The sequence below is a fragment of the Mesorhizobium sp. M0808 genome, assembly GCF_040320025.1.
Taxonomy (GTDB): domain Bacteria; phylum Pseudomonadota; class Alphaproteobacteria; order Rhizobiales; family Rhizobiaceae; genus Mesorhizobium.
On record NZ_JAMYOX010000015.1, the window covers coordinates 1 to 111911 of the forward strand.

At 61.9% G+C, this 111911-nt stretch carries 120 protein-coding genes and 2 pseudogenes (1 of these 122 running past the window's edge); 59 read left to right on the forward strand and 63 right to left on the reverse strand.

Features of this window, described 5'->3' with window-relative positions:
• Positions 1-902 (forward strand): lipid-A-disaccharide synthase (locus tag NKI25_RS18155; RefSeq protein ID WP_352990898.1); only part of this gene is annotated, 902 nt, incomplete at its 5' end.
• A 92-nt stretch (positions 903-994) separates the two neighbouring features.
• Here NKI25_RS18155 and gltA read toward each other — a convergent pair.
• Positions 995-2323, reverse strand: coding sequence for a citrate synthase (gene gltA, locus NKI25_RS18160; RefSeq protein ID WP_023674946.1), 1329 nt, complete (start codon positions 2321-2323; stop codon positions 995-997).
• A gap of 179 nt (positions 2324-2502) precedes the next feature.
• Positions 2503-3924: a glutamate--tRNA ligase gene (gene gltX, locus NKI25_RS18165; protein ID WP_023674947.1), complete on the reverse strand. Its 1422-nt coding sequence runs from the start codon at positions 3922-3924 to the stop codon at positions 2503-2505.
• 96 nt (positions 3925-4020) lie between these two features.
• Here gltX and NKI25_RS18170 point away from each other — a divergent pair, with 96 nt between their 5' ends.
• A complete protein-coding gene (locus NKI25_RS18170; RefSeq protein ID WP_352998917.1) occupies positions 4021-6486 on the forward strand; it encodes a ComEC/Rec2 family competence protein in 2466 nt (821 codons plus the stop codon).
• Here the strand turns inward: NKI25_RS18170 and lexA are convergent.
• Positions 6480-7214: a transcriptional repressor LexA gene (lexA, locus tag NKI25_RS18175; protein WP_023674949.1), complete on the reverse strand. Its 735-nt coding sequence runs from the start codon at positions 7212-7214 to the stop codon at positions 6480-6482. The two genes, NKI25_RS18170 and lexA, sit on opposite strands and share 7 nt — an antisense overlap.
• 448 nt (positions 7215-7662) lie before the next feature.
• Between lexA and kynU the strand changes: the two genes are divergently transcribed.
• Together kynU and NKI25_RS18185 are read left to right on the forward strand one after the other, a co-directional pair.
• Positions 7663-8910, forward strand: a complete 1248-nt coding sequence (gene kynU, locus NKI25_RS18180; protein ID WP_023674950.1) for a kynureninase — start codon at positions 7663-7665, stop codon at positions 8908-8910.
• 95 nt (positions 8911-9005) lie between these two features.
• Positions 9006-9836 carry a hormone-sensitive lipase gene (locus NKI25_RS18185; RefSeq protein WP_023674951.1) on the forward strand — a complete coding sequence of 277 codons (831 nt, stop codon included), beginning with the start codon at positions 9006-9008 and terminating at the stop codon, positions 9834-9836.
• 7 nt (positions 9837-9843) lie between these two features.
• On the opposite strand, the gene NKI25_RS18190 is transcribed toward NKI25_RS18185, so the two are convergent.
• Genes NKI25_RS18190 through NKI25_RS18210 form a run of 5 tightly spaced genes read right to left on the reverse strand, consistent with a single transcriptional unit; the run spans position 9844 to position 15274 of the window.
• Positions 9844-11049, reverse strand: coding sequence for a molybdopterin molybdotransferase MoeA (locus NKI25_RS18190; protein ID WP_023674952.1), 1206 nt, complete (start codon positions 11047-11049; stop codon positions 9844-9846).
• On the reverse strand, positions 11049-11555 hold the full coding sequence (moaC, locus tag NKI25_RS18195; protein ID WP_023674953.1) for a cyclic pyranopterin monophosphate synthase MoaC: 507 nt from the start codon (positions 11553-11555) through the stop codon (positions 11049-11051). The genes NKI25_RS18190 and moaC overlap by 1 nt, the downstream gene beginning before the upstream one ends.
• A gap of 2 nt (positions 11556-11557) precedes the next feature.
• Positions 11558-12370, reverse strand: a complete 813-nt coding sequence (trpC, locus tag NKI25_RS18200) for an indole-3-glycerol phosphate synthase TrpC (RefSeq protein ID WP_023674954.1) — start codon at positions 12368-12370, stop codon at positions 11558-11560.
• Between the two features lie 4 nt (positions 12371-12374).
• On the reverse strand, positions 12375-13385 hold the full coding sequence (gene trpD, locus NKI25_RS18205; RefSeq protein ID WP_023674955.1) for an anthranilate phosphoribosyltransferase: 1011 nt from the start codon (positions 13383-13385) through the stop codon (positions 12375-12377).
• Positions 13382-15274, reverse strand: a complete 1893-nt coding sequence (locus NKI25_RS18210) for a SurA N-terminal domain-containing protein (protein ID WP_352593663.1) — start codon at positions 15272-15274, stop codon at positions 13382-13384. The genes trpD and NKI25_RS18210 overlap by 4 nt, the downstream gene beginning before the upstream one ends.
• Positions 15275-15416: 142 nt before the next feature.
• On the opposite strand from NKI25_RS18210, the gene tpiA reads away from it, so the two are divergent.
• The 5 genes from tpiA (at position 15417) to NKI25_RS18235 (ending at position 20448) form a co-directional block, all read left to right on the forward strand.
• The gene (tpiA, locus tag NKI25_RS18215; RefSeq protein ID WP_023674957.1) at positions 15417-16184 is read left to right on the forward strand and encodes a triose-phosphate isomerase; all 768 of its coding nucleotides are present in this window, start codon (positions 15417-15419) and stop codon (positions 16182-16184) included.
• A 163-nt stretch (positions 16185-16347) separates the two neighbouring features.
• Entirely contained in the window at positions 16348-16800 is a 453-nt protein-coding gene (secG, locus tag NKI25_RS18220) for a preprotein translocase subunit SecG (protein ID WP_254817294.1), read from the forward strand.
• A 199-nt stretch (positions 16801-16999) separates the two neighbouring features.
• A complete protein-coding gene (locus NKI25_RS18225) occupies positions 17000-18121 on the forward strand; it encodes a L,D-transpeptidase (protein ID WP_352998919.1) in 1122 nt (373 codons plus the stop codon).
• 147 nt (positions 18122-18268) lie between these two features.
• Entirely contained in the window at positions 18269-19897 is a 1629-nt protein-coding gene (gene pyrG / locus NKI25_RS18230; RefSeq protein ID WP_023674960.1) for a CTP synthase, read from the forward strand.
• 11 nt (positions 19898-19908) lie between these two features.
• Complete coding sequence (locus tag NKI25_RS18235) at positions 19909-20448, forward strand: DUF1697 domain-containing protein (RefSeq protein ID WP_352998921.1); 540 nt, start codon at positions 19909-19911, stop codon at positions 20446-20448.
• Positions 20449-20478: 30 nt separating this feature from the next.
• Here the strand turns inward: NKI25_RS18235 and NKI25_RS18240 are convergent, their stop codons facing one another.
• From NKI25_RS18240 to NKI25_RS18250, 3 genes are all read right to left on the reverse strand, one after another.
• On the reverse strand, positions 20479-21936 hold the full coding sequence (locus tag NKI25_RS18240; RefSeq protein WP_352999034.1) for an NCS1 family nucleobase:cation symporter-1: 1458 nt from the start codon (positions 21934-21936) through the stop codon (positions 20479-20481).
• A 187-nt stretch (positions 21937-22123) separates the two neighbouring features.
• Positions 22124-22516, reverse strand: coding sequence for an MmcQ/YjbR family DNA-binding protein (locus tag NKI25_RS18245; protein WP_352568681.1), 393 nt, complete (start codon positions 22514-22516; stop codon positions 22124-22126).
• A 27-nt stretch (positions 22517-22543) separates the two neighbouring features.
• A complete protein-coding gene (locus NKI25_RS18250; RefSeq protein WP_352568680.1) occupies positions 22544-23236 on the reverse strand; it encodes a TetR/AcrR family transcriptional regulator in 693 nt (230 codons plus the stop codon).
• A gap of 136 nt (positions 23237-23372) precedes the next feature.
• Here NKI25_RS18250 and NKI25_RS18255 point away from each other — a divergent pair, with 136 nt between their 5' ends.
• From NKI25_RS18255 to NKI25_RS18265, 3 genes and pseudogenes are all read left to right on the forward strand, one after another.
• The gene (locus NKI25_RS18255; RefSeq protein ID WP_502897400.1) at positions 23373-24383 is read left to right on the forward strand and encodes an efflux RND transporter periplasmic adaptor subunit; all 1011 of its coding nucleotides are present in this window, start codon (positions 23373-23375) and stop codon (positions 24381-24383) included.
• 6 nt (positions 24384-24389) lie between these two features.
• Positions 24390-25632: pseudogene (locus NKI25_RS18260) on the forward strand (ABC transporter permease).
• Complete coding sequence (locus NKI25_RS18265; RefSeq protein ID WP_352593657.1) at positions 25629-26300, forward strand: ABC transporter ATP-binding protein; 672 nt, start codon at positions 25629-25631, stop codon at positions 26298-26300. Before NKI25_RS18260 ends, NKI25_RS18265 begins: the two are co-directional and overlap by 4 nt.
• A 17-nt stretch (positions 26301-26317) precedes the next feature.
• Here the strand turns inward: NKI25_RS18265 and otsB are convergent, their stop codons facing one another.
• The 4 genes from otsB to NKI25_RS18285 form a co-directional block, all read right to left on the reverse strand.
• The gene (gene otsB / locus NKI25_RS18270) at positions 26318-27079 is read right to left on the reverse strand and encodes a trehalose-phosphatase (RefSeq protein WP_352593655.1); all 762 of its coding nucleotides are present in this window, start codon (positions 27077-27079) and stop codon (positions 26318-26320) included.
• Positions 27076-28857: an alpha,alpha-trehalose-phosphate synthase (UDP-forming) gene (locus tag NKI25_RS18275; protein ID WP_352636744.1), complete on the reverse strand. Its 1782-nt coding sequence runs from the start codon at positions 28855-28857 to the stop codon at positions 27076-27078. The genes otsB and NKI25_RS18275 overlap by 4 nt, the downstream gene beginning before the upstream one ends.
• Before the next feature lie 179 nt (positions 28858-29036).
• Positions 29037-31199 (reverse strand): amylo-alpha-1,6-glucosidase, encoded by a 2163-nt coding sequence (locus tag NKI25_RS18280; protein WP_023674970.1) that lies wholly within the window; start codon positions 31197-31199, stop codon positions 29037-29039.
• Positions 31200-31246: 47 nt separating this feature from the next.
• Positions 31247-32308 carry a glycosyltransferase family 4 protein gene (locus tag NKI25_RS18285; RefSeq protein ID WP_023674971.1) on the reverse strand — a complete coding sequence of 354 codons (1062 nt, stop codon included), beginning with the start codon at positions 32306-32308 and terminating at the stop codon, positions 31247-31249.
• Positions 32309-32563: 255 nt separating this feature from the next.
• Between NKI25_RS18285 and NKI25_RS18290 the strand changes: the two genes are divergently transcribed.
• The 11 genes from NKI25_RS18290 to NKI25_RS18340 all read left to right on the forward strand — a co-directional run bounded on the left by NKI25_RS18290 (position 32564) and on the right by NKI25_RS18340 (position 43449).
• Entirely contained in the window at positions 32564-32866 is a 303-nt protein-coding gene (locus NKI25_RS18290; RefSeq protein WP_084640966.1) for a DUF982 domain-containing protein, read from the forward strand.
• 1170 nt (positions 32867-34036) lie between these two features.
• The gene (locus tag NKI25_RS18295) at positions 34037-34204 is read left to right on the forward strand and encodes a hypothetical protein (RefSeq protein WP_352593649.1); all 168 of its coding nucleotides are present in this window, start codon (positions 34037-34039) and stop codon (positions 34202-34204) included.
• Positions 34205-34467: 263 nt separating this feature from the next.
• A complete protein-coding gene (locus tag NKI25_RS18300; RefSeq protein WP_023674975.1) occupies positions 34468-34692 on the forward strand; it encodes a hypothetical protein in 225 nt (74 codons plus the stop codon).
• A gap of 113 nt (positions 34693-34805) precedes the next feature.
• Positions 34806-35060, forward strand: a complete 255-nt coding sequence (locus NKI25_RS18305; RefSeq protein ID WP_023674976.1) for a DUF6894 family protein — start codon at positions 34806-34808, stop codon at positions 35058-35060.
• Between the two features lie 465 nt (positions 35061-35525).
• On the forward strand, positions 35526-36068 hold the full coding sequence (locus tag NKI25_RS18310; RefSeq protein WP_352568671.1) for a class I SAM-dependent methyltransferase: 543 nt from the start codon (positions 35526-35528) through the stop codon (positions 36066-36068).
• A gap of 237 nt (positions 36069-36305) precedes the next feature.
• Positions 36306-38093 carry an ABC transporter ATP-binding protein gene (locus NKI25_RS18315; RefSeq protein WP_198023529.1) on the forward strand — a complete coding sequence of 596 codons (1788 nt, stop codon included), beginning with the start codon at positions 36306-36308 and terminating at the stop codon, positions 38091-38093.
• Between the two features lie 6 nt (positions 38094-38099).
• Positions 38100-39281: a glycosyltransferase family 9 protein gene (locus NKI25_RS18320; RefSeq protein WP_023674979.1), complete on the forward strand. Its 1182-nt coding sequence runs from the start codon at positions 38100-38102 to the stop codon at positions 39279-39281.
• A gap of 9 nt (positions 39282-39290) precedes the next feature.
• The gene (locus NKI25_RS18325; protein WP_352593643.1) at positions 39291-40475 is read left to right on the forward strand and encodes a glycosyltransferase family 9 protein; all 1185 of its coding nucleotides are present in this window, start codon (positions 39291-39293) and stop codon (positions 40473-40475) included.
• Entirely contained in the window at positions 40465-41643 is a 1179-nt protein-coding gene (locus NKI25_RS18330) for a glycosyltransferase family 9 protein (RefSeq protein WP_352621797.1), read from the forward strand. Before NKI25_RS18325 ends, NKI25_RS18330 begins: the two co-directional genes overlap by 11 nt.
• Before the next feature lie 301 nt (positions 41644-41944).
• Positions 41945-42739 (forward strand): sulfotransferase domain-containing protein, encoded by a 795-nt coding sequence (locus NKI25_RS18335; protein ID WP_084640957.1) that lies wholly within the window; start codon positions 41945-41947, stop codon positions 42737-42739.
• A 14-nt stretch (positions 42740-42753) separates the two neighbouring features.
• Positions 42754-43449: a sulfotransferase family protein gene (locus tag NKI25_RS18340; protein ID WP_023674983.1), complete on the forward strand. Its 696-nt coding sequence runs from the start codon at positions 42754-42756 to the stop codon at positions 43447-43449.
• Positions 43450-43479: 30 nt separating this feature from the next.
• Here NKI25_RS18340 and NKI25_RS18345 read toward each other — a convergent pair whose 3' ends face one another.
• Positions 43480-44877 (reverse strand): glycosyltransferase family 2 protein, encoded by a 1398-nt coding sequence (locus NKI25_RS18345; RefSeq protein ID WP_156937290.1) that lies wholly within the window; start codon positions 44875-44877, stop codon positions 43480-43482.
• Here NKI25_RS18345 and NKI25_RS18350 point away from each other — a divergent pair.
• From NKI25_RS18350 to NKI25_RS18365, 4 genes are all read left to right on the forward strand, one after another.
• Positions 44794-45849 (forward strand): glycosyltransferase family 4 protein, encoded by a 1056-nt coding sequence (locus NKI25_RS18350; RefSeq protein ID WP_210164203.1) that lies wholly within the window; start codon positions 44794-44796, stop codon positions 45847-45849. The two genes, NKI25_RS18345 and NKI25_RS18350, sit on opposite strands and share 84 nt — an antisense overlap.
• Before the next feature lie 113 nt (positions 45850-45962).
• Positions 45963-46736, forward strand: a complete 774-nt coding sequence (locus tag NKI25_RS18355) for a glycosyltransferase family 2 protein (RefSeq protein ID WP_023674986.1) — start codon at positions 45963-45965, stop codon at positions 46734-46736.
• Between the two features lie 108 nt (positions 46737-46844).
• Positions 46845-47567, forward strand: coding sequence for an LPS glycosyltransferase (locus tag NKI25_RS18360; RefSeq protein ID WP_023674987.1), 723 nt, complete (start codon positions 46845-46847; stop codon positions 47565-47567).
• Positions 47568-47840: 273 nt separating this feature from the next.
• A complete protein-coding gene (locus tag NKI25_RS18365) occupies positions 47841-48878 on the forward strand; it encodes a phosphatidylglycerol lysyltransferase domain-containing protein (RefSeq protein WP_023674988.1) in 1038 nt (345 codons plus the stop codon).
• 590 nt (positions 48879-49468) lie between these two features.
• On the opposite strand, the gene NKI25_RS18370 is transcribed toward NKI25_RS18365, so the two are convergent.
• From NKI25_RS18370 to NKI25_RS18405, 8 genes are all read right to left on the reverse strand, one after another.
• On the reverse strand, positions 49469-50545 hold the full coding sequence (locus NKI25_RS18370; RefSeq protein ID WP_352593633.1) for an ABC transporter ATP-binding protein: 1077 nt from the start codon (positions 50543-50545) through the stop codon (positions 49469-49471).
• Positions 50542-51342: an ABC transporter permease gene (locus NKI25_RS18375; protein ID WP_352448865.1), complete on the reverse strand. Its 801-nt coding sequence runs from the start codon at positions 51340-51342 to the stop codon at positions 50542-50544. The genes NKI25_RS18370 and NKI25_RS18375 overlap by 4 nt, the downstream gene beginning before the upstream one ends.
• 1 nt (position 51343) lies before the next feature.
• Positions 51344-52204 (reverse strand): ABC transporter permease, encoded by an 861-nt coding sequence (locus tag NKI25_RS18380; RefSeq protein WP_023674991.1) that lies wholly within the window; start codon positions 52202-52204, stop codon positions 51344-51346.
• 66 nt (positions 52205-52270) lie between these two features.
• Entirely contained in the window at positions 52271-53290 is a 1020-nt protein-coding gene (locus NKI25_RS18385; protein WP_023674992.1) for an ABC transporter substrate-binding protein, read from the reverse strand.
• Positions 53291-53374: 84 nt separating this feature from the next.
• Positions 53375-54850, reverse strand: a complete 1476-nt coding sequence (locus tag NKI25_RS18390; protein WP_023674993.1) for an aldehyde dehydrogenase — start codon at positions 54848-54850, stop codon at positions 53375-53377.
• Entirely contained in the window at positions 54847-55905 is a 1059-nt protein-coding gene (locus NKI25_RS18395) for an LLM class flavin-dependent oxidoreductase (RefSeq protein WP_352998924.1), read from the reverse strand. The genes NKI25_RS18390 and NKI25_RS18395 overlap by 4 nt, the downstream gene beginning before the upstream one ends.
• Before the next feature lie 5 nt (positions 55906-55910).
• The gene (locus NKI25_RS18400; RefSeq protein ID WP_352907011.1) at positions 55911-57710 is read right to left on the reverse strand and encodes an alpha/beta fold hydrolase; all 1800 of its coding nucleotides are present in this window, start codon (positions 57708-57710) and stop codon (positions 55911-55913) included.
• Positions 57703-58290, reverse strand: coding sequence for an amino acid synthesis family protein (locus NKI25_RS18405; RefSeq protein ID WP_352448870.1), 588 nt, complete (start codon positions 58288-58290; stop codon positions 57703-57705). Before NKI25_RS18405 ends, NKI25_RS18400 begins: the two co-directional genes overlap by 8 nt.
• Before the next feature lie 140 nt (positions 58291-58430).
• Here NKI25_RS18405 and NKI25_RS18410 point away from each other — a divergent pair, with 140 nt between their 5' ends.
• The gene (locus tag NKI25_RS18410; RefSeq protein WP_023674997.1) at positions 58431-59102 is read left to right on the forward strand and encodes a GntR family transcriptional regulator; all 672 of its coding nucleotides are present in this window, start codon (positions 58431-58433) and stop codon (positions 59100-59102) included.
• A 227-nt stretch (positions 59103-59329) separates the two neighbouring features.
• Positions 59330-60316, forward strand: a complete 987-nt coding sequence (gene dusA, locus NKI25_RS18415) for a tRNA dihydrouridine(20/20a) synthase DusA (protein WP_352621788.1) — start codon at positions 59330-59332, stop codon at positions 60314-60316.
• 8 nt (positions 60317-60324) lie between these two features.
• On the opposite strand, the gene NKI25_RS18420 is transcribed toward dusA, so the two are convergent.
• A complete protein-coding gene (locus NKI25_RS18420) occupies positions 60325-61029 on the reverse strand; it encodes a TIGR02281 family clan AA aspartic protease (protein ID WP_352448873.1) in 705 nt (234 codons plus the stop codon).
• Between the two features lie 13 nt (positions 61030-61042).
• Positions 61043-61276 carry a DUF1289 domain-containing protein gene (locus NKI25_RS18425; RefSeq protein WP_031193575.1) on the reverse strand — a complete coding sequence of 78 codons (234 nt, stop codon included), beginning with the start codon at positions 61274-61276 and terminating at the stop codon, positions 61043-61045.
• Between the two features lie 197 nt (positions 61277-61473).
• On the opposite strand from NKI25_RS18425, the gene NKI25_RS18430 reads away from it, so the two are divergent.
• On the forward strand, positions 61474-62472 hold the full coding sequence (locus tag NKI25_RS18430) for a nicotinate-nucleotide--dimethylbenzimidazole phosphoribosyltransferase (protein WP_023675001.1): 999 nt from the start codon (positions 61474-61476) through the stop codon (positions 62470-62472).
• Between the two features lie 4 nt (positions 62473-62476).
• Here the strand turns inward: NKI25_RS18430 and NKI25_RS18435 are convergent, their stop codons facing one another.
• Positions 62477-63991, reverse strand: coding sequence for a sensor histidine kinase (locus NKI25_RS18435; protein ID WP_352698903.1), 1515 nt, complete (start codon positions 63989-63991; stop codon positions 62477-62479).
• Between the two features lie 75 nt (positions 63992-64066).
• On the opposite strand from NKI25_RS18435, the gene NKI25_RS18440 reads away from it, so the two are divergent.
• From NKI25_RS18440 to NKI25_RS18455, 4 genes are all read left to right on the forward strand, one after another.
• Positions 64067-64690, forward strand: coding sequence for a thermonuclease family protein (locus NKI25_RS18440; RefSeq protein ID WP_352998926.1), 624 nt, complete (start codon positions 64067-64069; stop codon positions 64688-64690).
• A gap of 41 nt (positions 64691-64731) precedes the next feature.
• Positions 64732-65343, forward strand: coding sequence for a glutathione S-transferase (locus NKI25_RS18445; RefSeq protein ID WP_352998928.1), 612 nt, complete (start codon positions 64732-64734; stop codon positions 65341-65343).
• 13 nt (positions 65344-65356) lie between these two features.
• Positions 65357-65974, forward strand: coding sequence for a uracil-DNA glycosylase family protein (locus NKI25_RS18450; RefSeq protein ID WP_502897402.1), 618 nt, complete (start codon positions 65357-65359; stop codon positions 65972-65974).
• A gap of 201 nt (positions 65975-66175) precedes the next feature.
• Positions 66176-66667 carry an Lrp/AsnC family transcriptional regulator gene (locus NKI25_RS18455; protein ID WP_023675006.1) on the forward strand — a complete coding sequence of 164 codons (492 nt, stop codon included), beginning with the start codon at positions 66176-66178 and terminating at the stop codon, positions 66665-66667.
• An 11-nt stretch (positions 66668-66678) separates the two neighbouring features.
• Here NKI25_RS18455 and NKI25_RS18460 read toward each other — a convergent pair whose 3' ends face one another.
• From NKI25_RS18460 to NKI25_RS18510, 11 genes and pseudogenes are all read right to left on the reverse strand, one after another.
• Positions 66679-67251, reverse strand: coding sequence for a DUF3299 domain-containing protein (locus tag NKI25_RS18460; protein WP_352593608.1), 573 nt, complete (start codon positions 67249-67251; stop codon positions 66679-66681).
• 62 nt (positions 67252-67313) lie between these two features.
• Positions 67314-67895 carry a GNAT family N-acetyltransferase gene (locus tag NKI25_RS18465; protein WP_352593605.1) on the reverse strand — a complete coding sequence of 194 codons (582 nt, stop codon included), beginning with the start codon at positions 67893-67895 and terminating at the stop codon, positions 67314-67316.
• Positions 67855-68559, reverse strand: a complete 705-nt coding sequence (locus tag NKI25_RS18470; protein ID WP_352998930.1) for a DNA alkylation repair protein — start codon at positions 68557-68559, stop codon at positions 67855-67857. Before NKI25_RS18470 ends, NKI25_RS18465 begins: the two co-directional genes overlap by 41 nt.
• Before the next feature lie 9 nt (positions 68560-68568).
• A pseudogene (locus tag NKI25_RS18475) lies at positions 68569-69444 on the reverse strand (NAD(P)-dependent oxidoreductase); the annotation flags it as partial.
• 58 nt (positions 69445-69502) lie between these two features.
• A complete protein-coding gene (locus NKI25_RS18480; protein ID WP_352785127.1) occupies positions 69503-70330 on the reverse strand; it encodes an ABC transporter permease in 828 nt (275 codons plus the stop codon).
• Entirely contained in the window at positions 70327-71040 is a 714-nt protein-coding gene (locus NKI25_RS18485) for an ABC transporter permease (protein WP_023675013.1), read from the reverse strand. The genes NKI25_RS18480 and NKI25_RS18485 overlap by 4 nt, the downstream gene beginning before the upstream one ends.
• Positions 71041-71158: 118 nt before the next feature.
• Complete coding sequence (locus tag NKI25_RS18490; protein ID WP_023717637.1) at positions 71159-71941, reverse strand: ABC transporter substrate-binding protein; 783 nt, start codon at positions 71939-71941, stop codon at positions 71159-71161.
• A gap of 213 nt (positions 71942-72154) precedes the next feature.
• Positions 72155-72664, reverse strand: a complete 510-nt coding sequence (gene mobB / locus NKI25_RS18495) for a molybdopterin-guanine dinucleotide biosynthesis protein B (protein ID WP_023675015.1) — start codon at positions 72662-72664, stop codon at positions 72155-72157.
• On the reverse strand, positions 72661-73290 hold the full coding sequence (gene mobA / locus NKI25_RS18500; protein WP_352593597.1) for a molybdenum cofactor guanylyltransferase MobA: 630 nt from the start codon (positions 73288-73290) through the stop codon (positions 72661-72663). The genes mobB and mobA overlap by 4 nt, the downstream gene beginning before the upstream one ends.
• A gap of 58 nt (positions 73291-73348) precedes the next feature.
• Positions 73349-74269 carry a DMT family transporter gene (locus NKI25_RS18505; protein WP_352456740.1) on the reverse strand — a complete coding sequence of 307 codons (921 nt, stop codon included), beginning with the start codon at positions 74267-74269 and terminating at the stop codon, positions 73349-73351.
• Positions 74270-74391: 122 nt separating this feature from the next.
• Positions 74392-74748: a hypothetical protein gene (locus NKI25_RS18510; RefSeq protein ID WP_023675018.1), complete on the reverse strand. Its 357-nt coding sequence runs from the start codon at positions 74746-74748 to the stop codon at positions 74392-74394.
• A gap of 198 nt (positions 74749-74946) precedes the next feature.
• On the opposite strand from NKI25_RS18510, the gene NKI25_RS18515 reads away from it, so the two are divergent.
• Positions 74947-75675, forward strand: coding sequence for a DUF1579 family protein (locus NKI25_RS18515; RefSeq protein ID WP_198023531.1), 729 nt, complete (start codon positions 74947-74949; stop codon positions 75673-75675).
• A 51-nt stretch (positions 75676-75726) separates the two neighbouring features.
• On the opposite strand, the gene NKI25_RS18520 is transcribed toward NKI25_RS18515, so the two are convergent.
• Together NKI25_RS18520 and moaA are read right to left on the reverse strand one after the other, a co-directional pair.
• Positions 75727-76200, reverse strand: a complete 474-nt coding sequence (locus NKI25_RS18520; RefSeq protein WP_023675020.1) for a hypothetical protein — start codon at positions 76198-76200, stop codon at positions 75727-75729.
• A 55-nt stretch (positions 76201-76255) separates the two neighbouring features.
• Positions 76256-77251, reverse strand: coding sequence for a GTP 3',8-cyclase MoaA (moaA, locus tag NKI25_RS18525; RefSeq protein WP_031211306.1), 996 nt, complete (start codon positions 77249-77251; stop codon positions 76256-76258).
• 199 nt (positions 77252-77450) lie between these two features.
• Between moaA and NKI25_RS18530 the strand changes: the two genes are divergently transcribed.
• Complete coding sequence (locus tag NKI25_RS18530; RefSeq protein ID WP_023675022.1) at positions 77451-77804, forward strand: gamma-butyrobetaine hydroxylase family protein; 354 nt, start codon at positions 77451-77453, stop codon at positions 77802-77804.
• Positions 77805-77827: 23 nt separating this feature from the next.
• On the opposite strand, the gene NKI25_RS18535 is transcribed toward NKI25_RS18530, so the two are convergent.
• Complete coding sequence (locus NKI25_RS18535) at positions 77828-78256, reverse strand: nuclear transport factor 2 family protein (RefSeq protein WP_023675023.1); 429 nt, start codon at positions 78254-78256, stop codon at positions 77828-77830.
• Positions 78257-78415: 159 nt separating this feature from the next.
• On the opposite strand from NKI25_RS18535, the gene NKI25_RS18540 reads away from it, so the two are divergent.
• Positions 78416-79027 (forward strand): pyridoxamine 5'-phosphate oxidase family protein, encoded by a 612-nt coding sequence (locus NKI25_RS18540; protein ID WP_023675024.1) that lies wholly within the window; start codon positions 78416-78418, stop codon positions 79025-79027.
• A gap of 27 nt (positions 79028-79054) precedes the next feature.
• On the opposite strand, the gene NKI25_RS18545 is transcribed toward NKI25_RS18540, so the two are convergent.
• Positions 79055-79507, reverse strand: coding sequence for a MarR family winged helix-turn-helix transcriptional regulator (locus NKI25_RS18545; protein WP_352448891.1), 453 nt, complete (start codon positions 79505-79507; stop codon positions 79055-79057).
• Between the two features lie 47 nt (positions 79508-79554).
• Between NKI25_RS18545 and NKI25_RS18550 the strand changes: the two genes are divergently transcribed.
• The gene (locus NKI25_RS18550; protein ID WP_352456749.1) at positions 79555-80463 is read left to right on the forward strand and encodes an alpha/beta hydrolase; all 909 of its coding nucleotides are present in this window, start codon (positions 79555-79557) and stop codon (positions 80461-80463) included.
• Between the two features lie 34 nt (positions 80464-80497).
• Here NKI25_RS18550 and NKI25_RS18555 read toward each other — a convergent pair whose 3' ends face one another.
• Positions 80498-81112: a TetR/AcrR family transcriptional regulator gene (locus NKI25_RS18555; RefSeq protein ID WP_352456750.1), complete on the reverse strand. Its 615-nt coding sequence runs from the start codon at positions 81110-81112 to the stop codon at positions 80498-80500.
• Positions 81113-81210: 98 nt separating this feature from the next.
• On the opposite strand from NKI25_RS18555, the gene NKI25_RS18560 reads away from it, so the two are divergent.
• On the forward strand, positions 81211-81957 hold the full coding sequence (locus tag NKI25_RS18560) for a 3-oxoacyl-ACP reductase family protein (RefSeq protein ID WP_023675028.1): 747 nt from the start codon (positions 81211-81213) through the stop codon (positions 81955-81957).
• 273 nt (positions 81958-82230) lie between these two features.
• A complete protein-coding gene (locus tag NKI25_RS18565; RefSeq protein ID WP_352999038.1) occupies positions 82231-84081 on the forward strand; it encodes a L,D-transpeptidase family protein in 1851 nt (616 codons plus the stop codon).
• An 11-nt stretch (positions 84082-84092) separates the two neighbouring features.
• Here NKI25_RS18565 and NKI25_RS18570 read toward each other — a convergent pair whose 3' ends face one another.
• Together NKI25_RS18570 and NKI25_RS18575 are read right to left on the reverse strand one after the other, a co-directional pair.
• Complete coding sequence (locus NKI25_RS18570) at positions 84093-84569, reverse strand: hypothetical protein (RefSeq protein ID WP_023675030.1); 477 nt, start codon at positions 84567-84569, stop codon at positions 84093-84095.
• 127 nt (positions 84570-84696) lie between these two features.
• The gene (locus NKI25_RS18575; protein WP_023675031.1) at positions 84697-84948 is read right to left on the reverse strand and encodes a PepSY domain-containing protein; all 252 of its coding nucleotides are present in this window, start codon (positions 84946-84948) and stop codon (positions 84697-84699) included.
• A 258-nt stretch (positions 84949-85206) separates the two neighbouring features.
• Here NKI25_RS18575 and NKI25_RS18580 point away from each other — a divergent pair, with 258 nt between their 5' ends.
• A complete protein-coding gene (locus NKI25_RS18580) occupies positions 85207-85437 on the forward strand; it encodes a hypothetical protein (protein WP_352998933.1) in 231 nt (76 codons plus the stop codon).
• Positions 85438-85509: 72 nt separating this feature from the next.
• Here the strand turns inward: NKI25_RS18580 and NKI25_RS18585 are convergent, their stop codons facing one another.
• Complete coding sequence (locus NKI25_RS18585; protein WP_352998935.1) at positions 85510-86556, reverse strand: tyrosine-type recombinase/integrase; 1047 nt, start codon at positions 86554-86556, stop codon at positions 85510-85512.
• A gap of 435 nt (positions 86557-86991) precedes the next feature.
• Between NKI25_RS18585 and NKI25_RS18590 the strand changes: the two genes are divergently transcribed.
• Positions 86992-87225 carry a DUF982 domain-containing protein gene (locus tag NKI25_RS18590; protein ID WP_352998937.1) on the forward strand — a complete coding sequence of 78 codons (234 nt, stop codon included), beginning with the start codon at positions 86992-86994 and terminating at the stop codon, positions 87223-87225.
• A gap of 3 nt (positions 87226-87228) precedes the next feature.
• On the opposite strand, the gene NKI25_RS18595 is transcribed toward NKI25_RS18590, so the two are convergent.
• Genes NKI25_RS18595 through NKI25_RS18675 form a run of 17 tightly spaced genes read right to left on the reverse strand, consistent with a single transcriptional unit; the run spans position 87229 to position 95499 of the window.
• On the reverse strand, positions 87229-87489 hold the full coding sequence (locus NKI25_RS18595; protein WP_352998939.1) for a hypothetical protein: 261 nt from the start codon (positions 87487-87489) through the stop codon (positions 87229-87231).
• On the reverse strand, positions 87489-88058 hold the full coding sequence (locus tag NKI25_RS18600) for a hypothetical protein (protein ID WP_352998941.1): 570 nt from the start codon (positions 88056-88058) through the stop codon (positions 87489-87491). The genes NKI25_RS18595 and NKI25_RS18600 overlap by 1 nt, the downstream gene beginning before the upstream one ends.
• On the reverse strand, positions 88055-88390 hold the full coding sequence (locus NKI25_RS18605) for a hypothetical protein (RefSeq protein WP_352998943.1): 336 nt from the start codon (positions 88388-88390) through the stop codon (positions 88055-88057). Before NKI25_RS18605 ends, NKI25_RS18600 begins: the two co-directional genes overlap by 4 nt.
• Entirely contained in the window at positions 88387-88965 is a 579-nt protein-coding gene (locus NKI25_RS18610; protein WP_352998944.1) for a hypothetical protein, read from the reverse strand. The genes NKI25_RS18605 and NKI25_RS18610 overlap by 4 nt, the downstream gene beginning before the upstream one ends.
• Complete coding sequence (locus NKI25_RS18615) at positions 88962-90143, reverse strand: hypothetical protein (protein ID WP_352998946.1); 1182 nt, start codon at positions 90141-90143, stop codon at positions 88962-88964. The genes NKI25_RS18610 and NKI25_RS18615 overlap by 4 nt, the downstream gene beginning before the upstream one ends.
• Positions 90140-90367 carry a hypothetical protein gene (locus NKI25_RS18620; RefSeq protein ID WP_352622331.1) on the reverse strand — a complete coding sequence of 76 codons (228 nt, stop codon included), beginning with the start codon at positions 90365-90367 and terminating at the stop codon, positions 90140-90142. Before NKI25_RS18620 ends, NKI25_RS18615 begins: the two co-directional genes overlap by 4 nt.
• Positions 90364-91173: a hypothetical protein gene (locus tag NKI25_RS18625; protein ID WP_352998948.1), complete on the reverse strand. Its 810-nt coding sequence runs from the start codon at positions 91171-91173 to the stop codon at positions 90364-90366. The genes NKI25_RS18620 and NKI25_RS18625 overlap by 4 nt, the downstream gene beginning before the upstream one ends.
• Complete coding sequence (locus NKI25_RS18630) at positions 91170-91460, reverse strand: hypothetical protein (RefSeq protein ID WP_352998950.1); 291 nt, start codon at positions 91458-91460, stop codon at positions 91170-91172. Before NKI25_RS18630 ends, NKI25_RS18625 begins: the two co-directional genes overlap by 4 nt.
• Positions 91457-91825 (reverse strand): HNH endonuclease, encoded by a 369-nt coding sequence (locus tag NKI25_RS18635; protein WP_352998952.1) that lies wholly within the window; start codon positions 91823-91825, stop codon positions 91457-91459. Before NKI25_RS18635 ends, NKI25_RS18630 begins: the two co-directional genes overlap by 4 nt.
• Positions 91822-92304, reverse strand: coding sequence for a hypothetical protein (locus NKI25_RS18640; protein WP_352998954.1), 483 nt, complete (start codon positions 92302-92304; stop codon positions 91822-91824). The genes NKI25_RS18635 and NKI25_RS18640 overlap by 4 nt, the downstream gene beginning before the upstream one ends.
• A complete protein-coding gene (locus NKI25_RS18645; protein WP_352998955.1) occupies positions 92301-92849 on the reverse strand; it encodes an ASCH domain-containing protein in 549 nt (182 codons plus the stop codon). Before NKI25_RS18645 ends, NKI25_RS18640 begins: the two co-directional genes overlap by 4 nt.
• Positions 92846-93124, reverse strand: coding sequence for a hypothetical protein (locus NKI25_RS18650; RefSeq protein ID WP_352998956.1), 279 nt, complete (start codon positions 93122-93124; stop codon positions 92846-92848). The genes NKI25_RS18645 and NKI25_RS18650 overlap by 4 nt, the downstream gene beginning before the upstream one ends.
• A gap of 4 nt (positions 93125-93128) precedes the next feature.
• Positions 93129-94214: a phage recombination protein Bet gene (bet, locus tag NKI25_RS18655; RefSeq protein ID WP_352998957.1), complete on the reverse strand. Its 1086-nt coding sequence runs from the start codon at positions 94212-94214 to the stop codon at positions 93129-93131.
• Positions 94215-94242: 28 nt separating this feature from the next.
• Complete coding sequence (locus tag NKI25_RS18660; RefSeq protein ID WP_352998959.1) at positions 94243-94878, reverse strand: 3'-5' exonuclease; 636 nt, start codon at positions 94876-94878, stop codon at positions 94243-94245.
• Positions 94875-95120, reverse strand: coding sequence for a hypothetical protein (locus tag NKI25_RS18665; protein ID WP_352998961.1), 246 nt, complete (start codon positions 95118-95120; stop codon positions 94875-94877). Before NKI25_RS18665 ends, NKI25_RS18660 begins: the two co-directional genes overlap by 4 nt.
• Positions 95120-95311 (reverse strand): hypothetical protein, encoded by a 192-nt coding sequence (locus tag NKI25_RS18670; RefSeq protein WP_352998963.1) that lies wholly within the window; start codon positions 95309-95311, stop codon positions 95120-95122. Before NKI25_RS18670 ends, NKI25_RS18665 begins: the two co-directional genes overlap by 1 nt.
• Entirely contained in the window at positions 95308-95499 is a 192-nt protein-coding gene (locus NKI25_RS18675) for a hypothetical protein (RefSeq protein WP_352998965.1), read from the reverse strand. The genes NKI25_RS18670 and NKI25_RS18675 overlap by 4 nt, the downstream gene beginning before the upstream one ends.
• On the opposite strand from NKI25_RS18675, the gene terL reads away from it, so the two are divergent.
• From terL to NKI25_RS18760, 17 genes are all read left to right on the forward strand, one after another.
• Entirely contained in the window at positions 95492-96982 is a 1491-nt protein-coding gene (gene terL, locus NKI25_RS18680; RefSeq protein ID WP_352999039.1) for a phage terminase large subunit, read from the forward strand. The two genes, NKI25_RS18675 and terL, sit on opposite strands and share 8 nt — an antisense overlap.
• A 21-nt stretch (positions 96983-97003) precedes the next feature.
• Positions 97004-98848: a hypothetical protein gene (locus NKI25_RS18685; protein ID WP_352998967.1), complete on the forward strand. Its 1845-nt coding sequence runs from the start codon at positions 97004-97006 to the stop codon at positions 98846-98848.
• A 91-nt stretch (positions 98849-98939) separates the two neighbouring features.
• Positions 98940-100346 carry a hypothetical protein gene (locus NKI25_RS18690; protein ID WP_352998969.1) on the forward strand — a complete coding sequence of 469 codons (1407 nt, stop codon included), beginning with the start codon at positions 98940-98942 and terminating at the stop codon, positions 100344-100346.
• Entirely contained in the window at positions 100346-100804 is a 459-nt protein-coding gene (locus NKI25_RS18695; RefSeq protein ID WP_352998971.1) for a hypothetical protein, read from the forward strand. The genes NKI25_RS18690 and NKI25_RS18695 overlap by 1 nt, the downstream gene beginning before the upstream one ends.
• 93 nt (positions 100805-100897) lie before the next feature.
• Positions 100898-101119 carry a hypothetical protein gene (locus NKI25_RS18700; protein ID WP_352998973.1) on the forward strand — a complete coding sequence of 74 codons (222 nt, stop codon included), beginning with the start codon at positions 100898-100900 and terminating at the stop codon, positions 101117-101119.
• Positions 101120-101144: 25 nt separating this feature from the next.
• Complete coding sequence (locus NKI25_RS18705; RefSeq protein WP_352998975.1) at positions 101145-101420, forward strand: hypothetical protein; 276 nt, start codon at positions 101145-101147, stop codon at positions 101418-101420.
• A 3-nt stretch (positions 101421-101423) separates the two neighbouring features.
• Complete coding sequence (locus NKI25_RS18710) at positions 101424-102026, forward strand: hypothetical protein (protein WP_352998977.1); 603 nt, start codon at positions 101424-101426, stop codon at positions 102024-102026.
• A 6-nt stretch (positions 102027-102032) separates the two neighbouring features.
• Positions 102033-103991, forward strand: a complete 1959-nt coding sequence (locus NKI25_RS18715) for a portal protein (protein ID WP_352998979.1) — start codon at positions 102033-102035, stop codon at positions 103989-103991.
• An 18-nt stretch (positions 103992-104009) separates the two neighbouring features.
• Entirely contained in the window at positions 104010-104543 is a 534-nt protein-coding gene (locus NKI25_RS18720; protein ID WP_352998981.1) for a hypothetical protein, read from the forward strand.
• 38 nt (positions 104544-104581) lie between these two features.
• Positions 104582-105073 (forward strand): hypothetical protein, encoded by a 492-nt coding sequence (locus NKI25_RS18725; RefSeq protein ID WP_352998983.1) that lies wholly within the window; start codon positions 104582-104584, stop codon positions 105071-105073.
• Positions 105074-105212: 139 nt separating this feature from the next.
• Entirely contained in the window at positions 105213-106277 is a 1065-nt protein-coding gene (locus NKI25_RS18730; protein WP_352998984.1) for a hypothetical protein, read from the forward strand.
• A 16-nt stretch (positions 106278-106293) separates the two neighbouring features.
• Positions 106294-107406, forward strand: coding sequence for a N4-gp56 family major capsid protein (locus NKI25_RS18735; RefSeq protein WP_352998985.1), 1113 nt, complete (start codon positions 106294-106296; stop codon positions 107404-107406).
• Between the two features lie 73 nt (positions 107407-107479).
• Positions 107480-108193, forward strand: coding sequence for a hypothetical protein (locus NKI25_RS18740; protein ID WP_352587428.1), 714 nt, complete (start codon positions 107480-107482; stop codon positions 108191-108193).
• Between the two features lie 107 nt (positions 108194-108300).
• Positions 108301-108813, forward strand: a complete 513-nt coding sequence (locus NKI25_RS18745) for a hypothetical protein (RefSeq protein WP_352998986.1) — start codon at positions 108301-108303, stop codon at positions 108811-108813.
• A gap of 9 nt (positions 108814-108822) precedes the next feature.
• Entirely contained in the window at positions 108823-109569 is a 747-nt protein-coding gene (locus tag NKI25_RS18750; RefSeq protein WP_352998987.1) for a hypothetical protein, read from the forward strand.
• Complete coding sequence (locus NKI25_RS18755) at positions 109569-111245, forward strand: hypothetical protein (protein WP_352998988.1); 1677 nt, start codon at positions 109569-109571, stop codon at positions 111243-111245. Before NKI25_RS18750 ends, NKI25_RS18755 begins: the two co-directional genes overlap by 1 nt.
• Positions 111246-111255: 10 nt before the next feature.
• Positions 111256-111911: the 5' end (the start) of a hypothetical protein gene (locus NKI25_RS18760; RefSeq protein ID WP_352998990.1), read on the forward strand. Its footprint extends 1222 nt past the window's final position; only the first 656 of its 1878 coding nucleotides appear in the window; its start codon is at positions 111256-111258; its stop codon lies off the right edge, out of view.

A 111911-nucleotide genomic window follows, 5' to 3' on the forward strand; every position in this document is an offset into this window, starting at 1 on the left:
GTGAAAAGCCCGATTGCCTTATCACCATCGACAGTCCGGATTTCTCGCTGCGCGTCGCCAAGAAGGTGCGTGCCGCCGATCCGACTATCCCGATCGTCCACTATGTCTGCCCGAGCGTGTGGGCGTGGCGGCCGGGCAGGGCGGCGGCGATGAAGCCATATGTCGATCACATTCTTTGCGTCCTGCCGTTCGAGGTGAAGGAACTCGCTCGCCTGGGCGGGCCGCCCGGCACCTATGTCGGGCATCGCCTTGCACACGATCCGGGCATAATCAGTGCCGCCAGGGCGCAGGCGCAGCCGCGTGACCTGTCCGCAGATCACGTCAAAACGTTGCTTGTACTGCCTGGTTCGCGTCGTGGTGAGGTGCGACGCATGGTCGGGCCGTTCGGCGAGACGGTGTCGATCCTGCGGGCGCGCGGGCACCGCTTGCGCCTGCTGTTGCCGACGGTGCCGCACGTCGCCGACCTGGTCAGGACCTCGGTCGCGAGCTGGGACGAGAAGCCGGAGATCATACTCGATGCCGAACGCAAATGGCAGGCCTTCGGCAAGGCCGATGCGGCGCTGATCGCATCGGGGACAGTATCGCTGGAACTGGCACTGGCGAGTGTGCCGATGATCTCCTGCTACCGGCTCGATCCGGTCATGCGCATGGCGCAGCCGCTGATCAAAGTATGGAGCGCAGCCTTGCCCAATCTCATTGCCGACCGGCCGGTTGTGCCGGAACACTACAATCAATATGTGCGGCCGCATTATCTGGCGCGGCAGTTGGAAGCGCTGTTCTCCGATACCGCCTACCGCACCTGGCAGAAGGACGGTTTTGCCGAAATCGCCAGGCGTATGGCAACCGACGAGCCGTCAGGCGAGATAGCCGCGGGTGTGGTGATGGGGATGGTGAGGAAGTGAGTGAATTGTGAATAGTGAATTGTGAATAGTGGTTTCTATGGACAGGGAGCGACGCTTCGCTACTCCCATTCACCATTCACCATTCACCACCTTCACCGCTTCGCGATTGGCACGTAGTCCCGTTCCGGCGCGCCGGTATAGAGCTGGCGCGGGCGACCGATCTTCTGGTGCGGGTCCTCGATCATCTCCTTCCACTGCGCGATCCAGCCGACGGTGCGGGCGACCGCGAACAGCACGGTGAACATGGTGGTGGGAAAGCCCAGCGCCTTCAGCGTGATGCCGGAATAGAAATCGACGTTCGGATAGAGCTTCTTCTCGATGAAATAGGAATCGGTCAGTGCGATCCTTTCCAGCTCCATGGCGATGTCGAGCAGTGGATCGTCCTTGATGCCGAGCTCGCCCAGGACCTCGTGCGCGGTCTTCTGCATGATCTTGGCGCGCGGATCGTAATTCTTGTAAACGCGGTGGCCAAATCCCATCAATCGGAACGGATCGTTCTTATCCTTGGCGCGCGCAATGAATTCCGGGATGTGATCGACATGACCGATCTCGCCCAGCATGTTCAGGGCTGCCTCGTTGGCGCCGCCATGTGCGGGACCCCACAGGCAGGCGATGCCGGCAGCGATACAGGCAAAAGGATTGGCGCCCGACGAGCCGGCCAGGCGGACGGTCGAAGTCGAGGCGTTCTGTTCGTGATCGGCGTGCAGGATGAAGATGCGCTCCATCGCGCGGGCCAGCACCGGATTGATCTTGTATTCCTCGCAAGGCACGGCGAAGCACATATGCAGGAAATTGGCTGCGAAATTCAGCTCGTTCTTCGGGTAAATGAATGGCTGGCCGATGTGGTATTTATAGGCCATCGCCGCGATCGTCGGCATCTTGGCGATCAGCCGCATTGACGCGACCATGCGTTGATAGGGGTCCGAGATATCGGTGGAATCGTGATAGAAGGCCGACAGCGCGCCGACCACGCCGCACATCACCGCCATCGGATGCGCATCACGGCGGAAGCCGGTGAAAAAGCGCGACATCTGCTCATGCACCATGGTGTGGCGCGTCACCCGGTAGTCGAAATCGTCCTTCTGCGCCTTGGTCGGTAGTTCACCATAGAGCAAGAGATAGCAGACTTCGAGGAAGTCGCCGTGCTCGGCCAATTGGTCGATCGGGTAGCCGCGGTGCAAAAGAATGCCGGCATCGCCATCGATGAAGGTGATTTCCGATTCGCAGCTCGCCGTCGACGTAAAACCGGGATCGTAGGTAAAGACGCCGGCGGTGTTGTAGAGCGAACCGATGTCGATGACGTCAGGTCCTACCGAACCACTTCGTATCTTGAATTCATGGGTTTTGCCGCCGAGTTCCAGCTTGGCCGTCGATGCCTGGGTTTTGCCGCCAAATTCCATTTTTGTCGCAGGTTCGGTCATAGCAAACTCCTTTTTGTTTCCTCAGGCCGGCAAAGGCAAAATATCTGAACCCAACACGTCAAAAGCATCGGAATACGCACATTTGCGCCCGCAATTGAATCTGCGCGGCAGATTAGGCCAAGACCCAATGTTGCACTGCGAAACACACCTTTCAATGCCAATCTTCTTGGGCCAGTTTGCTAATCGATTTGATCAGCGATCCGCGCCAGGCTTTCCTCGCGGCCAAGCACGGCAAGCACATCAAAGACACCTGGCGAGGTACTTTTGCCGGTGAGCGCGGCGCGCAAAGGTTGGGCCACGGCGCCGAGTTTATGGCCGGCGGCCTGCGCATAGTCGCGGATCGCGGCTTCGGCTGAGGCGGCAGACCACTCCGAAACCGTGGCTAGTGCCGCATGAGCGCCCCGCAGGATCGTGCGCGCCTCACCGCTGAGCAGCGCCGCCGCCTTTTCGTCGACCGGCAGCGGCCGCTCGACGAAAAGGAATGCAGCCCCTTCAACAAGTTCGACCAGCGTCTTGGCGCGCTCCTTCAGGCCCGGCAAAGCGGCAAGCAGTTGCGCCCTGCGTCTGTCGTCGAGGCGCGCGGCGATTGCCGGGCCGCCTTCAAGATACGGCAGAGTGGCGATGAAGATGTCGAGCAGCGCCGCGTCGTTCATCCGGCGCATATGCACGCCGTTAAGCGCCTCGAGCTTGGCGAAGTCGAAACGGGCGGCGCCCTTGTTGACGTCGCCAATGTCGAACCATGCAATCATGTCGGCGATCGACATGATCTCATCGTCGCCGTGGCTCCAGCCAAGCCTCGCCAGATAGTTGAGCAGCGCATCCGGCAGGTAGCCCATGGCGCGATAGGCTTCGACGCCAAGCGCACCGTGCCGCTTCGACAGCTTGGCGCCGTCGGCACCGTGGATCAGCGGGATATGCGACATCGATGGCACCTCCCAGCCCATGGCCTGATAGATTACGGTCTGGCGTGCGGCGTTGGTCAAATGATCGTCGCCGCGGATGATGTGGGTGATGCCCATGTCGTGATCGTCGACGACGACGGCATGCATGTAGGTGGGATTGCCGTCCGAGCGCAGAATAATGAAATCGTCGAGATCCTTGTTGGGAAAGCGCACGTCGCCCTGGACGCGGTCATGCACCACCGTCTCGCCGTCTGTCGGCGCCTTGATGCGGATCGCCCCCTTGGCGCCGGGCGGCGCCTCCGACGGGTCGCGGTCGCGCCAGCGTCCATCATAGCGGGGAGGCAGCCCCTTGGCGCGTGCGCTCTCGCGCATTGCCTCTAGTTCGGCAGGCGTCGCATAACAATAATAGGCCTTGCCCATACGAACGAGCTCCTCGGCCACCTCGCGATGGCGCGGCGCACGCTCGAATTGCGACACCGGCTCGCCGTCCCATGTCAGGCCAAGCCAGGAAAGCCCGTCGAGAATGGCCGCGCTTGCCGCATCGGTGGAGCGCTCGCGGTCGGTGTCCTCGATGCGCAGCAGCATCGTGCCGCCTGTGTGCTTGGCATACAGCCAGTTGAACAGCGCCGTGCGCGCGCCGCCAATGTGCAGATAGCCGGTGGGCGAGGGGGCAAAACGGGTGACGACCTTATCGGGCATGGAACTCTCAGGCGGGCGAAGGAAGTGGGTTTGCGGACTTTCGCGCGTCGCGCGTTCATGTAGCATAGGAGGTCGAGGGCGCAAGGGGCAGACCCGATGGCTGTGCGAGGCCGTGGTGCGGGCGAGGGCGAGGACGTTGGCAGCGGCGTCAGCGAACGCTTGCTGTTTGCCGCACCCCCGCCTGTCCTGCCGGCACCGGCATTGCTACCCGCTCCGCGCTTCGATGCTCCGTCGCTGCCGGCCAGCGACCCAGCAACGGTTCTCGTGCCCGCGGGCGAGCCCATCGTACGCCTGCCCAGGCGTTTCCGCCTCCCGTCACCGTCCCGTATCCGCAACAGCGTAACCTCGGCAGCCGGCCTGGAACTCGACCGCGGCATCGCCTTCCTGCTGGTGCCGGTGTTCCTCGCATGCGGGGTGGTCGTATATTTCGGGCTGTCGGTGGAGCCGGCCTTTCCACAGCCGATCGCAATCGCGCTCCTCGCGGCCCTTTGTGCCGTCGTCTCGCGGTCATGGCCCAGGACGCGCCTGTGCTTCATGGTGGCGCTGCTCTGCGCGCTTGGCGTACTTGCCGCCAAGTTCGAGACATGGCGTGTCGGAACGCATATGCTCGGTTCCGAAATCTCGACGCGGCTGACGGGTCGCGTCGTATCGTACGAGCCCATGGCGAGCGGCCGCATCAGGCTGACAATCGATGTGACCTCAACCGCCAGGCCGACACTGCGCTACATGCCGGAACGGGTCCGCGTTTCGGCGATGAAGATACCGGCTGAGCTGACCGCCGGTTCCGAGATCACCGGCTATGTGCGGCTGCCGCCGCCGACCGGCCCGGTGCGGCCCGACAGCTATGATTTCTCCTTCGACAGCTATTTCGCCGGTATCGGCGGCAGCGGCTTTTTTCTCGGCAATCCGAAAGTCGTGTCGTCGGGCAGCATGCCGCTTGGCGCGCAGCTTTCTTCCGCGATCGAAGACGCGCGCGAATCTATCGCCGACCATATCCGCAGCCGCATCGGCGGTGCCGAGGGCGAGATTGCTGCTGCGCTGATCGTCGGCGTGCGCGCCGGCATTCCCGAGGAGATCAACGAAGCGATGCGGCGCACCGGCATCTACCACATCATCTCCATCTCGGGGCTGCATATGGCGTTGGTCGCCGGCACCATCATGGCGCTGCTGCGGGGTGCCTTTGCGCTGTTTCCCGATTTCTCATCGCGACGGCCGGTCAAGAAATATGCCGCGGCCGCCGCGCTTTTTTCGATTGCGGCCTACCTCGTCTTTTCCGGCATTGTCGTGGCGGCCGAACGCAGCTTCATCATGCTGGCGGTGATGCTTATCGCCGTGCTGTTCGACCGGGCCGCGCTCACCATGCGCAACCTGGCGATCTCGGCCATCGCGGTCATCCTGGTGTCGCCGCACGAGGTGGTCGGTCCGAGTTTCCAGATGTCCTTCGCCGCGACGGCGGCCCTTGTCGGCGCCTATGCAGGCTGGTCCGATTACCGCGCCGGCAGGGCCACCACGCCGCTGCCGCGGCTGTCGCCGCTACGCTTTGCCACTCGAAAGGTCCTGCTGGGCATGTGCGGTCTGGCGATGACCTCGATCATTGCAGGGAGCGCCACGGCGCTTTTCGCCATATGGCATTTCCAGCGCGTGGCGCCGCTCAGCCTGTTCGCCAATCTGGCCATCATGCCCATCGTCTCACTGGTCGTCATGCCCTTCGCCGTTCTCAGCGCGCTGGCGATGCCGTTCGGTGCGGATGGCCCTTTCCTCTATGTCATGGGCAAGGGGCTGACGGCGATGATCGCCCTGTCCGGGTGGATCTCGGAGCGCTCGCCGATCGATGCGGTCGGGCTGATTTCGCTGAGATCCGTCCTTCTGGTGACGATCGCCCTCGTCATTGCCAGCATGGCGACGACCTGGTTGCGGCTGGCGGCACTTCCTTTTGCGCTCGCCGGCTTGCTGACGACAACGCAGACACGCATACCCGACGTATTGGTCTCGGAGGACGCACGGCTGGTCGCGCTGCCGATCGGCAGCGGTGAACTCGCGGTCAACCGGGCACGCCCGAATGAGTTCACCATCGACAACTGGAAACGCGCGCTCACATCAGAGGCTATCGTCGCGCCGGAAACACCTGGAAAGAACGACCCGCAATTCGACATTGCCGATCCGGCCGACCTACCGCCGGGCATGCCGTTCATTTGCACGGACGGCCTCTGCCTTGCCAGGCATCCATCCGGCGCGATCATCGCGCAAGCCAAGGACCGCGATACTGCGCGGCCAGCCTGCGCCTTTGCCAGCTTGATCGTCATCGACGACGCCACCGCCCATAACCCCTGCTACTACGACCGACTGGTCCTCGTCGTCACCAAACGGCAACTGGCGCGCGCGGGAAGTGCCGCCGTCTACTTCGATCCACAAGCGGCAACGCGCGCCGAAATCCGTTTCGCGGTCGAAAAATCATACCGGCCCTGGCACGTGCAGCGGAAATTTTCACGCGCGGCACGGGGCCTGCCGCCATACCGCAGGGCCGACAACCCCAAAGCCGGCGCCAAGGGCGGAGCTCAGTAGCGGCGGATCAGTCCGACGAGCTTGCCCTGCACCTTGACCCTGTCTGGTCCGAAGATGCGCGTCTCGTAGGCCGGATTGGCGGCTTCCAGGGCGATCGAGGCGCCCTTGCGGCGGAACCGCTTCAGCGTCGCTTCCTCCTCGTCGACCAGTGCCACCACGATCTCACCGGGGCTCGCCGTATCGGCATTGCGGATGATCACCGTGTCGCCGTCGAAAATGCCGGCCTCGATCATCGAATCGCCTTTGACCTCGAGCGCATAATGCTCGCCGCCCATGATCATATCCGGCGGCACCGAAATCGAATGCGTCTGGTGCTGGATGGCGTCGATCGGCACACCGGCGGCGATGCGGCCCATCACCGGGATCGAAACGGCGGCGACGACATCGTCGTCATTGCCGGCTGCAGGGACGCGCGACGATGTCGGCTTGCCCTGCCGAGGGGCGCCTTGCCCAAGACTACCCTGGATGACACTCGGCGAGAACTTGCGTGCCGCATTGAGGCCGGGGGCGATCGAGTCAGGCAGGCGCAGCACCTCCAGCGCACGGGCCCGGTTGGGCAAACGGCGAATGAAGCCGCGCTCCTCCAGCGCCGTAATCAGCCGATGGATTCCCGATTTGGAAGCCAGGTCGAGCGCCTCCTTCATCTCGTCGAAGGAGGGCGGAATACCGCTTTCCTTCAACCTTTCGTGGATGAACATAAGCAGTTCGTGTTGTTTGCGTGTCAGCATAGCGACCCCCAACAGAATCAGAAAAACAAACCCAGAACAAACACTATCTGTTCCAGTTGTGTTCCGCAACTGTTTAAAGTTTAATGAATGCGTTAAGGCTTGGGAAACAAACCACGCCCCTACCGGAATGCCGCATTTTCACCGTCGCGAGCGTCATCCCCTTGATTCTGCTTTCGTTTGCGCCTTCTGGCTTCCCAGAAGGCAGCACTGACATCGGCCGTCGGTCGGCAAAGGGCACGGAATTGAACCCGTATCGACTGCGCGGTTCGGTCAATGCACCGTGAACGAAACGAACTCAAAACGCCAACCTCGGGTTAACTCCTGGTTTCCAGTCGCCTGGTCAGGCTGCTTCTCGCCGGTGGAGCCTTGCTGCGCGCAACCAGGTGATGGAAGAACAGTCGATGCGTGTCCGGCGTTGCGTTGAATTTTTGGGGGGAGCAGGCACATCATGACAGGAATTCCCGATCTCGCCGCCATAAAGGCGATGGATGCCGCAGATCCGCTGCGCGCGATGCGCGACCGCTTCGTGTTGCCGCAAGGAGTGATCTATCTCGACGGCAATTCGCTAGGAGCTGCTTCACGTGCCGCTTTCGATGAACTGCACAAGGCCGCGACCGAAGAATGGTCGCATGATCTCATCCGCGCATGGAACACGGCCGGCTGGTTCAACATGCCGCTTGAACTTGGCGACCAGCTCGGGCGCCTGATCGGTGCCGCGGCCGGCCAGACGGTGGTCTGCGACACGACATCGGTCAACATCTACAAGCTGCTGCACGCCGCCATGGCCATGCGACCGGAGCGGCAGGTCATCGTCGCCGAGGGCGATAGTTTTCCGACGGACCTCTACATGGCTGAGGGTGTGGTTTCGACGCGAAAAGATACGCTGCTGCGCCTCTCGGGGATCGACGCGCCGACCATCGAAGAGCTGATCGACGAACGCACCGCCGTGGTGCTGGTCAACCACGTCAACTACAAGTCGGGCGAACTGCGCGACATGCCGGCGCTGACGCGCAGGGCTCAGGAAGCCGGGGCGATGATCGTCTGGGATCTCTGCCACACCGCCGGCGCGATGTCAGTCGAGCTCGACAAGGCAAACGCCGATTTTGCCGTTGGCTGCACCTACAAATATCTGAATGGCGGCCCGGGCGCGCCTGCCTTCATCTATGCGGCTGAGCGGCATCTTTCCGACATCCAGCAGCCGCTCACCGGCTGGTGGGGCCATGCACGGCCCTTCGCCTTCGAGCCAGGCTATGCGGCCGGCACCGGCATCCGCCGGTTTCTGTGCGGCACCCAGCCGGTCCTGTCGATGCGCACGCTGAAGGGCGCGCTCGACATCTGGAACGATGTCGACATGACGGCGGTGCGCAAGAAGAGCATCGCGCTGGCGGATCTGTTCATTGAGCTTGTCGAGGCAAAGTGCGGCACTTACGGGCTCACGCTCGAGAGCACGCGCGATGGGGAAAAACGCGGCAGCCAGATTTCATTCATGCATGAGCATGGCTACCAGATCATGCGCGCGCTGATCGAACGTGGCGTGATCGGCGATTTTCGCGCGCCATCGACCATGCGCTTCGGCTTTACGCCGCTCTATGTCGGCTATGCCGATGTCTGGCAGGCCGTCGAAGTGCTTGAGGACATCCTGCGCACCGGTGCGTGGAAGGAAGCGCGCTTCGCCATCAAGGCGGCTGTCACTTGAGATTGATGCGAGAGCTGGAATCGTGAGGCTGGCGACGACGCGCCGCGCGATGCTCACGGCTACGTTGCAAGGCCATATGCCAGGGAGGGCGCAGGGTGTTCGAACGTCACATTGCCGATTGGGACAACGCCTATGCCAACGGCGCCAACGTAGCCGGCAGCGATCGCTGGCCGGCGGCCTGGATCGAGCCCGCGCGGGTTTTCCGCGACGTGCTTTCGACCGAGGGCAGGGCGCGGCTCGACATGGCCTATGGCGACAACCCACGCAACCGGCTCGATCTTTTCCTGCCGGCCATCAAGCCCAAGGGACTCGTGGTGTTCGTTCATGGCGGCTACTGGATGGCATTCGACAAAAATTTCTGGTCGCATCTTGCCACTGGCCCTGTTGATCGCGGCTATGCGGTGGCGATGCCGTCCTACACGCTCTGTCCGCAGATACGCATTGGCGGCATCGTCAAGGAAGTCGGCGCGGCGATCGGCAAGGCGGCGGCGATGGTCCCAGGGCCGCTGATGCTGACCGGACACTCGGCCGGCGGCCATCTTGTTAGCCGGATGGTTACGGCGACGACGCCGCTGGCGCCCGAAGTGGTCCGGCGCGTTCGTCACGTGGTGTCGATCTCGGGGGTGCATGATTTGCGCCCGATCATGCGCACCGGCATGAACGAGACGATCGCGATCGATGAGGCCGAGGCGCAGGCCGAAAGCCCGGTGCTGCTGCGCCCGATGGACAAGGCCCGCCTGACCTGCTGGGCCGGCGGCGGCGAGCGCGCCGAATTCCTGCGTCAGAGCGCGTTGCTGGCCAACATCTGGATCGGCCTGGGTACCGCGACCAGCTCGGTGGTCGAACCTGACCGGCATCATTTCAACATCATCGACGGTTTGGCCGATCCAGACCATCCGCTGACCCGGACCTTGATTTCGGAGTGAGGCAGGTTCAGCGTAGCATCAGCACGTCGCAGGGGGAGCCCGCCGCCGCGGCAGGAGCGAACGGCGCGCGAACGATCAGCCCGTCGGCATCGGCCAGCATTTTCAGCATCGAGGAGTCCTGGATGCCGAACGGCGTCGCCACGAGCGCGCCGGCGTTGGTGCTGACAACAGCCCGCACATAATCCTGCCTGAGATCATTGGCCGGCATGGCGGTACCGAGCCGCGCCCGACGCATATCCTGCTGAAAGGCGCGGCCGCCGAGCTGCGCCAGCAACGGCTTCAGGAAGAGCTGGGTGCAGACCAGGCTTGCCACCGGATTGCCGGGCAGGCCGATGCAGCGGATGTCGCCCAGCCGCCCGAACATCAGCGGCTTGCCGGGCCGCATGGCGATCTTCCAGAAATCGAGAGCCATGCCTTCCCCGGTCAGCACGTCATGAACGAGGTCGTGGTCTCCGACCGAGGCACCACCCAGCGTGACGATGACGTTCGCGCCCGCCTTCACCGCCTTTGTCACCAGCGCAGCGATCGCCTCCTTGCGGTCCGGCGCAATGCCGAGATCGAGCGCGCGCGCGCCGACCGACTGTGCGGCGGCGGCGACGCCATAGGCGTTTGACGAGATGATCTGGTCGGGGCCAAGCTCACTGCCCGGCGGCAGCAATTCGTCGCCGGTGGCGATGATGGCGACCAGCGGCCGCTTGACCACGCCGACCTTGGGGTGGTTGGCCGATGCCGCCAGCGACAAGGCCGCCGGATCGAGCAGGCGGCCCTCGCCCAGCAGGACGTCGTCCTTGGCGAAATCGAGCCCGAGGCGGCGGATGTTGCGCCCCTGCACCGTCGGCTCCGTCACTTCGACGCTGCCGCCGCCGTGGTCGCGGACGTTCTCCTGGATGACGATGGTGTCGGCGCCTTCGGGAAGCGGCGCGCCGGTAAAGATGCGTACGGCTTGCCCTTGCTGCACCACCCCGGCAAAGCCGCGTCCGGCTGGCGCCATGCCGACCACCGAAAGCTTTGCTGGTATGGACGCGATATCGGCGGCCCGCACGGCATAGCCGTCCATGGCGGAGGCATTGAACGGCGGCTGGGTGCGGAGCGCCACGACCGGCTCCGCCAACACGCGGTCTGCGGCATCCAGCAGTGCGACGCGTTCACCCGGCAGCGCTGCTGCGCCATCCAGCAGGCGCTCGAGCGCCTCGGCAACGGGGACCAGCGCCATTATCGGCCGGCCCCGGTGGTCCGATCTCCGGTGACCTTATAGTCGCCGGATTTGCCGCCGGTCTTTTCAACCAGCCTGATGCCGGAGATGACCATGGCGCGGTCGACCGCCTTGGCCATGTCGTAGATGGTCAGGCAAGCGACCGAGACGGCACTCAGAGCCTCCATCTCAACGCCGGTCTTGCCGGTGACGCGGGTCAATGCTGTCACCTTCAGGCCGGGCAGCGCGGCGTCCGCCTCGATATCGACAGATATCCTGGTCAGCAGCAGCGGATGGCAAAGCGGGATCAGTTCATGCGTCTTCTTGGCCGCCATGATGCCGGCAATGCGCGCGGTGCCCAGCACGTCGCCCTTCTTGGCGTCGCCGGCGAGGATCATGTCCAGCGTCTCGGGCCGCATCGCGACAAAACCTTCTGCGACTGCCGTGCGCACCGTCTCAGCCTTGTCGCCGACATCGACCATGTTGGCTTCGCCCTGCGCGCCAAGATGGGTGAGGGCGGCCGCCATCCTCAAACGGCCTCTGCCGGCGCCTTGCCCGTCAACAGCAGGCGCGTTGCCGCGGCCACGTCCTGCTGGCGCATCAGGCTCTCGCCGACCAGGAAAGTCGCAATGCCGCTCTGCTCCAGCCGGCGGCAATCGTCGTGCGAAAAGATACCGCTCTCGCTGACCAGATGGCGGTCGGCCGGCACCATCGCTACCAGCCGCTCCGAGGTCTGTAGGCTGGTTTCGAAGGTCCGGAGATTGCGGTTGTTGATTCCGATCAGCCGCGACGACAGCTGCAGCGCGCGTTCCATTTCAGCCTCGTCATGCACTTCGACCAGCGCGTCCATGCCGAGCCCGAACGCTGTCGCTTCGAGTTCTCTTGCCAACGCGTCGTCGACGCTGGCCATGATGATCAGGATGGCATCGGCGCCCCATGCCCTGGCCTCGTAGACCTGATAGGGGTCGAACAGGAAATCCTTGCGCAATGCAGGCAGCTCGACGGCAGCGCGCGCAGTGGTGAGGAATTCGGGCGCGCCTTGGAAGGAGGGTGCGTCGGTCAGCACCGAAAGGCAGACGGCACCGCCCTTCGCATAGGCACTGGCCAGCGTCGGCGGATCGAAATCGGCGCGGATCAGGCCTTTGGATGGGCTAGCCTTCTTGATTTCGGCAATCAGCGCGAACCTGCCGGATTTGCGCTTTGCTTCAAGGGCGGAAAGAAAGCCGCGCGGCGCGTCGGCATCAGTCGCCCGTGCCTTGATCTCGGCGAGCGGCACGCGCGCCTTGGCCGCCGTGATCTCGTCGCGCTTGTAAGCCTCGATCTTGCGCAGGATGTCGGACATGGTTTTAACCGTTCGAAATCTCGATCAGCCTATCGAGCACTTTCAGCGCGCGGCCGCTGTCGATGGCCTGCGCCGCCGTTACCATGCCGTCGGCAAGCGTCGTCGCTTTGCCGGCCACCACCAGCCCGGCGCCGGCATTCATCAGCACCGTATCGCGAAAGGCGCCGGCGGCGCCGCCCAGCATGTCGCGCAGTGCCTGGGCGTTGTGGGCGGCGTCGCCGCCGCGCAACTCGTCCTTGGTGTGACGCGTCAGCCCGACTGCTTCCGGGGTCAGCGTAAAGCTGCGGATCTCGCCGCCGGCCAGTTCGGCGACAAGTGTCTCGCCGGTGGTGGTGATCTCGTCATAGCCGTCGCCATGGACGATCCAGGCATGGTCGGCACCAAGTTCCTTCAACGTTTCTGCCACGGGCATGATCCATTCGGGCAGGAACACGCCGACCATCTGCCGTCTGACACTCGCCGGATTGGAAAGCGGGCCCAGCAGGTTGAAGATGGTGCGGGTTCCGAGCTCGACCCGGGTCGGGCCGACATGCTTCATCGCCGGGTGATGCGCCGGCGCGAACATGAAGCCGACGCCGGCCTCGTGGATGCAGCGGCCGATCGTCTCCGGAGGGATGTCGATCTTGACGCCCAATGCGATCAGCACATCGGCGGCGCCGGTCAGCGAGGACAGTCCGCGATTGCCGTGCTTGGCGACGGGCACGCCGCTGCCGGCGATGACGAAAGCGGATGCGGTCGAAATGTTGACGCTGTGCGAATTGTCGCCGCCGGTGCCGACAATGTCGATGGCGCCCTCGGGGGCTTCGACACGTAGCATCTTGGCGCGCATGGTGGCGACGGCGCCGGCGATCTCGCTGACGGTCTCACCGCGCACGCGCAATGCCATCAAGAAGCCGCCGATCTGGCCGGGGGTAGCATCGCCCGACATGATAATGTCGAAGGCCTCGCGCGCCTCCTCGAAAGAAAGAGCGCTGCCGGCGGCGACCTTGGCGATGTGGATCTTCAGCGCGCTCATCTGGCCAGGGCTTGGGTTACGGCCGTCTGATCGATGCGGACGTCATATTGCGTCTGCAACTGCGCCACCAACTGGTCGAGCAGGTCGTCGGACATGCCGGAGGTGAAGGACTTCTGTGCGTCCTCGGGTACTGAGCTGGCATCGGCCCCGGCAGGCTCGAACACCTCGGCAACCTTGAACAGGATCTGTCCGTCGCCCGTAGGTGAGGGGATCAGCCCGGTGCCGCCTTCGCCGACGCCGAACATCGCGGCGGCCCCTTCCTTGCCGAAATCGACGTCGTCAGCATCGCGCTTGACGCCGCGCTTGGTCTGCTTTTCGAGCTTGAGCTCACCGGTGATCACCTCGAGCGTGGCGCCGGCCTTGAGACGCTTCTCGAGCTCTTGTGCTTTTGCGGTGAGCCGTTTGGTGGTCTCCGCCGCGGTCCAGTCGGCCACGACCTTCTGGCGGACTTCGTCCAATGTGCGGTCGCGGGCAGGCGTGATCGCGCTCACGTCGTAGAAGACGAAGCCGTTATCGGCGGTGGTGAGGCCTTCATTGTCGGTTCCGGGTTCGGATTCGAACACCGCCTTGATGAGTGCCGGCGATTCCGGCAGGTCTTTGACGATGCTTCCATCCGGCCGTTGGCCGGTGCGGTCGATGGCATCGATGGTGACGACCTTCAGCTTCAATTTGGCGGCTGCCTCGGCGAGCGAACTGCCCGAGGCGCGCGTATCCTCGTAATTGTCGTGCACGTCCAGCAAGATGCGGCTTGCCTCGCCCAGTGCCAGGTCCTTGCGGATCTGCTCGGACACTTCGGCCAGCGGCTTCACCACTTCGGGCTTGATCTCGGTGACGCGCAGCAGAACGGGACCAAAGGCGCCCTGTACGACCGGGCTGACCTCATTGACGTTTAGTTTGAAGGCAGCATCGGCGACCGCCTTGTCGGCGATCTTGTCCTTGGCCAGCGTGCCGAGCAGCGTGTCGGCCGGCGTCTTGCCTTCGGCAGCGACGATCTTGTCGAAGGTCGCGCCGGTCCTGAGCGAATCGAGCGCCGCCTTTGCGGCATCAGGTGTCTTGAACACAAGCTGCTCGATGGTGCGCATCTCCGGCGTGGTGTAGCGCGCCTTGTTCTTATTGTAGTCGTCGCTGACCTGTTGGTCGGTCACCGCGCTCAAATCCATGATGTCTTCCGGTTCGAGCCTGACATAGGAGAACTTGCGGTATTCGGGCGCGGCGTAGGTTTTCTTGTTTTCCTCGAAATAGGCCGAAAGCGCGCTGTCGGACGGCGCTTCTATCGGTTCGACCAGCGATTTCGGCAAGGTCAGGTAGTCGATGGTGCGATCTTCGCCGCGATAGAGCGCGACCGCCTTGAAGAATGTATCCGGGGCCTTGAGGCCGTCCGAAACCGCCTCGACGATCTGCTGGCGGACCGCGACCTGGGCGCGGTTCTTCAAATAGTCTTCCGGCCGCATGCCGATCTGCCGAAGCAGGTACTCGAAGGTTCTCCTGTCGAAGCTTCCGGCAGGCCCTTTGAACGCCGGGTCTTCACGCGTCAGTTCGGCGAGCCGGTCCTTTGACAGGCCGAGTCCGAGCTTGCGGGCCTGCTCGTCGAGGACGGCGCCCGACACGAGTTGCGCCAGCACCTGGTTGTCGATGCCGAGCGCCGTCGCTTGCTCACGGCTGATGCGCTGGCCGAATTGCTGCGACATGACGCTGAGCTGGCGATCGTAGGCGAGGCGGTATTCGTTGATCGAGACCTTGGTGCCTCCGGCCGTGATCACGGCATCATGGCCGGCAAGACCGCCCATCAGGCGGCCCGAGATGCCCCAGACGGCGAAGCTCAACACCAACAATGACAGCAGCAGTTTAGCGACCCAGGTCCCCGCCGCGCTTCTCAACATACCAAGCATGTGTACTTCCGATTTTTGCGCATTTCGCATGCGCCGAGTCTGAAACAAGCGCAATAGCGCCCTTCCTGCCCACTGTCGATTGCTTTGTGGCCTGATTTTGATAGTGAGGGCCAGCTGGAAATTGCCCGGAGAAACAAATCCCATGACGCCTGGAATCCGCCCGCTCGTCGCCGGCAACTGGAAAATGAACGGCACTAGCGCCTCGCTCAACGAGCTCAGGATGATCGGCAACGGCTTCATGAGTGGGCTCGACGCCGAGACCGAAGCGGTGGTCTGCGTGCCGGCGACCTTGCTTGCGCACGCCGCCGAGATTCTGTCGCGCACGCCGGTGCGGGCCGGCGGAGAGGATTGCCACACCGAGGAAAGCGGCGCCTATACCGGCTGCATTTCGGCCGAGATGCTGAAGGATGCAGGTGCCAGCCATGTCATCGTCGGCCATTCCGAATGCCGCGCCGATCGCAAGGAGGACGATGCCTTGGTCCAGGCCAAGGCCTCCGCCGCATGGCGCGCCGGGCTGGTGGCCATCATCTGCATTGGTGAGACAAGAGCCGAACGAGAAGCAGGAGCCACGCTCGACGTGCTGTCGCGCCAGGTCGCTGGCTCGGTCCCGCCAAACGCCACGGCTTCCAACACCGTCATTGCCTATGAGCCAATATGGGCGATTGGGACCGGCTTGACCCCGACCGCCGCCGACGTCGCCGAGGCACATGCGCATATCCGCGAAGAACTGGCACGGAAGCTCGGCAATACGGCGGCCAAGATGCGCATTCTCTACGGCGGCTCGGTCAAGCCGTCCAACGCCGTCGAGTTGCTCGGCGTCAGGAATGTCGATGGCGCGCTGGTCGGCGGCGCCAGCCTAAAGGCGGCGGACTTCCTCGGCATCGCGGAAGCCTATCGAAACATCGCTTGATACAAGGGCTGCTTGCTGCATTTGAGCGGACGGCCGGCGCCGAAATCGTTGCAAAGGACGCATTGCTTCCCATATTCCGGCCACGGGCTTGGAAATGCCGTCAAAGCATTGTATTGAGCCGCCTCCAAATCAGCGGCCGCACAAGGCCTTGCCAGGGTAAATTATGGAAACCGTACTGATCGTCGTCCACCTCATGGTCGTGCTCGCGCTTGTCGGCGTGGTGCTGCTGCAGCGCTCCGAAGGCGGCGGCCTCGGCATCGGCGGCGGATCGGGCTTCATGACCGCGCGTGGCGCCGCCAATGCGCTGACGCGGGCGACGGCGATCCTGGCTGCCGCTTTCTTCGTCACTTCGCTGACACTGTCGATCGTTGCGCGCTATGGCGAGAAGCCGATCGACATTCTCGATCGCGTGCCGGCGACCTCGGACGGAGCAGGCAAGGGCGTACTCAACCAATTGCCTGGAACCACGACGCCGACGCCGCCTTCGGGCACCACGGCGCCGACCCCGCCGTCCGGCAATGGCGCGGCAACGACGCCGCCGGCAACCGCTCCGGCGACGCCGCCAGCGACAAACGGCGCCACCGCGCCGGCCACGCCGCAGGTCCCCAACCAGTAATAGGGCAACTTATGCCGCGATCTGTTGTCGTTTGAACACAGTCGCGGCAAATGCCGCACGATCACGAAGATTCGACTGCGCCTCACGCTTGAGGCGCTTCCGGCTAATCGATTATAGGTTGCACGCGGCATTCTCGGCGTCCTTGGGGGGCGCCGGGCGACGCCGTGGGCAACAAGCATTGAACGATCGGATCTTCCCCATGCAGCTTCGCAGCTTCATTTTTGCCGGCCTTTGTGCCGTGCTCAGCCTAGGTGCGCCCGCTTACGCGGCCATGCCGACGGCAAACTCGGCCCACAAAGCCGCAACAACAACCGACGTCGTCAAGGTCGCTGCCAAAAGCGATGCAGCGCAATTGAAGCTTCTCAAGAAGAAGAAAGATCCGACGCCGGACGACCTTGCGCAGATCCGCAAGATCGAAGCCAAGATCGCAGCCGACAAGGAAGCCGCTCGCGCCAAGGCACTCGAAGCCAGGAAGCTAGCGATGCGCGAGGCGGCGAAAGCCAAAGCCGATGCGGAACGGCAGGCGTTCCTTGCCAAGAAGAGCCAGCCGCTCGCAACGGCCAAGGTGGCTGACGCCACGCCGGCCAAGAAGAAGACCGTCAACATCATCGAACCGATTACGCCCATTGCGCCGATCCAGTCGGCCGAGCCGATCCCGGCCGAGGCCATGAACGTTGCGCTGACCGGCAACAATGGCGAGTTGCGCAGCGAACCGGTCGGGCAGAAGCCGCAGAGCGTCGGGCTGTTCGCGGGACTGTTCGGCGGCACATCCACTTCGTCGATGTCGCTGCTTCCGGAAACACGCGCGCTCGACGCCGCGCTCGAAAGGAAGCAGGCCAGGCGGCAGTTCAAGGTCAAGGCGGAATTCGTGCCGCAGGAGGTCGAATTCACCGGCTACAACCCCGGCACCATCGTCATCGATACCAGCGCCCGTCGTCTCTACCTCGTCGAATCATCGTCAACCGCCCGCCGTTATGCCATCGCGGTCGGCCGGGAAGGCCTGCAGTTCAAAGGTACGGTTGCCGTCGGCGACAAGCAGGAATGGCCGCGCTGGATTCCGACGCTGGATATGCAAAAGCGCGAACCCAAGCACTATGGCCAGTACAAGGACGGCATGCCCGGCGGCGGCGACAATCCGCTCGGTGCGCGCGCCATCTATCTTTACGACGGCAAGAAAGATACCCACCTGCGCATTCACGGCACCATCGCGCCGCAGTCGATCGGAACCAGCGCCTCCAATGGCTGCTTCCGCATGATCAACGAGCACGTCATGGACCTTTACCGCCGGGTGAAAGTAGGCACCAAAGTCGTCATCATCTGACGCTTTGACAGATCGTGCCAAAAGGGCCGGCCTCGCCGGCCTTTTTGTTTTGATACGCCAACGACCAGAGCGCCTTCTTGGGAAAAAGCCTTCGCGGCGGTTTTTTCTCTGGCGGAATCAATTCGGCCGCGTTAAGCGATGACTCCCATGGCGCGATATGTATTCATCACAGGCGGCGTGGTTTCCTCACTTGGAAAAGGCATTGCTGCAGCGGCCCTTGGGGCTCTCTTGCAGGCGCGGGGCTATCGCGCACGCATCAAAAAGCTCGATCCCTATCTCAATGTCGATCCCGGCACGATGTCGCCCTATCAGCACGGCGAAGTCTTCGTGACCGATGACGGGGCCGAGACCGATCTCGATCTTGGCCATTATGAGCGCTTCACCGGCCGCTCGGCCAACCAGCAAGACAACATCACCACAGGCCGGATCTATAAGAACATCATCGAGCGCGAGCGGCGCGGCGACTATCTCGGCGCTACCGTGCAGGTCATTCCGCACGTCACCGACGAGATCAAGAATTTCGTCCTCAACGGCAATGACGACTACGATTTCGTGCTGTGCGAGATCGGCGGCACCGTCGGCGACATCGAAGCGATGCCGTTCCTGGAGGCGATCCGCCAGCTCGGCAACGACCTGCCGCGCAACAACGCCGTCTACGTCCACCTGACCTTGATGCCTTACATTCCGACGGCAGGCGAACTGAAGACCAAGCCGACGCAGCATTCGGTCAAGGAGTTGCGCGGCATCGGCATTGCACCCGACATACTGCTGGTCCGCGCCGACCGGCCGATCCCCAAGGAAGAGCGCAGAAAGCTGTCGCTGTTCTGCAATGTCCGCGAAAGCGCCGTCATCCAGGCGCTCGACGTCCCGCATATCTACGACGTGCCGATGGCCTATCACAATGAAGGGCTGGATTCGGAAGTGCTGGCGGCCTTCGGCATCGATCCGGCGCCGAAGCCGCGCATGGAACGGTGGCAAGCGGTGTCCAACCGCATCCACAATCCGGAAGGCGAAGTGACCATTGCCGTCGTCGGCAAATATACCGGCCTCAAGGACGCCTACAAATCGCTGATCGAGGCGCTGTCGCATGGCGGCCTCGCCAACCGGGTCAAGGTCAAGCTCGACTGGATCGAAAGCGAGATATTCGAGAAGGAAGACCCGGCGCCGTGGCTGGAGAAGGTCCATGGCATTCTCGTCCCCGGCGGTTTTGGCGAGCGCGGCTCGGAGGGCAAAATCCTGGCGGCGAAGTTCGCGCGCGAGCGCAAGGTGCCGTATTTCGGCATCTGCTTCGGCATGCAGATGGCCTGCATCGAGGCGGCGCGTTCGCTGGCCGGCGTCGAGCGCGCATCATCGACCGAGTTCGGTCCAACCGAGGAGCCGGTCGTCGGCTTGATGACCGAATGGCTGAAGGGCAACATGCTGGAAAAGCGCAGGGAAACCGGCGACCTTGGTGGTACCATGCGGCTCGGTGCCTACCAGGCCGACCTCGCCAAGGGATCGAAGATCGCCGAGATCTATGGCGATACCCAGATTTCCGAACGCCATCGCCACCGCTACGAGGTCAATGTCGACTACAAGGAGCGGCTCGAGGATTGCGGCCTGGTGTTTGCCGGCATGTCGCCGGACGGCGTGCTACCGGAAACGGTCGAATATCCCGACCACCCCTGGTTCATCGGCGTGCAGTACCATCCCGAGTTGAAAAGCCGGCCGCTCGATCCGCACCCGCTGTTTGCCAGCTTCATCGAGGCGGCGGTAGAGCAGTCGCGGCTGGTCTAGACTAGCCGCCCATGCAAACTTACGTCGCGCTGCTCTACAGCATTGTCCTGGGCGAGGGGCGGCGGGTCGTCATGTCCGATCTGAAGGCGATGGCCGAAGGCCTGGGTCTGAACAACCCGCGCACGCTGGTAGCGACCGGCAATCTGGTCTTCGAGGCGCAAGAAACAGAACTTGCGGCGTTGGAGCAGCGGCTGGAGGCGGCGTTCGCAAAGACTTTCGGCCGCCACGTCGACATCATCGTGCGCTGCGCCGACGGCTGGCTAAGGCTGGCGGCCGGCAATCCGTTCCCAGCCGAATCGGCCGAGGCCGCGGACCAGGTGGCGGTGCGCGTGATGCGGGCGCCCGTTCCCGCCGAGACCGCCGCGGCGCTTGAGGCATATGCCGGCAAGGACGAGAGGCTGCGGATTGTCGGCGGCGACATCTGGATCGTCTTTTCCCGCGAGACGCCGAGTTCGCGGCTGTTTGCGGCGGTGAGCCACAGACGTCTCGGCGTCGGCACGTCGCGCAACTGGAACACCGTGCGCCGCCTGGCCAAGATGGTCGCAGAATGAACGGGGCGGCTCGCGCCGCCCCGACTCCGTTCAGGCCTTGGCTATCCTGGCTCCGGCACCGAGTGCCATCGTGCGCAGCACGTAATAGATGACGCCGGCAATTGCCACGCCGAAGAACCAGCCATAGACGCCCCACCATGACGGCAGCAGGCTGGTGAAGTTGGGCAGGATCGAGGAGAAGACCGCGCCGATACCGGCGGCGATGAAGGCATTGACATGCCAGCCGCCCTGAAAGCGGAATTCGCCATTCTCCCTGTAGAGCGCCTCGACGTCGACCTCGCCCTTCCGGATCAGGTAATAGTCGACCATCATCACGCCGAAGATAGGCCCCATCGTCGCGCCAATGATGTTGACGAAGGAGGCGGCACTGCCTTCCCAGGGCGCGAATGGATAGAGCACCAGCGCGATGAGCGCCGCGATGTAGCCGCCCTTCTTGAAGTCGATCTGGCGTGGAAAGACATTGGAGAAGTCGAAGGCCGGCGACACGAAGTTCGCCACCACATTGATGCCGAGCGTCGCCACCGCAAAGGTCAGGGCTGCGAGCGCCGCCAGGAACCAGCTGTCGAATTTCGCCGAAATCTGGTCGGGATGCAGCAGCACCTCGCCATAGACGTCGAAGGCGGCGATCGTCGTGACGCCGGCGACCAGCGAGAACAGGATAAGATTGACCGGCAGGTCCCAGATGTTGCCCTTGCGCAGCGATGCCTTGTCCGGGGCGTAGCGCGCGAAATCGCAGAAGTTGAGATAGAGCGCGGAGAAATAGGTCACCCAGATCGCGGCCACCGCGAACAGCGAGGTCCAGGAGCCTGGCGTGCCCGGCACGCCCGCGTCCTTTGTCTTTTCCAGCAGCACATCCATCGGGATGTCGCTGGTGAAAGCGAAGGTGCCTGCCTTGATGCAAAGATAGATCGCCAGGATCAGCATCATCACCCACACCGCCGGTCCGGCCCAATCCTGGAAGCGGCGCACCGTTTCCATGCCTTTCTGGATGATCAGGAGCTGCAGCGCCCAGATGATGACGAAACAGATCACCTCGAGCCCGGAGTGGCCGAGGAAATGGGTGCTCTGGTTGAAGTCGGCGAACCATTGCGAGCGGATCAGCAGGGCTACGATCGCCCCGGAGGCGGCCGCCGTCTGCGCGCCGTACCAGAAGCAGGCGACGATGGCGCGCACCAGCGCCGGTATGTTGGCGCCCCAGATGCCGAAGGAGGCACGCGCCAGGACCGGGTAGGGCACCCCGGTCTTCATACCGGCATAGCCGACCATGTTCATCAACGCATAGATGATCAGCGAACCGATACCGATGGCGATGATGAAGTTGACGAAGCCGCCGCAGAACAGGAACAGGCTGGCAGCGAGATAGTAGCCCCACAGGCTGTGGACGTCCGACGTCCAGACGTTGAAGATCGAGAACGGTCCCCAGTTTCGAACCTTCGCCGGTGCGAGATCCTCATTGTACAGGTCCGGTGATGCGCCTTGTATATTTATGTCCTCCCCTTGTTACCGCACGCGCCTCCACGCATGGCACGCAGGTTAAGCCTGACGCAGGGGAACCGGCAAGCAGACGATTTGCCGGCTTTGGACTTAAAGACATTCAATGAAAAAGGCGCTTATCGGCGTGGCGTCGTTGAGCTTCTAGCGCCGACGATTCGTGGGGTGACACCGATCGCTCGACCTAAGCTCGCGAGTCCACCTTGTGCGTGATCAGGGCGGCAAGCTTTTTGGGCGCTTGTGCGCGATAACTCTCATCGAGCCATGACTTCAGTTGTCCGATCGGTGGCAGTTCGTCCGGTGCTGGTTCGAACGTCACCCATCCGCTCTTGCCAAGGCCATACTCTGTCGGCGACGCATAGTGGAGCTTTCTCGCCTCGTCGCCGCTGTAGGGGAGTTTGAGGGAGATGCTGAACGGTTCGCCTTCAAGGCTCAAATAAGCAAAGGTCTTTCCTTTCACCGCGAGATCGTCGTGACCAGGCCACGGAGTCTTTGTCTCGGCGCCCGGATAGGTGAGGCCGAAGGCGCGCAGTTCCTTGAGAACGGCATCGGTCGAAGCGCGCGATTTCCTACTCATCAACTCTCCTCCATCGCTGTCAGCGGTTTACGGTCCGGCTTCGAGAAAAGCCCGGGCAAAACCGGGCTGCACGGCTTCTATCGTTCCATCGGGCAACTTCAAAAGCCGGTCGATTGCGATGCCGTAGAGCCGCAATCGGCCCTCGAGCAGCCGCGCTGCTTCGTCGATATTACCCTGTTCGGCCTGTAGCAGGGCGCGGTGCATCACGTCCCGAAAGGTCAGCCGGAGTTGCAGGAACATCTCGGCAAAAGCTTGCGGGTCGGGCACGTCGAGAATGCCTTCCTCGCTTCCCTTCCTGAGCAGATTTGTGATTATCGGCTCGGCCAGTTCCCTGGCCGCCTGGTCGACCCGATGGAAGAGGGCAAGGTTCTCGGGCCGGAACACGACGAAGAACGTTTTTCGCAATTGCGGGGCAAGCTCGACGTTCAGCCGTCGCGAGCCGGCAAAGAGTGCATTGAGCCGGCCAATCCCATCGAGTGACGGATCGTCGAGGAGGGGTTGCAGCTCGGCAAGGCTGTCACGTGCGAGACGTCTGGCGAGCGCCTCCAGCAGGGCCTCCTTCGACGCGAAATAGTGATAGAACGCACCCTTCGACAAGCCGGCCTCGCGGATGATGTCGTTCACCGTCGTGTTGTCGTAGCCATGCTCGAAGAAAAGCCGCTGGGCACAGTCGAGGAGCTCGGTGGATCGTATCTCCGGGGGCTTTATCACTCGGGGCAAAATCGACCTCACAAAGTACAGGGGGCAAGAGGAGCACGAACCGTTTCTTTATGCAACTTTTATAGACCGACGGTCGGTCTAATGCTATGTCTGCCACCGCTCCGACGTTCGCATTCGATGGTGGAAGGAGAGCTTCTTGCGACGGATACGCTGGACTGTCGGCATCGTTCTTGTCGCGGCGACTGCTGCTTTCGGCGCTTGGTATGTGTGGCAGCCGGCCAAGGTTTCAATCGTGACGCCACAACGCGGCGACGCGGCGGAGATCGTTTACGCGAGTGGCTCAGTCGAGCCGCGAACCTGGGCCAAGGTGACTCCCGTTGTCCGCGAGAGGATCGTCGAGCAGTGTAATTGCGAGGGGTCGAGGGTTGCACAAGGCGATGTGCTCGCCAAGCTCGACGACAGCGAGGCCCGGGCCGTGCTTGGCGAGATCGAAGCGCGTCAAGCACTTGCCCAGGAAGAGCTCCGGAGGCTGACCGTGCTTGCCGAAAGGCGTGCGGCAAGCCAGCAGGCGCTCGATCGCGCGCAAAGCGAGCTTGGCCAGATCGAAGCGCTGGTTGCCGGACAGAAAGCGCGGCTCGACACCTACGTCTTACGAGCGCCGAGCGCCGGTATCGTGCTCAGGCAGGACGGCGAGGTCGGTGAGATCGCCGAACTCGGCGCCGTGTTGTTCTGGGTCGGCGAGCCGAAGCCGCTCCTGGTGGTCGCCGAGGTCAACGAGGAGGACATTCCACGGGTCGAGATCGGCCAGCGCGCGCTGCTTAAATCCGATGCGTTCCCTCGGCAGAATCTGGAAGCGGTGGTCGACAGCATCACGCCCAAGGGCGATCCGGTGACGAAGACCTATCGCGTCCGCTTCCGCCTGCCGGACAATACGGCGCTTCGTATAGGCATGTCGACCGACGTGAACATCGTCATCCGCGTTTCGAAAAATGCGCTGTTGATCCCGTCGGTTGCGGTGGATGGGAACAAGGTGTTCGTAGTCGAAGGCGACAAGGCCTGGCGGCGTGAAATCCGAACGGGCATTCGCGGCACCAATGGCGTCGAAGTTATCTCTAGTGTCGATGAGAAGGCTCGCGTCATCTCGCCCTATCCCGCTGACCTCGGCGACGGTGCGCGCGTGAACATCGCCGCCGCGCAGGAGAGATAGGCAACGATGGCGCTGATCGTCGACATTGCCGTAACGCATATCGCCGGCCGCGGCCGCCAGACGCTGGTCGCCATAGTCGGCGTCGCGGTGGGTGTCGGCTTCTCAATTGCGATGGCGGCGCTGATGCAGGGCGGGCAGGACGATTTCGTCAGGCAGCTCGTCGACACGATGCCGCATGTCGACATCACCGACGAGCAGCGCACCGCCCGCCGGCAGCCGGCCGAGGACTACTTCGAGACCGCCGCCATCTCGGGGCTCCGGCCACGCGACGATCGGCGCGGCATCATCAACCCGACCGCCGCGACCTCCTGGCTGGAGAGCTGGATTCCCGGCCGGTTCGCAGCAAGCCTAAAGACGCAGGGCGTGATCCGCTATTCCAGCCGCGAAGTGGGCGCAGCTATCATCGGGGTCGATCCGCAGCGCGAGACCGGCGTTTCACCGATCGTCGGAGAGTTCGTCGAAGGCAGCTTTTCGGCACTTGCCGCGGGCGGCAACAACGTGCTCATCGGCGACACGATGGCGAACCGGCTCGGCGCCGGGTTCGGCGACACGATAACGGCGGTTTCCTCCGAAGGGCTGACGCGCAATTTCAAGATCGCCGGACTTTTTCCACACCGGCACTACCGCGCGCGACGAAGGCGAAGCTTATGTGCTTTTGAAGAACGCGCAAATCCTCTCCGCGCGTCCGAATGCCATCAACGAGATCCGCATCAAGCTCGACGACCCCAACCGCGCTGCGGCGGTGGCGCATCGAGCCGAGGCCGAACTGGGCTACAAGGCCGTGGCGTGGCAGGAGGCGAATGAATCGATCCTTGAAGCGCTCGTCGTGCGCAACGTCATCATGTACACCGTCGTCGGCGCGATCATGCTGGTTGCTGGCTTCGGCATCTACAACATCATCTCCACCATCACGCACGAGAAGGCGCGCGACATCGCCATCATGAAGTCGCTTGGCTTCCCGGAGTCCGACATGCGCCGGCTCTTTTTGCTGGAAGGCGTGGCGATCGGCGCTGCCGGCTCTGTGCTCGGCGGGGTGCTTGGCTTCTCCATGACCTATGCACTGTCGCTGGTGCGTTTCGAGATCGCCGCGACTGGCCAGGAGATGACCCGGCTGCCGATAGCCTGGAGCCTGACCCACTATATCATCGCCTCGGCCTTCGCACTGGGCTCGGCGGCGGTGGCTGGCTACCTGCCGGCGCGCCGTGCAGCGCGCCTGAATCCGGTCGACATAATAAGAGGCGCGACATGAGCGCACTCATCGAGACCGAGAGACTGACCCGCATCTTGCCAGAGACGGTCCCCGTTACGCTGGTCAAGGACATCACGCTCACGATCAACGACAACGAATTCGTCGCCGTCACCGGTCCCTCCGGCTCCGGCAAGTCCTCGCTGCTCTATCTGCTTGGGCTGCTCGACCGGCCGACAGGCGGGACCTTGAGGATAGGCGGACGCGATAGCGAGCCTATGAATGAAAGGGAGCGGGCGCAGACACGGCTTTCGACGCTGGGCTTCGTCTTCCAGTTTCATTTCCTTCTGCCGGAATTCACGGCGCGCGAAAATGTAGAAATTCCAATGCGCAAGCTTGGTCGGCTGGCCCGACCCGTGATGCGCGAACGGGCTGGCGAGTTGCTGTCATCGCTGGGGCTCGGCGAACATCTCGAAAAGCGGCCGGACCAGCTTTCGGGAGGCCAGCGTCAGCGCGTCGCGGTGGCACGCTCGCTCGCCAACGACCCGCCGCTTATCCTGGCAGACGAGCCGACGGGGAGCCTCGACAGCAAGAGCTCGGAGCAGGTGTTCACAATCCTGCAGAATTTGGTGCGCGAACGCGGCAAGACGGTCGTGGCAGTCACGCATGACCTCGACATGGCCGCACGCATGGATCGCCGCATTCACATGGTGGACGGGAAGATCAGCTGAACCGGGCCACGGCGCGATCAGGCCACCGCCGACGTCTCGAAACTGGCCTCGAGCCAGGCTATTGCGCCGGTCACGTCGTCGAGGGCATAGTTTGCGGCCGTCGGTCCGTTCGGCTTCACGCGGATGGAGATGCCGCCAATTTCATTGATCGCCTCGAAACCGTGTTCGTCCGACGTATCGTCTCCGAGGAATATCGGCCGCCGGCCGACAAAGGGCGGAATGTCCATGAAACGCCGGATGGCAGCACCTTTGACGGCTTCCAAAGGCATGAGCTCGACGCCGGCGTTTCCCGGAAGCACCCGATAACCCTTCGGAAGCCGGGCCAATGCCTGTTCGACGAGCTGGATTGCGGGTGCAAGCAGTTGCGGTGCTGCTCTTGTATGAACGGCAAGGACCGGCCCCTTGCGCTCGACATAGACCTTGCCGCTGCCCAATTCGGCCTCGATCTCGTCCGCAAGGGCGGCGATGTCGGCCGGCGCGTCGGCGGCATCGATCGGACCGCTCGGCGTCAGCCGGTGCTCCAGCCCATACAGTCCGGCGATCCGCAGCTTCAGCGGATGGAACAGCTTGTCCACGGCGGGAATCGACCGGCCGGTGATGAAGGCGACCGCACCATCCAGCCGCCGCTCGATGCGTTCGAGCAGATTGCGCAATTCCTCGCCGACGAACACCGCGTCGGGATGGGCAGCGTGTTCCAGCAGGGTTCCGTCGATGTCGAGGAAGAGCGCCCATTGCCCTTCCGACAGGTTCAACGCCGGCGGTTGTTCAAAGCTTTTCACGACGCTGCCTTCCGAGCCCGCTCGAACATCGAGATGACGTTGTTGGTGTTCGATGGCGGGCGCTCGCCGGTTCCGGTCACCCTGTCGAGATCGCCGCGTTTGCGCAGGCGCGCGGCGTCCAGCAGCATACTGCCGGCCCAGCGGTAGACATTGTTGTCGCGGACCATCTCGCGCATCGGCCGCAAACGTTCGCGCTGCTCTTCCGGCGTCATCGTCAGCGCCTGCAACAGCGCCTCGCTCATCATGGCCGCATCGTAGGGGTTGACGATCAGCGCTTCCAGCAGTTCGCGCGAGGCACCGGCGAAGGTGCTGAGCAAAAGCACGCCCTGTTCGTCGTCGCGCGCTGCGACGAATTCCTTGGCGACAAGGTTCATGCCGTCATGCAGACTGGTGACCATACAGATGTCGGCGGCGCGATAGACCTCGTAGACCTGCTCCTGCCGATGATGTTCGGCGACCATCAGGATAGGGCTGTATGTCTCGCTGCCATAGCGCCGGTTGAGCTCCTCGGCACAGCGGCGGCATTCGTCGTGGAGTTGCTGGTAGGCGGGCAATGTCCCCCGGCTCGGCGCGGCGATCTGCAGGAAAACCACCTTGCCTATCCATTCGGGATATCTCGTGAACAATTCGTCCAAGGCATGGAAGCGATCGAGAATGCCTTTCGTGTAGTCGAGGCGCTCGACGCCAACGCATAGTTTGGTATCCGCAGACAGGCCGAATCTGTCGCGCACGCTGGCGCGGCACTCCTCCACAGACGGCAGTTTTGCCAGCAATTGGGCCGGCCATTCTATGGAAATGGGATAGGCGTGGACCAATGTGGTTTGCCCACCATAGGAGATTGCCGCGTCTGCCCGTTCGATCCGGCTCTCCAGAAAGCGGTCGACACTTTCGGTGAAGTTGTTGGCATGGAATTGGGTATGAAAGCCGATGATCGAACTGCCGAGCAGTCCTTCCAGGATCCGCTCACGCCACGGACAGATGCTGAACACTTCCGAATTGGGCCAAGGGATGTGCCAGAAGGTGATGACTATCGCGTCCGGCAGGCGCTGGCGAATCATGCGTGGCAGCAGCGCAAAATGGTAGTCCTGCACCAGCACGATCGGCCGTTCGTTGCGGGCTTCGGCAACCACCGTATCGGCGAATTTGCGGTTGACGGCCTCGTAGGCGTCCCAGTCCGAGGCGCGAAACACGGGGCGGGTGAAGGCGATATGGCAAAGCGGCCATAGGCCCTCATTAGCGAAGCCCAGATAATAGCCCTGATATTCCTCCTCCGTCAGCCAGACCCTGCGCAGCGTATAGGACGGATTGCCTGGCGGCACCTGCACCCGGTCGTCCTTGTCGACGGTGAGGCGGTCTGCCGTGCCGCCGCCAAAGGCGATCCAGGTGCCGGCACAGGCGCGGGTGATGGGCTCGAGTGCCGAAACCAGCCCGCTGGCCGGCACCAAAAGTTGGACCCCGTCATCCTTGATGTTGTGGATGTAGGGTTCGCGGTTGGACACCACGATGACCTGTGCGTCCGGCAGGTCGTCGGCCAGGATCTTGCGCAAAGTGTCGGGCGACCATGTGACCAGTGCCGCATCGGCCGATTGGCCGTTCTTTTCGAACTCGCGCAGCACCTTGCGTGCCGCTTCCGACGCGACATCCTCGCTCGGCGTGTATGCGGCCGCCGTTGCGCGGCCGCGACGCTGGCGGGATATCGACAGGAGAATGGCAAAAGCGGAAAAGCCAAAACTTGCAATCAGCAAAACCCAGAGCAGGTTTACAGTATAATCTGACATGGAATGTGATCTCGCCTCCGGCCGGCCGATAGCCGTTTTTTTATTTGTTTTCTGGTTCGCCGCCGTATAACAACTGCAGCGTTCCCGCGCCGCCCATTTTTGCAACGCACAAAGAGGCTATCGGTTCCGGACGATTGCAATGCCGCGCGTCATTTTCGACGCGCCGCAGTGCGGCGGCATCAAGTGCGCACGATGAGCGGCACCATCCCCTCATACCGATCGGCGAGAAAGGCGACGACCCGGTCGCCGACACGCTGGAATGTGAGGTCGACCACTGTCGAGCCGACACCTAGATGCCGCAATGTCAGCGTGTCGATGCCGATCGGCAGCCTTGGGCGGGTGACCCGGATTTCGCTGTTCCAGCCGTCGATTTCGAGCCCAAGGCAGGCCTGCATCAGCATGAAGGCCGATCCCGCCGACCAGGCCTGCGGCAGGCACGCGACGGGATAGGCGATGGGCGCTTCGCCCGGCGACCGGGTAAAGCCGCAGAACAGTTCCGGCAGCCGCATGTTGAAATGGACAGCCGATTCGAACGTGCCGCTCATCAGCCTGACTACGCTGTCGCGCACGCCATAACGTGCCAGGCCGGCACCGCACATGGCGGTGTCGTGCGGCCAGATCGAACCATTGTGGTAGGACATCGGATTGAAGAATATCGCATCGTCGGCCAGCGTCCTCACTCCCCAACCAGAGTGGAACGACGCAGAGAGCAGCTGATCGGCGACCATCTGCGCCCGTTCCGGCTCGGGCAGCCCGACAAAGAGAAGATGGCCGGCATTCGACGTCCGTACCTTGCAGAGCTCGCCTGCACCATCGATCGCCAGTGCATAGAAATTGAGATCGTCCATCCAGAAATGGCGTTCCACCGCGGCGCGCATGGTTTCGGCGCGTTCCTCCCAATGATCGGCCTTGTCGTCCTCGCCGCGGCGGCGGGCGAGCGCCGCCAGCCCACGGAACGCGGCAAAGACGTAGCCTTGCACCTCGACCAGGGCGATCGGCCCCTTGGGCATGCGGCCATCGGCATGGAAGACGGAATCGAAACTGTCCTTCCAGCCCTGGTTGGCAAGGCCGGTCTCGGCGCCGCGCTGGTAGGTAACGAAGCCGGTCGCGCGGCTTGTCTCCTCCGTCCATTCGGCCGCTGCACAGAGCGATGGCCACAGGCTGTCGACGAACGCCATGTCGCCGGTACGATCCGCATAGGCGCAAGCGAGATGAATGTAGAGCGGCGTGGTATCGACGCCGCCGTAATAGCGGCCGAACGGGAGCTCCCGCAGTGCCGCCATCTCGCCCTTGCGGGTCTCGTGCATGATCTTGCCCGGCTGCGAATCGCTGAACGGCGACGTTTCGGTCGCCTGATGCTGGGCGAGAAAGGCGAGTACGCCGCGCGCCAGCCCAGGATTCAACCACAGCATCTGCAGTGCGGAAATCACCCCGTCACGGCCAAATGCCGTCGAGAACCAGGGTATGCCGGCATAGGGGTAAGGTCCGGTTGAAAGCTCGGTGGTCAGCAACGCCACGTCCGCGCGCGCGCGTTCGATCCAGTCGTTGAAGACGCGGCCGGAGCTGTGCACCGTCGCGCCGTGGCGGCGTTTGGCGCGCATGCCGAAGCGAGCGCGGGCGGCAGCAGCCCGAAAACGGTCGCGGTCGGGTGTCTCCGCCACTTCCGGGCCGACCTCGATATAGAGGACCTCGCTGCTGCGCTTCGTCACCGCAACCAGGAAATCCGCGCGGCTGGCGGTCAAATTGTCCGGCGCCTGCGAGAACGAGATCGCCGACAGGCGCACGAGCTGGTCCAGCCCGTCATATCGAAGCACCACGGATGTCGGACTGGTCTCGGCGGCGTGGGCTATTCCGCGCTTGAGCCGGGTCGAACCGCGCACCTCGAACATGTCGCGGAAATCTGCTGCGAAATGCAAGGAAACCCGAATGGCCGACGATTCCTGGCTGTAGTTGGAAAGGGTGATGCGCTCGAACAGCCGGTCCTGCCAAAGCAGCCTGACGCGTTCTATGTGGATCGCGCCCTGCGGAATGTCGCGACCACCGACACTCTGGATCGGCAGATTGGTCAGGTTCGAGGTGAAAAGCACATTGTCCTGGCTGAGCGAGGCGCCGAGCAACGACATTTGCCGGCCACCGACCGTCAGCCGGAATTCCGAAAGCACACGCGTGTCGTCTCGGAAAAAGCCATCGCCGGCGCCGCGGATGTCGCCATAGGCGTCGGCCACCGCGAAGCAGTCGGCTTGCTTGAGGGCGAACAGCCGGTGCGGCTCCCGGGGCGCAACCTCGTCGAGGGAGGCAAGGGCTACGGCGGGATCAAGCTTACGCTCGTCGAGTTGATTCATACGTCACAAGCTCTGTCGTTTCGTTCCAACGTCCACAATGACGCCGATCAGGACGCTCTCGCTTCACCGGGAGTACCGATCAGGCGCGCATAGGCAGCCACATAGTCGTGGGCCATTCTCGTGGCAGAAAAACGGTTTTCGAACACGGCTCTCACCTGTCGCCTGTCGAGGCGCAGCAATTCCGGTATCGAGGTGACTGCGGCATCGACCGTATCGACAAGGAAACCGGTCACGCCGTAGTCGATGATCTCCGGCAGGGCACCGCATTTCCAGGCGATTACCGGCGTGCCACAGGCCATAGCCTCTATCGCGGCAAGACCGAACGGCTCCGGCCAATCGATCGGAAACAGCAGGCCGGCCGCCTTGCCGAGGAATTCCGCTTTTCTGTCCTCTTCGATCTCGCCGATATAGTCGACACGGTCGCCGTCGATCAGCGGCTCGACCGTGTCGTGGAAAAAAGGGCGGTCGTCGTCGCCGATCTTTGCTGCAAGCTTCAGTTTCAGCCCGGAGCGCAAGGCGATCTCAATGGCACGCTCCGGGCGCTTGTCGCGCGACAGCCGGCCGAGAAAGGCCAGATACGGCTCGTCCGCATTCGTCTCGAAAGTCGGCTCGTACATATTGATCGGCAGCCCGTGATGGATGGTCGCCAGCCAATTGGCCCTGGGTAGCCCGGTTCTCTGGCTGCGGGAAATGGAGATCATCGGAAAGCGCGGAAAATGTTCGTAGGCCGGGGCTAGGTCGACATAGTCGAGCCTGCCATGCGGTGTCGTCACCGTCCGGTCGGGCATGTGTTCGAAGAAAGGAAAATGCAGGAAGTGGCTGAGATGGAAATGGATGATGTCGAACTGTTGCGCACGGCTCCTCACCTCGGCGAGCATCGAGAGATGCGCCGCGGTTTCGGATTTGTGCGGGCGCGGATCGAGACGGAGCGCGCGCTCGCGACACGCCACCAATTTCGCCGACGTCTTGGTATCGCCACTGGCGAACAGGGTCACGTCATGGCCAAGCTCGACCAATCCTTCGGTCAGATAGGAGACGATGCGCTCCGTCCCTCCATAGAACCGGGGTGGCACGGATTCATGGAGCGGCGCCACATGGGCTATTCTCATGTTTTGGCATTTCCCTCAAAAAGACTGCTCGTGGCATCGAAATGCATCAGCCGCGCTAACGTTCCCGTACAATGGCAAGATGTCACCCAATTGGGGCAAGATGTCACCCAATTGGAGCTGCCGGGCGCGTCCACCGCTGCTCGTCTCGTGCAGCCAACATTTTTCAGGCCAAGCCCTCTTTTGCCGGGAACCAAAGTCGGGTTCGCGAGTTTAGTGGGGTTCGATCGCACGCATCCGGTCGACGGGGAGGAAATGATGGACCGCTTGCAATTCTTTTCGCCCGTGCGGGTTTTGCGCGGACAGGGACAGCCTGTGGAGGAGATCGACAGCGTTGCCGAAGCAATGGCATTCTTGCGAAAATGGCCGGCGGGGCGGCGCGGGCCGGTTTACCAGTGCGCCGTGAATTGCTGCGCTGCGGCCATGGCCGGCCGGATGTCGGCCGAGGAAGCGAGAAAGGCTTTTGCCGGCTTCGCCCGGATCACCCGCCTGCTCGAGGGCGATCGGCCATTGCCGATGAGCGGCGAGGATCGGCATCGCGATCACGCCTTGAGGCGATAGCGCCGACTGCCGCAGATGGTCCGAGCAAGGGTGGCATTCAGCCGGAGCGCCCGATCGGCGACCGACGAGCAGCGCCGGCAAGGTGTCGTAGAGCGCTGCCCAGTAGGGGGCGTAAAACTCACGCCGGTATTCCGGCACTATCCAGTAGACTGCGGCAATGGTCGTGAGCGTAACGATGAAGCCGATGAGCTTGCGCACGACACGCTCGACTTCAAGCGCTCGCATCGGCTTCGCCTGCAATCCCGTTGAACGCCTTCGAAACGTCTGGAAATAAGCCGTGTCGACCGCGATCATTGCTGCAGTAGTAGCTGCAATGACAGTCATGGCCTGCAAATGCACAGGCCAGCTTCTGTCGGCGAGCATCGCGACGGTGAGCGCAAGACCAAGCAATCCTGCAAGGCCGGTGAGGGGCGCGGTCGCCGATTTCGGTCGGAGCGTCATACTACTACTCCCGTTGTCGTGAGGATCGATCGTCGTTGCCGGCCGCGTGGTCGCCGCCACGGTTCAACTCGAGTGGCGCCGCCACCGGAGCCGCTTGAGCAGCCGCTACACTCCGCCGCTGCCGTTAGACCCGCCGCTGCTTGTTCCGTCGTTGCCGCCACTGGATCCGCTGCTGCCGCTCGAACCGCTGCTGCCGCTCGAACTGGTAGTACCGCTTGAGCCGCTGGCGCCGCTCGATCCGCTCTGCTGCTTGAGCCGCCGATGGGCCCCTTGTTGACATTGTGCGGGGAGGGATGATTGTTAGCGCCCTCGCTTACATTTTCGCAGGTGCATTTGCGCTGATATTTGGCGCCGAAGGCACTGCCTTCATTGCTCGCCTTCTGGCAGACCAACCCATGGCAAATCAACGTCGCTTCGGTTGTCTCGGGGGTAAGGCCCGTGATGACTAGTGCGGTTGTCGTGGCCGCCATGGCCGTGATCGTGAACCGGAGTAAATTCCGAAAATTTTGCATAGATACCTCGCTTTCTGACGCCTCGCTTCTCGGGCTCGCGCCCAAGCTTCCTCGTTGTCGAGTGGATGTTTGCGACAAGGCCGCATACGGATCGCTTACGCCTCAGCGGTCGGGGCTCAGGGGCGGCATAAAAAGTTGGACGAAACGCAGACAATGGTGCCGCATTGCGGTATTTCGACCGGAAAAGGCCAAAGATGCACTTTTGGGGGAATGGATAATGTCGAAACGGCTTAGACTGGTGCTGGGAACGGCCGGCGCAATTGCCGTCGCCATTGTCTGGGGGATCGTCGCCACGTCGATGGGGGTGCCATCGATTCTGATCACTGTAGGAGCGGTCGCGATCGGCGCGGGCATCTACAGCTATGTCGATCGAAGCCGAAGCTGATCCGGTTATCAGGCTACGGGCATAGCGCAAAAATCCCACGGTCGCAGACTGTCTGCGGCAATGCTCAGTGTACGAAAATTACCAACGACAGCGTTCTGTGGAACGAGTGGCCTGCCGAAGCTATTGTGGTGGCGGTCCGAGACACCCCCGCCTCGGGTCATTGGCTCACCCAGCCGAGTGGTCCGCTGCTACCCGATGGCAGCGGACCTTCATCCGGAGGACAGACCCGGAAGACGGACATTGTGCCGAATCGAGGGAGAACGATGGTCGTTGACGAGATTGCCGCGCGGCGCCTGAAAATTCTGCTCGAGCAGTACATGGAGACCAGCAAGAGGCGCCACGATGCGGTTTCCACCGCAGCGGCTGAGATCGCGATCAGGGCCGTCATGCCGAATTGCCCGGCCTCCGGAAAAGCCCTGGACGACATGATTGCGGCATGTGCGTTCGAACACGGGCTGGGGGTACTGTTCGATCGACCTGACGCATGAAGGCCTAAACGCCATGAATCCCAACGCCAAAATCGCACGGTGCTGTCGTGCACAAATCCGACGCTGTTCCTGAGACCGCTTGCGACTAGATAAACCAACCAACCGGAGCAGGCATGCCGAGATATTTTTTTCATTTCCGAAACAATGACGGCCGCTTGACGGAAGATTTCGAGGGGCAGGAGCTGGATGGCCTGTCTGCCGCCCAGGACAACGCCATGGCTTCGGCCAAGGAAATCCTGGCCGAGGGTCTGCTCAGCGGCAGCCCGGTCCTGACAGGTCTTTCCTTCGAAATCTGCGACGAGAACCGGAACCTGCTTTTCCGATTTCCATTCTCGGAAGCTGCCGAAAAGGCTGGCACTCGGCCGTGATTCGCCGAAGGCCCCGCGATGCGGGCGAGCTTTGATCGAGCCTGGCTGAAAAACCGCATGTCGCGGCAAGACGGTCGTTGGTGCAAATCAGCACCATAGGCAAATTAGTAGCATAGCTGCCGGCACAAAGCAAGAACAAATATGGGCTTGCCTTGCCTACGGGGCATTACTTATGTCCCTGCGTGTGCCGGCCCGGGCTATCGTGCGTTTCAGGAACTCGAGGGCAGGCACGGGTAGGGGGCACCAAGCGACGTTGCCATTTCCAACCAGTATGTCGATTTGTCGGGCCGGGTGTTCGTCAACTTACCGAAACGTCTTCGCAGGATGCTGTGATCAGGAGTTCCTTTCTCCCGCGGTTGCGTTTACAGGACGCTCAGGACAGTGTCGTTTGCGCGCCAGCAACTGGACCGAGTTAGGCCGGGCGCACAGTCCCCCTCCGTCAAGGTAACCAGTCCGGCGCCGTTTTTGGAGAACAATGATTTGTGGTGGTCAAATAAGCAAAAGAGATTCAAGGGAACGTGGGACGACCGACTGGACGGCCTATTCTCAGCAGAGGTCGACTACGCCGGGAAATCCATTCTCGATGTTGGCTGCAACATGGGTGTTGTCGCCTATGAGATATCCAAGCTAGGACCGAGTTCGATCCATGGGATCGACATTCTCAAGCCGCATATCGAGACGGCCAGGATGATCTTCCTGGGTTGTCCGGTCCAAAGCCGGTTCGATTGTCTCGATCTTGGCAGCCGGAAGCTGCAAAATGTTCTCCAACCGCAGTACGACATCGTCATGCTGCTGGCGGTCTACCATCACATGCAGTGGAGCCTCGGCGCGGACAAGGCGCGACGCGTGCTGTGCGATATCGCCGGGCGTGCTCAAACGATCGTTGCCCGCGTCCCTCCTGGCAAGGATAAGGAGATGATCGCGGTGCTTTCGGATGTGGGCTTTTCAATCAAAAGCAATCACACATCGCCTCTTGGAAGCCATCTCATGGTCCTCGCGAAACACTGACCAGGCATAGCGCGGCCGACGACGAATGGCGCAAGAGCCGCGTGGCTGGGGTCCGCTATGCTCGCATGCGAGGAACCGACGGTCATAGGCCGATGACGTGCAAGGATCCGGTTCGGCATTGACTGCGGTCGGGAACGAAGCCACAGACAGGTGATCGAAACCGTCTCGCGCTTCAAGATAACGCGAAGACCGGACGGGATCGCAACGGGCGGCGACGAGATGATTACAAAGAAACGAGTGTCAACGGCCCCAGCATATCCGCTGATCAAGCGTCTGATTGGCGAAAATCTGCCGCCGCACAAGATGCTGTATGTGACAGGTTTGCTGTGCTCGATCGCCGCTGCTGCGGCGACCGGCGCGGCGGCCTGGATCATGAAAGTCATGATCAACACCATCTATGTCGAGCGAGACGCCGCCGCTGTATCGGGTATCAGCGCCGTCATCATCGGCATTTTCTTGGTCAAGGGCATAGCTGCCTACTGCCAGACCATCACGACGGGAAAGATTCGCCGGGCTATCGTTTCGGACCTGCAAAACCGGCAATTTTCCCGAATGGTGTATTTCGACATCAGCCGTTTCGCGAACCAGCATCCGGCAAAATTCATCTCCAAAATCATGTTCAACGCGCGCGCCGGGGCGACCGTTATTCTCACCCTCACGAGCAGCGCCGTCTCTGATCTGCTGACCCTGATTGCCTTGGCCAGCGTCATGGTCAAGCAGGACCCGGTGATGTCGCTGATATCCGTGGCGGTTCTGCCGATGCTGTTCCTGTCAGTCGGCGCGATAACAAGGAAGCTCAAGGCGCTGGCGAGGGGCGAGACGGAATTGGCGGCACAAGTCCAGTCGATCGGCACGGAAGCCGTCGAAGGCATCCGCACCATCAAGTCCTTCCAGCTCGAGGACAAGGCCGTTGCCAGCTTTGCAAAGGCCGTCCGCAAGATGGAAAGACGTGGCATCCAGATCAACCGGACGTCAGCATTGATGAGCCCATTGATGGAGACCGGCGGCGGCGTGATCATCGGGCTTTTCGTTATGTACGCCAGCTGGCAGACCCTCGGCAACGGCAAGACGCCCGGCGAATTCATGGCCTTCATTACCGCGTTCCTGCTTGCCTATGAGCCTGCCAAGCGGTTGGCCCGGGTCAATGTCGACATCCAGAAGCAAATGGTCGCCGTCGAGCAGATGTATGATTTGATCGACACGCCCGAGCAACGGCGACTCGCGATTGCGGGCGAGCGTCTGACCGACGTCGATGGTGGTATCCGCTTTGAAGATGTGGCCTTTTCCTATGACGGCAACAGCCCCGCGCTCGAGGGTGTTTCCTTCGACGTGCGACCTCGTGAGAAGCTGGCGATCGTCGGCCGCTCCGGCGCCGGCAAGACCACCATCGTCAATCTGATCCTGCGCCTGATGGAGCCGGACAAGGGCAGGATCCTGATCGACGGAAAGGACATTTCGAAGATCAGCCTGGCCGACGTTCGCGATAACATCGCACTGGTATCCCAGGACGTCTTCCTGTTCGAAGGCTCGATCCGCGACAACATTCGCGACGGCCGCCCGAATGCCACGGATCAGGAAATCGAGTCTGCTGCGAACCTCGCCCGGGTCACCAGCTTTGCTTCGGCGCTCGAAAACGGGCTCGACACGCTTGTCGGGCCAAGCGGCACCAACCTGTCCGGCGGCCAGAAACAACGCGTTGCCATCGCGCGCGCCCTGCTCAAGAATGCTGCGGTAATCGTCTATGACGAAGCGACATCCGCGCTTGACGGTGAAAACGAACGGGCGGTTATGGAGGCAGCCTTCGACAACACATTTCAGCGCACGGTGATCTGCATTGCGCACAGGCTGTCTACAATCAAGGCGGCCGATCGTATTCTCGTGTTTGACGCCGGACAGCTCGTCGATGCTGGAACGCATGACCAGCTTGCCAAGCACAGCGAGATATATCGTTCGATATTCCACCTGGAGACGCCCGATCCGATGGTCGAAAGCGGCAAAAAGCTGCGGCAGAGCGTATTGCGCTGACGGCCGATGACCAGCTTTTATCACGGTTCCTATGTCCGGTATGTGATTGGTGGACTGGGCCTTCAGGTGCGCCGGTACAAAAAGGCGGTGCGCAGGTTGTTTTCCGGTCCCAAGCAGCCTCGTTCCATTCTTGAGCTGCAGGCCAAGGTTGAGGCCCTGATCGTGCGCAGGGACTGGAAAGGCCTTGAAGCAGGTACCAATGAGATGGCTGTCACGGCCGATCATAATCGCGACCCGGAGCTGATGCAGAAGGCGGGCCAGGCGTTCGAACGCCTTGGCAACTTTGCGCGGGCAGCTGAGCTTCGGCTTTCCGCTCGCCGGCTGCGGAAAGGGAAGAGCGCCAACGAGTGGACCGGCGAGAATCTCGGATCGGATACACTGCTGATCGATCTTGTGGAGGATGACCCGCGCAGCCTTGGCCGGGTTATCCGCCACGCGCGACTGGCCGGCGCTGCCGCTGCCTATGCCCAAAGCGCAACAATTCGGGTCGAGCCGCGCCTGGTATCAATTCTGCAGCGAACGTTCCCGAAGGCGACCGTGGTCCCGGCGCAGCGGGATGTGGTCGGCGACAAACACGCGACTTTCGAAGATCTCGCCTGGGTGTTCGGACGCGACGCCGAAAAGCTTGCTGCCGACTTCGTACCGCTGCGGGCAGATCCTGAACTCGTCGAGGCATTCCGCAAGCGCTATCGCTCGATGACGGATCTGCCGCTGGTCGGTCTCTCCTGGGGCAGCAAGTCCCACACCAAGGACGTGCCTGATTTTCCTGAATGGGCACGGTTCATCGCCCAGACACAAGCGACATTCGTTTCGCTCCAGTACGGACAGATCAAGCCGGCGTTGCGGCGCCTTCGCAACGGCAACGACGCGCGTCTGATCTTTGACGACAGCGTCGACCAAATGGTCGACATGGACCGTTTCGCCGCACAGGTCGCCGCACTCGATGCTGTCGTGACGATCAGCAATACGGCGGCCCATCTTGCCGGAGCCATTGGCGTGCCGACTGTTTTCCTCATCGACGATAATTTTCAGACGGCATGGCCGGTGACCGGCGACCGGACACCCTGGTATCCGAAGGGCATTGTCATTCGCAAGGAGGGACGCCCTTGGTCGCTGGTGCTCGACGAGGCCGGCCGGCGGCTCTCGTCGATCCTGACGACGCTTTCCGACGCTCCCCGAGGACGATAGAACATCGCCGTGCAGAACAGACGAACCATCCTTCAGAAGGCAAAAACCGCCGATCTGCGCCCGCAAGGCGCCGTCGGCAAGCGGCTGCAGAAGGTTCTCGAGCGGGCAAAGGAACTTCTTAGACGTCCCTCGCGCCACGCCGACGAAAGCGCCGAAAGGCATATGAGGCTGATGGAGGAAAGCGTGCAGCGTGGTGACTGGCAAACTGCTCGCGACCATGCACTGGCGCTTGGCGCGCTTGGTGAGCAGCTTGGCGATATCGGCCTGATCAAGAAAGCGGGGCGCGGACTGAGGCGTCTCGACGGAGGAAATCGCATCTGGCAGTTGATGGCGGCGAGCAAGCAGCGCGGCAGACCCGATTGGGACGGCAGTGATCTTGCGGGTCGCACGCTTCTCGTCGATCGTCGCGAAGGCGACCTGGCGATCTTTTTCCAGTTCGCGTCTTTGCTTGGTCCAGCAGCTGCGGCTGCCGGTCGATGCATCGTCTTCGTCGAGCCGCGACTGGCACCGCTTTATCGCAGAACATATCCTGCGCTCGATGTCAGGATTGAAGGGGAAGAGGACATGGCGGCGGTGGACGCCGATGTCGTTGCCGGTTTCGAGACGCTCGCAAAGCATTTCTGGCCGGACGACCCGGCGGCACGCGCGCCCTTCGTTCCGCTGGAGCCGGACCGCCGACTGGTTGCCGAGCTGCGCGGCACCTATCTCGATGGCGGCCCAGGTCCCCTGATCGGATTTGCTTGGGGAAGCCTCAACAAGAGCAAGGATCTGCCGGCCCTGGACGATTGGCGGACGCTGTTCAGCAGTCTGCCGGGGCGCCTCGTCAGCTTGCAATATGGCGATGTCGGGCCGGCCCTCTCCGAGTTCGAGCGCCACGCGCCGGGGCGCATCATCCATGACGCTTCCGTCGATCAGTTGACGGACATGGACCGCTTTGCCGCCCAAATTGCGGCGCTCGACGCGGTGGTGACGATCAGCAATACCGGCGCCAACCTGGCCGGAGCGCTCGGCGTGCCGACGATTGTCATGCTCGACGACGGGTTTCGACTGTCCTGGCCTGCCTTCGGCGAGACCGTCGCCGCATATCCGAGCGTTCGACTGGCCCGAAAAGGCGGCCGAGCCTGGGCGTCGGCAGTGCAGGAAGCAGGCGGACGGGTCATGCAAATCATCAGCGGAGCTGGCGATGGAAGGTAGCCTACTTCTCGGCCGGTTGCGCCGCGCTGTCGCGCTTGCAGGCTACAAATACAAGGTCTGGTTCCGACGTCACCGCCGACAGCTCTTCCTTCGCTGGCGCGACGGCGACATTGCCGATCAGATGGCGGATTATCGGCGAAGCGTCGAGTCCCGCGATTGGCCGGCGGCCCTGCCGAAAGCCATGGCTCTTGGATCCATTGCGAAGTCGAGGGGCGAGGTCCACCTGATCGACGAGCTCAGCAAGGCGCTGATGCGGATGGGCGCTTATGGCGCAGCCGCCGAACTCAGGATCGCCCGACGCCACATCGTCAACGGCCGCGTCGATGGCGAGTGGCTGGGCCAGGATATTTCTGGCCAGACACTGCTGATTGATCTGATGGAAACCGAAAAGCAGGGTCTGGCCACCGCGATCCATCATGCGAGTTCCGTCGGCTGTGCCCTGGCGCGCGCCGCCCGCTCGATCGTGCTGGTCGAGCGCCGCCTGGTACCGCTCTTTCAGCGCACTTTTCCGACCGCCGATGTGCGGCCGGTCGGCGCTGGCGGCAAGGCCGCCTATGCCGAGGCGCAGGCCTTCGCCGGCGTCCAGCATCTGACAGCCGTTTTCGAAACCGACGAGGCGACGATCCGCGAGCATTTCGTGCCCCTTAAGCCGGATCCGGCCCGGGTCGCTGAACTTCGCGCCCGCTACCGGAAGGAAGGACGGCCGTTGGTCGGTATCGCATGGGGCAGCTCCAATCCCGGCAAAGACCTGCCGCCGCTTGCCGCCTGGCGAAACCTGATCGGCCGACCGGACCTCCGGTTCGTCTCGCTGCAGTACGGCCAGATCGAGACCGATCTGAAGATCCTGACCGACGGTGAGCCGGAGCGCATTCTTCATGACAGATCGGTCGATCAGCTCGTCGACATGGATCTTTTCGCCGCGCAGGTTGCCGCGATGGACGCCGTGGTGACCATCAGCAATACCGGAGCGCATCTGGCCGGCGCGCTCGGCATCCCCTCGGTTTTCATTCTGGGCGACGGCTTCAAGCGCTCCTGGCCGGTCGAGGGCGACCGCACGCCCTACTATCCATCGGCCGTGCTGGTCTCGAAACGGGAACGCCCCTGGTCCGTGGTGATGGGCGAGGCCGAGTCCATTCTGGCGCCATGGCTCACAAAAGTGAGTGGCTAATGCATGTCGTCCAAAAGCGCGTCACTGAATACGCTTCGACGCGATGCGCATTAAGGAGTTCGGCCGACGGACCGCGGAATGGAGCGCCCGTGTCGAACAGTCGTCGCAACAGGCCAAAAAACATAAGGCATTCCGAACCGGGATATAGTAAAGGCCAATTCGCCCCGCAGAGGATCGCAATTCTTGCTGGCATTTCTGCCTTGTGTTCGAATTAGCCGTAGGCTTAGGCGCCCAGTAATGGGGTTGGTCTGGCCGGCAGCGGTTCGGGCGCCAGCTCTGATAATCTAAAGGAGGTCTCTCCATGTCCTTTCTAAACATGTCCTTTCTAAAATTTTTCCAGGCCAAAGCGCCGCCTCTTCCTCTTATCGTATCCTTTCCAAAATCGGGGCGCACGTGGCTACGTGTCATGCTGGACGATCTCGGAGTTGAAGTTCAATACATTCACGACGGAACCGACCACAAGTTACTTCGACCGATATCGGGCCTCAAGGAGAATAAATCTCGATACAAGAAGAGAAGAACAATAATGCTTGTTCGCGATCCAAGAGATACGGTGGTCTCAGGGTACTTTCAGGTTCAGAAGCGCCACATGCTTCCAGCGGGATCGTTCAGCGATTTTATCAGAAGCGACAATCATGGGATTGAAAAGATCATCAGATTTAATCTGCATTGGTTCGCGGCCATGCCCCGGATGCGCGAAATCCGGTATCTTCAATATGAAGATATGCATCGGGATACGGCTGGTGTCCTTCGCGCCATCCTTGGATTCCTGAACCAGCAGGCTGACGATCGGACGCTTGTCGAGGTGGCGAACAACCGAACGTTCGACAAGATGAAAGTGAGTGAATCGACCGGTGATCTGTCCGATCGATACGGCAAGATATTACAGCCGCGCGATGCGAATGATCCCGAAAGCTTCAAGGTGCGCAAGGGCAAGATAGGCGGTTACGGCGAATATCTTTCCGAGGACGACGTGGCCTATTGTGACGAGCAGTTGGCTAAGTTCGAATATTGGGAGAAGCTGGACAAGGTTTTTAGCACGAACGGCTTGTGCTACGCTCGCGTCGATAACCGCGTCCGGGTCGCCTTGGGTTAGGGAGCATTGCCGACATGGTGATGCGGACCGGATTCATTTGCGGCTGCGGCCATAGCGGGACGACGTTGATTGCGACGATCCTTGCGTCGCATCCCAACGTCTACCTGCCGCTCCAGGAAACCAACATTTTCTTCAAGTGGACGCCACTGGCCATGTTCCGCTTCTGGAAACTGAAGCGGGCGGCGCTCGATGCTGGAAAGAACGTGCTGCTTGAAAAGACACCGCGGCATATCCGCCGTGTCGCCCGCATTCGCCGGCTCGTGCCCGGCGCGCGTTTCGTCATGCCGGTGCGAGATGGGCGCGACGTCGTAGCGTCCCTGATCAAACGACTTGGCGACCCAACGGAGGCTCTCGACCGCTGGATCAACGACAATGCGCTGGTTCTTGCGGAACGGGGAAAGCCGGATGTGCTGATCTATCGCTATGAGGACCTGGTCGAGAATCCGGCCAAAGTCGTCGAGCAGATATGCGGCTTTCTCGATGTAACCTTCAGCCCGGATCTCCTCGACTATCACAAGAACCCGCAGCAGTGGTTCAAGCCGACCGACGCCAGCGGCGAGACGCCGCATGCGGTGCTCCGGAACCAACAGGTCAATCAGCCGATCTATGACGGGAGCGGAAGATGGCGCTCCGAACTTGGAAACGCCGAGCTACAGGACCTGGTCCAAGGACGAGGTGCCCAGCTTATGAAAGCATTCGGTTATGCATGATGTCGGTTCGGCATCTGCTTGAAATGCCGTCTACCAATCAATTTTGTCGATCAAACCCGTTTTGAACAGGCTGTGAGCTCCTTCGTACAGCATTGACTGTTCGCTCATCGCGCTGAGAGCGGCTTTACCGCTCGATACCTCATGATACTGGCGATATTTGGAAGCGCCGTTCCAATACTGACCTTCCGCCACCGCGACCTGCGCCTTGTCGTTGAAATCGGCGAAGAACTTGAAATGAAGCAGGCCAGCCAATCCCTTTATATAGTTTCGCCAGTAGGGCAGCGGTGAGTGAATCGACGTAAAAATCGTCTGGCGATCAACATATATCAGAGGAAACTTGGTCAACTTGTGCTGCCTGGCGAAAAGCCGGGTTCTCGGGCCGCCTGTGATCTTGAGATGCCGGGGGCTCCTCGTCACCTCATAGCCGCTGCCGTCGAAATGGTCCGCAACTTGCCATGGCGGCACGATGGGATCGAAGGGTACGTCCCAGATGTTTCCGCTCGGATACATGTCGATCATCGGCGCCAGCAGGCGTGTCATTCCGCGCCGCTTGAGCCAGTCGGCCATCGCACCGAGCGGATGCTGATCCATACCGTCATAGACAAGATATTCGTCCGCATCCACGGTCAGATACCAGCGAGGCTGACCATAGATCTGCACAATCCGCTGACGCCAAAGGTTTCCCAGGTCCGACTGCGAATAGGTGATCGGCGAGCTGAATAGATCGACATCTGGCTGCTCGGCCAGAAGCTCAGCTGTTCCGTCTGTCGAGCGGTCATCGAGGACGGCGAATCTGGTGACGCCGAGTTCGCGATAGTGCTTCAGGAACGGGCGTAGCCTGTCCGCCTCGTTGCGGATGACGAGGATCAAAGGCAGGTCATTCGCTTTAAGGGGCGTTATCGGCCGCAGCGATGACACTTCTGCCCGTCTTCCGAAGGTGTGTCTCAGCCGATATATGGCGGTGTCGGTAATCGTCCGGCGGACAATGGCGGGCCAGGTTGCTTTGCTCAAGCCATCGATTCCCCTCATGGCGGTCACCGCCCGGCTGGAGCTGGCGCTGATCCGCTGTTTGCAGTTAATTTCTACATGCAGCACCGTTAGGCAAATCGCAAGCAGTTGCGGACAATGGACACAGGCCTGTTCTGAGTTCCGGCGGGTGAGCTTTCCAAGTGTTGCCGATGCGAGCTGGCCTCTATAGACATCGTCAGATGGCAACAAGGCCGGAGCCCAGACCCCATGTACGCCGGCATTCGTGGCACCGAAATTCAATTCGACAGGCCGCTCCTGTTCGTGCGCCAGCGTTATGCGCCTTTCGGTGGCGGCGAGATCATGTTGGAAAACATCATGGCCGCATTCGCCGCGCGTCAGCGGCGGGTGGCCGTGCTGTCCGGCGACTGGCCGCGTTATGAAGGCATCGAGTTCATCCATTGTGCCGGCCGCCGGTTTCCGCGTTCGCTGCGGGCGACGTCCTTTGCTCAAGCTGCCTGCCGCAAGATCGCCGAGATGCCGCCGGCGCTGGTGCAGAGCAACGATCGCCTCCCGTGCTGCGATGTCTTCCGGGCCGGGGAGGGCGTTCATGCCGCCTATCTTGCCGAGCGGCGGCGTTTCGAGACGCGGCTTGGCAGGGCGGCAATGGCGCTGAGCCCCTTTCACCGCCAGACGCTGCGCCTTGAACGTGCAACCTACGCCAGCCCGAGGCTCAAAGCTGTCATTGCCATTTCGAAGATGGTGGCAGAGGACATTGTCCGTCACTACGATTATCCGGCGGAAAATGTGCACCATATTCCCAACGGGGTGGATCTCGACCGCTTCAACCCGCAGCTGCGCCAGCAGCATCGGGCGACAATCCGCGCGCGGCTCGACGTCGACGAAAACAGGCCGGTCGTCCTGTTTGTCGGCTCGGGCTTTGCGCGAAAAGGACTTCTTGCACTGATGAAGGCGGTCGCTAGGCTCGATGGCGAGCCTGAATTGTGGGTCATCGGCCATGATTCGCGCGCCAACGCCTTCAGGCAGGCCGGTGACAGGCTCGGTCTCGGCGCACGGCTCAAGATGCTGGGGCCGCAGAAAGACATGCTGCCGTGGTACGGCGCGGCCGATATTGCCGTGCTGCCTTCCATCTATGATCCTTTCGGCACAGTGGTCATCGAAGCGATGGCCAGCGGCTTGCCCGCCGTGGTAAGCACCGGCTGTGGAGCGCGCGAGCTTGTCGAGCGGTTCGAGCCGACGCTCGTTTGCGATGCGGCCAGCGAAAGCGACCTCGCTGCAGCGCTCGCGCACGCGCTGCAGTTGTCGTCACGACCTGAGACCGCAGCCCGGGTGAGAGCGGCGGCCGAACACTATGATTTCAATGTCATGATCAAGCGAATGATGGCGCTGTATGAAGGCCTTGATCTGAAATGATTTTCGACTTTGTTGAATTAGGTTAGTACCCTCAGTGTGCTAACGGGCCGGGAGCCGATGCTGCAGATGCATTCGAATGACAGTGGCAGCTTTGATGCCGGAGCATTCTGACCGTGCCGGCGCTCTCGGTCATTATCATCACCCGCAACGAGGAGGCATCCATCGCGCAATGCCTTCGGTCGGTCCATTTTGCCGATGAGATCGTCGTTCTCGACAACAACAGCAGCGACAGAACCAGGGAGATTGCCGGTGCTCTGGGAGCAAAGGTTCTGATGACCGTTGATTGGCCCGGTTTTGGTGCGCAAAAAAACCGTGCGCTGGCCGCGGCAACGGGGGATTGGATCCTCTCGCTGGATGCCGATGAGTGGGTGGAGGCGCCGCTCGGCGCGGAAATAAGGGCCGCAATCGCCGACCCAAAAGCCAATGACGGCTTCGAAATACCGAGAAGATCGCGCTTTTGCGGGCACATTGTCCGCCATAGCGGCTGGTCGCCCGATCTGGTGCTCAGGCTCTTCCGTCGCCGCTCCGGGCGGTTCAGCGACGACACCGTGCACGAGAAGGTATTGGTGAACGGGAAGGTCAGCCGATTGTCCCGGCCGATCGAGCACGATTCCATTACCGACTTGGCAGATGCCCACGACAAGATCGGCCGGTACGCAGAAGCGTCCGCCGCGCAACTGCTTGCCGAGGGCAAAAAAAGCTCGATAGGCAAGGCGGTTTTGCGCTCGGTCTGGGCCTATGTGCGCAGCTATATTTTCCGGCTGGGATTTCTGGACGGTTCCATTGGTGCGATGGTGGCCGCGTATTCGGCCAGCTACACCTATCAGAAATGGGCCCGTGTCGCATTGGGAATGCGAGGCCCAGTCCACCCAAAAAAGCAACGCTGAGGCCAGGACAAATCTGTGAGAAACCGGCTTGGTTGACCGCAATTGTTGCCGAGCCATCGCCAACTAGTTAGTGTACGACCGTAAAAATCGAAAGCCAGGGTAGTGAATATGACTGATGCGTTTAGGGTATTTATCGGATGGGACAGCCGTGAGCCGATCGCGTACGACGTCGCGCGACACTCCCTGCTCAAACATGCATCGGCGCCTGTCTCCGTCATTCCGATCAAACAGGACGAGATGCGTGCCCGCGGGCTATATTGGCGGGAAAAAGATCCGCTCGCCTCAACGGAGTTCACCTACACGCGCTTCCTCACGCCCTTTCTCGCCGACTACACGGGTTGGGCCCTGTTTTGCGATTGCGATTTCCTGTGGCTTGGTGACGTCGCAGGCCTGCTGAAATATACGGACTCGGACAAGGCGGTCTATTGCGTCCAGCATGACTATACGCCGAAGGCCACAACCAAGATGGATGGTGTGGTCCAGACGTCCTATCCTCGGAAAAACTGGTCGTCGCTGATGCTGTTCAATTGCGCGCATCCTTCGGTCAGATCGCTCACGCCAGAGGTCGTGAATCAGGAAAGTGGCGCCTATCTTCACCGAATGCAGTGGGTTGCCGACAAAGATTTGGGCTCATTGCCGGTAGAGTGGAATTGGCTCGAAGGCTGGAACGAAAAGCCTGCGGTCGGCACACCTAAGGCGGTCCACTATACCAGCGGCGGCCCGTGGTTTGCCGAATGGCAGAATGTCGACTACGCCGATTTGTGGATAGCAGAACGCGACGAGTTCCTGGCTTCCGAACAAGCGGAATCTTCTCAGAGCGCCGTTCGCTAAGAACATCGTGTTTGGCAGGTGACCTGGGCGCTTCCGAAAGTGGCATTGATTTTCGTGTCGCCAAGGGCGCAGCAACCAGCCGTCAGGCGCTGGGCGTCGACAACAATGCGTGTTGCCGCCTGGGGGCGGGACCGGGGCAGATTGCGCCTACGAATCTGGCGGCTCCGGCCGGGTAAACATGCCGCGCTGAGATAAGGATCAGCTCGCGGCAACATGATCGGTTTGGGGTCCGTCAGCTCTTTCATCGGCCTAGCCGGCACGCGAAAGTCGACCATGCCGTCACTGCGAAGACGCCTCGATCGTTTCCTGGAGAACCGCGGGCCTAAAATACCGCGGCTGCAGCTGAACCATGTCGAGCGCCTGGCGCTGGTCCGTCGCCACGGTGATTTTTCCCTTGCCTATTCGACCGCCGTGCAGAAGGGGCTTCACTACTTCGGCGATGCCCAGGGCTACATCGCTTACGGCAGCAAAACGCGACATCATTTCGCGCTCGGTGATCCAGTGGCTGCCCCGGCCGATCGGCGCGACTATATCAGACGTTTCATCGAGGTTGCCGGCAGCCCGTGGTTCGTGCAGATCGGCGACCAGACGGCGCGCGTGCTTGCCGGGCTTGGCTATCAGGTCAACCGCCTCGGCGTCGACACCAGGCTTGTCCTGCCCAGACACGACTTTTCCGGAAAGCGCAATGAGACAGTGCGCTATTCCGAACGCTGGCTCTTGAAGAAGGGTTTTTCCTTCGCAGAGGACAACGGGACTGTCTTCCTCGACGAGATTGCCAGGCTCTCCCAGAATTGGCGGGCCGACCGCATCGTCAAGCGCTGGGAGATGAGATTTCTCAACAGGCCCTTTGCCGATCACCTTGGCGTCGATATGCGCCGTTTCGTCCTGCACGGTCCGGATGGGGAGCTCGTGGCCTTGCTGGATTTCGATCCGCTGTTCAGCGACGGCAAGGTCATCGGCTACACCACCTCGTTCAAGCGCAAGCATATCGATGGCTCGGCGCATGCCGAGATCGGCCTGACCAAATTCGCGGTCGACCGCTTTCGCGATGAAGGTGTTTCCGTCGTCACCCTAGGCCTGTCGCCGCTTGTCGAAATCGGACCTAGCGGGTTTGCCGAAAGCGATTTCTGGCGGCACGCCTTCCAGCGTGCCTATGACTCCCCCTGGGTCAATCGCACCCGCTTCAATCTGCAGGGGCAGGCGGCCTTCAAGCGCCGGTTCCATGGTGTCGAAGAGCCGACCTATCTTGCCTTTCGCAAGGGGACCTTTTTCGAAGCGCTTTCTCTGCTCCGGCTGATCAGGGCCGTCTAGTGCCTAGTGACTGAGCGCTCGTCGTCTCCTAGTATGGTCGACCTCACACCGGTCAGGCTTGGTTGTTTAGGTGGGAAAGAAATGCCGCGGCGGGAAGCAAAAGACCGGCTGCGAACCGCCGGCCCATTCTGCGGCGTCCCCCAGTCCCGCCGGGGCACTTTTGGCAGCCTGAGAACGGCTCCGCGTCAGCGCCAAGGGGTCGGATTCACGGTTGCTGCAGCGTACCGCCAGGAATAACGAGGGTACCCTGGCCTGGCCTTGAGTATCTGAAGCCTATGAAGAACAAAGCAACGATGATCAAACAAATGACGATGACCGCGACGACGCTGCCAGGATGGTGTCCGGTATCTGGCGGTTGGACCATTGCCTTCCCGTATGGCTATCGCCGCTGACCTTCTTCATCTTCCAACCGAGCATGACGACTGTCAATGGATACAGGAGTTGCGCCCGCCATCCAATCAGCCGACTGCAGCGTCGATCACGTTGCGCGCTTGCTGACCGAAGCTGATGATGGACCTAACCACAGCTTGTTCCCAAGCACGCTTCCATCGCTGCGAAGCGTTGAAGGGCGGCGATCCACCGCGGCTTAGTCAGGCCGGAAACAGGAATGCAGCAGCGGGATCGAAAAAGACCTGCCGGCTGCAGGGCCACACATCCTGCGATTGCATGGCGGCGGAGGTCGGCCTGATGTCAACCTCCTGTCCAGCGGCGATGCGCGCGACGATCCGCCGGCGCTCGCCGTAAAATGCGATGTCGACGATCTCGACATTCAGTTCCGCGCTCGCCGGGCTCCGCTCCATGCTAAAGGCTTCGGGCCGGATCATCAGCCTGGTCTTCTGGCCTTTGCCGAACGTGCCGTTGGCCCTGACTCCGGATATGACCGAACCGTCTGTCATGCGGATCGTTGTCGTGCCGTTGGTGGTGCCGAGATGTTCGGCGGCGAGGAAATTCGAATTGCCGATGAAGCCGGCGACGAAATCGGTCGCTGGCCTGAGATAGAGATCCTCGCCGGTGCCGGTCTGCTCGATGCGGCCATCCTTGAACAGGGCGATTCGGTCCGACAGATGCAGCGCCTCTTCCTGATCGTGGGTGACGTAGAGAATGGTGACGCCGGTCTGGCGATGGATGCGGCGGATTTCGCCCTGGATTTCCTCGCGCAGCTTCTTGTCGAGCGCCGACAATGGCTCGTCCATCAAAAGGATCGGAGGATCGTAGGCCAGCGCCCGGGCCAGCGCGACGCGCTGCTGCTGGCCGCCCGACAGCGCATCGGGTAAGCGTCCGGCAAAGCTTTCGAGCCGCACCAGGGCCAGCATGTCGGCGACCTTTTTCTTCACCTCGGCGTCCGGCCGGCGGCGAACCCGCAGCGGAAAAGCGACGTTTTCGGCCACCGTCAGATGCGGAAACAGCGTGTAGCGCTGGAAGACCATGCCGATGTTGCGCTTGTGCGAAGGCACTGCAAGCAGTGATTTTCCTTCCAGCAAGACATCGCCGGAAGTCGGGTCCTGAAAGCCGGCGATCGCGTAGAGCGTCGTCGATTTTCCCGAACCGGAGGGCCCGAGGAAGGTCAGGAACTCGCCCCTGGGAATGTCCAGCGTGACGTCGTGCACGGCGACGATCGCCCCGAACGCCTTGCGCAGATTGCGGATGGAGAGGAAAGGGTGGGTCATGTCCGGAACTTTCGCTGCAGCAGCGCCGTCATCACCATCAGGGCAAGCGTCAGCCCGACCAGCAGGCTGGAGGCAGCGGCGATCACCGGACTGAGGTCCGACCGCAGACTGCCCCAGATCTTGACGGGCAAGGTTTGCAAGCTGGGGCTGGCCATGAAGATCGCCACCACGACTTCGTCCCACGAGGCGAGGAACGAAAAAATCGCGGCGGAGAAGATGCCGATCCGGATCGACGGCAAGGTGATCCTGAGCCTGGCCTCGAGCGGGCTTGCCCCGCAGACGATTGCCGCGTCCTCGATCGACTTGTCGAACCCTTCGAGCGCGGTGGCGATCGGAATGATGGCGAAGGGCAGCGCCAGCACGGTGTGGGCGATGACGAAGCCGATGGTGGTGCCGCCGAGGCCAAGGCGAAGGAAGAAGGCGTAGATGGCGATGGCGAAGACAACGACGGGCAGAACCATCGGCGTCAGCAGCAGGCCGCGCAGGATCTCACGTCCGGCAAACCTTCCGCGAACCAGGGCAAAGGAGGCGAGCAGGCCGATCGCTACTGCCAGGATCGCCGTCATGGTGGCGATCCGAGCGCTGGTCAGCGCGGCGTCGAGCCAGGCCGGATCGGCAAAAAGCTCCTGGTACCATTTGAGCGTCCAGCCGGGCGGCGGAAAAGCCAGCCAGCGCGACGAGCCGAAGGAGAGCAGAACAATGAAGACCACCGGCAACAGAAGAAAGCCAGCGACCAGCGCGGTGAAGCCGAGCAGGGCAACCCGTAGCCAACCCATGCGGTCATAGTCGAGCAGCATCTCAGATGCCTCCGCTCGTGCGCCTGGCACCGACAAGGCGCAGCTGCAGTGCATAGAGAACCATGGTGACGACAAGCAGGATGAAGGCAGCGGCGCTGCCGAGCCCCCAGTTGAGCAGCGACTGGACCATCTGCGCGATCATTTCGGCAAGCATCATGTTCGACGTGCCGCCGAGCAGTGCCGGCGTTACGAAGTAGCCGAGCGACATGACGAAGACCATCAGGCCGCCGGCCGCGACGCCGGGCAGCGACAGCGGCACGAGGATACGGCGGAACGCCTGGAAAGGGCTTGCGCCGCACAGCGACGCCGCACGCAGCGTCATCGGATCGATCGCCCGTAACGTGCCGACCAGCGGCAGGATCATGAAGGGCAGCATGATATAGACCATGCCGATAGTGACGCCGGTGAGATTGTTGATGAGCGGCAGCGGGTGGTCGATGACGCCGATGGTCATCAGCGTCCGGTTGATGACGCCGGTACGCTGCAGGAGCACCATCCAAGCATAGGTGCGGGTGAGCAGGTTCGTCCACATCGACAGAATGATGATGCCGAAGATGATCGAGGCCAGTCCCGAAGGCATGATTGCCAGCATCCAGGCGACCGGAAAGGCGACAAGGACCGTGGCGACGGTGACCAACGCCGCGACCAGGAATGTGTTGAAGAACACCCGCGCATAGGTGCCGTCACCAAGCAGGGCAGCATAGTTCTGCAAGCCTGGCTCGGGCTCCGTGACACTGCGCAAAAGCAGCGCCAGCACGGGGATGACGAAGAACAGCATAATCAGAATCAGGGCCGGCAGCAGGCCATTGAGACCTGCCGGCACCCGCACCGTTCCAAAGTTCCGGCGTGTTTCGACCGACATGACAGCGACCCGGCTACGGGACGAGACGGCGCGAACCGTCTCGTCCATTGCGGTTCAAGGGCGGGCTTATTTCGCCTGCCAGGCATACCAGCGCGCGGCGATGGTGTCGCGATTGGCGGCCCAGTAGTTCATGTCGAGATTGATCTGCCCGCCGACATGAGCGTCCGGCAGCGATTTCACGGCATCGGCCGGCATCTCTGCCTTGGCCTTGGTATTGATCGGCGCATAACCGCTGGCTTCGGCAAATTTGGCCTGGCCGGCGGGGCTGCTCGCCGCGGCGAGGAATTTCATCGCCGTATCCTTGTTCTTGGCACCCTTCGGTACCACCAGAACGTCGGCTGCGGTCAGGTTCTGGTTCCAGGAGACGCCGACATCGGCGCCATCCTTGTCCAGTGCGAAGACGCGGCCGTTCCACAGCTGGCCGAACGTTGCTTCGCCGGATGCGATCAATTGCTGCGACTCCGCCCCGCCGCTCCACCAGACGATGTCCGACTTGATGGTGTCGAGTTTCTTGAAGGCGCGATCGAGATCCAGCGGATAGAGCTTGTCCGCCGGAACACCATCGGCCAGCAGCGCGATCTCGATGACACCGGGCGCCGACCATTTGTAGAAGGTCCGCTTGCCCGGGAACTTCGTCAGGTCGAACATGTCGGCCCAGCCGGCCGGTTCACCCGAAACGGCGCCCTTGTTCCAGGCGAGCACGAAGGAATAGTAGAAACTGCCGACGGCGTGATCGGTGGTGAAGCGCGGATCGAGGTCGGCCTTCGGCACGGTCTTGAAGTCGATCGGCTCGAGCAGACCGTCCTTGGCCGCCTTGATGGCGAAATCCATCTCGACGTCGACGACGTCCCAGTTGACACTGCCGCTGTCGATCATCGCCTTCAGCTTGCCGTAGTCGGTCGGGCCGTCCTGCATGACCTTGATGCCGGATGCAGCGGTGAACGGCTCGGCCCAGGATTTGGTCTGCGCTTCCTGGGTCGTCCCGCCCCAGCTGGTGAACACCATGTCCTCGGCCTTTGCGGCCGTCGTTGCCGGAACTGTCGTTGCAATAAATCCGGCAAGGAAGCCGGTGATGATCAGTTTCATTGTCGTTCTCCTCTGTTGTTTTCGTTGTTGTCTGTTCGCGATCGGTCGTTTTCGCCTTGATCGCGCATCTCCGGCCAGCGGCGGCTACCGCATGACAAAAGGATCGGGAATCGGGTCGTCGGAGGTGCGTATCCACACCGATTTCGAACGCGTGTAGTCGCGGATCGCATCGAGGCCGCCCTCGCGGCCGAGCCCGGATTGGCCGTAGCCGCCAAACGGAACCAGCGGCGAGACCGCCCGATAGGTGTTGATCCAGACCACGCCGGCATGGATGCCGCGCGCCATGCGGTGGGCTTTTGCCAGATTGGTGGTGAACACGCCGGACGCCAGGCCGAATTTCGTGTCGTTGGCGAGCGAAAGCGCTTCAGCTTCGCCGTCGAAGGCTAGCACACAGAGCACCGGGCCGAAGAGCTCTTCGCGCACGCAGGCAAGGGTCTGATCAGGCGCGTCGATAATCGTCGGCGCGTAATAGAAGCCGTCCGCCATGCCCGCGGGGCGAATGCCGCCGGTGACCAGTTGCCCGCCCGCGGCCAGGCTTTCAGCAATGATCTTCTCTATCCATTCGCGCTGGCGCGAGGTGGCGAGCGGTCCCATTTCGATCGCGGGATCCTGCGGATCGCCAATCCTGATCGCCTCGGCTTTGCGCTTGAGCCGGGCGAGGAATTCGTCCTTCACGGAGCGCTGGACCAGCAGCCGAGAGCCGGCGACGCAGCTCTGGCCGGTGGCAGCGAAGATGCCGGCAACGACCGCGTTGGCGGCGCTGTCCAGATCGGCATCGGCAAACACCACGACCGGGCTTTTGCCGCCGAGCTCGAGCGTCGTGAAAGCGAGGTTTTCCGCCGTATTCCTGACGATCTGCCGAGCGGTCGAGGGACCGCCGGTGAAGGCGACGCGGGCGACGAGCCGATGACTGGTCAGCCGGTGACCGCAATCGTGGCCGAAGCCGGTCAGGATGTTCACGGTCCCGGCGGGAAATCCCGCCTCATGGACGAGTTCGGCGAAGGCCAGCAACGGGGCAGGGCCGTCTTCCGATGCTTTCAGAACGATGGTGCAGCCGGCCGCCAGCGCCGGCCCGAGCTTGACGGCGGACAGGAAGAGCTGCGAGTTCCACGGCACAATGGCGGCTACGACGCCAATTGGCTCCGGCCGGATGGTCACTTCCATGTCGGCCTTGTCGATGGGGACAAACGAGCCCTCGTGCTTGTCGGCCAGCCCGCCATAATAGCGGTAATAGTCGCCGACATAGGCGATCTGGGCGCGGGTCTCGCGGATGATCTTGCCGGTATCGCGCGTCTCGAGTTCCGCCAGCCGGTCGGCATTGGCGACCACCAGATCGCCGAGCCGCACCAGAAGCTTGCCGCGTGCCGTTGCCGTCATTGCCGGCCACGTGCCGGAGCCAAGCGCCCGGTGAGCAGCTTCGACGGCGCGGTCGACGTCATCAGACGATGCAGCGGGCATCTTCGCCCATGGCGCGCCCGTCGAGGGATCGATGCTGTCGAAGGTCGCCGCCACTTCGACGAAGCTGCCGTCAATATAGTTCCTGAATTGAGTGGTGCTCATCGCAATCCAGCTTTCGGCTCGGAAAAGGCCGGCATCACCCTGTCGATGAAGAGCTGCAGCGATTTCTTCTTGCGCCGATGGGAAAGGCCGCTGTCGATCCAGATCGAATACTGATCGTAGCCGAGCGCTTCGTAGGCCTTCAGCCTGGCGATCACCTCGTCGGCTTCGCCAATGACCAGGTTCTGCTTGATCTTGTCAGGCGCATATTGCGGCATGGCCGCGATCTCGTCTTCGGTCAGCGCTTCCATTATGCCCTGGTGCACCGGCTTCTTGTTCTGGAACCAGGCGCCGAACTGGCAGTAGAACTGCGACAGATCCTGCGCGAGCCGGTCAGCCTCCGCGGCATCCTCGGCGACGAAAGTATGCATCAGCAGCATGATCTCCGGCCTTGGTACGTCGGGGTGGGCATTACACGCCGCGTTGAAACGCTCCATCAGGCTGGCCACTTCGCCATCGCCGGAGGCAAGCGGCGTCACCTGGACGTTGCATTTGCTGGAAACCGCAAAGTCGTGCGAGTTCGGATCGCGTGCGGCCACCCAGATCGGCGGATAAGGCTTTTGCAGCGGCTTGGGCGACGAGGTGGTTGAAGGAAACGACCAGAACTCGCCGGCGAGTTCGAAATCACCATCCCAAAGGCCCCGGATCGCCGGCACCATCTCGCGCATACGCTGGCCGGCACCCCAGGCCTCGAGGCCTGGGAAAAGTCGCTGGTATTCGTAAGCGTAGGCGCCGCGCGCAATGCCGATGTCGAGACGGCCGCCGGTGACGACGTCGGCCATCGCTGCTTCGCCGGCAAGCTTGATCGGGTGCCAGAACGGCGCGACGATGGTTCCTGTTCCGAGCCGGATGCGCCTGGTTTTGGCGGCGAGCCAGGCGATGTTGATGAACGGGTTCGGCGAGATGGTGAATTCCATCCCGTGATGCTCGCCGATCCAGGCAGTCTCGAATCCTGCCTCTTCGGCCTGGACAACCAGGTCCTCCAGCTCGCCGACAAGCTCGGAATGCGGCTTTGCTGGATCCGATCGCTCCATGTGCACGAAAAGCGAAAACTTCATCGGTTTCACCCGCGACCGGAAAGAGGAATTTGAGAAGGCGAGGACTTGGCGAGCGGCCGGACTTCGCCTTCGACCTCGTTGCCGACATAGACGCCGAATGCATCTTCCGTACGTTCGCGCGCATAGCGGGCAAGCATCGAACGCACCGCGGGATCGGCGATCTTCAGATCGGCGATCTGCTCGATGTCGACAAGCCGCATCTGGCGGTCGTCGGAATAGGCGCCATCGACCGTTCCGCGATAATAAACATGCGTGCGCCAGGGTTCGGCGGCATCGTCCCACACCGCGAACAGGAAGCCGAGCTGGGCGTCTATGGCCCTGGCGGCAAGGCGCCCTTTGAGGCTGCGCGCATCGTTGGGCGTGCCCAGTCCGCGCCCCGCAGGCAATTCATAAATCCCGTCGGCCGTTTCGACGAACAGCACACGGCCCTCGTTCTCGAGAATGGCGCCGACCTCCGTATCGGGGGGCGCCGCCGCCAGCGCCTCCTGGCTGAGGCCAGGCGTGACGTAGGTGCCTCTGCAATAACCGAGGGGCTGGGCTCCGTTGTGGCTGAAGTCGCGGACGCGGCCGATGAGGATCGAGTGATCGCCAGCATCGACCAGCTGCTCCATGCCGCAATCGAATACCGCAACGGAGCCGTCGATCAGCGGATTGCCGGTCCGGCCCGGTTGCCAGCTCACGGCCGCGAACTTGTCCGCTGCTTTGGAAGCGAAGATGCCGGAATGGGCCTTCTGGTCCTCTGACAGGATGTTGATGGCGAAACCTCTCGACGTCGAAAAAGCACTGTGCCCCAGCGCCCTCTTGGCGATGCAGACAAGCACCAGCGGCGGCTCGAGTGAGACCGAGGTGAAGGAGTTGGCGGTGAAGCCGCGCGGTTCGCCTTCCGCTCCGATCGTTGTGACGATGGTGACGCCGGTCAGGAACGAGCCGAGTGCGCGCCGGAATTCGCCGCTGTCAAAAACTGCATCCGTCTCCGGCCTCACGCCAGCGTCTCCTGCCGTGTCGAGAAATTCCATGATGTGTTTGGTCACTTTTTCAGGTGAAGCCATTGCCATCATGTGCCTTTCTCCATTGAGCACGAGGCATTGGCCGTGCGGCGCTAGCCTCGCCATCGCCGCCGACATGGCCGGGGTCGAATTGCTGTCTTGCGACCCGGTTATGAACAGGGCCGGCGCGGCAAGACCGGGGAGAGCACCGGCGTGCTCAGCATCGGCATGGGCAAAGAGGCGATAGGTGCGCGCGTAGCCTTCGGGGTCGACCCTTTCAAGGGCGGCGCGCGCGGTAGAGGCCGCCCCGATAAGGTTCGCCGGCAGCGGGTCGCCGAACCAGCGGGCAAGCGTGGCCGCAATGGCGGAAGGGTTGCCATGGGTGCCGAGCGCGGCCGCACGCTCGCGTACGGCCTGCGCCAAGGCCGCGGGGCGGCGGAATACCGCATTGAGACAGACGATGGAGCGAACGCGCGAGGGGGTGCGAAGGGCGATCTCCAGAGCGATCAGCGCGCCCATCGAATGGCCAACGATCGACACCGACGCCACGCCAAGATGGTCGAGAAGGCGAACCGCCTGATCGGCGAAATCCGACAGGCTGGCTTCTTCCGGCGGCAGCGGTGAAACGCCGTGGCCGAGCATGTCGATGGCGATCAGGTCATGATGGTCTTTCATCGCCGCGATCTGATCGTGCCAGATCGCGGCGTTCATGCCGACACCGTGAATGAGCAGAACCGGCGCGCCGGAGCCGGCGCGGATGAAGCCGGTGCCGTCCGGAGCCGTGTCTCGGACCCATGCGGTGGCAGCGACGTCAGCCATGCAGGTCTCCGACCTCCTTGAGGTCCTGATAGCGATCGCCGATACGATGGTGCGGGCGGCCGCCAATCGAAGCGCCAAGCGCCACCACCAGCTCGTCGGGCGCGGGCGCGTCGCCGATTTGGAAATGTACGGTCAGATAGTGGGAGCGGCGGCCTTCGTCGTTCTTGTCCATCAGCGGGATCATGATCGGGGTGTTCGGCCCTCCGCGCAGATTGGTGAAGGCGAGATAGGTCTTGGCGCCGACCGCGCGACGGTAATGGTTGCCGAAATGCAGCGTATGGATCAGCGCCGATGCATGCTCGATCTCGCCCGCCGTGCCGCAGACCGCGGCTTTGCCATAACCCTCTATTGCCTCGCCGGAACCGGCAACGGCGATAATCTCGCGGGTCAGCAGTTCGCCTAGGACGGGAGCAATGACGCGGATCTCCGGCGACAGGTCGTCGGTGAAACCGCGGCCCGCCCAAGGGTTTGTCAGCACGGCGGCGACGCCGATCAGGCGCAACGGTTTTGGGGCTTCCTTGCCGCCCTCGATTAACGTGTTCTCGATGTAGGTGACGATCTTTCGAATGGCTGGTTTCATGAAAGTCCTCGGTCGCCACGGCGCTGTGCAACGCCGAAATCTTTATATCATCTTATGGTATACCATACTATGGAGCACCAGAAGCCTTGTCAATCGGCTATGGAATCTGTTTTGTGGCCGGATCGGGGTAGGGAGAGAAAATGTCAGGCGATACGCTGCGGATCGACCGCTCTGCCAAGACGCTGAGGACGCTGGCGCTGGAGCGCATGCGTGAGGCGATCATGGGCTTCCATTTCCAGCCTGGTGAAAGGCTGGTCGAGCGGCCGCTATGCGATCAGCTCGGGGTAAGCCGTTCCGTCGTGCGCGAGGTGCTGCGGCAGCTGGAGGCGGAAGGCCTGGTGCAGATGATACCGGGCCACGGACCTGCCGTGGCCAAACCGGATCTCGGCCGCACCGACGAAATCTATGAATTGCGGGCGCTGCTCGAGGGCATCGCGGCGCGGGCTTGCGCCCTGACAGCCACGGACGCGCAGATCGCCTCGCTCGATGCCGCCTTGACGAACCTGCTTGAGGCGTGGGCGTCCGGTGCGCCTGTCGAGGTGATGCGGGCAACGACCAAGTTCTACGAAACGCTGTTCGAGGCGGCGGACAAGCGCATTGCCTGGGAAATCGTGACGGGGCTGAATGTCCGCATCAACCAGCTCCGCTCAATGACGATCGCGTCGGAGAACCGCCGCGAGCCGGCGATCGCCGAAATGACCGAAATCATGGATGCAATCCGGTCGCGCAAGCCGGACGAGGCGGAGGAGGCGGCGCGGCGGCATGTCGAATCCGCGTGGCAGATCGCCCGCAACACGCTTCGCCTTGGCTGACTGGTATGCCGCCGGCGGTCCATCGTTCCACGGCAGGCATCTAACTGGTGCGTACAGTGACATGTGTGACATGCCAATTTGCTTTCAGTTGCGGCGGCAAAATCGTATATCGGGTCAGTTAGGTGTGCATCTCTTGCCAAATTGCTCTGTCATTCGAACGGAGTATCGGACGGACTGAGACAGAAAAAATAGTAAAATGAATATGTTACGCCACAAATAAAATGAATATGTTACGCCACAAAGTTGCCGTGGCGCCGATGATGGACTGGACGGACCGGCACTGCCGGTTCTTCCATCGCCAGCTGACGCGCGAGGCGCTGCTCTACACCGAGATGGTGGTGGCCGATGCGGTCATCCACGGCGCACGCGAGCGGCTGCTCGGCTTCGTCGACAGCGAACATCCGGTGGCGCTGCAACTCGGCGGCGCCGATCCGGGAAAGCTGGCCGAGGCGGCGCGCATCGGCGAAACCTTCGGCTATGATGAAATCAACCTCAATGTCGGCTGCCCGTCCGACCGCGTCCAGTCGGGCACCTTCGGCGCCTGCCTGATGAAGACGCCCGTGCTCGTCGCGGATTGCGTCGCGGCAATGAAGGCGGCGGTGAAAATACCGGTTACCGTCAAGTGCCGCATCGGCGTCGATGAGCAGGATCCGGAACCGGCACTCGATGCGTTGGCCGATGCTGTTTTCGCGGCCGGCGCCGACGCGCTGTGGGTGCACGCCCGCAAGGCCTGGCTGGAAGGACTGAGCCCAAAGGAAAATCGTGACATCCCACCGCTCGACTATGACCGCGTCTATCGGCTGAAAGCCAGAAAACAAAACAAATTCATCGGCATCAACGGTGGCATTCAATCTCGCGCAGAGGCGCTGACGCATCTCGACCATGTCGATGGCGCCATGCTCGGCCGCGCCGCCTATCACACGCCAGGGATACTGACCGGCATCGATGCCGCGTTTTACGGCAGCACTGCTGAGTCGTTCGATTTTGCCGCACTGATCGATGCCATGGCGGATTACGCGTCACGCCATATCGAGCAGGGCGGACGCCTCGGGCATGTCACCCGGCACATGGTCGGGCTGTTTCACGGCCTGCCCGGTGCACGCCGCTACCGGCAGATCCTCTCCACCGATGCGACACGGCCGGGTGCCGGACCGGAGGTGCTGAAGTCAGCCTTCGCAGAGGTCGATTTCGGCCGGACCGCGGAGGCGGCCTGAGGAAAAACTTAATCCCGCAAAATCATGCGATCGCCACGGACGTCGAAGCCCGATAGCGAGCCGATGAAATTCATGCCGAGAAGGCTCTGGCCGAGCGTGCCTGGTGCGGCGATCATGATGGGCATGTCCTTGCGCACGATGCCGCCGATCGACAGTTCGTCGGTTCGCACCGCCGCCGCGCGTGTCATGCCGTTGGCGGTAGAGATCGGTATGGTGAAGCGGAGAGCCGCCGAATTGAACCCGACCGCCAGAGCGTCCTCGGCGGTCAGCACGGTGCTGGTCGCGCCGGTATCGACAACCGTCAGGATCGGCGTGCCGTTGATCGTGACGCGCGCTTCGAAATGGCCGCTGCCGGCCTTGTCCAGGGTGACGGTGGCATGGCCTTCTTCCACGCCCAGCGCCAGCGGACTGCCGGGAACAAGGCCGGCGGTGACGCGGCTGGCGAAATCCTGCAACTCATAGCGGTACTGATAGCCGGCGATCAGCGCCAGCACGATGGCACCCCAGGCGCCGAGGCTGCGGGCCATGGTGCCTAACGGCCTGCCCGATCTGAGCAGGCCGGCGCCGACGAGCGCCGCTAAAGCGCCAAGCCAGATCAGCTGGCTGAAATCGTAATTCTCAATGCCGAACGTACTGCCGGCGGAATCGTTGAGCATGAGCAGGAGCACACCCGCCCCGATCGCGACGATCAGAATCCACAACAGTCGGTTCATCTCTGCGGCCGGTTCACGAGAGGGCGTCGCGTTCGCGTGCCATGCGGCTGCGACGGGTTTCCCGGCGGGGGCGTCGCTCGACCGTTTCCAGCCTTGCCGGCAGCTCGGCCATGACGCTGCGGCGGGTTTGCGGGGTCATGTCGATCCAGGCGGCGATTTCCTCGCGCGTGCGCCCGCAACCGAAACAGAAGCCGGTTTTCATATCGATCGAGCAGACCAGGATGCACGGGGATTCAATGGCCGTCATAAGGATTTCCTTGGCTAGCCTCCACATGGTGCAACGACAAAGTCAATGCAAGCCCTCCGGGAAGCGCCGCCAACGAATGCTTTCGCGTCAATACCGCCAAGTTGTACCGGGCCTGGAGGTTGTGCCGGCTTGAGGTTGTGCCGGCTGGCCAAGGCGGCTATGCCGCTCACCAATTCACACGGACGATCGCCATCGACATGACCAGCGCACTGCCTTTCGACGATTTTCGCGACCTCCTGGTGAGCCTGCCGCCGGGAGATATGGCGGCCAAGGCCCGCGTGCGTCAGTTGTTTGCCAAGGCAGACAAGCCCAAAGGCTCGCTTGGCCGCATCGAGGACATCGCCGCCTGGCTTGCCGGGTGGAGCGGCCGCGCGCCGCCGGCGGTGACGCGGCCATTGGTGGCGATCTTTGCCGGCAATCATGGCGTCACCCGCCACGGCATTTCGCCGCGCCCCGCCGCCGCCACGGCAAATGCAGTCGAGCTCTGCGCCGCCGGCGGTGCAGCAATCAACCAGATCTGCATCGCCAACGATCTCGGCTTGAAGGTGTTCGATCTGGCCCTGCACATTCCGACAGCCGACATTACGGAGGATGCGGCACTGGACGAGCGCGGTTGTGCCGCTACCATGGCCTTCGGCATGGAAGCGATTGCCGGCGGTACCGACCTGCTTTGCCTTGGCGACCTCGGCGTCGGCAATTCGACTGTCGCCGCGGCCCTTTGCACGGCACTGTTCGGCGGCACCAGCGCCGACTGGGTCGGCCCTGGATCAGGGGCGGACGCGGCGATGCAGAGGCGCAAGGCGGAGGTGGTCGATGCCGCGGTCGCGTTTCACGGCGCGAGCCTCAAGGACCCGCTGGAAGCGCTGCGCCGGGTCGGCGGGCGGGAATTCGCCGCGATCTGCGGCGCCATTCTGGCGGCGCGGATGCAGAAGATCCCGGTGCTGCTCGATGGGTTTGCGGTGACTGCGGCCGCTGGTGTCCTACATACCGCCAACCCCGCCGCGCTCGATCATTGTCTCCTCGCAAGCCTGTCGCCAGAGTCTGGTCATGCCAAGGCCGCCGAGCGCCTCGGCCTTCGCCCGCTGCTCGATCTGGGCGTCAGTCAAGGCGAGGGGGTAGGGGCGGCGCTTGCCGCCGGCTTGGTCAAGGCGGCCGCGCTGACCAGCTCCGGCATGGCAGCCGCGGTCCGCGGTTAAGCATTCAGCGCCGGCGCGAGGCAACCGCCTTGGTCGGCAGCGCCGGCAGTTCCTCCATCACCCGGCTCAGCGGGAAGATGGCGATCGCCTCGGTGCCTTCGCGCAGCCTGGAATGGAGCTGGAATTCGCCGCCATGCATGGCCAGCAGGCCTTGCACGATCGGCAGGCCAAGCCCGGTGCCCTGTTCGGCGCTCTTGATGGCGATCGAGCCCTGGCCGAAGGCCGAAAGCACGATCGGAATCTCGTCTTCCGGTATGCCCGGCCCATTGTCCTTGACGGAGAGATATTGCCCGCCGCCCGCCGTCCAGCCGACGCGCACGCGGATTTCGCCGCCGGTGGCGGTGAACTTGATGGCATTGGACAACAGGTTGAGCGCAATCTGCCGCACCGCGCGTTCGTCGGCGAACAAGCGCGGCAAGGCGTTTTCGAAATCCTGGACGATGCGGATGTCCTTGTTGCGCGCCTTCAGCTCCATCATGTGGCAGCAATCCTCGACGACGGAGAGCAGCATCATCGGCTCCTCGTTGAGCTGGTAGCGGCCCGCTTCGATGCGCGACAAATCGAGAATTTCGTTGATCAGGTCGAGCAGATGCTGTCCGGAGTCGTGCACGTCACGGGCATAGTCGCGATAGGTCGGGTTGCTCATCGGGCCGAGCACCTCGTTGGCCATCACTTCGGAAAAGCCGAGAATGGCGTTGAGCGGCGTGCGCAGTTCGTGGCTCATCGAGGCCAGGAAACGCGATTTCGCCAGATTGGCGTCTTCCGCCCGCCGCCGTGCCTCGTCCGACATCGATTTCGCCGTCTCCAGTTCGGCGATCAGCGCATCCTTTTCGGAGCGGAACGACAGCAGCATCAGCGAGGAACGGTTGAGCTGGCGCGCTACATAGGCGAAGAAAGGCAACGAGGCGATCAGCAAGCCTGCCATGATCACTTCGACCGGCATCCATAATTTCGCACTGGCATAAGCATAGATGGCGACCGGGAGGGCGAAGGTCGCCAACAGCGCACCGCGCAGGGACGAGGCCAGGATCGCGGTTGCCGACATGGCGAGCAGCAGCACCACCGCCTTGGCGACCTGGAACTGATCCATTTGGCAAGTTTCGCAGCCGAGCCATGCGAACCAAGCCCAGCCAAGCCCGCACAGAAAATGGCCGATCAGGAAATCCCTATGCGTTTCCAGCGGGTTGAGTTCGGACGCTTGAGTGACGCGTCTGGCCATGAATGCAACGATGGTATAGCAGATGAATGTGAACAGCGCCCAGACGCCGATCTCCTTGCCGATGCCCGCGAACAGGCCTGCCGCGGCCGTTGCCAGAACGAGCAGCGGAATGACGATCACGCCGCCGGTCATCGAAAGCGCGTGGAGCTTCAACAGCTCGCGGTCGAAGTCGGGATTTCCGGCTTGCTGCGAAAGACGGTCGCGCGTCTTGCGCACCGCGCGCGCGACATCGCTGTTGCGATGGCGTTTCCTGCGGTCCACAATAAACTTGTCCGCCGTGGTCGAGCGTTGCAGGGGCATGAAGTCTTCAATTTACGCGGGCAGCAATTTCAAATCGTTAAGCTACGTTCGAATGATTAACCAACGGTTTGCCATATGAGCCGTTCGTGGTCGCGATGGCCGCGCCAGCGATACTATGCGCCACGTCCGCGAAGCCTGTGGCGCCGAGTAATGGACTATGGGCTGACACTCATCGTGCTCGGCCTGGCGATCCTCCTGGCGGCGCGCCTCGACCGGATCGAGACGCGCAAGACGGAGGGCGCGGCCACCGTCAATGACGGCGATAGCATCACCCTCGGCAGCGAGCGTGTCCGCATGCGTGGCATCGACGCGCCGGAATATTCGCAGATCTGCCGCAAGAACGGTGCCGACTATCCATGCGGCAAGCTCGCGCGGCAGTCCCTGGTGCGGTTGATAGCCGGCAAAGCGGTCTCCTGCAGCGGCTGGCAGCGCGACCGCTACGGCAGGCTGCTCGGCGACTGCAAGGCCGGTGGCAAGGATCTCAACCGCGCACAGGTCGAGGCCGGCTGGGCGGTCGCCTTTGGCGATTTCGAGACCGAGGAAGCTGCTGCGCGCGCAGGCAAAGCCGGCATCTGGGGCGGAACTTTCGACGAACCGAAGAACTGGCGCGAGAGCCACGGCCACGAGCTGGTCGAAAGAAAGCACGGCACCTTGGCGTCGATCGGCGATGCCTTGCGTGAAATTTTTCGCTTCTGGTGAGTTGTGCCTATAGTTCGTCGGGACGGACGAGGAGGATGGAGATGAAGCTGTTCGACGGCGGGCGCGCGCCCAATCCACGTCGGGTTCGGATTTTTCTGGCCGAAAAGGGACTTCAGGTTCCGCTGGTGCCCGTAGACATGGGCGCGCTGGAACACAAAGAGCAGCCGGTCAGCTCGCGCAATCCGCTGAAGCGTCTGCCGGTGCTCGAGCTCGATGACGGCACCATCATCACCGAATCCGTCGCAATCTGTCGTTACTTCGAGGAACTGCACCCCGAGCCGGCTTTGTTCGGGCATGGGGCGCTCGGCAAGGCAATCGTCGAGATGTGGCAAAGACGTGTGGAGTTCAATCTGTTCGGCTGCGTCGCCGCGGCGTTCCGGCATATCCACCCCGCAATGAGGGAATGGGAGATCCCGCAAATCCCCGAATGGGGCGAGGCCAACAAGCCGAAGGCGATCGAATTCCTGAGATTTCTGGACACTGAGCTCGCCGGCAGGGAATTCGTCGCCGGCGATGCGTATTCGATCGCCGACATCACCGGGCTGGTCGCCATCGACTTCATGAAGCCGGCTCGCATCAAGGTACCCGAAGAGTGCACCAACGTGCTGCGCTGGCATCAGGCAATCTCGAGCCGTCCGAGTGCCGCCGCCTGACAATGAATTCCGAATGAGCGAAGAGTTGGAAGCCTTGACGGCGCGGGTACGCGCCTGCCGCATCTGCGTTGATAAGCCGGCCGGCAGGCCGTTGCCGCACCAGCCGCGTCCGGTGCTCAGGCCATCTTCGAGCGCCCGCATCCTGATCGCCAGCCAGGCGCCGGGTACCAAGGTCCACGTCTCAGGCATGCCGTTCACCGACGCCTCCGGCGACCGGCTGCGGAGCTGGCTGGGCGTCGGCAGCGAGGAATTTTACGACACGGACAAATTCGCCATCGTGCCGATGGGCTTTTGCTTTCCCGGTCAGGACGCCAAGGGCGCCGACCTGCCGCCGCGCCGCGAATGTGCGCCGGCATGGCGCACATCGCTGATGGCGCTGATGCCGCAAGTCGATATGGTGCTGACGATCGGCATCTACGCGCAAAGCTGGCATATGGGCGCGGCGCGCCGTCCCTCGCTGACGGAAACGGTCATGGATTGGCGTGCCATCTGGGCGGCGGCAACCGACCCGAAAGTCCTGCCGCTGCCGCACCCGTCCTGGCGCAACACCGGCTGGCTGAAGCGCAATCCATGGTTTGAAATGGATTTGCTGCCCTTTCTGAGATCGGAAATCCGCTATCGCCTCGGCTAGGCATTCAGCAAGAAATCACTCGCTTTCGCACTATGCGGCAGAATTTCTTTCTTGTAATAGGCTCGAGCAAGAGGGATTATGGTAATCCATTCCTCGAAGCGCGCCGCGCATGAGGGGACGCGCGTTAAATTCTTGTTTTTATGCATGTCGTTGTGCCAAGGCCGCTGCGCACTTGGACGACTTGCATCAGGGGAGCACCCAATGGACCGCCTTGATAGAAAAATTCTCCGCCTCCTGCAGGAGGATGCGACGCTTGCAGTCGCCGACGTCGCCAAGAAGGTCGGCCTGTCGACGACGCCGTGCTGGCGGCGCATCCAGAAGCTCGAGGAAGAGGGCGTCATCAAGCGGCGCGTCGCCATCCTCGATCATGAAAAGGTCAATGTGCGGGTCACGGTGTTCGTCTCGATCCGCACCAATTCGCACAGCCATGAATGGCTGCGGCGCTTTTCGGAGGTCATCCAGGAATTCCCGGAAGTGGTCGAATTCTACCGCATGAGCGGTGACGTCGACTATCTCCTGCGCGTCGTGGTGCCCGATATCGCCGCCTATGATGCCTTCTACAAGCGGCTGATCGCCAAGATCGAGATCCGCGACGTGTCGTCTTCCTTCGCCATGGAGCAGATCAAATACACGACCGAGATGCCGCTGGATTACATGATGCTCGACAAGGAGTCCGGCGCCAACGCCGCCTGAGATTCTTCGGCTTAGTTCTTCTTTTTGTTGAGGAAACTCCAGGGCGAGTTGACCGGCAGCGTGATCGTGTCCGGCACGGTGTCGACATTGACCACCTCGGCCTTGCGCACGGTGTAGCCCGACTGGATGACGCTGATGCCGTCAAGGATGAAAAGCTGGCTCTTCTCCATGCCCGGCCGTAATGCGCCGGTCACCGAAACCGGCTGGTAGGCCTCGGACATCCTGTAAGGGTGTGCAGGCGTGACGAGGACGATCTGGTTGGGCGGCGGCGTCGGCATGTGGCTGCAGGCTCCCGTCCACGGCACCAGCAGGAATTGGTAGATGAGATCACCATCGCGGTCGACTGGCAGCGCATAGCCTGCGAGTTGCACGGTCTTGTCCTGCAAGTTGAGTGAGAGCGTCTCGCCATGATCCGGCATTTTGGCCGCGATCATTGGCAGTCCGACGCTTTCGGCGGCTGCCTGGGTCGCCGGGCGCAGATCCTTCCAGAAAATATGCATGGTTCCGGCGGAAGCGCTTGCCGCGATCGCGGACGCCAACAAGGCAGTTGCCATGATCGTGCCTGATTTAAAACGGTTGCTCATCGCTGCTCCGCCGTTGAGCCTTGATCTGCGGACATCAAGTAAAGCTGCCGCTGCCTCACAGGTCAACGTTCAAGCCGCATCACATGCCGGCGCGAGCCGGTCATGCCGATCTCGCGAAAGCCGCGGGCGGCGAACATGTCGCGAAAACCCATGAAGCTGTAGCTCGGCGAAGCCTGGTCGACGGGATAGGCTTCGATCGTCCTGGCGCCTTTGGCAAAGGCGTGATCGATGGCCGCGTTGAGCAATGCGCTTGCCAGCCCGCCGCCGCGCAGCGCTTTCGGTACATAGAAGCAGACGATCGACCAGATGCCCATCTCGCTATCGTCCTGCTGCCGCGACAGCCTGCGATAGGTCTCGCGCGGCGCAATCGAGCACCAGCCGACGGTCCGGCCATCGATCTGGGCGACAATGCCGACCGGCGTGCCGGCGTCGATCAGCGTCATCATCGCGCGTTTCTTCTCGTCGTTCTCGACATGCTCGCGGCGGTCGAGATTGCGCCAAGCCATACACCAGCAGTATTTCGGCCCGCCGGATTGCTCGAACAGGTTTTCGAAATCGGCGCGCGTCGATTGCGTCACCTCCGTGAAGCGCACTTCGCTCAGGTCAAGCTTTTCTGGCGGCGAGCCGCTCGAGCGTCTTGGCATCGGAAAGTTCCTTCACGGCGCCCTTGCCGATCCAGCGTGCGGTCCTGTCTGTCGAGGCCGCCAGTTTTAGCGCCACGGCAAGGGCAGGGCCGTGCAAATTCATCGATCGCTTGCCGATCGAACGAAGCGCCCAGTTCACGGCCTTCTTCACAAAATTGCGGCCGTCGGTCGCATGCGCCTCGATGATCGACAGGAATTCGAGGAAGGTCGTCTCGGGTTCCTTCTTCCGGTGGACTACCCACCAGGCCATCATCGCAAAAGCCGTGCGTCGAACGAATTCCCGTTCGTCGACCGCGAATTCGGCGATCAATTCCTTCCAGCAATCCGTATCGACAAAGAGATCGGAGACCCCGTCGACGATATCCCAGGAATCGAAAGTCGCCGCCCATCGTCTTGCATCCGCGGCGGAGAACCGCTCCGGATCGGCTGTCACGGAAGCGATGAACTGCGCCTCCATGATGCCTGTCTGCCAAAGCTCGAAGGCACGTTCATGGTTGCGCTTGATTTTCTTGGCAATCTGCCGCTGCACGCCATGCGAGATACCGAGCGCACGTTCGATCTTGATGCCGTAGCGCAGCATGCCAAGTCGATTTTCCTCCGAGGCGATCGAGCGCAGATGAGCGACGATTTCATCGGCGCTGGATTGAGGCGAAAGCTCGGCCACGGTGAAATCCTATTTCTCCAGCCGCGCCAGCAGCGAGGACGTGTCCCAGCGCTTGCCGCCCATCGCCTGCACGTCCTTGTAGAACTGGTCGACAAGTGCCGTCACCGGCAGTTTGGCGCCGTTGCGGTCGCCCTCGGCGAGGCAGATGCCAAGATCCTTGCGCATCCAGTCGACGGCGAAGCCGAAATCATATTTGCCGGCATTCATCGTCTTGTGGCGGTTCTCCATCTGCCAGGAACCGGCGGCGCCCTTGGAGATAACCTCGATTACCTTTTCGATGTCGAGCCCAGCCTTCTTGCCGAAATGGATGCCCTCCGCCAGGCCCTGAACGAGGCCGGCGATGCAGATCTGGTTGATCATCTTGGTGAGTTGGCCAGCCCCGGCCGATCCCATCAATCCGACCATGCGGGCATAAGCATCTATGACTGGCTTGGCCCTGTCGAAGGCGTCGGGCTCGCCGCCGACCATCACGGTCAGCATGCCGTTCTCGGCGCCTGCCTGACCGCCGGAGACCGGGGCGTCGAGGAACGCAAACCCGCGCGCTTGCGACTGCTGCGCCAGTTCGCGCGCGACCTCCGCCGATGCCGTGGTGTTGTCGATGAAGATGGCGCCTTTCTTCATGGAATTGAAGGCGCCTTCGGCACCGGTCGTCACCGAGCGCAGATCGTGGTCATTGCCGACGCAGGAAAAGACGAAGTCCTTGCCCGCGGCCGCCTCTGCTGGTGTCGCGGCGAAGCTGCCGCCATGCTGGGCAACCCACTGCTCGGCCTTGGCCCTGGTGCGGTTGTAGACGGTGACGTCGTGACCGCCCTTGTTCTTGAGATGTCCGGCCATCGGATAACCCATGACGCCAAGACCAAGAAATGCCACCGAAGCCATGTTTTCGAATCCCTTGGAAGCCTGCTTTGCGGTCTTCTTACCGGATCAGGCAAGGCGATGGGAGTCAGCGGTGTAGATGGATGGTGATGCGCCGTTCGATCCACTCGACGCCGTGGCGCAATGTTTCCACGATGATCAGATAGATGATCGCCGCCCAGATATACGACTGAAAGTCGAAGGTGCGCGCATAGGTGAGCCGGGTGATGCCCATCAAATCGTAGACCGTGATGATGGCGACGATTGCCGAGCCCTTGATCATCAGGATGATCTCGTTGCCATACGGGCGCAACGCGACGATCAGCGCCTGCGGCAGGATGATCTTCCACATCGTCTGCAGTTTGTGCAGGCCGAGCGAGGCGGCACCTTCCCACTGTCCCCTCGGCACGCTCTCGATTGCGCCACGCAAAATCTCGGCCTGGTACGCGGCCGTATTCAGCGAAAAGGCGAAGATCGCGCAGTTGAACGCTTCGCGGAAGAAGCCCCACAGTCCGACCATCTCGAGCTCCGGCCGGAAGGAGCCGACCCCATAGTAGACCAGGAAGGTCTGCGCCAACAGCGGCGTGCCGCGAAAGAAATAGACATAGGCATAGGCGAACCCCGAAAGGATCGGGTTCTTCGACATGCGTGCATAGGCGATCGGCACCGACAGGATCGCGCCAAGCACAATCGAGATGGCAACCAGCAACAGGGTGATGCCGAGGCCGGATATGTAGCCGGGTGCATATTTCTGGAAGAACTCCGGGTTCCACGCAGCGATCAGGTAGACGACCATGCCAATGCCGAGAGCGATCCACAGGCCGACCAGGACATGGCCGAGGATGCGTTGACGCGACCAGCCGCGTGCGGGCGGCGGCGGCCGGTCGACCTTCAGCGTGTCGGTGGCCAGGCTCATCTCTTGACCTCGCTGCCGCCGACCGCTCGTTCGATCGCATTGATGCCGAAGGAGGAGACGATCGCCAGCAGGAGATAGATCAGGCCGGCAAAACCGTAAAACAGGAAGGCATGCTTGGTGACGCGAGCGGCAACCCCGCTCTGCCGGAGGATCTCGTTGAGGCCGACGGCCGAGACGAGCGCGGTGTCCTTGAGCAGGATAAGCCAGAGATTGGCAAGTCCGGGCAACGCGATGCGGATCAACTGCGGCAGCACGATCAGCCGCATCGTCTGGCCGCTGGACAGGCCAACCGAATAGCCTCCCTCATATTGCCCTTTTGGAATGGCGCGGAAGGCGGATAAAAACACCTCGCTGGAATAAGAGGAAAAAATGAAGCAGAGCGCGATCATGCCGGCGACGAAGCTGTTGACGTCGGCGGACGTTCCGGGGCTCACCAGCCGGACAATGTACTGCAGGATCAATGGGATGCCGAAGAAGATCAGAAACAGCGTGAGCAGCTCGGGTATTCCGCGAAAAATCGTGGTGTAGATGTTCCCGGCCAGTCTCAGCGACGGCTCTTCCGACTGTTTGGCCAGCGCCACGAAAAAGCCGAGCGTCAGCCCGAAGGGCAGAGTGGCCAGCGCAAGACATACTGTGACAAACACACCCGCGGCGATGTCGTCGAGCCAGCCTTCGGGTCCCCAACTGAGAAGCGTCAGTGCGCTCTGCATCCGCCTGCCTGTTCTCCTTGAGGCTCTTTGAGACCCGTGCCGCGTCACCCCTCGTGCGCGGCATCCTTATAAGAACGGCGGGAATCTCCCGCCGTTCAAGTCCTCGTATGTCGGTCGATCAGGACTCGCCGCCATAAACATCATATTTGAAGTATTTGTCGTTGATTTCCTTGTACTTTCCGTTTGCTCGGATGGCGTCGATCGCCGCATTGAACTGGTTGACCAGATCGGTCTCGCCCTTGCGCACGGCAATGCCGGCGCCCGGACCGTGGATTTCGATGACCGGCTTGATTGTGCCGACCAGCTTGCAGCAGGCGCCGTCCGGCGAATCCAGCCATTGCTGCAGCACGACGATGTCGTCATTGGCGGCATCGAGCCGGCCATTGGCCAGATCGAGCTGGTATTCCTGTGCGGTCGGGTACGGCTTGACGGTGCTGTCGGTATAAGTCTTGGTCGAATAGTTGAAATGCGTGGTGGACGCCTGCACGCCGATCGTCTTGCCGGCCAAATCTTCCTTGGTGACACCCTTGATGTCGGTGTCCTTGGGCGCGGCAATCGCCGGCGGCGTATTGTAATATTTGTGGGTGAAGTCGACCTTCTCGGCGCGTTCCGGCGTGATCGACATCGACGCGACGATGGCGTCGAACTTGCCTGCCTGAAGGGCGGGAATGATGCCGTCCCAGTCCTGCGCGACAAAGGTGCACTTCACCTTCATCTCGTCGCAGAGCGCCTTGGCAATGTCGATATCGAAGCCTACGAGCTGGCCGTCGGCTGTCAGATTGTTGAATGGGGGATAGGCTCCCTCGGTGCCGATCCTCAAGGTCTTTTCCTGGGCCTGGGCAACGCCAAGCGTCAGCAGCGCAGCCGAAGCGGCAAGCGCGATACGCAGTGCAATACGCATAATGGTCCTCTCTGTTGGTCCCGGCCGTCGTTCCCGAACGGCTCTGTGGGCGGTGCTTTTGACCGCCCGCTGATGCGATATTCCCATTCTTTCCCAAGAAAAAGCAACTGCAAAACCGTCGCTTGAGGGAAGGTCATGTTCAGAAAGCGATGACGCTGGGTCAGACGCCTAAATTGGAAAGCAACTGGGCGGAAACTGTCTTCTGCCGCATTTTCAGCGCGACAGGCTTGTGGCGCGCTCGATGAAGTCAGCTATCGAATTCGTGTCGTCGAGATCGAAGGCCGGCAGGTCTTCGCCGACAATGGGGAAGTCGGAGGCGATGGCGACAATGTGTGGATCGCCTGCCGAGAGCGGTGTCCGGTCCTTGGCCTCGAGCCGTCTCGTCTCGATTTTCTTGTGCGCTTCGCGCTTGTAACCCTCGACCAACACGATGTCGCACGGTGCCAGCCGTGACAGGATCGCGTCCAGCGTCGGCTCGTCCTCGCCGCGCAATTCGTGCATCAGCGCCCAGCGCCTGCCCGACACGACCGCGACCTCCATCGCTCCCGCCTGCCGGTGGCGAAAGCTGTCCGCTCCGGGTTTGTCGATGTCGAAATCATGATGGGCGTGTTTTACCGTCGACACTTTCCAGCCGCGCCGGACGAGTTCGGCTACCAGCTTTTCGGTCAATGTCGTCTTGCCGGAGTTCTTCCAGCCGGTGATGCCGAAAATACGTCTTTTCATGGCTTGATGCTCTGCAACAGATGCACGGCCTGGGCAAGGTCGTCGGGAGTGTTGATGTTGAAGAACGGATCGATCTCGGCCCCGCCGGATTTCAGGATGGGAAATTCCACCTCGACAAAACCGTGCCGGTCGATGAACGCCGCAACGCGCCGGTTGTCTTCCTCGACGAGAAATTGTCGCAAGACCTGATCTAACCCTAGCGGCCAGAGTGCAAAGGTCGGATGCCGTTTGCCGCCGGAACAGGCGACCGCAATCGAGCCGGGGCGTTCGTCGGCTGCCGCGAGCAGCCGCTCGACCATATCCCTGGGCAGGAAAGGCGTATCGCCGGCAGCCGTGACCAGCGCCTGGCAGGTCGTGTCGGAAGCCCATTCGAGGCCGGTCAGGATCCCGGCAAGCGGCCCGGCATAACCTTTGACAGTGTCGGCAAGCACCGGAAGCCCCGTTGCGGCAAACCGTGTCGGATCGCCATTGGCGTTTAGCGCAAGCGGTCCGACCTGCGGGCCAAGGCGCGAAACGACACGGTCGAGCAGGGTACCGTCGCCAAGCGCAAGCAGCGTCTTGTCGCCGCCACCCATCCGGCTCGATCGGCCGCCGGCCAGAATGATCCCTGCGATATGTCGGCCCATCGTTTGCTGCCTAGACCCAAAATCCAGTTTTCAAATCAGACAGTCGTCGACAGTCACTCTATATGCCGTCCGGCGCCATGTCCGGTCCAGTGCTTTCGGCGGCTGTTTTTCGCCGGCCGACGATCCGTTCGCGGTAGAGTGCATAGAGGCCTGACGCGATGATGATCGTGGCACCGAGGATCATCGGCAGATCGGGGACATCGCCGAAGATCGTGAAGCCAAGCAAGATCGACCAGAGCAGGGCGGTGTAGCGAAACGGCGCGATGAAGGAGATATCGCCCACCCGCATCGCCGTGATGATGAAGTGATAGCCGATGAGCACGAGCACCGCCGCCAGCGCCAGGAACGCCGTGCTTTGTCCTGTCATCGGTGTCCAGCCGCCCATCGGCGAAAGCAGTGCCGCGCCCAGAACTGTCATGGCAAGTGCGGTGGCGGTCGACACCAGCAATGTTGGAATTGCCTGCGGGATCCGCTTGGTAGCGAGATCGCGCACCGCGCAGCATGCGACGCTGGCCAGCGCCAGCAGAGAAAAGACGCTGAACCCTTCGAAGCCGGGCCGCACGATGATCAGCACGCCGGCAAAACCGGCGGCAATGGCCAGCCAGCGCCGCCAGCCGACGCCCTCGTTGAACACAAGCGCGGCGCCCATCGTCACCGCCAGCGGCAGCGCCTGCAGTACGGCGGAGACATTGGCGATCGGAAGATGTGCCAGAGCAACCAGGAACGACACGGTGGCGCCGGCCTCGCCGGCGACGCGCAGCGCAACGGTCGGCTGCAGCATCGAACCTGGCCGGGCAAGCGCGCCCCGTTGCCACGCAAGCAGGCCAACGAAAAGCGAAGCGAAGGCGCCGCGGATCAGCATGACCTGCGCCATGTTCATCGATTCTGATGAGAATTTGGTGATCGCGTCGTTCAGAGTGAAACCAGCCATGGCCACCATCATGAACAACGCGCCGCGGAGGTTTGGCGAAAGAGGCAAGGCGATTACCGGGTGAGTCCTGCAGCAAGCGTCTAGCAGGCACCCACAAGACAGCAACGTCAAAGGGCTGGGCCACAGCCTTTCTGTGGCCCGTGACATCTGCCGCGCAAGAGCGGCAGGGCTTATTTGGGCGTCAGTACCTCGGTGCCGTTGCCTTCCTTGCCGGCAATCGTCCACAGGCCATGCAGCGAGCCGTCTTCCTGCACCTTGTAGACGACTAGACCGACCGCCTTGCCCATGACGTAGCCGGCGGAGAAGGCATCGTCGTTGCGCATGCAGATACCGTCCGAGGACGAGCCGCCTGTCTCCCAATGGATCGTGCAGGTCGTCTCGCTGGTCAGCGTGATCGTGGCGTCGCCACCATAGGACGACCCATCGAAATTGGTGCCGGCCACGGCATAGGTGCCGCCGATCGACTGAGCCGCCGCGGGCAGGGCCGCGAGGCTGAGCAATGCAAGAGAAAGAATGAGTTTGCGCATATCGTATTCCCCCACTGGGCGAAGAACCGCTCCAGAGCAGAGGCTAGGCCCGAATGGGCTTGCGGTAAATCCGGTGACCGTTTGCGGACAAGACCTTTTCTGGGTGTGACCCCAAAAAAGGTGCCGTTCTAAAGGATGGGTTCGGAGGGCAAATTTGTCACACTGCGGCTCGAGGAGAATTTTTCGACGAGATCAAATTTGCTCGGCAAGATTCACCAAATTGGTCATTGTAAGCTTCTGATCGTGTTGGGGAGATGGTCCATGATGAATGCACGAGGCAATGCGGACTGGCTTGGCACAGGCAGCAGGCGGCATGTTTCGTCGGCTTTCCGGTTCTCCTCTGCCCTGGCGGTTATCCTCATGGCGATAGCGCCTGCGTTCGCCGAGAACGGCGCTTCGGCGTCGGCAGTCGAACGGATGTCCACGCCGGGTCACGAAGCGGATGAGCTCGCTCGCCGCGTCGGGAAATGGTCCGTCGTCAACACGATCTGGCCAACGCCCGGCGCCCAGCCGATCGTGATGACGGGGCTGGTGGCCGAGCGCACGATGATCGGTCCCTTCATGCAGGAGGTGATGCGCCCGGCGCCCGGGTCGAAAATGCCGGACTTCCAGCGGATAGCCTATTTGAGCTATGACCGGGTGGAGGGCCGCTGGAAGTATGTCTCCATGGACACCCGTTTCCCGGCAGGGATCATGCCCGCCTGGAGTTTTGGTGGCGAGGAGGACGGCAAGATTTCACTGCTGTTCCAGCCGCTTGGTTTCGTCGGCTTCGGCCCGGAGGTCGAAGGGCGGTTCACGGCCTCCGATTTCGTCATTTCCAGGGACGGTGACAATCACGAAGTGGCCGAGCAACATTTCCTCCAGGCCAATGGCAGCGGCAAAAAATGGCTTGCCGTACGATATGACTACACGCGCCAACAACCGTGACTCGCTAGCAAAAACAATAGGCTGCCAATAAGTTCTGACGTCGCCGGATGCTCACGGTCCCCTGAGGCTGCCGGCGATCGCATCGACGAGCGGGTCGTATTTCGATTTCAGGGCTGGCGGGTAGTCGATCCAGACCGTGCGGATGACACCGTCTTTTCCGAACAGGCGGCGTTCATAGAAGATGTTCCCGCCTTTGATGCCCGACAGCACCGCCCAGTCCTTGCCGGTCTTGCTGTAGGTGATCCTGTAGCCAGGTTCCTTGCTGGCCCTCTCGGCGGAGACGAAGGCTGTCGGGGTGTCATCATCGATGTTGAGGATACCCGAACAGATCAGGCTGGCGCCATCGGCAGTGAGCCATTGTTGTCCATCGCCATTGTCCGGCTCAGGCTGGCGAAGAGTGAAGATTTCATCCGGAAAGGTGCAGATGGTACCGAAGCGCTCGTTCGTGTAGGTAAATGGCGCGGCAACTGCCGTGGTCCCCGCCATCACTCCGAAAAACGTCAGGACTGCAAAAAACCGCTGCACGCTTTGCCTCGCGCCGATACCAAGGCGATTATTCTTGCACGAAATCGGCGAAAAATCAGCCGCCGGTGACGCTCATATGCCGCGACACCGACGGACGGTTGGTGCGGCGATCGATGATGAAGTCGTGGCCTTTGGGCTTGCGGCCGATTGCTTCGTCGATGGCATCGGCGACCAGCTCGTTGCCTTCCGACGCACGCAGCGGCGCGCGCAGGTCGGCGGCATCTTCCTGGCCGAGGCACATGTAAAGGGTGCCGGTGCAGGTCAGCCGGACCCGGTTGCAGCTTTCGCAGAAATTATGCGTCATCGGCGTGATGAAGCCCAGCCGTCCGCCGGTCTCGGCGACTTGGACATAGCGGGCCGGGCCACCGGTCTTGTAGGGAATGTCGCTTAGCGTGAACTGGCGTTCGAGAGCCGCGCGCAGCAGCGACAGCGGCAAATACTGGTCGGTGCGGTCGGCGTCGATCTCGCCCATCGGCATGGTTTCGATGACCGTCAGATCCATGCCGCGGCCATGCGCCCAGCGCAGCATTTCCGGCAATTCGGCGTCATTGAAGTCCTTCAACGCCACGGCGTTGAGCTTTACCTTCAGCCCGGCCGCCTGCGCGGCGTCGATGCCGTCCATGACCTTGTCCAGATTGCCCCAGCGGGTGATCTGGCGGAATTTGTCGGCATCGAGGGTATCGAGCGAGACGTTAATGCGCTTGACGCCGCAGTCGGCGAGCTCGGTGGCAAAGCGGGAAAGCTGCGATCCGTTGGTGGTCAGCGTCAGCTCTTCCAGTGCACCACTCTCGAGATGCCGCGAAAGCTGGCGTACCAGGTGCATGATGTTCTTGCGCACAAGCGGCTCACCGCCGGTGAGGCGGAGCTTGCGCACACCCTTTTCGATGAAGACCGTGCAGAGCCGGTCGAGCTCTTCCAGCGACAGCAGGTCCTTCTTCGGCAGGAACGTCATGTCCTCGGCCATGCAATAGGTGCAGCGGAAATCGCAGCGGTCGGTGACCGACACGCGCAGGTAGGTGATCGTGCGACCGAAAGGATCGATCATATCCATGCTTGTGCGCTTCCCGTGGGCGTGAACGGCTTCGTTATATATGGCTATGTGATACGAGCCAACTTGGCATTCAAGATAGAAGCTCGCGATCATCGGTAACATTCCGACGCCGACAGATCATGTCGGAAGTTCTGAAACGGCCTGTTCCCTCGACGCGAAGCGGCGTAGGGAAGGGTGGTATTCCGCAGGATCCATCAGCATGACAGCGCCAAAAGAACTCAGGGTCTCGAAGGACCGCAAGCTGCTTTCCGTCACCTTTCCGGGCCATCAGCCGTTCGAATTGTCGGCCGAGCTGCTGCGCGTCGCCTCGCCATCGGCCGAGGTGCAGGGCCATTCGCCCGAACAGCGCGTCACCGTTCCCGGCAAGCGCAATGTAACGATTCTGAAGATCGAGCCGGTCGGCAATTATGCCGTGCGCATCACCTTCGACGATTTCCATGATACCGGCATCTTCACCTGGAATTACCTGCATACGCTGGGTCATGAGAAGGATGCACGCTGGGCCGCCTATCTCGCCGAACTGGAAGAGAAGGGGCTGAGCCGCGACCGTTGAATGGATCCCGCAGGACTCTCAGGTCAACGCAGGATTGCCAGTATCTCGCTGGTGTCGTGATAAAACGGCGTACCTTCGATCAGCCGATCATCCTTGAAGCGCAAGACTTCGGCAAACGGCTGTTTGATGGTTGCACCATTGGCCCGCGATGTCAGCGAAAGCGAGCAGCTCATGAACACCGTGTCATCGTTTTGGGCGACCTGAAGGTCCTCCACCGCCACGTCGCTCCAGATTTCCCGCATTTTGCGGAAAAGGGCGCCAACGCCGTCGAGGCCGTTCCAGTCACCGGCATAGGGCAGGGAGCGCGGCTCATGCACGACAATCTCGGCATGAAATGCGCCGGCAAGCACATCGAGGCTCTCCGACCCTGATTGCAGGAAACGCATTTCAACATTGAACATGTTTTCAATAAGTTCCATGGCGGTGCGTCGCCGGTCGAGCGGTTTATCCATTTTTGACCTCCGTATCCATGGGCACGATCATGCAGGTAAAGCGGTTTGCCCTTGTTTGCGTTGCCTCGACACCCGTTTCCTGATGACCGGCAAACGGGCACTTGTCGTGAAAACGTCATCCATCTGGAGTAGCGCCGGCAAAGCTTTGGAGACGAAAACATGTCCATGATCACCAGCATCGAACAGCTTGAAGCGCTCTATGGCCTGCCCGGCGAGGCGTCGGTGGTCAAGGAACTCGACCAGCTGATTCGCGAATACGCAGCTATCATCGAGGCTTCGCCGTTTGCCGCGCTCGCAACCTGCGGGCCAGAAGGGCTGGACTGCTCGCCGCGCGGCGATCTCGCCGGGTTCGTCCGCATCCATGATCCGAAAACGCTGATGATGCCGGACCGGCGCGGCAACAACCGTGCCGATTCGCTAAGGAACATCCTTCGCGATCCGCGCGTCGCGCTCCTGTTCCTGGTGCCGGGTTCCGGCACGACGCTGCGCGTCAATGGCCGCGCCCACATCACCACCGATACCGGGCTCTGCGCCTCGTTCGCCGTCGAGGGCAAGCCGGCGCGCTCGGTGACGATCATCGAGATCGATGCGGTTTATTTCCAGTGCGCCCGCGCCATCCACCGATCGGAACTGTGGAATCCGGCAAGGCATGTCGACCCGAGATCGCTGCCGACTCCCGGCCAAATCCTGGAAATCACCAGCCGCAAGAACATTGACGGCGAGGTCTACGACAAGGAATGGCCCGAGCGCGCGAAAAAATCGATGTGGTGAAGCATTTGGTGGTGGAGCACTGGGCTGTCAGGCGGTCTTCAAAACCTCGGCAATCCTACGCATCTGTTCGCCGATCATGTCACATTGTTCCGGCGTCGACTGGCTCATCGCCTTCTCGATCAGCGCCATATGGACCTTCAGCGCCTGCATCAGCAGTGCCTCGCCGGCCTCTGTCAACGTCAGCCTCAGCACGCGCTTGTCCTTCTCGTCGCCCTCGCGGCGCAGCAGGCCACGGGTCTCCAGCTGAGGCAAAAGCATAGTGATGTTGGAGCGGCCGACCAGCAGCCGACGAGCAAGGTCGTGCTGCGACATGCCGGGATGACGGTAGAGGTTCATCAGCACGTCGAGCTGCGCCGGCTTCAGGTCGAGCGGCGCAAGCTTCACCGCCAGGGTGCGTTCCACCACATGGCAGGCGCGCGCCACCGCGACCCAGTTGCGAAAACGCGGGTTGTCCCAGGGCAGGTCTTGCTTAATGTTCATGTTTGAACTATTATGTTCATGCTTGAACCAATGAATGGATCGCCACTATGGCATCATTTGGACTGAAGGTCATCCGCGGCACGTTCGGCGTGGCTGAGCATGTGGCACCGCGACTCACCGGGCGTGCTGCATTCGAGCTGTTCTGCCGCACGCCGCACGAGAAGAGCTTGAGCAAAGGCGAGCGCCGCGCAATTGATCGCGCCGCCGATTTCATGACCCAGGCACGCCATCACCGGCTAAAGACCAGAACCGGCTGCGTCATGGTGCATGAATTCCGGCCCGAGCCGGGCAGGGCGACTGCCGGCACCGTGCTCGTCATCCATGGTTGGCGTTCGCGCACCGAATACATGCGCACGCTGATCGAAGCCTATCGCGATGCCGGCTACAAGGTGGTCTCGCTCGATCTGCCGGGCCACGGCCAGTCGCAGGGCCGCCGGCTTACCCTGGTCAGTGCGGTCGATGCGGCACGGGTTGCCGGCGAATGGTTCGGCCCGTTCGCGGCCATTGTCGGCCATTCCTTTGGTGGTGCCGTTGCCGCCAACGCCGTCGCCGGTTCGATCAGGAACATCCCGCGATTGGCGGCCGGGCGTCTGGTGCTTATCGCCGCGCCGAGCTCGCTGCCGGCGATCTTCGCTGATTTCAGCCGCATGCTGAATGTCGGCTCGCGCTCGCAGGCCGCCATGGCCGACCGGGTCGAGCGCATCGCCGGCCGGCCGTTGCACGAGTTCACCGGTGACCGCCAGCTCGCAAGCACGCCGCTGCCGACGCTGGTGATCCACGCGCCGGACGACCGCGAAGTTTCCGCCGAGCATGCAAGGCTCTACACGCGCGCCGGAGACCATGTGCGGCTTTACTGGGCCGACGGGCTCGGCCACCGCCGCATTCTCGCCGACAGGGGTGTGGTGGAGCGTGCCGTTGGCTTCGTTGCCGGCAGGCTGGAGCCGTCTCTGCAGTGACCTGAATATCGTTCTTGTCAGCCGGTTTCGACCGTCACGCCGCCCCGGTGCTGGCCATCGCTATCCAAGCCGCCATTGCCCCGTCCACCGTCGCCAGAAGAGCCGAGCGCGACGCGCCGTCGCGCGCCTGGATCGACATGCCGTGCTGCACGGTGGCGTAGAAGGTCGCGGCCGTACCGCAGTCGAAATCAGCCGGCAACTCCCCCTCGGCCACGCCACGCTCGAGCCGTCTCAGCAAGGCTTCGCGGTTTTCGGCGCGGCGACGGCGCAGATCATCGCAGATGGCGCCGCGGCTTGAGTCCTGGTGCAATGCGCCGAGCGCGATAAGGCAGCCTTGCGGACGACCGGTCTGTGAATAGGCCCTGGCAGTCTGCCGCAGGAACCGTTCGACGGCCTGGCGCGCGGTCGGCGCCTTTTCCAGCGCAGACCAGATCTCGGTTCCCTCGACCCGCGTGTAAAGCTCGGTTGCCTCGAGAAACAGCGCTTCCTTGCTGCCGAAGGCGGCATAGAGGCTGGGTGAGTTGATGCCCATTGCAGCGGTCAGGTCGCTTATCGACGCGCCCTCATAACCCTTGGCCCAAAACACTTCCATTGCGCGCCGCAAGGCGGCGGCTCGATCGAAGGTGCGGGGGCGGCCTCGTTCCGGCATGGCATCCTTTCTGTATTGATCGATACATAATTCAGTTGACGTGGTTCAGCAAGGCTGGCAGATATTTATGTATCAATCACTACAAAATGGAGAAGCAGATGTCATCCAGAAGCTTGAACGGCAAGGCCGCCCTCGTCACCGGCGGCAGCCGCGGCATTGGTGCGGCGATCGCAAGAAGGCTCGCGGCCGACGGCGCAGGCGTGGCGATCACCTATGTGAATGGCGAGGAAGGGGCGCGTGCGGTGGTCAGGGAAATCGAGGCGGCCGGCGGCCGGACCTTTGCCATCAAGGCCGACAATCGCGATGCTGGTGCGATCGAGGCGGCAGTCGATGAGGCAGCAAAAGCCTTCGGACGGCTCGACATCCTGGTCAATAGCGCCGGCATCTGGCGCGCTGCGCCGATCGATGTCCTGTCGCTTGCCGATTTCGATGAGACAATGGAGGTCAACCTCAGAGCCCCGTTCGTCGCCGCCAAGGCGGCAGCAGCGCATATGGGCGAGGGTGGCCGGATCATCTCGATCGGCAGCAATCTGGCCGAGCGTGCCACGGACGCCGGCCTGAGCGCCTATTCGGCCAGCAAGGCTGCCTTGGTTGGCCTGACCAAGGCCTTTGCACGCGATCTCGGTCCGCGCGGCATCACCGCCAATGTCGTCCATCCGGGGTCGACCGATACCGACATGAATCCGGCAGGCGGCCCGCACGCCGAGCATCAGCGCCAGAAGATGGCGATGCCTCGCTTCGGCACGGCCGACGAGATCGCCGGCATGGTTGCGTGGCTTGCCGGCCCCGAAGGGCGCTTCGTGACAGGCGCGGCATTGACCATCGACGGCGGCGCCAACGCTTGAGGTTTGGCTCACGGGCACTACCATTGGACGGGAGCGACGGCGGATTCGCTCCCCCGTCACGACGTTGTGAAACCGTTCTGCAACAGACGTTCCGAAATTTATGAAAGCTTAACGAAATCAGTATGAATCAGTGTAGTCACGCCTTACATCCGCCATGGGGTGGGCGAGACCGTGAAAGCGGTGCGGAACGGGATCCGGTTCAACCGGAGCGGGTGATCCACGAAACTCTTTGGAAACAAAGCAACCGTGCTGCCGTTTGCGGTGGCCGCGGCAATGCTGGCCTTCGGGGCGCCGAAGGCTGAAGCGCAAGGGTTCTTCGACATGCTTTTCGGCGGCGGCGTCAAACACGCACCGCCGAAAGGTAACTTTCCGCCGCCACCGTCAAAATACAAGCCGAAGCCCAAGGCGCCGGCCGCTTCCGGTGGTGGGGGCGGTGGTGGTGCGCAAATCAGCGGCCCGTCCTATTATACCTACAAGAGCGATCCGCTGGTGCGCGTCGATTTTTCGGCCCTGTCGGCAGCGCCTGAACCAGCAACGCCTCAGGACGCTGCTTTCGAGCCGGCGGCCACCGGGGCTGCATTCCGCGAAGCCATTGCCGGCCTCGACGGCTATGACCTCTACGCCGAGAAGGACACCGCCAAGGCGCTGATCGCCTATTACTCGGCCAATCCGGATTTCATCTGGGTGACGGGAACCAGTCCCAGCAGCCGTGCCCAGGATGCCGTGCGGGTGCTGGGCGAGGCCGCGAGCTACGGCCTGACGCCCGCCGACTACACCGTCGAAGTTCCGGCAGCAGGCACATCGGCGGGCAATGTCGATGAACGCCTGAAAGAGCTGGTCCGCTTCGAGATGGCGCTGTCGGCGCGTGTCCTGCGCTACGCCCGTGACGCACAAAGCGGCCGCATCGATCCCAACCGCATGACCGGCTACTACGATTTTCCGCCGAAGCCGCTCGACATGGAAGGGGTGCTGAAGACGCTGGCCCATACCCAGCAAGTGCGCACTTATCTCGAGTCACGGCATCCACAGAATTCCGAGTATCAGGCGCTGCGCGTCGAACTGGAAGCGCTCCAGGCCAGCGCCGAAGACGAAATCACCATCGATCCCAATCTGCTGTTGAAGCCGGGGCAGACCAGCCCCGAGCTGCCGAAGCTTTTGACAAAGATCGCGCGCAATCTCGATGACGAGATGGGCGGCGCCTATGGCGAGGTCCTGGCGAGGCTCGCTACCAGCGAGGTCTACGATCCGGAGCTGGTGCCGGTGATCAAGGCGGTGCAGAAACGGGCCGGCATGAAAGGCGACGGCGTCATCGGCCCGCGTACCGTTGCATCGTTGGCCGGAACGTCCAAGGCCGACAAAATTCAGAAGGTTCGGGTTGCGCTCGAAGAGTTGCGCTGGTTGCCTTCCGACCTTGGCAGCCCGCGCGTCTTCATCAACCAGCCGGCTTTCACCGCGAGCTATATCGATGATGGCGAGGAGAAGCTGAAGACCCGCGCCGTGGTTGGCAGGCCCACCAACCAGACTGCTTTCTTCTATGACCAGATAGAGCAGGTCGACTTCCATCCCTATTGGGGCGTGCCGCAGTCGATCCTGGTCAACGAGATGCTGCCGCGGCTGCGCCGGGATCCTGGCTATCTCGACCGCGCCGGCTACGAGGTGGTCAATGCCCGCGGCAAGCGCATTCCCTCGTCCTCGGTCAATTGGGGCGCCTACGGCGCAAAGATACCCTACGGCGTGCGCCAGCTGCCGAGCGAGGCCAACGCGCTGGGCGAGCTGAAGATACTGTTCCCCAACAAGCATGCAATCTACATGCACGATACGCCGCAGAAGTCGTTTTTCCAGCGCGACATGCGTGCGCTCAGCCATGGCTGCGTTCGCTTGCAGGATCCGCGCGGCATGGCCGCTGCCGTGCTCGGCACCTCGGTCGACTACATCGAGGACAAACTGAAACACGGACATTCGACCGAGGACGTGACACGCAAGATCCCGGTCTATGTCGCCTATTTCACCGCATGGCCGGACCTGTCCGGCAAGGTAGAATATTTCAATGACGTCTACGGCCGCGATACAAGGCTGCAGCAGGCGCTCGACAGCACGGAAGCGGTGCGTTCGCCGGCAAGCTGACGAATGCGGTTCTAGCGCTGAAACAGTGGACGCCGGAAACCGGCATCGCGTCCGGCGATGAGCCAATAGACCAAGCCCGCGACAACGCCTGCGGCGGCAATGATGCCGATATCGGCCCAGCGCTCCGGGTTCGTGTCATCCGGTACACTGGGCCAGATCAAGGCGAAGCCGCCAACCGCGGCCGCCCCGCCGAAGACCATGTGCAGCCAAAAATTGCGCAGCGAGAAAAACTCGGCAATCAGTGCGAAGATCAGCGTCTGCAAGCCGGTCAGCACGATCGTCAGAAAATAGATGAACATGCCTAGCGGCGGCAACAGCAGCACCGCAACGGGGGTGACACCCATGACGTCGAAATAATTCGGCGCATTTGGCAGCGAACTCAGCCCGCCATAGATCGCCGCCACCGCGATCAGCCCAACCAGTACCGCTATGAAATAACCCGCGAGCATCATCAGAAAGCGTTTCAATACGTGCTTTACCGTCGCCATGCCCACCCCCGCGCGCAATGATAGCACTCAGTCAGCCATCAAAGTCATATCTACGCAAGCGTCTGCCGAAGGCCGGGGGCCTTCGAGGCGCGCCATTTTTTAGAATCTGGACCGTTGGCGCCCAGCTTCATTTCGGCGCGGCTGTCACCGGATCGTAGGTGATTTCGACTTTCGCCTTGTCGCTCGTGTAATAAATGACGGTGTAGCCATCGCTGTCCCAATCGATTTCCTTGATGTAGCGGAAGTCGTCGCGCTGCTCGACCTTGGCGATGATTTCCGACAGCTTCTTGGCATTCTGCGGCGGCACCGGATTTTCGTCCGCGGCAAAGGCCGATCCGCCGACAAGCAGCACGGCGGCCGCCAAAACAAGTCTGGACATGGCTTTCCCTCACATCTCGATCAGCAGAAACTCGTTTCTATGCAGGTTTGTTCCGGGATAGCGGACCGTTGCGTTACAAGGAGGCGCCGTCCGTACCTGATTTATGGCTGCCGAAAGAACACGGCGACTGCTTAAAATCATGATGCGTCGCCTCAACATCGCGGCCGTAATAGTGCCGGTGGTCATTCGGGGTTTTACATGCAAATGCGTCATGCCATCATATTTGTACTTTTCATATTTTCCATTCCGGCCATTTCGATGCCTGTCCAGAAAGCCGAGGCGCTAGAACCTGAACGCTATACGGTCTATTGCGCCGACGACCGCATCGAGGTTTCGTTCTGGGATATCGAGCAGATGAAGGTGCGGGCCGGCTCCAACGTTTGCCAGTTCCAGAGCTATACGAGAGGCAGCGCTTTGAATTTCGCCCAAAAGAATTTTGGCGGCGAGGGGGGCTACCTGCAGCTGCTAGCCGCTCTGACTTGGAATTGATTCAGGAAAGCAGATGGTGGGCGATGCAGGGATTGAACCTGCGACCCCACCCGTGTGAAGGCAGAATGCCGGTCACGACTTTCCCTTTTGTTTTCCGAACCTTACACGCTTCTTCTTTATGGACTGTACCTGTTTCGCGTCAAACAAGCCAGCTTCGCGGTCGAAAATCCCGGCGACATTTCGCCCGGCTTCCTCGCTGTGGACATAGGTTTGCATGAACAGGCTGGCCGACTTCCAACCGCCCGCGTCCATAGCCTCTTTGATCCGCGCGCCGCCGTTGATTGCGTTCGTCGCAAAAGAGTGCCGGCCAGCCGCATGGCTCGATCTTGGCTCGATCTTGGCCCGCTTGCAGACAGCCTTGATGCGTCTGTTGACCGCTTGCCGGTCGGTATAGCCAAACACCCTCTTGCCCTTCTCTAGGCCCAGCGCTGCCATCCTGGCTACGAGCTCGGCTGTGAGGTAGCGCGGCGACCATTCGTCGGTCTTCGTCTTCTCCAGCATCGCCACGCGGGCGCCAAGATCCACGAATTCGCCAAGAAGGTTGATCGCTTCCGAGACGCGCGCACCTGTCTGTTGCATGAACAGGACACAGGCCGACAGGTGGGGCAGGCCGCTCTTGTCGGATTCGGCAAGGAACTTCGTCATCCAATCCCGATCGACAGGCTTGTTCTTTCGCGATTTCGCAACATCGAACTGCTTCACCTTGACCGGGCCGCACCATCCCAAATCATGAGCGTGGTTGATGATCGATCGGGCGGGGGTCACGGCTTGCCTGTTGCGCGTCGAGGCCGAAGCCTTCGGATAGAGCGTCAGCGCAGCACCACGTATCTCGGCCGGCATGATCGATCCGACCGCGCGGCCCTTGAAATGTTTCAGAACCTTGGGAACATAGCGACCTTCGCCGCCCTGTTCGAGATAGCTCACGGCTGCTTCTTCGAAGGTCCGGACGGCAGCCTCGCCATAGGTACTACGTTTGTAGAGCTTCGCCTCGTAGATGGCTCTTTGCTCTTCGGCTTCGGCTGGGTTGCGAGTTTTAAGGCTCTTTCGTATGCGCTTTCCGTTGAAGGTCCCGGTGGCGTAGGCAATTCCGTCGCGCCATTCGACTTTGAGGCCCGGCATGATATCTTCTCCCGCAGCAGGGCGATGTGTTCAGGATAGAACACCTTCTTGACGCCACGTCGCTCAAAATGCGGATTGTCCTTGATTTCGTCCACAAGGAACCGCCTGGACACGCCAAGCAGGATCGCGGCGCCGTCCATATCGATGGGCACCAAGCCTTCGGTCCATGCGGGAAGGGTTCGCGTCACCTTGCCCTCCCGCCATCTCGTGCCAGATATGCACGGCCGGCATCTGTAATTCGGACTTCCCAGCAAGGATCGATCTTGCCTGATCGCCTGCGGGATGTGAATGGTGTTCGAGTTGCGTAGCCTAGATGGACAAGGTATCCAAGCGAGGCAATAGGTTGCTCTTGGAGCTCATGTGCTGGACGCTCAGCAATGATCTTCAGCGCGCGCAAAGTATCAGATGTCAGTCGCACGCTCACAGGACGCCCCCATGCTCTGGTTTGCGCCCGTAAAGATCAAATCCGCTCCCGGCAGGATGCGCGGTGTAAACAGCGTCGAATCTGCCTTGGAGGAAATGCAGAAATGGCCGGTGCGCAAAAAGCTTCGCTCTGCCTACGTGATCTGCGCTCGGGCGATCGATGAGCCTACCCCGGAAGCCATTGCAGAAGCGCGACAGGCTTTTGTTGAGGCTGCCGTTGAGGCTAAGGCTTGGCGGGAGGGGTAACATCTACACCGCCTCCCGCGACAGGACAGCAGCGGCCATGACGGCTAAAGCCGGTCGGTATTTGCGCTCAAGCCGTTCGGCGTCGGTCTTGCCGCGCCAGAATTGCCAGCGCTCGCGCCAGTTAAGCCAATGCAATTCGCCGTTGCGCATGATGAGCAGCGGCCCGTCTATGTTCGGCCGGATGTCTGGTTTAGCGTCAGCTGGCCAACCTATGTAGCCACCCCAGCCGACCGATTGGTAAACCGTTCCCTCGCGCATCTTCATCACCCCTCTCCCTTTCCAGAGAGGCGATCCTGGCGGGGAAGGAGAGCGCGGAGAGTTGCCCGAGCGCGACGGAGATCGGATAGACGCAAGGTATAGACTATCGAACGGCCCGCGTGCACGATGACCTTCGTGTCGTCCAGCTGGTCCTCGTTGCCTTCGTCTGCCAACTCCTCGAACGGCGCCAGCGCCTCTCTCAGTGCTTCCCGTTCGGCTTCGGATGCGGTGGCCTCAGCTAGATATTGCTCGCGCAAATCCGAATGATGCTCGGCCAGCCGTGCCAGCCTGGCATTCTCAGCTTCGAGGCTGGCTATGTGGTCGGCGGCTTCACGCATTGCATTGGGGAGCGGGTGGGCGAAGAGCGGCTCAATTGTCGCGTTGTAATCCGAAGCGAGCCGGTCAATTTCATCCTTCGTCCGGCAAAGGAACGCCGTGCGCCCCTCGACAACGCCACGCCATGCTACGGCCTCGGCAGCATCCCCTACAGGGAGAGCATAGGCCGCGTTCCACGCTTCGCCTGGCTTGCTGTTCTGGTATTCTGGTGCGGTGGGTGTTTCGTTGTTGGTGGTCATGCCAGGACAGCCTTTCCCAGGGTGATGAAGCCGTGCCAACCAGGGCACGGATTGCCGTCAAAGCCCTTGTGCGGCTGGTCACTGGCGTCGATGCTGGGAGTTATGGTGAGCGAATCCCAACCCTTGTGCTCGTCTTGTTCTGCGTGCCACAGCCGGCGAGGTGGCGCGCCAGTCGTCAGCACCACATCTCCGGCTTGGCCTGACCAGATATCAATCTGAACTGCACCCTTGCCGCAAAGCGGACAACGGAAGGATAGCGTCTGGTATTTTTGATCAGGCTGCGGATGCCGTGGGTCTAGCATCGGATCGAGATCGGCAAGGTTTGCGTTCATGACGATTTCTCCCCACCAGAGGGATTTCCTGCGAGGGCGACCAGCTCGTCATGAGCGGGTCCGCAGAGTTCCTTGGCGTTGCCACCAAAATGACGGATGACCTGGCGCCAACTGTCGTCGAGCGACCGCCTGTGGACATTGACGAGTGGCCGGTCCTTCACCTCGGCGTTCCACCGCCCGACGGCCCACACCACTATCTCCCCCGCCGCACCCATGCTGGCAGGGACGGCTTGAGCTTGGGAGAGGGCGGCGCGGATCAAAGGCAAGGTATCGTGCGCACTGTCCGGGGTGTTGGCATCCGGCATGCGGATGAAACCCAACTCAATGCCGTTGGCGATAAATTGCTCGGCTTTCCGCAGCGCCTTCAGCACCTCCCCATCCACCGCCGATGTTATGGCGGGCTCAGCCTGCTCGCGAAGGCGACTTTCTATAGCTGCGAACCCTTCTGCCATAGAACTGGCAACCGCCAAGACCCTGCTGTCCTGCTTGTCCCGCGCATCGCCTATGGCTGCATTCCAGAAACAGCCAAGAGCGTCAGCCAACATTTCGGCCGTCAATGTTTTGCCACTGCTCATTGGTCTATTCCTCTGCGTTTCTTTTCGGCGCGTTGTGCATCGATTATACGCTCGGCCGTTTGCAGTAGAGACTTCGGCGGATAAGCTTCCGAAGCGGGCGGGGTGGCTACGAGAGCGGACAGGCGAGCGTGTAAGTCTTGGGATCGTGTAAGGATGCTTGCGGGGATGGCATCCCCTGCGTAGGCCGTATAGCTTTCCATCAGCAGCAAAAGTTCGCGGTACAGTTCCCCCACCGGTGCGGCTTGGGCCTTGGAGAGGGCTTCGCTGATCCAGCGCGAAAGCATCTGATCGCCTTCACCGGCCGAGCGCTGTCGGTCCCGGCACTCGTGCACGATCTCCGAAATACGCGCATACGTCAGTCCATCCACCGCCGATGTTGGGGCGGCGTCGCGCATCGCGAGATAGACCTGTTGCGCGTCGGTAAAATCGACTCCATCGTAACCGAGTTCCACAAGTTTGGCTCGGCCTGCTTCGGCCATCTTTGGGGTCAGCACCTTCACCATCTCCCCATCCACCGCCGATGTTGGGGCGGCTTGGGCATTGAGGGCGGCGCAGAACTTGTCGGCCCAGAACTGCCGGTCAGTCGGGCTTGAGCACCGCGCCATGGTCCAGATATCTTCCATGATCGCGGCGATGGTATCCCCATCCACCGCCGATGTTTGGGGCGGCGGGGTGGCGTAGAGCTTGCTGACTAGGGCGTCTCCGACAAAGTAGAATTCAGCTTCTGCGGTTAGCCCCTTGGCCTGCAATCGCTTGTCGATGCAAACGGTGCAGAGCACGTTATGGGGCTCGGCGATCTGGTTCCAAATCCCGCTTGGGATTACGGTGTCGAGGATGTGCGCGCGACCGCATTCCTCGCACCTCAAATCATAGTCAGGTCGAGTACTGTCCGTCGGTGCGGGCGGGGTGGCTACGAGAGCGGCTGAAAGTGCGGCTGTCATGTTCTTGCGGTAGTGAGCTTTGGCGAAAGGCTCTTCATCAGCCCACGTCGATGTGAACGCCTCGCATGCACGCTCTACCGCCGCATCGTCCACCACGGCTGGCGCTTCGGGATTGCTGAGAGTGGCGATGTTCTGCCATGCCTGATCCCCTACAGAGGCGTCATAGCGGCGCTGCATACCTACCAAATCGCCGCCGAATAACGCATGAGCGGCGAGCACGTCACGATGTAATTTCATAGCCGGTTCCACTTCCAATGGTTGCGGGCGTAGACGATCCAGAGGGCCGCATTCATCGGGAGCAGGCCCCACGCGCTGGCACTGACTATCCAGGCGAGCCAGAGAGCTTGATTGCCAAGGCCGAACAGCCACGCATGACGCGACTTATTGCCGGCGAGGACGGTCATGTAGATCGTGACGGCGGACAGCAGCCAAGGGAGATAGTTGCGGATTGCTTCGCTCATGACGATTTCTCCCCACCAGAGGGAAGAGAGGGGTTTCCTGCGAGGGCGGCGCGCTTGATGACGCTGCGAATGTTGGCAATGTCGTTCAGCGCCATCTTCGACGTGTAGTACTCTTCGTTGACGCACCGGTCAGAGATAGTCTCGATATCTGCCAGCGCCTTCGCCACCTCCACATCCACCGCCGATGTTGGGGCGGGCGGGGTGGCGGTTGGCGCTTCTAGAGTGGGGTTAACTTCGATATGGGCATCGGTATATGCTTTGGATAGTTTCTGGACCTCCACCAGCACTCGTTCAGCATCCTTGCGATCCGTTGTCGTGTAGGCGTCGTCTCCGCCCGAAATGACAAGTCTGGTACGACGGCCGCGCATCATGGCCGTGAGCTGATAACGCACCACGGGGGCGGGCGGGGTGGCTACGAGAGCGGCTCGGATGCGAGATTCGAAGTCGGCTTGTGCTGCGGCCTTGGCGGCTTCAAGGGTGTCGAACTCGCCGAGCGTACACTGATCGCGAAATCGCAATTCAAACACATCGCGCCCAAGCGGGATGCAGTAGAGACCAACACCAGTTGACGCTAGGCATTCCCATGCTGGCGGGATTGGCTCCTCGCGCCACTCCAGCCCCTTCACCGCCACAGCTTCAACCGGGCTGGATTTGGTGAGAGTGGCGCTGAGGCTGGAAATCGCCGATCGGACATCGTCAAGCCTGATCATCAGTTCGGCCTTTGGGTCGTCAGCTTCGACGGCCATCCGCAGCAATTCGATGTCAGCGGTGATGCCGTCAAGTACGTCTTGCGTTGGCGTGGTCATGGGCGGCCTCCCAATCCGCAGTAGCCGCGCGTCGTGTCATCAATGTACATCGGCGCATCGGAGCGCGTGTCTCGCGGCGGCCACGACATCGCGCTGTGATTGGGCTTCCAATCCGGGTTCGGCTTTTGCGCCCAGCGCCACAGCATGCAGTTTGAGCCGATGCATTTGGCGAAGGCGTGCGCACGGGCAGCGTCGATATCCATCGAATAGCGGTTGCCGGCCTCTCCATTGGCGACGCGTGCCTGCGGGCACCATTTCATTTCGGCTTCATCTTCGGTGTGGGTCATATCGTCCTCGCTGTATAAATGGAACGCCTTGGCGGCATGGCCTTGGCCTCGCGCTCGGGCTTTTGGGGTTTGCGAAACTGCGGGCCGGACAACTTGCCGGCGGGCCGGACGGCGCCTGACGCCTTGTCGCGCTGGCGATCGCCTTTCCTGGTGCGGCGGATATCGTCGGCTGTTTTCTCGGCATGGCAGACAGAGCAAAGGACTTGCGCATTCGCCAGCACCGGCTCGCCGCCGAGAATATCGGGCAGGATGTGGTCGACCTCGCCTTCGCGCGATTTCAGCACGGCCGAGCACTTCTCGCACTTGCCGGCGGCGCGCTTGATGGCGGCCTGTCTCACCTTGCGGGAAAACTCGCGGCGGCTCATGCTGCTCGTCCCATGTGGTTGGCCTGGCTGGCATAGCGTCCGTCAACAATCTCGATGATCTCGTCGCGAAGCTTTTCCCAGCCTTCGGCGTCGTCGAGCAGGCGGTGGCAGATGGCGAACACGGCCCGCTCGAAAAACCGCAGGAACGCGGCCTGGTCCATGCTGACGAAGGCGATCGACTTCGGCACGTAGTGCACCTTGCCGAGATGGTCGATCGAGGTTTTTACGTGGCCGACGGCGTATTTGATCCAGTCGAGCAGGGTTTCCTCGTCGCCTTCCCACGCGCCGCCGTCGATGACGTGGCGCATGAGCAGGAACAGCATCCGGTGATGCCTGACGTTGCGCGGCGTGTGGATCTCGGTCAGAACCTCCTTGCCGCGCTTCATGGCGAGCAGCATTTCGAATCCGTCAGCATCGCACGGCACTAGGCAGTGCATGCCGGCGATGACGTCGTGGCGGAAGGCGGCTTTTGAGGTCACAGCAGTGTTCCTTGCTGGCCGGTGACAGCCGGTCTCTCCGGTTTGGGCTTTGCCACCTTGGCTTCCGGCGGAAGCATCCACTTAGCCGGTTCGACCGGCTTGTCGGTCTTTGCGAAAGGCAGGAGCTCGCGCCAGTCGAAGAACCCGAGCCGACCGCCTACCGGGATGAAATCGACCGGCTGCGCACCGACGATCACCAAAGCCTTCGGACCGAAGAACCACGGGCTTTCGTGCTCAGAGACGATATCGTCGACGCACCCGACGCCCACGATGCCGCCGCGCAGAAGATCGGCCGGCGGCGGGCAGGTGTAGCCATTGTCGGAGCAGACAGCGGCGCAGTCCTCGTATTCATCGCGCGTCATGCCGGTTGAAGCGTGGATCGCGACCGGTCCACGAAAGCGCAAGCCAGGGTTGCCAGCCCGCCATGAGCGGTTCTCGACTGTTTTCCAGCCGGCGGCGAGGCAATAGGCCCACGGCTGGCGAACGGAGAGAGCCCAGCGAGGGTATTGGATGAAGCTGTAGCCACAAGCTCCAGTGATTGTCATCGAATTTCCCTCACGCTGAAACTTGGGCGCTTCTTCTTCTCGTCGACCTCGTCGCCGAGCACGACCAGCGGCAGGCGAAGCTCCTGTGCGTCGATCGACAGCGTCGGATGCGTCCAACTGACGCCCATGGGCAGATCGCAGCGGAAGACGACCGGCTGGTCGCAATTCATGCACTTGCCGGTGATGTCGGCCTGCTTGATCGTGTCATCCTCGATCCGGGCGACCTTGACGTTGAACTGGAAGTCCAGATGCGGGCATTGCGCTGAACCGCTCATCGCCTCATCCACCATTGAACGGATGGCTGCGGACAGCCTCGCGCTCTTCCTCTGTCATCGTCACCCGGTCGTAGTGGCGCGACATGATGTTCACGAGCGCCTGCCAGTCTGGCGGAAACAGCGTCTCCTGCAGGTGCGCGAACTCGGTGTGGATTTCGTTCCAGTCGCCTTCGTCGTTGGCCTTGCTGAACCGCTCTTCGGCATCTTTCAGCATGTCGTCTGGGTTGGTGAACTCGGCCTTTGCCGGCGCCGGTGCGGCTTTGCTTGCGGCCGGCGGCGGCGGCGGCGCGCCGAGCTCTTCCTCGACCAGCTCGCCAGTCTCGCCATCGAAAACCTCGCCGTCGATCTCGACTGCCTTGTCGGTCGGCGCAGCGATCTTCGCGGTTGGCGCCGGCGGCGGTGCTGGCGGCATGGTTGCCTCATGCTCAATCAGCGTGCGGCCTTCCATCTCTTCGGCCGCGTACATTGAGCCGACTTCCTCGGGGAACGCCTTGCGCAGCGCCGCGGCCTCGACGCACTTGTCCAGCTGGCCGCGCGGGCGCTTGCCCCACATGTCGTTCGGCACTTCCATCTTGCCGAGCGAGGCGTAGGTTTCTTCCCAATAAATCTTGGTGTGGAAAGCAGCCTTTTCGCCGTGGACCCAGCGATAGACGACGACGCTGGCCCACTCGGGATAGCAAACCTTCTTGGTGAATTTCTCGGTGCCGACCTTGCGTTGGTTCTCCCACTTGTCCTTTTCGCCGGTGAACTCCCGCTCGATCATAGGCCCGAAGATCACCTCGTCGATGCCGCCATAGTCGCCGGTGCGCGCCGCCGTGGTGCGGATTTCCGATATGCCAGGCCAGACCGATTCCACCATCCGCTTGAGCGCTGACGAATACATCGGCACGATGTGGACCGGCTTTTTGTAGATATCGAGCTTGCGGGCGCGGCAGTAGGACAGCGCCATGGAGATAGCCTCGACGGTCTGCGCCGCCGGGAATATCTGATCGACGAGAACCCGCCACTCAGCGGCCCCGATGTCAAATTCCTTGGCGAGCGACGCGGCGATCGGCAAGCGGGAAGGCTGTAGGACAGTGACGGCGTTCATTGTTGCGGTTCCTCTCGCGTGGCGGGTTTCAGGCGGCAGCCTGGTCGGGATGATTTTTTGCGTAATGAATCGCTGGCTCTGGCAGGATCCCGAGCGCCAGCATCTTGCGGAAGACGTCGGCTGTTGCTCGAGCATCGCAGCCGGCATCGTGGGCGCGCTGGTTGGTGATGCCGAAATGCGCGCAGATGTCGGACAGTTTCGGGTAGCCGCCCTTGCCGCTGGCCTTCTTGACGCCAAGCTTCATGCTCGACCGCATCAGGCAGATGTTCAGCGTCTTCTCGAAGCGATCGTCGAGGGCAGCACGGCGAAGCTCGCCGCGCATCTGCTTGCAATCGAACTGCGCATGGTAGGCGACCATGACGTAGCCGGCGTCGACGACGCGGGCATACTGGTCGAGCACGTCGAGCACCGAGGCGCCATGCTCCTGCAGGAACTCGGTGGTCAGGCCGTTGGCGGCGGTTGCCTCCGGCGTCATCTCCCAGCCGTCGGGCTTGACGAACAGGTCGATCGCGCGTTCCTCGACGAGGTTATCGTCGAGCAGCACGATGCCGAGCTGCGCCAGGCGCGGCTGGCTCGGATGATCGGCTGGCACTGGCTTGCCGTCAGCGTCCTTGAAGATGAAGAACCCATTGGTCTCGGTGTCGAAAATTGCATATTTGGTCATATGGCTTCTCCTGGTGAGGTTGTCGGCTGGCGGGATTCGATCAGCGCCCAAAGCCGGTCAAAATTTGCGTCCGGCATGCGGATCGCTTCACGGAAGGGGTTTTCCATGAACGAGCCGACCTGATCGCGGTCGGACGCTTCCGGCGTGCCCCAGTTCTCGTCGATGACGCCGGCCTCACGCAGCCGGGTTTCGTTGAGGTTGAGCAGGACGCGCAAGGCGTTGTGAAAGCGGCGCTGTTCCATCAGAAGTCCTCTTCCATCGCCAGTGCATCGAGGTCTTCCGCCGTGACGGGCCGCATGCACACCGGGCACAATTCATCGGGATCGATGAAGCCGGTGTCGTTGCATTCCTCGCAACGTAACTCCGGCTCTTCGTCGCAGTCGTCCCAAGGCGTGCGCGTCTTCCAAGCGTCATAGCCGGGCAGGTCCATCACGCGGCCCGCCGCTCTTCGACTGCCTTCATGCCAGCAATCTCGACGCCGGACTTCGCCGCGCGGTTGGCGAGCGTCTGGATGATTTCGCGGACCTCGGGACGGTCCTTGAGCGCCATCACCAGCGCGTCGTAGTCGGTGATCTCAGCCGTGACGAAGGTGCGCAGCGAAACCTTGGCACCGGTGCGCACGCAGGCCAAGCGCTGGCTGTGCCGCAACGATCTGTTCTATCTGCTGACCGTCGGCTGCAAGCGCAAGGACATCAACCGCGACTGGCTGTTCGATCGCTGCCGCGATGTCGAGCGCAGCCCCAACGGCAACCTCGATCTGTGGGCACGCGAGCACTACAAGTCGACGCTGATCACCTTCGGCCTGTCGCTGCAGGATATCCTGGCCAGTCATGGCGATGATCCGGAGACGCGCTACGGCGGGCGCGAGGTGACGATCGGCATCCTGTCGTTCAACCGGCCAACGGCCAAGGCGTTCCTGCGCCAGATCAAGTTCGAGGTCGAGCAGAACGAAGAGCTCAAGGCGCTATTCCCCGACGTGCTGTGGCCCAACCCGCAATACGACGCGCCAAAGTGGTCAGAAGACGATGGCCTGATCTTCCGGCGCAAGACCAACCCGAAGGAAGCAACCGTCGAGGCGCACGGCCTGGTCGACGGCCAGCCAACCGGCAAGCACTATTTCATCCGGGTGTACGACGACGTGGTGACGAGGGAATCGGTCGGCACGCCCGAGATGATCCTGAAGACCACCGCGGCGTGGGAACTCTCGGACAATCTCGGCACCGATGGCGGCTGGGTCCGCACCATCGGCACCCGCTATCATCTGTTCGACACCTACTCGGTGATGGTCGAGCGCGGCATACCAGCCCGCACCCATCCCTGCACGTCGGACGGCTCCGAGGATTTTACCAAGGCTGTGCTGCTGTCATCGACGGCGCTGGCCGACAAGCGGCGCCTGCAAGGTCCTTACACCTTCGGCGCGCAGATGCTCCTCAATCCCGTCGCCGATCGGCAGCAGGGGTTCAAGGAGGAATGGCTCAAATACTGGCCGGCGACGAGGGCACACAACCTCAACGTCTACATCCTCGTCGACCCGGCTTCGAAGAAGAAGAAGTCCAGCGACTACACCACGATGATGGTGATCGGCGTAGGCGGCGACGGCAACTACTACGTCCTCGACATGGTGCGCGACCGGCTCAACTTGACGGAGCGGCAAAAGACCCTGTTCCGCCTGCATCGCCAGTGGAAGCCGCGTGTCGTCGGCTACGAAGAATACGGCCTGCAGGCCGACATCGAGCACCACAAGACCAAGATGGACGACGAGAACTACCGCTTCGAGATCATCGCGCTCGGCGGCTCGATGGCCAAGGAAGACCGCATCAAGCGCCTGGTGCCGAAGTTCGAGAGCGGCATGGTCTATCTGCCCGAAAGCCTGGTCAAGACCGACTACGAGGGCAAGGCCATCAATCTGGTCCGCGCCTTCGTCCAGGACGAATACACCGCATTCCCGGTCAGCGCCCATGACGACATGCTCGATTGCATGGCGCGGATCCTCGACGAAGACATGCCTATCGCCTTCCCGATGCCCGACGAAGAGGTCGAACTGCCCAAGTGGATGCAGGACATCGAGGGCGAGATGGCCGGCGGCGGCTGGGAAACAGCCTAGAAACCAGGAGACAACCAAGCCTTGCTGTCGATTTCACCAAAGAGCTACGACGAGATCTTCGGCAACGGCTGGCACGTCGGTGGCGTCGAGATCAGGAAGCGTTTTACCTATGTCGAACTGACGACGTCGCCGGTTGGCGTGCTCGTGCCGGAGTTTATCGGCCAGACGGCGTTCGATACGGTCGGCAAGGTCTACTACACGTCGACAGGACTGACGGCGAGCGACTGGACCGCCTCGGTCGCACAAGGCAGCGTTCCCAATATCTACCCGACGGATGCGTCCATCCCCGCCATTTCCGTGCCTGTCGGCGTCAATTCGTTCATGACCCAAGGCCACGCCACGGTCGGCGACAAGGCCGGCTATATCGGCTGGAAGTTCTCGGCGGATGAGCCGGGGCACCCCGGCAAGCTCTACACCAACAACAATCGTTGGTTCGAGGTGATGCCGAATGGCATGGGCATGCTCAATGTTGAGGCGATGCCCGGCGCTGACCTCTCAGTGCGGTTCGGGGCGGCTTCCGAAGCGGTGCTGGACATGCGGGAAACCGACAGTGCGGCATCGTGGTTTAGGAACTGCCGGGGCATTCTCGTACCGCCCGGCGTTTACGATCTTGCCGCACCAATGGAGCTGATCACTCGGCCGAACGTCCATATCAACGGCAGGGGTGCCGAGATCAGGAACCTCGGGGGGGCCTTCTCGTGCTTCCGCATGATCAACTCCCCGTTGTCCGTCATTGAGGGCCTGCGGTTCAATATGCGGAACAACTCTCTTGCGGAAGAGGCCATCCACATTGCCGGCATGAACTCCTATGTGCCCTTCATTGACTGTGCCGTGCAGGCCAACACGCCTAATGCTGGCTTCGCTGCGGTTCGTATGCAGCAGGGCGATGAGGCCGGGCTTGATGCAGACGACCGCAACAAAGGCAACTATTGGGTCACGTTTCAGCGGTTTTGGACTAGAGTTTTCCAAGGGGCTGACGTTGGCCGGATCCCTATCGGCTTCGACATCCAGGCATGCCAGAACGCGGTGTTCTTTGACGATTGCCGCATCGCCAGCGCCGCCACGGGTATCCTCGTCCATGCACAGGACGGCTCCGCACTTGGTGGCGGTCCCAACGACATCCACATGCACAACGTCAAGTTCGAAGGCGGCACAGGGTCAGCCTTCAAGATGATTGGTAACGAGGGCGCCTCGACTCTCAGTATGAGCGGCGGCTCCATGATCTCTTGCCGCTTCGAGGCTATCAACGCGTGCGCGGAGGTGATTGGCCTCACTGCATCACCGCAGGCCCCCATGACGATGATGGGCAACGAGGTGATTTCCAGTGTGCCGAACTACATCCTCGGCGACAAGAACAACTTCAACATCTACGACAGCATCTGGACGCCTGCTATCTCGCCCCGCATCCTTACGCGGAATGGCTTCGAACTCCCGGCCTTCTCTGGCAACGGCAAGGGCGTCTTGCGGCTTGGCCCGAAGGGCGCTGCCGATGGCGGCTCTCTCGCGCTCGAACGCACGGACGGCGTGACGATCGACGGCAAGATATCCCAGCGCTCAGGCGGCGGCATGGAAATCGACGGTGGCACGGTCGGGATCGTCAGAGCGAAGGACCTGCGCGCGCTGTCGGGCAGCACCACACATGGCGCCAATCTGCGCGGGACCGTCGCCGAGCCGGCATCGGGCACGACCGTAGCCGTGACCTTCGCCAACGCCGAGCCGGATGCCAGTTACTTCATCCTGCTCCAGGCGCCAGATGGCCGTGATCTGTGGGTGACAGCCGCGAGCAAGACGACGGCAGGCTTCGAGATCAGCACCACCGCGGCTTTCGCGGCGGGCGGGAATATCGTGTGGATGCTCATCCGGTAGGGCCTAAACTGCCGAGCTTTGCCATTGCCTAAATAATTGGCAGGCCCTATACCCACCAGCGGGCAATTATTCTTGGGGTGGGGCAGGGGACGTGGAGCACGTAACACCGGGTAATATTAGCTATCAGAGATTAACGGCTCTGTTCTGGCTTACCGTCTATGTCGTTTGCTTCATGCACGCTTATATCAGGTGGGGAACAGTAACGTTTTTCTATCTCGGCTTGTGGTACAACTACGATCTCGTCAATGCCTTGTTGGCCTACAGCATCATAGCCTTGTTCGGTTGCATACTTCCTGTATCGATCACCCGGTATTCTGACTTCGCCTGCTGGATCATTTTCCTGATCATCTTCATTCCGGCGATATTGTGCATCTCTGTCCAAGGGTTCGAATCGTTTAGCGCCCCCGGCCTGATGCTGTCATTGACGATATCGTTCCTGTTTATGATCTACATTCCGAGAGTTCTTGTTTTTCGCCAAGGTGTCATCACGCAACGCCTTCAAGCTGATCGGTTCCTGTTTCTGTTCATGGGGGTCTATTTCGCTGCGGTTGCGTTTTATTTCTACGAGTTCAGGGGAATGCTGAGGTTTTCCAGTCTTGAATCGCTGTACACTCAGCGCGCTCTATTCGCTGCGGCTGCCCCGAGTACACTCGCCCTATATCTCACGGGATGGCTATCGAACGCGATGAACCCTTACCTGTTGGCCGTAGGCATGTTCGACAGGTCAAGGAGATGGTTGCTGCCGATAGCCATTGCTGGTCAGGTCCTCGTCTTCATGGCCTTCGCCGGCAAGGTCATGCTGGTCATGCTGTTCGTGGTGGTCGGGTTTTACATCTTCGCGGTCAAGAATGGCCGCATCGTGGTTTCGCGGCTTGCCTTTGGAGCGGCGGCGCTGGGCATGCTGGTTTCCGCGATCCTCATCGTTACCGGGGATCGGCCGTCAGGAGTTGCTTTTGACGTGGTTTCGACCATTTTCATGCGGACTCTCGCCTTGCAAGGGGCAATGGTAGGGGTTTACGCCGACGTGTTTTCCGACAGCCCTCTAACCTATTGGTCACATTCGAATATCCTCAACCTGTTCATCCAGTATCCCTATAAGGTGCCGTTGGGGTTTGTCGTTGGCATCCGGCTTGCAGGCGGCGACGGCTTCAACGCCAATTCGAGCTTTTGGGCAAGCGACGGGCTGGCGGCGTTCGGCATGGTTGGGGTGATGATCGTCGGGATTGTCTTCGGCGTGCTGCTCAGTCTGGCAAATAAAGTGGTGACGCGTGCGCGGCTGGCCTTCGCTGCAACAGTGTCGCTGCCGTTTCTCATGCAGGAGGCGAATATCCCGTTGCTCACCGGCCTCGTTACCGGAGGCGGGTTGTTCATGGTGGCGATGATTGCCTATGGCATGCCAAGCCCGAAGATGCGCAGGATGGTGCCGTACGGCCCGCGGCGCGGCTCATTGGCCGCAAGGCAGTTCGCGGGTCAACTGAAAGAGCGCCTCGCCAGGTAATGCGGAAACTGTGGTTCATCGCCTTTTTTGCCCTATTCGCGACCGGCTTCCTGGTTGTGATTTCAAGGATGGGCGTTGACGTGAGGCACGTCGAAGTGGAGCCGGCCGCGCCTAAGCCTATGACCGGCAGGCTCACGGTCCGCTCGTTAGACGACATGTCGCTCTATACCACGTACTACACGAAGATTGTCCTGTGCGGCGTCGAACCAAGACCGGGAGTGTCGGCAAGAGACGCGGCGACAGCGGTGCAGACGTTTCAAGGGAACACCCTCACTTGCAAGCCTGTCGGGCTGGGAACGCCTTGCGACGGCAGGACGGCGCCGAAATTCAATGGCGCAATCGTCGTGCAATGCTTCCTGCCTGATGGCACCGATCTTGCGGCAAAACTGGTAGAAATCGGGCTGCTCTGCGGCCTCCCAGCCCAAGCTGGCGGGACCTACAAAGCCTGCCCCCGCTAACCCAGACTCATCAACAGAGTGACAACCGTTGAGGCCGCCCAGGCCGCAACGCCGCCTGCCCATGTCTGGGCACAACCCAAAGGAGATACTCAAATGCCCATGTCGGAATCCGCTTACGACGAAATCTACGGCTCGGCCGACCACGTCAAAGGCGCGCAAATCAAAGACCGCATGACCTACTCGACGAGCGCCGCCTCCCCGTCTGGCGTCACCACGCCGACCTTCATCGGCAAGTGGCATTTCGATACCGCCGCCGCTCACTTCTACATCTCGACCGGCCTGACCAACACCGACTGGAAACAGGTCACCGCCTGATCCGGCGAAACGGAGGGACGCAGTCATGACCCTTAGCAGTGGAACGGATCGGTCCGGCGCCATCACCACCGGTGGCACGGCGCAGGCGCTTGTTGCAGCCAACCCTGACCGCCGTGGCCTCACCGGGCAGAACATTTCCACCGGCGATCTCTGGATCAACGAGACCGGTGGAACCGCTGCGGTCGACACCGCCGGGTCCTACAAGGTCCCGACCAACTCGATGTTCGAGATCGAGACGGTCTTCGCCATCTCGATCATCGGGGCAACGACCGGCCAGAAGTTCACTGCGACGGAGTGGTAGGCGATGAAGATCCGGCAAATATTCACCGATCTGGCCAACCTGCCGGCGATCATCTGGAACAACGTCGCCACGACCTTCACGGCGCTGAGGGTTAGTGTCACCGACACGGCGAGCGCGTCCGGCTCGTTGCTATTCGACTTCCTGGTTGGCGGCGTCAGCCAGGCCAGCCTCACCAAGGCCGGGCGCCTGACCGTCAATCAGTTGTATATCACCAACGCCGGATTCATAAACCTGAATGCCTCGCTCACGGCGGTTCTGATCGGTGAGGCGGCGAACACCATCGGCATGCGCAACGGCGCCAGCGCGCAAATCTTCCGCGTCTACAACACCTTCACCAGCGCCACTAATTACGAGCGCCTGTCGATTTCATGGGCATCGAACGTCTGCACCATCAAGGCAGAGGCGCAGACCGGGACGGTTCGGCCGCTGCAGATCAAGTTCACGCCGCAGACCGTGGCAACACTGCCCGCAGCCGCCACGGCCGGCGCTGGCGCCCGCATGTTCGTGTCGGACGCAACCGCGCCCGCATTCGGCTCGGCGGTTACCGGCGGCGGCGCCGTCAATGTGCCTGTTTATTCCGACGGCACCAACTGGATGGTCGGCTAATCCCGCATGAAATACGGCCCAACCCCGACCAACAAACTGCCGGAGCAGGACCAGACGAAAGTCATGCTCCTTGCCGAACGGCATCAGCGCGCGTCGTGGGCCCACAACAAATGGGCCGAAGGCGCCAAGGTGGCGGTCGACTTCTTCGAGGGCAGGCAGTGGACGGCCAAGGCGCTGGCCGACATGGCGGCGCAGAAGCGGCCGGCGCTGACCTTCAATGTCATTGCGCCGCTGGTGCGCCTCATTCTCGGCTACCAGGCCAACAACAAGACCGACATCGAGTTCAAGCCCGGCTCGGACTCGCGCTCGAGCGACGAGATCGCCGAGGTATTGAGCCGCCTGGAAAAGAGCGTCGCCATCGGCTGCGGCCTGAAATTCGTCGACGGCGAGGTGTTCCTCGACGGCATCGTTGCCGGCCGCGGCTTCTACAAGACCGTGCTGGACTTCGAGAAGAACGATCTCGGCGAGATCAGCACGACGGCGCAGGATCCGTTCGCGACCTACATCGACCCGGATTGCGACACCTACGACCTCAACGATTCGGCCGCCTTCATCCAGACAGCCAAGATGGTCTCGATCGACGAGATCGAGGGCACGTTCGGCAAGGCGGTGGCTGGGCTGGTGCGCCCCTTCACGCAAGGCGCCACGCCCGTAGCGCCGGTCACCTCGATGATGGTCGGCGACGAGGTCACGCCGGTTCGCACCTTCGGCCAGCGCGACGAGAACGCCAACGAATGGTGGGATAGCTTTTACGGCACCATGGGCGATTTCGTCGACACCTACCGCAAGACGATCAAGATCATCCAGTCAGAGCACCGCGTCACCGAGCAGCGTAACGTCTGCATCGACCTTGAGACAGGCGACAAGAAGGTGCTGCCGCTCGATTGGGGCCGGGACCGGATCGAGAAGATCATCTATTACGGCCAGTCAGTCGGCAACCCGCTGATCGTCGAGCGCCGCCAGGTCACCCGTCTGCAGTGCACGACGATGGTCGGCGACATGCTGTTGCACGACAAGGCGTCGCCCTACGATACCTATTCGATCGCCGGCTATTTTCCGTATTTCCGCCGCGGCATGACGCGCGGCGCGGTCGAGGACCTGATCGACCCGCAGAAGGAGAAGAACAAGCGCCGCTCGGTCGAGGTCGAGGTGACATCGAAGCTGTCGAACGGCGGCTGGTCCTATCACGAGAGCAGCTTGGACCCGGTGCAGGAGCGCAAGCTCAAGAATTTCGGCGCCTCGCCCGGCTACATGATGAAGTGGAAGGGCGATCACGAGCCCAAGCAGATGTCGCCGGCAGCGCCCGCCATGGCGCATGAGCGCCTGGAACAGAAGGCGCAGGACGACATCCGCACCATATCTGGCATCAACGAGAGCGCGCTTGGTGAACTCGACCGGGTGCAGTCCGGCAGGGCGATCGAGGCGAGGCAGCGCCAGGCAGTCATCGCCATCCAGCTCTACATGGACAATTTCTCGCGCTCGAAAACCATCTTGGGCGGCAAGCATCTCGAATGCTTCCAGAACCACTACACCGAAAAGCGCATGTACCGGGTGCTCGGCGAGGACGGCAAGTTCACGCAGATCCTGATCAACGAGATGCAGACCGACCCGGCCAGCGGCATCAAGCGCATTCTCAACGACATCACCGTCGGAAAATATTCCGCCATAGTCGACGAGCAGCCGCTTTCGGCGACGTTTGCCAATGCGCAGTTCGAAGAGATGATGACCTTGCTGGAAAAGATGGGACCAGCGCTCGGCCCGTTCATCCCGGCGCTTGCCGACCTGATCGTCGACATGTCGTCGCTGCCGCGCAAGTCCGAATGGATCGAGCGGCTGAAGAGCCTTACCGGCCAGCCGCCGCAGCCAGGGATGCCCGGCGCCGTGCCGCCCGGCGCACCAGGTGCACCGCCGCAACTACCACCGCCCGCTCCCCCGCAGGCGCCACAACCCGGCCCAGCCGGTTAACCTTGAGAGGAAACCGCAATGTCCCGCAAAGTGCAGATCGTCAATCTTGAGAAGCCCGAATCCGAGCGCGACGTGGTCGTCACCAACGAGAGCGGCGAGGCGCAGACCATCCGCCCCGGCCGCACGCTCGACCTCGATGTCGGGCACGGCAGCTACCTTGCCGTTGCCGGGCGCCACATGGTGTTCTCCGGCGAAGATGCGCGTCCAGTTGAAGACGGTGAGTTTCAGACGCCGGTTGATCTGGGCCCGGCAAACCCCGTGGTCGACCCCGTGTTTGATGCAGACGATCAGCCGGCCTTTGAAGTGCATGACAAGGCGACAGGGCATATCTGGAAGGTCTACGCTGACGGGCGCACCGAAGGGTTCCCCGCCGACGTGTTGATCTTCAACCGTATCCCGAGTGTCGCGCGCGCCGCACAGTGGAGCGAGGAAGAGATCGTCGCCATGATGGCAGCAAACCCTGATGCTGCGCCTTTGGAACCGAACCGGATGACGCCTTTGCTTAAGGCGCGCAAGCCGGCCGCCAAGGTTAAGGCGCGGGCCAAGAAGTGATGCACCGCCTTCCCGACGAGCGTCTGATCACGCCGTTCATGCTGCGGCGCTTCGAGCGCGAAGCTGTGCTCGAGGGCGGGCAGGGCTGGCACTACGCCATCATGCAGCGCGACAATGGCGAATTCATCGACCACAACCCCGGCTCGCCGGAGCTCGCGCCAGACCAGATGATGTTTGCCCGCGACCTGCTCTCCCTGCTCAACCGCGACCTGCACCACGACGGCGCATGGGTGATTGTGTTCACGCATCCGGTGCCAGGCAACTCGGTGCTGCTGATCCATGCCGAATACCATCGCATGTGCATCATCTTCGTCGACGCTGACGGAGATCCGCAGTTCACAGCCGATTGGGTTCATGGCGAGAGCGAAGAATTGGATTTCGCCGACGTCATGCTGTCCGGCCGCGAATCCTGGGGCCAGCGCTGCGAAAGCGCATGGCAGTTATGGAAAAAGCTGATGGTCGAGGTGATCGACCCGGCCGAGGGCCAGACCTTCAAGCGTGCGCAGGGGCAGCAGCCCACCGCGCACTGACGACCGCGCCTCGACGGTATCGAGGCAAGAGCGCCGCCGGCTCCAACGGGCGTCTTCCGCATGATCCGGCGATACAGGATCGAAGTGCCGCCGACTTCACGGGCGTTTCCGCACCATCACGCGACAGGAGATGAAGACTATGGCCGATCAACTCGGACAGGACCTTATTGCGCCCGCAATCGAGGATTTGGCAGCATCGACGGCACTTTCCAGTGTGCCGCCCGTAGCGGTGCCAGACGATCTCGACGATCTCGAACTCCAAAACGCCAAGGCAGCCGCTCAAGCCGAGGAGGCCAAGCCAGCCGCGTCACCGGAGCCAGGGAAAGAAACACCGGCAGCAGCAGCCGCGCCGGGCGCACCAGCAAAGCCTGCGGCACCGCAGGAGCAACCCGCTCCCGCCGTGATCCCCAAGGCCCGCTTCGACGAGGTGCTTGGCAAGAACGACGAACTGGTTCGCCAGAACGCCTATCTTGCTGGACAAGTCGAAGCGCTGAAAGTGAGAGGACCGGCAGCGCCTGGACCAGCGGCAACACCTGCCGCACCGGCCCAGCCAGCCGCAGCAGACCGCCTCATCGCGGTCGGCACGCAGATCGACACGCTCGCCAAGCGGTACGACGCAGGGGAAATCTCCTACGCCGAACTGAAGACGCAAGAGCGCGCTCTCACCAATCAGGAGCAAGCGATCCGCGAGGAGATCCTTCTCGCCAAGGTCCCAAAGCAGACGCAACAGCAGCCGGCCACGGCAGACCTTTATCTCGACCAGCTCACCGCTGACCTCGAGGCGAAGCACCCGTATCTGGCGGCGATCGAAAGCGACATGGATTTCGACTGGCTCGTCAACAAAGCCAAGGAGTCCTTCGCTGCCGAGCGCATCGAACTGCCGAAGGGGCCGGTTGGCAACCTGCGGCTGCGCGAGCGCATTGCAGTCCTCTCCGATCGATACGGCCCGATGCTGACGGGCAAGACGCTGGCAGCCACCCCGGCGCCAGCGCCGGCCACACCTGCCGCCCCCGGCCTCAGTCCAGAAGCTGCGGCACGGGCAGCCAAAATCGCCATGCAAGGGGATATGCCCCCGAACGTGGCGTCGATGACGGGTTCCGCAGGCGAAGTGATCTCGGAAGCCTCCATCGAAAACATGAGCGACGACGACCTGGCAGCTTTGCCGATCGCGACGCGACAACGCTTCCTCGGCATCACCACCTAGAAATAGGAGGACTTCAATGTCCGCTACTGACTTCGGCGCCCTCACCATCGCTCAGAAACGAGTGTGGGCCGCAGAAACCTGGCAAGCCGGCCGCGACGAGTCGTTCTGGTTTGCCAACGGCTATATCGGCAAGTCCGATTCCGACATGAACTCCGTCATCCAGCGGGTGACGAAGCTCACCGAGACCGAGCGTGGCCTCGAATGCGTCATGCAGCTCGTGCAGGACCTTCAGGGCGACGGCGTCGTCGGCGACAACGAACTCGACGGCAACGAAGAGGCGATGATCAACGACGCACAGGTCATCCGCATCGACCAGCTTCGCCACGGCACCAAGTCCAAGGGCGAAATGGCCGAGCAGGCGACCGTCATTCGGTTCCGCGCGCAGTCCAAGGAAAAGCTGGCGTTCTGGCTTTCCGACAAGATGGACGAACTGATGTTCCTCACCTTGTCGGGCCGGGCCTACACGCTCAAGACGAACGGTGCGACCCGCACTGGCTCGCAGCTTCCCTCGCTGCGCTTCGGTGCCGACGTGGCCGCTCCCTCGACCAACCGCATCCTCTATGCGGGTGCTGCGACGAGCGAAGGCTCGATCACCTCGTCGGACAAGATGTCGTGGTCGGTCATCGTGCGCGCCAACACGCAGGCCGCTGAAAAGCGTCTTCGCCCGATCCGCTCGGGCGGCCGCAGCTACTATGTGATGGTCATCCATCCGCGTCAGCGCCGCGACCTGGTGCTCGACCCGACCTACCAGACCATCATGCGGACCGCCGAAAAGACCGGCTCCGACAACAAGCTGTTCACCGGCGCCATGGCGACGATCGACGGCACCATCATCTATCAGCACAACAAGGTGTTCAACACGTCTGGCCTTGCTTCGGCCAGCAAGTGGGGCGCCGGTGGCCTGATCGATGGTGCGCAGGCGCTCTATCTCGGCGCCCAGGCCGGCGGCATTGCCACGATCGGCAACACCTTCTGGCGTGAAAGCGACAAGACCGACTACGGCAACCGGCCGGGCATCGGTTCGGGCCGCAAGATCGGCATGCTGAAGCCTCAGTTCAAGTCGATCTACGACTCGAACAACCGCGAGGACTTCGGCACGATCGCCGTCAAGACCGCCGCCGCGGCTTAATCCGCACCCGTGATCGCGACCGGGCGGATGGTCTGCCCGGTCCCCTTCAATCCCATTTTCGGAGACTACGAAAATGCTTCGTCAACTCGAATACCGCATCCAGTTGAAGGATGCGAACACCCTCGAGGCGATCATCACCGCAGGCGGCAAAGCCTTTGTTGCCGTCAACGGCGATGCGCTGAAAGCCACGCTGAAGGATGTGGACGGTGCGGCGCTTGCCAACCCGATCTCGCTGACGCGCGGCTTCATCAACTTCTTCACCGCCGAAACCGTGCTTCTGGTCGATCTCTATATCCAGGCGCCCGGCGGCCAGTTCATCGTGGTGAAGAACGTCAAGCCGTCCGGCCCGAATGAAATCCTCGTCGGGACGGGCCGTAACCAGTGCATGGTGATCCCGTGGGCCGCGGCTGACATTACTGCCGCGACCGAGACGGCGACCGGCTTCACCGTGCCTTCGGGCCTGATGCTGCCGACGCCGTTCGTCAACGTCACGGCCCTCGATGCCGCCGCAACCATAGACGTCGGCACGCTCTCGACCGACACCGGTGACGCCGATGGCTATATCGACGGCCTTTCGGTCGCGGCAGCCGCGCTTGTCAAGGCGTCGGTCATCGCGACCGCCGACACCATGGGGGCGCTGTTTAAAGTACTGGACTCGGCCAATGCCGGCGACGATGCGCCGGAAGGCAATGTGTCGATGGCTGGCAAGTCCATCACTGTCACCACCTCGGCCGGTGCCGACACCGGCAAGGGCTTCATCCACCTGCCTTACCTTCTGGCCGCGTAGTTTTCCTCCTACGCGACCGGATGCGGGGGGCCGGGCATCTTCCCATGGATGCCCGGCTGCCCCTCCGCTCCAAATTCCCCATGCTCCCCGCAACAGGAACCAGACCAATGACCACGGAAACCGTGAAGAAGACAGACGACGGCATGATGTTCGTCCTCGACATGACCGCGACGCCGAGCGGCGGGCCGCGTGAGCACGACATGCTGGTCGACGGCGTCGTGCGCACGATCAAGTTCGTACCAGGCAAGCCCAACAAGATGCCGCGCGAGATCGCCGTCAAATTCCTCAAGATCAGCACCGCCTTCAAGCTGACCGATGCCAACGGCACCGTGCTGCCATGGCGCGGCGTGCCAAAGCAGCCCGACGAATTGCAGGCCGGCGAGAAACTGAAACTCGCGCCCGACGAGACCATCGCCAATTTCCATGACCTGCACGATCAGGCGCTATGGCTGCGCGCCGTCGAGTTCCCCGGCGGCGAGAAGGTCGCCGAGAGTGGTGACCGCGAGGCGATGATCGCCTTCATCGTGGCGGCGCTCGCCGAGCGCAAGAAGATCAACAGCGTCAACGAGGCCAATCCGGACGAATGGACGCCGCCGGCCGACGACGAAGACGCGGCGTAAGCGCAAACAATGTCGCGCGTCCTCAAAGCCAAGGAAATCTGCGAGCGCGCGCTTCGCATGATCGGGAAGTTCCCGACCACGGAGAGCGCGCCCGACGGCGAGGATCTGCGCGAGGCGCTGTTTTGGCTGGACATGGTCATGGCGGAAGTCGCCGGCACGACCAGGCTGTTCTTCCTCATCCCGGCCAGCATCCGGCTAACGCTGGTTGCCGGTCAGCAGCCCTATCTCCTGTCCGACGAGATCACGGCGTTTCCCGACAACGGGTTTCAGTTCCCGGTCGCGGCATGGCTGGAAGACGCCAACGGCAACCGCACGCCGCTGGAAATCGTGGCGCGCGATACATGGCTGGAAAAGTCGTTGCTCTCGACCCCCGGCACGCCTTGCGAGGTCTATATCGACCGGCTGCCCGATCCGACGCTCTACACCTATCCGACCATCGATGCGACCGACACCGACGTCTGGACTGTCGTGCTGGATTTTCAGAGCTATGCGCCCAACGTCGCGCCGGCTGGCGTCAGCGGCACCAGGCCGCAGGACTCGGTCGAGACGCTGTTTCGCCAGGCATGGCAGCGCTGGCTGACCTACAAGCTGTGCGTCGACATCGGCGGCGGCGCCGTCGTCAAACTGCCGGAAAATAGCCTTGCCCGCTTCGAGCGCGAAGAACTCAAGGCGCGCGGCGCGCTCGAAGCCTTTGAGAACCGCGAGCACGACACCGAGCCACCCACTGTCGAACCCTTTGGAATGGAGGATTGCTGATGGCCAGCCTGCGCAGCGCGATCCCTGATTTCCAACTGGCCAACCCGATCTATGTCGGGGCGACCGCGACGTTCTTCAACATCGATGTCGACGGCAACAAGTTGACGACGCTGGCGACGCTCTACGCCGGCCCGACCGGCTCGACCACCGCGAGAAACCCGCAGACGCTCGACGGCGACGGCAAGTTCGAGGCGCCGGTCTATATTTCGGATCCTGTGATTGCCGAGATCAGCGGCGCCTCGGTCGCCTCGCACGATACCGGCGTCATCCAGGTGCGCGGCACCTACAAGGGCAATTACCTTGCCGCCACGATCTATTCCTCGTCCGACCTGGTGCGCGACAGCCTGACCGGCGACGTCTATGTCGTCAGCAACGATTACCTCGCCGTCTCGCTCGCCGCCGACATCCTGGCCGGCAATCTTGTGATCATGGTCGAGATCGCGCCGATCTCCGCGGTTGCAAGCGCCGCAGCGGTGGCAGCGGCAGCCAGCGCCGCAGCGGCAGCCGCCAGTGCGGCGACCGCCTCCAACGCTGAAATGCCGACGGTTCCCGTGGCGCTCGACTATGTCCGGCGCAACGCCGGCAACACGCAGTACGAGAACCGCACGCCGCTCGAGATGAACGACGATGCGGCTGTTGTCGCGGCCAACATCTCGTCGGGCACCACCACCGATCTGTCGACCATGACCGGGCGCACCGGCAATCTGACCGGCGGCGCGACGATCACCTCGTTCGGCACGCTTGCCGCCGGCGTCGAGCGCGAGCTCACGCTCACTGGCGCGCCGACCTTCACCCACAATGCGACAAGCCTGATCCTGCCCGGCTCAGTCAACATCGTTGGCGCCGCGGGCGATATCATCCGGCTGCGCTCGCTCGGCGCCGGCAATTGGGTCTGCACCCGCTATCAGCGCGCCAGTGGCGAACTGACGTTCAATACGATCACGCAACCGACGCTGGTCCTGAAACAAAGCGCTACGCCGACGCCAACCGCCGAAGGCGAAGTGTGGTGGGACACCGACGACAACGTCCTGGTCATGGGCGATGGTGCAGGGCAGAAGATTTTTGTCCCGCTGCCGGCTTCGACCGCGGCCGGCGATCTGCTCTATCTCTCCGGCGCCAAGGCCTACACCCGCATTCCGAAGGGTGCCGCAGGCCAAAGGCTGCGCATGAACCCCGGCGCTACCGCTCCCGAATGGGGCGGCGGCATCGGCACGCCTGCGGCGGCCACATCCGGGACCTCGATCGACTTTACCAGCATTCCGGACGGGACGAGGAAGATCACCCTGTCATGGTCCGGGCTGTCCATCTCCGGCACCTCGCTGCCAATGGTCCAGATCGGCGACAGCGGCGGAATCGAGGCGTCCGGCTATCTCGGCACCGCCGGGCAGATCACAGGCTCCGACACGACCAGCTCGGCAGCCCACACGACAGGGTTTGGCATTCTCGGCGCGATCACCGCGGCCAGCATCCTGCACGGCGCCATGATCCTCACGCTGCTCGATGCTTCGACCAACACTTGGGTCGCATCGACAACAGGCAGCCGGTCCGACACCACGATCGTGACCTTCGGCGGCGGCTCGAAATCCCTGTCGGCAACGCTCGACCGGATCCGCCTGACCACGGTCGGCGGCACCGACACCTTCGACGCCGGCAAGGTCAACATCCTCTACGAATAGGCAAAAACCCATGGCATCCATCCGTCTTTCCGAGTTCGATACGTGGCGCCCTGGCTATGGCCTGGCGACGGTCACCATCGTGCGCGCCGGAACGGACAACCTTGCCTTGGTCTATACCGACGAAAACCTGCTCAATGCCGCGGCCAACCCGCAGACCTTGCTCGAGCACATCGAAAACAATACCTCCTACGGCAAGTGGGCCGCACCGCTTTATGTCGGGCAGGCCGTGGAATTGCAGATCGACAGCGTCGACCAGACCGGCATCATCAATCCGGCGATCACCTCACTGGCAGGCGAGGACGGCAGCCTACTTGTCGTCACCGTGCCGTCAGGCGGCGATTCGCACACATTGGCCGAATATCTCGCTCGCCGCATCGACGTGCGCGACTATGGCGAGTTCCTCGCCGTCGGTGCCGTCGGTGCCTCGGCCGCGACCAACACCGCAACCTTGCAGGCCGCCCTCGGCGTCGCCGGTGCCGCAGGTGGCGGCTTTGTCGAGTTGCCGGCTGGCTTCTACACCGTCAATCCGTTCTCGCTGGCCGAAAATGTCGTGGCACGCGGGCAGGGCAGGGGCGCCACCACGCTGCAATGCAACCAAGCCAGTCGCGTCTGCACCATTGCCGGTGATCGCGCCGGCCTCTCCCGGCTGACGCTGGACGGCATCTC

Coding starts and splice junctions, on each gene's coding strand:
- gltA (WP_023674946.1), bottom strand. CDS start 2,323: ATGACCGAACCTGCGACAAAAATGGAATTTGGCGGCAAAACCCAGGCA.
- gltX (WP_023674947.1), bottom strand. CDS start 3,924: ATGCCCGATAAGGTCGTCACCCGTTTTGCCCCCTCGCCCACCGGCTAT.
- NKI25_RS18170 (WP_352998917.1), top strand. CDS start 4,021: ATGGCTGTGCGAGGCCGTGGTGCGGGCGAGGGCGAGGACGTTGGCAGC.
- lexA (WP_023674949.1), bottom strand. CDS start 7,214: ATGCTGACACGCAAACAACACGAACTGCTTATGTTCATCCACGAAAGG.
- kynU (WP_023674950.1), top strand. CDS start 7,663: ATGACAGGAATTCCCGATCTCGCCGCCATAAAGGCGATGGATGCCGCA.
- NKI25_RS18190 (WP_023674952.1), bottom strand. CDS start 11,049: ATGGCGCTGGTCCCCGTTGCCGAGGCGCTCGAGCGCCTGCTGGATGGC.
- moaC (WP_023674953.1), bottom strand. CDS start 11,555: ATGGCGGCCGCCCTCACCCATCTTGGCGCGCAGGGCGAAGCCAACATG.
- trpC (WP_023674954.1), bottom strand. CDS start 12,370: ATGTCCGACATCCTGCGCAAGATCGAGGCTTACAAGCGCGACGAGATC.
- trpD (WP_023674955.1), bottom strand. CDS start 13,385: ATGAGCGCGCTGAAGATCCACATCGCCAAGGTCGCCGCCGGCAGCGCT.
- NKI25_RS18210 (WP_352593663.1), bottom strand. CDS start 15,274: ATGCTTGGTATGTTGAGAAGCGCGGCGGGGACCTGGGTCGCTAAACTG.
- tpiA (WP_023674957.1), top strand. CDS start 15,417: ATGACGCCTGGAATCCGCCCGCTCGTCGCCGGCAACTGGAAAATGAAC.
- secG (WP_254817294.1), top strand. CDS start 16,348: ATGGAAACCGTACTGATCGTCGTCCACCTCATGGTCGTGCTCGCGCTT.
- NKI25_RS18225 (WP_352998919.1), top strand. CDS start 17,000: ATGCAGCTTCGCAGCTTCATTTTTGCCGGCCTTTGTGCCGTGCTCAGC.
- pyrG (WP_023674960.1), top strand. CDS start 18,269: ATGGCGCGATATGTATTCATCACAGGCGGCGTGGTTTCCTCACTTGGA.
- NKI25_RS18235 (WP_352998921.1), top strand. CDS start 19,909: ATGCAAACTTACGTCGCGCTGCTCTACAGCATTGTCCTGGGCGAGGGG.
- NKI25_RS18245 (WP_352568681.1), bottom strand. CDS start 22,516: ATGAGTAGGAAATCGCGCGCTTCGACCGATGCCGTTCTCAAGGAACTG.
- NKI25_RS18265 (WP_352593657.1), top strand. CDS start 25,629: ATGAGCGCACTCATCGAGACCGAGAGACTGACCCGCATCTTGCCAGAG.
- NKI25_RS18275 (WP_352636744.1), bottom strand. CDS start 28,857: ATGTCAGATTATACTGTAAACCTGCTCTGGGTTTTGCTGATTGCAAGT.
- NKI25_RS18280 (WP_023674970.1), bottom strand. CDS start 31,199: ATGAATCAACTCGACGAGCGTAAGCTTGATCCCGCCGTAGCCCTTGCC.
- NKI25_RS18285 (WP_023674971.1), bottom strand. CDS start 32,308: ATGAGAATAGCCCATGTGGCGCCGCTCCATGAATCCGTGCCACCCCGG.
- NKI25_RS18290 (WP_084640966.1), top strand. CDS start 32,564: ATGGACCGCTTGCAATTCTTTTCGCCCGTGCGGGTTTTGCGCGGACAG.
- NKI25_RS18295 (WP_352593649.1), top strand. CDS start 34,037: ATGTCGAAACGGCTTAGACTGGTGCTGGGAACGGCCGGCGCAATTGCC.
- NKI25_RS18300 (WP_023674975.1), top strand. CDS start 34,468: ATGGTCGTTGACGAGATTGCCGCGCGGCGCCTGAAAATTCTGCTCGAG.
- NKI25_RS18305 (WP_023674976.1), top strand. CDS start 34,806: ATGCCGAGATATTTTTTTCATTTCCGAAACAATGACGGCCGCTTGACG.
- NKI25_RS18320 (WP_023674979.1), top strand. CDS start 38,100: ATGACCAGCTTTTATCACGGTTCCTATGTCCGGTATGTGATTGGTGGA.
- NKI25_RS18330 (WP_352621797.1), top strand. CDS start 40,465: ATGGAAGGTAGCCTACTTCTCGGCCGGTTGCGCCGCGCTGTCGCGCTT.
- NKI25_RS18335 (WP_084640957.1), top strand. CDS start 41,945: ATGTCCTTTCTAAACATGTCCTTTCTAAAATTTTTCCAGGCCAAAGCG.
- NKI25_RS18340 (WP_023674983.1), top strand. CDS start 42,754: ATGGTGATGCGGACCGGATTCATTTGCGGCTGCGGCCATAGCGGGACG.
- NKI25_RS18350 (WP_210164203.1), top strand. CDS start 44,794: ATGGCCGCATTCGCCGCGCGTCAGCGGCGGGTGGCCGTGCTGTCCGGC.
- NKI25_RS18345 (WP_156937290.1), bottom strand. CDS start 44,877: ATGGATGAACTCGATGCCTTCATAACGCGGCCAGTCGCCGGACAGCAC.
- NKI25_RS18360 (WP_023674987.1), top strand. CDS start 46,845: ATGACTGATGCGTTTAGGGTATTTATCGGATGGGACAGCCGTGAGCCG.
- NKI25_RS18365 (WP_023674988.1), top strand. CDS start 47,841: ATGCCGTCACTGCGAAGACGCCTCGATCGTTTCCTGGAGAACCGCGGG.
- NKI25_RS18370 (WP_352593633.1), bottom strand. CDS start 50,545: ATGACCCACCCTTTCCTCTCCATCCGCAATCTGCGCAAGGCGTTCGGG.
- NKI25_RS18375 (WP_352448865.1), bottom strand. CDS start 51,342: ATGCTGCTCGACTATGACCGCATGGGTTGGCTACGGGTTGCCCTGCTC.
- NKI25_RS18380 (WP_023674991.1), bottom strand. CDS start 52,204: ATGTCGGTCGAAACACGCCGGAACTTTGGAACGGTGCGGGTGCCGGCA.
- NKI25_RS18385 (WP_023674992.1), bottom strand. CDS start 53,290: ATGAAACTGATCATCACCGGCTTCCTTGCCGGATTTATTGCAACGACA.
- NKI25_RS18390 (WP_023674993.1), bottom strand. CDS start 54,850: ATGAGCACCACTCAATTCAGGAACTATATTGACGGCAGCTTCGTCGAA.
- NKI25_RS18395 (WP_352998924.1), bottom strand. CDS start 55,905: ATGAAGTTTTCGCTTTTCGTGCACATGGAGCGATCGGATCCAGCAAAG.
- NKI25_RS18400 (WP_352907011.1), bottom strand. CDS start 57,710: ATGGCTGACGTCGCTGCCACCGCATGGGTCCGAGACACGGCTCCGGAC.
- NKI25_RS18405 (WP_352448870.1), bottom strand. CDS start 58,290: ATGAAACCAGCCATTCGAAAGATCGTCACCTACATCGAGAACACGTTA.
- NKI25_RS18410 (WP_023674997.1), top strand. CDS start 58,431: ATGTCAGGCGATACGCTGCGGATCGACCGCTCTGCCAAGACGCTGAGG.
- dusA (WP_352621788.1), top strand. CDS start 59,330: ATGTTACGCCACAAAGTTGCCGTGGCGCCGATGATGGACTGGACGGAC.
- NKI25_RS18420 (WP_352448873.1), bottom strand. CDS start 61,029: ATGAACCGACTGTTGTGGATTCTGATCGTCGCGATCGGGGCGGGTGTG.
- NKI25_RS18425 (WP_031193575.1), bottom strand. CDS start 61,276: ATGACGGCCATTGAATCCCCGTGCATCCTGGTCTGCTCGATCGATATG.
- NKI25_RS18430 (WP_023675001.1), top strand. CDS start 61,474: ATGACCAGCGCACTGCCTTTCGACGATTTTCGCGACCTCCTGGTGAGC.
- NKI25_RS18435 (WP_352698903.1), bottom strand. CDS start 63,991: ATGCCCCTGCAACGCTCGACCACGGCGGACAAGTTTATTGTGGACCGC.
- NKI25_RS18440 (WP_352998926.1), top strand. CDS start 64,067: ATGAGCCGTTCGTGGTCGCGATGGCCGCGCCAGCGATACTATGCGCCA.
- NKI25_RS18445 (WP_352998928.1), top strand. CDS start 64,732: ATGAAGCTGTTCGACGGCGGGCGCGCGCCCAATCCACGTCGGGTTCGG.
- NKI25_RS18450 (WP_502897402.1), top strand. CDS start 65,357: ATGAGCGAAGAGTTGGAAGCCTTGACGGCGCGGGTACGCGCCTGCCGC.
- NKI25_RS18455 (WP_023675006.1), top strand. CDS start 66,176: ATGGACCGCCTTGATAGAAAAATTCTCCGCCTCCTGCAGGAGGATGCG.
- NKI25_RS18460 (WP_352593608.1), bottom strand. CDS start 67,251: ATGAGCAACCGTTTTAAATCAGGCACGATCATGGCAACTGCCTTGTTG.
- NKI25_RS18465 (WP_352593605.1), bottom strand. CDS start 67,895: ATGCCAAGACGCTCGAGCGGCTCGCCGCCAGAAAAGCTTGACCTGAGC.
- NKI25_RS18480 (WP_352785127.1), bottom strand. CDS start 70,330: ATGAGCCTGGCCACCGACACGCTGAAGGTCGACCGGCCGCCGCCGCCC.
- NKI25_RS18485 (WP_023675013.1), bottom strand. CDS start 71,040: ATGCAGAGCGCACTGACGCTTCTCAGTTGGGGACCCGAAGGCTGGCTC.
- NKI25_RS18490 (WP_023717637.1), bottom strand. CDS start 71,941: ATGCGTATTGCACTGCGTATCGCGCTTGCCGCTTCGGCTGCGCTGCTG.
- mobB (WP_023675015.1), bottom strand. CDS start 72,664: ATGAAAAGACGTATTTTCGGCATCACCGGCTGGAAGAACTCCGGCAAG.
- mobA (WP_352593597.1), bottom strand. CDS start 73,290: ATGGGCCGACATATCGCAGGGATCATTCTGGCCGGCGGCCGATCGAGC.
- NKI25_RS18510 (WP_023675018.1), bottom strand. CDS start 74,748: ATGCGCAAACTCATTCTTTCTCTTGCATTGCTCAGCCTCGCGGCCCTG.
- moaA (WP_031211306.1), bottom strand. CDS start 77,251: ATGGATATGATCGATCCTTTCGGTCGCACGATCACCTACCTGCGCGTG.
- NKI25_RS18530 (WP_023675022.1), top strand. CDS start 77,451: ATGACAGCGCCAAAAGAACTCAGGGTCTCGAAGGACCGCAAGCTGCTT.
- NKI25_RS18535 (WP_023675023.1), bottom strand. CDS start 78,256: ATGGATAAACCGCTCGACCGGCGACGCACCGCCATGGAACTTATTGAA.
- NKI25_RS18540 (WP_023675024.1), top strand. CDS start 78,416: ATGTCCATGATCACCAGCATCGAACAGCTTGAAGCGCTCTATGGCCTG.
- NKI25_RS18545 (WP_352448891.1), bottom strand. CDS start 79,507: ATGAACATTAAGCAAGACCTGCCCTGGGACAACCCGCGTTTTCGCAAC.
- NKI25_RS18550 (WP_352456749.1), top strand. CDS start 79,555: ATGGCATCATTTGGACTGAAGGTCATCCGCGGCACGTTCGGCGTGGCT.
- NKI25_RS18555 (WP_352456750.1), bottom strand. CDS start 81,112: ATGCCGGAACGAGGCCGCCCCCGCACCTTCGATCGAGCCGCCGCCTTG.
- NKI25_RS18560 (WP_023675028.1), top strand. CDS start 81,211: ATGTCATCCAGAAGCTTGAACGGCAAGGCCGCCCTCGTCACCGGCGGC.
- NKI25_RS18565 (WP_352999038.1), top strand. CDS start 82,231: ATGCTGGCCTTCGGGGCGCCGAAGGCTGAAGCGCAAGGGTTCTTCGAC.
- NKI25_RS18570 (WP_023675030.1), bottom strand. CDS start 84,569: ATGGCGACGGTAAAGCACGTATTGAAACGCTTTCTGATGATGCTCGCG.
- NKI25_RS18575 (WP_023675031.1), bottom strand. CDS start 84,948: ATGTCCAGACTTGTTTTGGCGGCCGCCGTGCTGCTTGTCGGCGGATCG.
- NKI25_RS18580 (WP_352998933.1), top strand. CDS start 85,207: ATGCCTGTCCAGAAAGCCGAGGCGCTAGAACCTGAACGCTATACGGTC.
- NKI25_RS18585 (WP_352998935.1), bottom strand. CDS start 86,556: ATGCCGGGCCTCAAAGTCGAATGGCGCGACGGAATTGCCTACGCCACC.
- NKI25_RS18590 (WP_352998937.1), top strand. CDS start 86,992: ATGCTCTGGTTTGCGCCCGTAAAGATCAAATCCGCTCCCGGCAGGATG.
- NKI25_RS18595 (WP_352998939.1), bottom strand. CDS start 87,489: ATGAAGATGCGCGAGGGAACGGTTTACCAATCGGTCGGCTGGGGTGGC.
- NKI25_RS18600 (WP_352998941.1), bottom strand. CDS start 88,058: ATGACCACCAACAACGAAACACCCACCGCACCAGAATACCAGAACAGC.
- NKI25_RS18605 (WP_352998943.1), bottom strand. CDS start 88,390: ATGAACGCAAACCTTGCCGATCTCGATCCGATGCTAGACCCACGGCAT.
- NKI25_RS18610 (WP_352998944.1), bottom strand. CDS start 88,965: ATGAGCAGTGGCAAAACATTGACGGCCGAAATGTTGGCTGACGCTCTT.
- NKI25_RS18615 (WP_352998946.1), bottom strand. CDS start 90,143: ATGAAATTACATCGTGACGTGCTCGCCGCTCATGCGTTATTCGGCGGC.
- NKI25_RS18620 (WP_352622331.1), bottom strand. CDS start 90,367: ATGAGCGAAGCAATCCGCAACTATCTCCCTTGGCTGCTGTCCGCCGTC.
- NKI25_RS18625 (WP_352998948.1), bottom strand. CDS start 91,173: ATGACCACGCCAACGCAAGACGTACTTGACGGCATCACCGCTGACATC.
- NKI25_RS18630 (WP_352998950.1), bottom strand. CDS start 91,460: ATGACCCACACCGAAGATGAAGCCGAAATGAAATGGTGCCCGCAGGCA.
- NKI25_RS18635 (WP_352998952.1), bottom strand. CDS start 91,825: ATGAGCCGCCGCGAGTTTTCCCGCAAGGTGAGACAGGCCGCCATCAAG.
- NKI25_RS18645 (WP_352998955.1), bottom strand. CDS start 92,849: ATGACAATCACTGGAGCTTGTGGCTACAGCTTCATCCAATACCCTCGC.
- NKI25_RS18650 (WP_352998956.1), bottom strand. CDS start 93,124: ATGAGCGGTTCAGCGCAATGCCCGCATCTGGACTTCCAGTTCAACGTC.
- bet (WP_352998957.1), bottom strand. CDS start 94,214: ATGAACGCCGTCACTGTCCTACAGCCTTCCCGCTTGCCGATCGCCGCG.
- NKI25_RS18660 (WP_352998959.1), bottom strand. CDS start 94,878: ATGACCAAATATGCAATTTTCGACACCGAGACCAATGGGTTCTTCATC.
- NKI25_RS18665 (WP_352998961.1), bottom strand. CDS start 95,120: ATGGAACAGCGCCGCTTTCACAACGCCTTGCGCGTCCTGCTCAACCTC.
- NKI25_RS18695 (WP_352998971.1), top strand. CDS start 100,346: ATGCGGAAACTGTGGTTCATCGCCTTTTTTGCCCTATTCGCGACCGGC.
- NKI25_RS18700 (WP_352998973.1), top strand. CDS start 100,898: ATGCCCATGTCGGAATCCGCTTACGACGAAATCTACGGCTCGGCCGAC.
- NKI25_RS18705 (WP_352998975.1), top strand. CDS start 101,145: ATGACCCTTAGCAGTGGAACGGATCGGTCCGGCGCCATCACCACCGGT.
- NKI25_RS18710 (WP_352998977.1), top strand. CDS start 101,424: ATGAAGATCCGGCAAATATTCACCGATCTGGCCAACCTGCCGGCGATC.
- NKI25_RS18715 (WP_352998979.1), top strand. CDS start 102,033: ATGAAATACGGCCCAACCCCGACCAACAAACTGCCGGAGCAGGACCAG.
- NKI25_RS18720 (WP_352998981.1), top strand. CDS start 104,010: ATGTCCCGCAAAGTGCAGATCGTCAATCTTGAGAAGCCCGAATCCGAG.
- NKI25_RS18725 (WP_352998983.1), top strand. CDS start 104,582: ATGCTGCGGCGCTTCGAGCGCGAAGCTGTGCTCGAGGGCGGGCAGGGC.
- NKI25_RS18730 (WP_352998984.1), top strand. CDS start 105,213: ATGGCCGATCAACTCGGACAGGACCTTATTGCGCCCGCAATCGAGGAT.
- NKI25_RS18735 (WP_352998985.1), top strand. CDS start 106,294: ATGTCCGCTACTGACTTCGGCGCCCTCACCATCGCTCAGAAACGAGTG.
- NKI25_RS18740 (WP_352587428.1), top strand. CDS start 107,480: ATGCTTCGTCAACTCGAATACCGCATCCAGTTGAAGGATGCGAACACC.
- NKI25_RS18745 (WP_352998986.1), top strand. CDS start 108,301: ATGACCACGGAAACCGTGAAGAAGACAGACGACGGCATGATGTTCGTC.
- NKI25_RS18750 (WP_352998987.1), top strand. CDS start 108,823: ATGTCGCGCGTCCTCAAAGCCAAGGAAATCTGCGAGCGCGCGCTTCGC.
- NKI25_RS18755 (WP_352998988.1), top strand. CDS start 109,569: ATGGCCAGCCTGCGCAGCGCGATCCCTGATTTCCAACTGGCCAACCCG.